We start from the raw sequence: 115,343 nt of genomic DNA, 5'->3' as shown, positions 1-115,343 counted from the left end.
GAGAAACCCGCACTCGACGAGCTCGCCTTCCTGCTCGGCCACGACGAGCGCGTCGGAACGGTGCACCGGGCGTCGTCGGGCACGGAGGCCATCCGCATCCTGACGCACGAGCACGTCGACGCGGCGTTCCTCGACATCCACATGCCCGGGCTCAGCGGCTTCGACCTCGCGCGGGCCCTCGCCCGTTTCGAGAAGCGTCCGGCCCTCGTCTTCGTCACCGCCGACGAGGAGGGCGCGCTCGAGGCGTTCGAACTCGCGGCCGTCGACTACCTGCTGAAACCCGTGCGCACCGAGCGGCTCGAACGCTCGCTCACGCGTGTCATCGAATCACTGCAGACCGCGCCCGCGGCATCCCCCGCCCCGCGCCCCGAGATGATCGCCGTGTCGATCGGCGGCACGACGCGGATGATCCGGCAGAGCGACGTGCGCTACGTGCAAGCCCAGGGCGACTACGCGCGGCTGCACACCGACGAGGCGAGCTTCCTCGTGCGCGTTCCGATGTCCGACCTCGAGCGGCGCTGGGCGGATGACGGTTTCGTGCGCATCCACCGCTCGTACCTCGTCTCCCTCGCGCACCTCTCTCGGCTGCGGCTCGGTGCAGCGATGCCGAGTGTGACCGTCGGCGGGGCCGAACTGCCCGTGAGCCGGCGGCTGCTGCCCGCGCTCCGCGAACTGCTCGACGCGAATCGGATCCGGCCGGGGTCGTGAGCGAGCCCGCCCCGCTTCCGCGCGTTCGCGTCACCGCACCCGTGCGCGGAGCGGGTGCACCGCGTGCGGCGCGCGTCGAACCTCCGCCGAGCGAGGCCGAGAACCTGTTCGTGCGTTCGCTCATCCGCTCGCAGCTGAGGCTCGCCCTCGCGTGCGCGTTCGGATTCGTCGCCCTGCTCGCCCTCTTCACGATCGTGCTCGGCGTGCTGCCCGAGCTCGATGCGATCGTCATCGCGGGGGTTCCGCTGTCGTGGCTGCTGCTCGGATTCGGCGTGTACCCGCTCATCGTGCTCGTCGGTGCGCTGTACGTTCGCGTCGCGGGGCGCAACGAAGCGCGCTACCGCTCGCTGACGGATGACTCGTGAACCCCGCTCTCGGATACATCTCGATCGCCGCGGTGTCGATCGCGACGGCGCTCGTCGGCTTCTACGGATTGCGCGTCTCACGCACGACGAGCGACTTCTACGTCGCGAGCCGCACCGTGCGTCCGTGGTGGAACGCGTCGGCGATCGGCGGCGAGTACCTCTCGGCGGCGTCGTTCCTCGGCATCGCGGGGCTCATCCTCCTGAGCGGATCGGACGCCTTCTGGTTCCCCATCGGCTACGCGGCGGGCTTCCTCATGCTGCTGCTCTTCGTCGCGGCACCGCTCCGCCGCTCGGGCGCGTACACGCTGCCCGACTTCGTCGAGGCGCGGCTCGAATCGCTCACCGCTCGGCGCATCTCGAGCGCCCTCGTCATCATCGTCGGCTGGTTCTACATCGTGCCGCAGCTGCAGGGCGCGGCACTCACGGTGCGCATCACGACGGGGCTGCCGCCGTGGGTCGGGTCGGTCGCCGTCGCGGTCATCGTCGCCGTCATCGTCGCGGCCGGCGGCATGCGCTCGATCACGTTCGTGCAGGCGTTCCAGTACTGGCTGAAGCTCACCGCGATCGCCGTGCCCGTGATCTTCCTCGCGCTCATCACCTCCGACGGCTCGACGCCCGCGCTCGACCCCGCGGCGGCGTTCCCCGCGAGCGACCGGCCCGGCTCGCTCGACGCGTACCGCACGATCTCGCTCATGATCGGTCTGCTGCTCGGCACCCTCGGTCTGCCGCACGTGCTCGTGCGTTTCTACACGAACTCCGACGGGGTCGCCGCGCGTCGCACGACCGTCATCGTCATCGCGCTCATCTCGGTGTTCTACGCGTTCCCCACGGCCTTCGGCCTGCTCGGACGCATGTTCGCCCCCGACCTTGCCGAACCGGGCACCGCCGAATCGGTCGTGCTCCTGCTGCCCGATCGCCTCGTGCCCGGGCCTCTCGGCGACGCCCTCACGGCGCTCATCATCGGCGGGGCGTTCGCCGCGTTCCTCTCGACGAGCTCGGGTCTCGTGGTGTCGCTCGCGGGCGTCATCAGTCAGGAGCTGCTCGGCGGAAGCGTGCGCGGATTCCGCATCGCCGCGATCGCCTCGTCGCTCGTACCGCTCGCCGTCGCGCTGCTGACGCAGGCGGCGGGTCTCGCGGGGAGCGTCGGCCTCGTGTTCGCCTTCGCCGCGTCGACCCTCGGGCCTGTGCTGCTGCTCGGCGTCTGGTGGCGCGGACTCACGGCGCGCGGCGCGAGCGCGGGCATGATCACGGGCGGGCTCCTCTGCGGAGGGGCGATCCTCGTCGGTGCACCCATCGCGCAAGCCGTGCCGGCGCTCGCCGCGCTGCTCGAACAGCCCGCGGCGTGGACGGTGCCGATCGCGGCGGGCGTCACCGTGCTCGTGTCACGCGCGACCCGCGACCGGGCGCCCGCCGGCGTCGACCGCTTCCTCGCGCGCCTGCACGTGCCCGAGCGCTGAGCGCGCGCCCGCGACATCCCGGGTCTCGCGCTCACCCACCACCGCACCCACCACCCGGGGAATCACACCGCACCCACCCGCCGGAGTACCGCTCGCGCGCCAAAGTGCCGCACGAACGGCACTCGCGCGCAGGAACGGCACTCCCGCGAGGCATCCCCCTCCTCACACGATGTCCGCTCGCCCGCGACATCCTGGGTCTCGCGCTCACCCACCACCGCATCCACCACCCGGGAAATCTCACCGCACCCACCCGCCGGAGTACCGCTCACGCGCCAGAGTGCCGCACGAACGGCACTTGCGCGCCGGAACGGCACTCCGTCGGTGAAGTGCAGAGGGAGAGGTGCGGGAGGAAGAGGCCCGGGAGGAAGAGGTGCGCGAGGAAGAAGGTGCGCGCAAGGGAGAGGCACACCAGCGGATGACGCGGGCGCACGCACCTCAGAAGGCGGCGACGCGCTCCTCGAGGCCGGCGCGCACGCGGGGCCACTCGTCGACGAGCACGGAGTACACCGCGGTGTCACGCCACGTGCCGTCGGCGCGCGGGCGATCGCGGCGGAGCACTCCCTCGAACATCGCCCCGAGTTTCAGGATCGCCGCGCGGGAGCGGTCGTTGATGGCATCCGCCTGCAGCTTCACTCGGCCGAAGCCGGAGTCGAACGCGCGCCCGAGCAACAGCAGCTTCGTCTCGGGGTTGACCGCGGTGCCCCAGACGATCGGGTCGTATGCCGTCCAGCCAAGGTGCACGGCCTCGTTCTCGAGCTCGACGTCGCCGAGGGTCGAGGTGCCGACGAGTCGTCCGTCGTCGATGCGACGGATCGCCCACGTCACCCCGCGGTCACGCCACGGGTAGTAGGCGCGCGCGAAGTCGGCGAACGCCTCGTCGTCGGCCGGCAGGGCAGCCGGACCGCCGCCGTAGCCGACGGCGAAGACCTCGGGATGACGGAGAGCCCGCGACAGCTCGGGAAGATCGGCCTCGACGAGGGGATCGACGCGCACGAAGCGGCCGATGAGCGGTTCGGTCGGCAGGGGCGTCGCGGTCATGCGAGCGAGCTGAGCACGAGGGAGTACGTCACTCCGAGCACGGCCGAGATGAGGTGCGCGGCACCCAGCCCGAGTCCGACTCCCGCCGCAGCACGGGGGCGATCGCGCGCCGCGAGACCCGCGATGCCGAGGATCGTCGCCGTGAGGCCGAGCACGACCGCGACCGTGAGGCTCACCGCCGAGAGCAGCCCGACGAGTGCGTAGTCGCCCTGCAGGATCGCGCCGATCGGAGCGAAGGTCGACACCGCGCCGAGCAGCACGCCGATCACGCCGACGGCGAGCGCCGCGACACCGACGGCGTTGCGTCGGCGGGCCGGGGTGGCGTCCGATGCGGCATCCGGTGCTGCCGTCTCGAAGGGGTTCTGTTCGCTCATGTCGTGCACCTCTCGATCGTCCCCACCCACTGTAGGGGCCCCGTCGACCATGAACCCGACCTGTTGCGCCGGGCGTCGCGGGCGTAGGGTGACGTCCACCACCTCACAACGGAGTAGGAAGGCGGACGGACCATGGCCGGACTGGATGACGTCACGAAGAAGGCTCAGGAGTTCCTGAACAGCGACAAGGTCAAGGATGCGCTGAAGAGCGAGAAGGCCGAGGACGTCAGCGACAAGCTCCTCGACGGAGTCGCCGGCATCGCGAACAAGGTCACGGGCGGCAAGTACGAGCAGCAGATCGGCGACGCACGCGACACGGCCGACAAGCACGTCGGCAACGAGTAGCGCTCAGTCGCGCGTACCCGCTTCGGGCAGCACGAGTCGAGCGCGGGCGAGCGCCTCCTCACGCGTGCTCACGCCGAGCTTCCGATACAGGCTGCGGCGCTGCGACTTGACCGTGTTGACCGAGACGACGAGCGTCGCGGCGATCTCGGTGACGCTCGACGTCGTGAAGAGGGCGCGCAACACGACACGCTCGCGCTCGGTGAGGGCCGGGATGGCCGACCGGTGCACGACGTCGGGCATCACGACGGCGAGGTAGTCGGCGCGTCGCGCGCGCGTCGCCGGGTCGAGGCCTCCGAGCAGGAGCTCGCGGTCTTCCGTGGGAAGCAGCACGAGAGGCGATCGCAGACCGTTCTCGGCGAGTGCGTCGATGAGCGCACGCGCGCCGCCCTCGGGCGCATCGCGCACGCCGCGCGCGACGAGCGCGGCGGCGATCGCGTCGATCTCGAGGCCGATGCGGGTGGAGTGCGGCGCGGCCGAGACCCGGGCGAGAGCGGATGCCGCGCGCTCGACGTCTCCGGAGACGAGAGCCGCGCGTGCGATGGCCGTCGCGACGCGTGGGTCGCGTGAGGAGTTCGCGAGCACGTCGAGGGCGGGCCCCGGGCGACCCGAGGCGAGGAGGAGGTTCGACTCGGCGACCTCCAGGGCCGTCCGCATGAGGGCACTCGTCTGCCGCCGCCCACGCCGGCGACGACGCTCCGCCCGGATGTACTCGAGCGTCTCAGACGCCGACCCGTCATGGACCGCGACCATGGCGCGCACGCAGAGGATCGCCGCCCAGTGCTCGGTCGTCGCGAGCTCGCCGTCGAGCAGGTCGAGGATCTCGCGCGCCTCCCGCGCATCACCTCGCTCGAGGGCGATCCAGGCGCGCGCGAGTTGGAGGAACGTTCCCGAGTAGCCGACGAACGCGTCATCCGGCCAGTCGTGGGCGAGCGCCGCGCTCACCGCCCGCTCCGCCGCGGGCATGTCGCCGCCGAAGGCGACGGCCCCCGCGTCGAGCGAGAGACCGTGGAGCATCGAGAGCGAATCGTGGACGACGGGCAGGCTCGCCGACAGCCGGAACGCCTCGAGCGCGTGCTCGACATCGCCCGCGTAGTAGAGCGTGATGCCGATCTGCGCGAGGACCATCGGCAGTTGGGCGGAGAAACGCCCGGCCGCGCCATCCTCGATGGCGATGATCGCGGCGAGGGCTTCGCGCGCCGACTTCGCCCCACGCTCGGGAGCCCCGATGACGCGGTAGCCGACGGCTTCGAGCGAGCGGATCGCGATGCGGTCGGCGGGCGACGATGAACGTCGCATGCGATGGGCGCCGAGCACCGCCCGCACGAGCAGTTCGACGGCGCGAGCGCGGTGCTCGTGGCGCGCATTGAAGATCACGGCGAGCAGGAGGCTCAGCAAGGGGTGTGCGCCGAGCGCCCCGGCGGGCAGCGCGGAGAGCAGGTCTCGCACCTCGCGCGGATGACCGAGCATGAGCTGTCGGAAGTCGTCGCGCGCGATGTCGGAGGCGAGATCGAGGTCTCCGATCTCGATCGCGAGGCGGAAGGCGCCGAGCGTGCGTTCATGTTCGAGCGCCCAGTCGATCGCGAGGAGCTTCCTCCGGTGCGCGCCCTCGGCGTCGCGCGCCTCGGCGTCGAGAGAGAGCCGCGCGCCGAGCGCGAAGCGGAAGACGGGCGATTCGCTCGTCGACTCCCACCAGCCGAGCCCCGCGGCGACCGCCCGGTCGAGGAGCTCGGCGGCGAGATCGGTGTCGAGGTCGATCGACGCCTCGGCGGCGAGCGCGACGGCGAGGCGCGCGTCGAGCTGCTCGGAGGCGGCCGCCGCACGGAGGAACGGCAGGAGGTCGGTCGCCGAATCGACGAACTCCGCGGGGAAGAGGGTCGATCGCACGCTACGCGCGACGTGTGCGCCGAGGTCGCGGGCCGTGCGCGGCGGCGCCGCGCTCTCGAGAGCGCGCATCGCCGCGAAGACCTCGAGCGCGCTGCCCGCGGTCACGGTCTGCACGAGGGAGGCGACACCGCGCGCACCGGGCACTCCCGCGGCGAGGAGGTAGGCCTCGGTCTCCTCGTCCGTGAACCGCAGCACCGACGGGTCGATCTCGACGGCGTCGAAACGCAGCAGACGGTCGGGCTCGTCGAACGGCGAGCGCGACCGCGACGCCACGACGAAGCGCGTTCCGGGTGAGGCGGCGAGCGCCGCGAGCAGGATGTCGGCGGCATCCTCTCCGACGGCGTCGGCGTCGTCGATCACGACGTCGAGGTCGGGGCCGGCAGCGGTGAACGCCTGGGCGAGTTCGTGCGGCGAAGCGCTCGTCACGCTCCGCCCGGTCAGCCGGGCGAGGACGTCGCGATCGCTGTGCGCGTCACCGGCGACCCACAGCACCGCCCGACGGGGCTGCACCGAGCGCGCCCACTCGCCGAGCAACGCGGTCTTCCCGAATCCGCGCGGCCCGCGCACGACAGTGAGCGGGCTGTCGTTGTCGAGCAACGCGTGCAGGTGCGGCCGCTCGAGGAAGCGGCGCGGAGCGCGAGGGATGCCGTCACGCACGACGCCCGCCGAGGATTCCGGCACGCGAGAGGCCGCGGGCGACGATGTCGGCGACGACCGCCGCGACGACGAACGATGCGACGCGCACGACGAGGACCGACGCGATGATCCACGGCTGCAGCACGTCGTTGTCGAAGACGGTGAGCGAGAGGATGCCGACGACGAGCCCCGCGACGGCGGCCGCCGCGTGCCAGCGAGCACGCGAGGGGCGCGCGCCCGCGACGAGGTCGACGACGACGGCGGGCACCGCGAGCGCGATGAGCACGAGCGCGCCGAGCGACGTGAACGGCAGAGCGATGAGGCCCATGAGCACGGCGGTGATGCTCGCGCTCCCGGCCCGTGCCGTCCACCGGCGTGCAGCGAGATAGCAGCAGACCGGTACGGCGGCCGCGATCGGATACAGCACGGGCGCCGAGAGCGCGAGGACCGTCGTCAGCGGGGTGAGGGCGACGAGGAGGAGCGCGCCGATGGCAGCGAAGACGGCGCAGCCGAGCAGCGCGCGCGTGGGCCACACCGAACGGCGCGTCAACGGTGAATCGGCACGCACTGTTCGACTCTACGACGACGCAGCGCGCGGCGTCGCCGATTCACCCCCGGCTTCACCCCGGGGCGCGCCGGTTTCAGTCGATGAGGTCGTGCCGCACGATGATCGCGTCGCGCTCGGGGCCGACTCCGATCGCCGAGATGCGCGAGCCGCTCATCGCTTCGAGGGCGAGCACGTAGTCCTGCGCGTTCTTCGGAAGGTCCTCGAACGTGCGCGCGCCCGAGATGTCTTCCGACCAGCCCGGGAACTCCTCGTAGATGGGCATCGCGTGGTGGAAGTCGGACTGCGAGACGGGAACCTCGTCGTGACGGACCCCGTCGACGTCGTACGCGACGCACACGGGGATCGACTCGATGCCCGTGAGCACGTCGAGCTTCGTCAGCACGAAGTCGGTGACGCCGTTGATGCGTGCCGTGTAGCGCGCGATCGGAGCGTCGTACCAGCCGGTGCGACGGCGGCGACCGGTCGTCGTGCCGAACTCGTGACCCTTGTCGGAGAGGAACTCGCCCCACTGGTCGAAGAGCTCGGTCGGGAAGGGGCCCGCGCCGACGCGCGTCGTGTACGCCTTGATGACGGCGATGACGCGATCGATGCTGTTCGGGGCGATGCCCGATCCGGTGACGGCGCCGCCCGAGGTCGCGTTCGACGACGTGACGAAGGGGTACGTGCCGTGGTCGACGTCGAGCATCGTGGCCTGGCCGCCCTCGAAGAGCACGGTGTCGCCGCGTTCGATCGCCTCGTGCAGCAGCAGAGCGGTGTCGGCGACCATGGGGCGCAGACGCTCGGCGTACGAGAGCAGTTCGTTCACGATCTCGTCGACGGCGATCGCCCGACGGTTGTAGACCTTCACAAGCAGGTGGTTCTTCTGGTCGAGGGCGCCCTCGACCTTCTGCCGCAGGATGTTCTCGTCGAACAGATCCTGCATGCGGATGCCGACGCGGTTGATCTTGTCGGCGTACGCCGGCCCGATGCCGCGACCGGTCGTACCGATCTGACGCTTCCCGAGGAAGCGCTCGGTGACCTTGTCGAGCGTGCGGTGGTAGCTCGTGATGACGTGCGCGTTCGCCGAGACCTTGAGGCGCGAGACGTCGAGGCCGCGCGCGATGAGCGCGTCGAGCTCTTCGAAGAGCACCTCGATGTCGACGACGACGCCGTTCGCGATGACCGGCGTCACGCCGGGGGTCAGGATGCCCGACGGCAGGAGGTGCAGGGCGTACTTCTCGTTGCCGATGACGACGGTGTGACCGGCGTTGTTGCCGCCGTTGAACTTCACGACGTAGTCGAGTCGCGATCCGAGCAGGTCGGTCGCCTTGCCCTTGCCCTCGTCGCCCCACTGGGCTCCGATCAGAACGATTGCTGGCACGTCAGTCTCCTCTGTCAGCATCGGGGGATGCCACGGGTGCGGCATCCTCGTCGGGTGATGCGATCACGGCCACGGTCTCGGCGAGGAACGCCGCCTCGAGCTCGGGCGTGATGATCGTGATGACCTGGGTGGGGGTGAACTCCGAGTCGATGCGCGACGAGGCGTCGACGTCGGCCGATTCGAGGTCGGCGGCGAGCGCGGAGGCCGCTCCGGTGAGCCCGAGCGCGACGGCGGCACGACGCGCGGTGTGCAGGGCTCGGTGGTACGGGCGGTTGTGCTCGGTGTTCCAGGCGACGGGTTCGCCCGCGACCCAGCCGTCGGCGGCGAAGCGCTGACGGGCGAGATCGGCGGCGACCGTCGCGTAGGCGTACGCGTCGAGGTGGCGCTGCTCGGAGGAGGCGATGTCGGCCAGCTCGACCCACGCGAGCGGTGAATCGGGGTGCCGCCGCGTCACTTCGGCGACGCCGTCACGGCCCGCTCGACTCAATTCCTCACGGACGGCTTCATCGCCGTCGAGGGACAGCACGTTCTGCGCTTCGGTGTTGTCGGAGGTCACACCCCACCCTATCGCGCGGCCCCCGCCCCGCCCCGGAGCCGCACCGACCATGCAGGATCGCGGGAGTACAGTGTCATTCCTATCGAGAAGGAGAGATACGCATGCAGGTGGAACTCGCCGGCGTGACGAAAGGCGCACGTGGCGCACCTCTCCCTCTCACGAACCTCCGCTTCGAGTCGGGTCGCGCGACGCTCACCCGCGCCGAGACCGAGCGCCGCCCCACCGTCCTCGGTCTCATCGCCTCGGGCCGCATGCGCCCGACGACCGGCTCCGTGACGATCGACGGCGTCGTCGACCACTCGAAGCTCCGTGCCCGCGTCGCGCTCATCGACGCCCCGAGCGTGTCGGACCCGGCGCCCGACATCACCGTCGCGGGCGTCGCCGCCGAAGAGCTCATGTTCGCCGGCATCCCCTCGAATCCGCGCCGGGTCGCGCGCACCCTCGCCGAGTTGGGGTTGACGGATGTCGCGCGCTCGAGCATCGCCGACGTCGATGCCGTCCAGCGGTTGACGTTGCTCTGCGAGCTCGCGATCCGCCGTCCGGGCGTCGAGGGCCTCGTCATCGTGTCGCCCGACCGCCACGGCGGCGACCCCGTCGAGTGGTGGCGTCTCGCGAACGGTTTCGCCGACCGCGGCCTCGCCGTGCTCATGATCGCGGGCGATGCCTCGGCCGCCGCGATCGCCGCGTCGTCGATGCTCGACCGCATGCGCGGCTCGGGGGACGACGAACTCGAACTCTCCGAAGGAGGTCTCGCGTGAAGACCCCGCAGATGATCGCGACCGAGCTCCGCCGTCTGACGGCCACGACGATGTCGCGCATCGCCCTCATCGCGCTCATCGCGGTTCCCGTGCTCTACGGCGGCCTCTACCTGTGGGCCAACCAGGACCCGTACGCGCGCCTCAACCAGGTGCCCGTCGCGATCGTCAACCTCGACACCGGCTCGGGAACGGGCGACTCGGCGCGGAACGTCGCCGATGAGGTCGTCGCGAACCTCGTCGATGCGGGAACCTTCGACTGGCACGTCGTCTCGGAGGCCGACGGCACCGCCGGCGTCGATGACGGCACGTACGACTTCTCGCTCACCTTCCCCGCCGACTTCTCGGAGTCGCTCGCCTCGGCGCAGGGCTCCGACCCCCGCCAGGGCGAGGTCATCCTCACCACGAACGACGCCAACAGCTACCTCGCGACGACCATCGGCGAGCAGGCCGTGAAGACCGTGCAGGCCGAGATCACGCGCACCGTCGGCCGCGAAGCGGCGACGAAGCTCCTCGACGGGCTCTCGACGATCCGCGGCAGCCTCGTCGAGGCCGGCGACGGCGCGAGCACACTGACGGATGCCGTCGGCCAGGCCGGCTCGGGAGCCGGAGAACTCCACGCGGGCGCGGGCACCCTCGCCGACGGCGCAGCGCAACTGGCGGACGGCACCCGGCAGGTCGCCGACGGCGCGCGCCAGGTCGCCGACGGCAACGCCGAACTCGCGGCGTCGGCCGACCGGGTCGCGGCCGCGACGAACGAGGCGGCGGCCGCCGTTCCTCAGGTTCGAGCAGACATCCTCACCCGTCTCGAGCAGTCCGGGCTCGACCCCGCGACGATCACCGACATCATGACGCGCCTCGACGACCTCGGAAGCGACGTGACCGCGGGCAACGACCGCGTGCAGGAGGTCGTCGGGCGCATCGACCAGCTGTCGGCCGGGGCGAACACGCTCGCCGAGGGTGCGGCGAGCGCCGCCGATGGCGCTGCGGCGGCGGCCGGCGGGTCGGCGACGCTCCGTGACGGACTCGGCACCCTCGTCTCCGGCCTCGGCACGATCGATGAGGGCGTTGCGCAGCTGCGCGACGGCCTCGTCGACGGCGCAGCCTCGATCCCCGACACCGATGCCGCGACGCGCGCGAAGCAGGCCGAGACGATCGCCGATCCCATCCGCCTCGAGACGAGTCAGGTGACGGCGGCCGGCACGTACGGCGCGGGCCTCGCCCCGTTCTTCGCGGCACTCGCGGCGTGGATCGGCATCTACGCGCTCTTCCTCATCGTCAAGCCCGTCTCGCGGCGCGCGGTGACGGCGCTGCACTCGCCGATCCGCATCACGCTCGCGGGCTGGCTCACTCCCGCCCTGCTCGGTGCGATCCAGATGGTCGGCCTGTTCCTCGTGCTCGCCCTCGCCCTCGGGTTCTCGATGACGCACCCCGCGGGGGTGATCGGCATCATGCTGCTCGGATCGGCGACGTTCGCGGCGATCATCCTCGCCCTCAACGTCTGGCTCGGCAGCGTCGGGCAGTTCCTCGGGCTCGTGCTCATGGTCGTGCAGCTCGTCACGGCGGGCGGCACCTTCCCGTGGCAGACGCTGCCCGCACCGCTCGCCGCGCTGCACCACGTGCTGCCGATGAGCTTCGTCGTCGACGCGATGCGCCGGTTCATGTACGGCGGCGAGCTCGGTGGCGCGTGGACCGACATCCTCGTGCTCCTCGCGATCCTGCTCGGCGCGTTCGCGGTCGCCGCGATCGGCGTGACGCGGATGACGCATTACCGCACGCTTCGCGACCTGCAACCGAGCCTGATCGGCTGATCGGTAGACTGAATCCATGCGCTCATGGGGGGCCCTCGGGGCCGTATTCACGGCTGCCGTCCTGGTCTCGTCCCTCAGTGCGTGCGCCCCGGGCGAGACCGAGCAGCCGGCCGCCGCAGACGTCGTTCGCGTGCCCGCCGACGCCGCCACGATCACCGAGGCCGTCGACCTCGTCTCCCCCGGCGGACTCGTCCTCATCGAGCCCGGCGTTTACGCCGAGCAAGTGCTCGTCGACAAAGAAGACGTGACCATCCGCGGCGTCGACCGCAACGACACGATCATCGACGGCGAGGGTGTGCGCTCGTACGGCATCGTCGGCATCGCCGACGGCATCCGCGTCGAGAACCTCACCGTGCGCGAGGCGACCTTCTACGGCGTTCTCGTCACGGGCATGCACGACGAGAACGGCCCGACGGCGCACGGCGGCGCGGGGTACACGACGCTCGATCCCGAGAAGTTCCCGCCCGTGCAGCGCTTCGCGATCGACTCGGTCACGGCCTCCAACAACGGGCTCTACGGCATCTACGCGTTCGACGCCCAGCACGGCGTCATCCGCAACTCCTACGCGTCGGGCTCGGCCGACAGCGGCTTCTACGTCGGTCAGTGCCGCGAGTGCGACATCCTCGTCGAGGGCAACGTCGCCGAGCGTAACGCGATCGGCTTCGAGAACGCCAACGCCTCCGACTCGGTCTACCTCGTCGGCAACCGCTTCAGCGGCAACCGCATCGGCATGACCCTCATCTCGAACTACCAGGAGGCGTTCACGCCGCAGCGCGGCAACACCGTCGTCGGCAACGTCGTCGTCGACAACGCGGGCGCCGACTCGCCCTCGCACGCCGACGGCGGCTTCGGTGTGGGCGTCGGCATCGCGGGCGGCCAGGAGAACCTGCTGCGCGCGAATGTCATCGCCGGCAACCCCGCCGCGGGCGTGCTGTTCTCGAACACGGAAGACCTCGCGGCGACGGGCAACACCCTCGCCGACATCCTCTTCGAGGGCAACGGCGTCGACGTCGCGAACGTCTCGGCCGAGCGTGCTCCGGCCTCGCTGAACTGCGTCACGGGCGGCGCGTTCAGCGCGCTTCCCGCGCTCTTCGGCACCGAGTGCGCGGGCACGCAGCCCGCCGACGCCCGCACGGCCCTGCCCGCGGTGACGGTGCCGCCGGGCGTGAGCTTCCTGAAGGTCGCGGCTCCCCCGCGGCTTCCCGGCCTCGACGCCGACGACACGATCCCGTCGCCGTTGCCCGCGACGGTCGACGTGCCCGACCTCGACGCCGTGACGTTGCCCTCGAGCGACCTGCTCGCCGACTGGACCAACTCGTGAGAGCGGCCGCCGCACTCGCCGCGGTCGCGCTCATGCTCGGCCTCGCCGGCTGCACCGGCGGTTCGGGCGACGCTGCGCCGACGCCGAGCGACGATGGGCCGCGCGTGGTCACGACGGCCGAGTCGGAGCTGCTCGCCGTCATCCGTTTCAAGAACTTCGATGCCGGCACGCGATCGGTCGAGGCCGCGTTCGACGATTCCGGCAGCGCCCTGACGCTCGACGGCTGGTTCGACTACGAGACCCACGTCGGCTACGGACTCGTCACAGCCGACGGCAACGGCGGCGACCTCATCCTGTGGGACGGCACGACGCTCGCCGCACTCTCCGCGGCAGGCGCGACGAGCCCGCCGCTGCCCGTGCCCGCGAGCACCGAGGCGTGGAGCCCGGGAGCCGTCGACCCGACCGCGTCGGCCGCACAGGCTGTATTGAGCGTCGTCGCGAGCCTCGGCGCCGACCGACCCGAGAACCCTCTGCTCCTCCGCCAGAACGGCGCGTTGCACCTCACCGACGATGAGATCGACGGCACCGCCGTCTCGGTCTTCACGGGGCCCGCCGAGGGTGCGGTGAGCGGAGACGCCGTCGATCCGGATGCCTCGGGCGTGCGCTACTGGGTCGACGAGACGGGTCTGCTGCTGCGCGTCGAGGCCCGCCTCGGCGGCACGTGGGTCACGATCGACCTCGGCCCCGCCGACGATGTGACGATTCCCGGCCCGATCCCGACCGCGGTGCCGGGCGCATGACCGAACGCACGGATACCCCGCGCCCGAGTCGACGCAGCGTGCTGCTCGGCGCGGGTGCCGGACTCGTCGCCGGCATCGCGGGGACGGTCGGCGCGAACGCCGTCATCAGTGCGGGCGGCTCGGGTACTGCTCCCGCGACGCCGACGGCCGACATCCCCCCGCGCGGAGCCGCCGTCACCGCGACCGGCCGCACGCAGGCCGGCATCGCGCGCCCCGGCACCCCGCAGATGAACTGCCTCGTCGCCGTGTTCGACCTCGACCTCGCGGATGACGCGGTGCGCGGCGCCCTGCCGGCGCGGCTCGAGGCCCTCGGCGCGGCGATCCTCGCGCTCTCCTCGCCCGGCGCGGCGAATCCCGACGGCTCGGGCGACCTGACCGTGACCGTCGGCCTCGGGCCGCGCGTCGTCGCCGCGATCGACCCCGCACTGCCCGGAGCGCTCGCACTCCCCGCCTTCGCGGGCGACGACGCGATCCCCGCGCGGCGGAACGGCGGCGACCTGCTGCTCTCGCTGTCGGCGACCGACGGCGGACTGCTGCACCCCGTGCTCGATGAGCTCGTGCGCGCGCTCGGCGACGTCTCGCCGCGGTGGCGGCAGCGCGGATTCCGTGCCGTCGGCGAGGGCACGATCGCCCGCAACCCGCTCGGGTATCACGACGGCATCATCGTGCCGCACGGACGCGACGAGCTCGACGAGAACGTCTGGATCGCCGACGGTCCTGCTGCGGGTGGCACCGTGTGCGTCATCCGTCGCCTGCTGCTCGACACGAGCGGATTCGGCGCCGAGGCGCCCGAGCGGCGTGACGCGATCATCGGGCGCCGCGAGGGCGACGGCGCACCGCTCTCGGGCGGAGGTCTGCACGACGAGGCCAACCTGCTCGCGAAGACGCCCGACGGCAGCTTCCTCGTGCCCGCGCGCTCGCACGTGCGCGCGGCGCACCCCTCGTTCACGGGCAGTGCGCTCATGCTGCGTCGCGGTTACGCGTTCGATGACGGCGAGACGACGGATGCCGCGGGCGCACCGATCGCCGACAGCGGTCTGCTCTTCGTGTGCTTCCAACGCGACCTCGACACGTTCGTGAAGACGCAGGCGCGACTCGACGAGACCGACGACCTCATGTCGTTTGCGACGCCGACCGCGAGCGCGAGCTTCCTCATCCTCCCCGGCTTCGACGCGACCCGCCCCCTCGGCTCCCCCCTCTTCGCCTGACGCGCCCGCGCCACGCGCGCGCCACTCTTCTCCCCGCGCACGCGCTCCCTCGCCCATCTCACGTGCCCGCGCCCTCCGTTTCGGCGTCACGACACGCTGGCTAAACGCGCGATAGCCAGCGTGTCGTGACGCCGAAACGGAGGGGTTGGGGCGGGTGGGGGCGCGGGGCGGGCGCGAAGTGCAAGCGCTGTCAGTAGAGTGGATGACACGCACATCGTCACGGGGGTTGTCATGTCTTCTGCACGTCGTTCCAGCATTCTCGGCGGGCTCGCCGCTCTCGCTCTGCTCCCCGCCCTCGCGGGATGCACGGGGCCGAGCGAGTCGTCGACGCCGACATCCGCCGCCCCTGACGGCACCGTTCCGGCCGTCGCCGAGGGCGCCTTCCCCGCAGAGGTCCCGCTCATCGAGGGCACGACGGCCGGGTCGGAGATCGTCGACGGCGCCTGGGTCGAGCGCGTCGAGATCGAGAGCCAGGAGGCTGCAGACCCGGTGATCAAGGAGCAGCTCTCGGGCGCGGGCTTCACAGGCGGAGGCGCGACGGCCGGCGGCCAGCGCGTGCTCGGCTACCAGAACGCGTCGTACTCCGTCGAGGTCACCTTCGAAACCGCCGACACCGGCGCCGTCGCGATCTACACGGTGCGCCCGCTGTAGGCCGACACCGCACGAACACGACGATGGGCCCCTGAGGAATCAGGGGCCCATCGTCATGTGTCCCGGTGCGCGGCGGACGAGGCCGCGCACCGGGACGGATCGAGCGGCGATCACCCCAAGATGATCACCGCCCGACCGTCATCGTCGGCGTATCTGCCTCATCGACGCACCACGCGGCGGCGCGAACCGATGACGGCGAGGATGCCGGCCGCCATGAGCAGGAGCGCCAGGATGCCGAGGATCGAACCGCCGAAGCCGGTGACTGCCGTCGCCGGAGCCGGCGTGTAGGCGTTGAACGGGTCGTCGTCGGTCAGGACCCGCGGGTTGCCGTCGCCGTCGACCGCGATCACGGGCGTTCCGTCGGGGTTGAGCGACGGGTTGCCGGTCGGCACGCCGTTCTCATCGACCTCGGGAACCACGACCTCGCTCACGACGGTGACCGTGTCCTGGTGGATCGCGTTCGCGCCGAGCGTCAGCGTGCCCTCGCAGAAGAACGACTGACCCGGGGCGAACAGACCGTTCCAGGCGCCGTCCTTCACGAAGCTGTACGCCCCGCTCGGGCCGCCGACGGGCAGCAGGTCGCAGGTCCAGTCGGACTCGATCGCCGGGCCCGTCGCCGTCACATCGGTGAGGTCGACGCTCGTGAGGAACGTCGGGCCGGTGTTCGTGACGACCCAGCGCACCGCGTTGGCACGATCGGCGACGTACTTCACGGAGTGCTCCGTGTCGTTGGCATCCTGACCGAGGTCGGCGAGCGGCTTGCCCGGCGTGATCCAGTTGCCGTCGGCATCCTTCACGGCCGGGTCGGCGAGGTTGCCGTCGTACTTGATGACCTGGATGTCGGCGGTGAATGCGTTGTACGGGTTCTCATCGGTCACGGTGACGCCCGAGGCGACTCCGGTTCCCGACACCGTGGCGTTGTCGACGTGGACGCCGCCGGCAGCCTCGACCGTGAGCGTCGCGGTGCACGTGAAGCTCACGCCCGGGAGCCAGGTCGCCGGGTTCGAGTCGGCGCTCGACGCCGCCCAGGCGACCGTCCAGCCGCCGTCGGCGAACACACCGTCGGTGCGGTCGCCGTTCGGGAAGACGCACTGCAGAGCCTGCACGTCGGCGCCGGCGATCGTCTGGTCGGTCACGACGACGTCGACGAGAGCCTCGGTGCCCTTGTTGGTCGGGGTGAACACGATCGTGCGCGTCTCGCCCGGCTGGTAGAACTCACCGTCGGCCATCGTGTCGGCGTCGTTGACGATCTCATCGCCCGAGCCCTCGAAGCCGGCATCGCCCTTGACGATCTCGACCGACGGAGTGACGACGTCGTTCGTCAGCACCAGTGCGACGGGCGCCTCGTCTCCGACCGTGATCGTCACGGTGCCGTCGCCGTTGTCGACGACGTCGCCGGCCCACGTGAAGTCGCTCCACTCGACACCCGCGGGAAGACCCGTGAAGGCGACCTCCGAGAGCGTCACGGCCGTGCCGGCGTTGATGCCGGAGAGACCGGCGATCGGAGCGGCAGCGGTCAGTTCGAGCGAGCCCTCGACCGGCGCGCCGTCGACCTCGTAGCCGTAGGCCACCGTCGCCGTCCACGCGGTGCCGGCTTCGGCCGTCGCACGCTTCTCGATCGTGAAGCCGCCGACGAGCGTCGGGTTGGTGGCCACGACCGCGACGGTCGAACCGTCACCGATCGTGAACTCGACGGGCTGCTCGGCGGGGACGCCGTCGACCGTGAAGGTGGGGGACGCCCAGATGGGACCGACGGGCGCGAGCTCGCGCACCTGCACGGTGGACCCGGTCGGCAGAAGCGGCGAGGTCCAGCTGTTCGCGGCACCCGCCGTCACACCGTCGACGCGAACCCAGGCGCCGCCGTCGACCGCGTACTCGAAGGAGAACTCGAAGTCGGGATCGACGACCGCGTCACCCGAGACGATCTTCTCGATCGAGAAGTCGCCCGTGTTCGTCGGGTTCGTGGCTACGACGGCGACGGTCGATCCGTCGCCGATGGTGAATTCGACGGGCTGGTCGGCCGCGACACCATCGACCGTGAACGTCGGGTCGCCCCAGAACGCACCGGTCGGGGCGATCTCTCGCACCTGCACCTCGGTGCCCGTGTTGAACTCGGGCGACGTCCACGTGTTCGCCGAACCGGCGAGAACGCCGTCGACCGGCACCCAGCTGGTGCCACCGTCGGTCGAGTACTCGAACGAGAACCCGAAGTCGGGATCGACCACGACATCGCCGCTCACGATCTTCTCGATCAAGAAGTCGCCCACGAGCGTCGGGTTGGTCACGACGACCGCGACGGTCGAGCCGTCACCGATCGTGAGGACGGCGGGGTCACCCGCGGCGACGCCGTCGACCGTGATGGTCGGCGTGCCCCAGAACGCACCGGTCGGAGCGATCTCGCGCACCTGAACCTCGGTGCCGGTGTTGAACGCCGGCGACGTCCACGCGTTGTCGGCCCCGGCGGTCACGCCGTCGACCGCGACCCACGTCGCACCGCCATCGACCGAGTACTCGAACGAGAACTCGAGATCGGGGTCGACCTCGGCCGAACCCGAGACGACCTTCTCGATCGAGAAGTCGCCCGTCGAGGTCGGGTTCGTCACGACGACCGCGACGGTCGAATCCGCACCGATCGTGAGTTCGACGGGAGCCGTCGTCGCGACGCCGTCGACCGTGAAGGTCGGGTCGCCCCAGAAGGCACCGGCCGGGGCGATCTCGCGCACCTGAACCGTCGTGCCCGCGTTGAACGAGGGCGACGTCCACGCGTTCGCCGCACCGGCGAGCACGCCGTCGACGGGAACCCACGTCGCACCGTCATCCGTCGAGTACTCGAACGAGAACTCGAAGTCGGGGTCGACCACGGCGGAACCCGAGACAATCTTCTCGATCGAGAAGTCGCCCACGAGCGTCGGGTTGGTCACGACGACCGCGACGTTCGAGCCGCCCTCGACGTCGGGATCGTTCTGGATCGTGACGACCGCGGGGTCACCCGCGTCGACACCGTCGACCGTGATGGTCGGCGTGCCCCAGATCGGGCCGCTCGGAGTGACCTCGCGCACCTGGATCTCGGTGCCCACGGTGAACTCAGGCGAGGTCCACGCATTGACCGGGCCCGCGGCGACGTCGCTGACGGCGATCCACGTGGTGCCGCCGTCGGTCGAGTACTCGAAGTCGAACGTCTGCCCCGGATCGACGACGGCATCGCCGGTCACGACCTTCTCGATCGTGAACGTGCCGACCTCGGTCGGGTTGGTGACGACGACGGCGACCGTCGTGCCGCCGCCGACGACGAACGTCGCGGGCTGGCTCGGCTGCGTCACGCCATCGATCGTGATGACGGGCGTGCCCCAGAACGCACCGGTCGGTGCAACTTCACGCACCGCGATGACGGAGCCCTGGTTGAACTCGGGCGAGGTCCACGCGTTGGCGGCTCCTGCGAGCACGTCGTCGACCGCGACCCACGCGCCGCCGTCGACCGAGTACTCGAACGAGAAGCCGAAGTCGGGGTCGACGACCGCCGAGCCGGAGATGACCTTTTCGATCGTGAAGTCGCCCGTGCCGGTCGGGTTCGTGACGACGACCGCGACGGTCGAGCTCTCGCCGATCACGAAGCTCGCGTCTCCCGACTGGGTGACGCCGTCGACGGTGATCGACGGTTCGCCCCAGAATGCTCCGACGGGCTGGATCTCACGGACGAGCACGGGGGTGCCCGTGTTGAACTCGGGAGAGGTCCAGGCGTTGGCGGCACCAGCGAGAACGCCGTCGACAGCGACCCACGTCGCACCTGCATCGACCGAGTACTCGAACGAGAACTCGAAGTCGGGGTCGACCTCGGCGGAGCCGGTCACGATCTTCTCGATCGTGAAGTCGCCGACCGTCGTCGGGTTCGTCACGACGACGGCGACCGTCGAGTCGTCTCCGATCGTGAGGGCGGCGGGGGATGCCACGGGCACACCATCGACCGTGAAGGTCGGGTCGCTCCAGAAGTCACCGCTCGGCGCGATCTCGCGCACGAGCACCTCGGTGCCGGTCGGGAGCTCGGGCGACGTCCACGCGCCCGCGGCGCCCGCCGTGACTCCGTCGACGGGGACCCACGTCGCGCCCGCATCGGTCGAGTACTCGAACGAGAACTCGAGATCGGGGTCGACCTCGGCCGAACCCGAGACGACCTTCTCGATCGAGAAGTCGCCGACGAGGGTCGGGTTGGTCACGACGACGGCGACCGAGGTGCCGTCACCGATCGTGAAGGTGACGGGTTCAGCCGAGGCGACGCCGTCGACCGTGAACTCGGGGGCTCCCCAGAAGCTGCCGGTCGGTGCGATCTCGCGCACCTGCACCGTCGTACCCGTGGGAAGCTCGGGCGACGACCATGCGCCGGCGGCACCGGCGGTGACGCCGTCGACGGGGATCCATGTCGCACCCGCGTCGGTCGAGTACTCGAACGAGAACTCGAGATCGGGGTCGACCGGAGCATCGCCCGTGACGACCTTCTCGATCGAGAAGTCGCCGACGAGCTGAGCCGTCGGGTTCTCGAGTGCGACCTGCACGCTCGCACCGTCGGTGATCGTGAACGACGCCGAGCCGTCGGGGTTGACGGTCACACCGGTGCCGCTCCAGACGGGAGTGCCCCACGAGACCTCGGGCGACGGCTGACCGTCGACCGGCTGCACCTCGCTGAGGGTCACGACCGTGCCGAGCGCGAGGTCGGTCACGGAGACCGAGCCGTTCTTCTGCACGGTGAGCTGGGCGGGCGCGGAAGCATCGGCGGGCACGTAGGTGGCATTCACGACGAAGTCGAAGTCGGTGCCGACCGAACCCGCGGCCCCGCCCGTGACGGACTTCGTCAGCTGGAAGCCGTCGACGAGTTCGTCGGCGGGGTTCTCGAGGCCGATCTCGACCTGGGTGTCGGATGCGACGACGAAGGTCGCGCTGCCGTCACCGTTGTCGGTGACTCCCGGGCCGCTGAAGACCGGGGTTCCCCAGCCGACGCTCGGCGGGGCACCGGTTCGCGCACCCTCGACGAGGGTGACGGTGACCCCGGCGGGGATGTCGTCGGAGACGTCGACCGGCGAGCCCTTCGTAACGGTGAGGCTCTTCGACACGAGTGCGCCGGTGAAGGGGTCAGTGTACGAGTAGTCGACCGTGAACTCGAAGTCGTCGGGCACGGCGGCTGCGCCATCGCCCGTTACGGACTTCGTGAGCTCGAAGCTGCCGGGCAGCAGGAGCCTGTTGGTCGCGATGATCCGGGTCGGGGCATCGACCGTTCCCGAGGCCGTGATCCAGCCGTCGGCGTCGGGCGTGGGGCTCCAGACGACGGAGCCGTCCGCCGTCGGGAAGGGCGCTTCGGTGAACCGCACCTTCGCACCGATCGGCAGGGTGATGGTCTTCGTGACGCCGTCGGCCTGCAGGGTGAAGGCCGCGTCGGAGGGTGCCAGGGTGATCGGGTTTCCGCGGAAGTCGATCGCCTCGGTCGTGAAGGAGAACTCGAAGCCGGGAGGCGAGGGGCCGCCCTCGGTGTCGATCTGCTTCTCGAGCTCGACGGCCGTAACTCCGACGAACCCGGCGTCGATCGAGTGATCGTTCTGTCCGGGCGCGCCGACCGAGACGTCGGCGACGCCGGTCTGCGGGTCGGGGTTGGAGTCGATGAGCGTGTTGCCGCCCTGCTCGGCCTGCGTGAGCGAGAGCTGGCTCCAGTCGACCGTGCCGAAGCGCGGGTCGGTGAGCGCGGTGCCCGAGGTCGGAGCGACGAACTTCACCTGGTAGTCGGCTTTCGGCTCGAAGCCCGGCGTCGTGAGCGACGAGAAGTAGTACTCGCCGTTGGCGTCGGTCGTCGTCGTGCCGAGGAGAGTCGATCCGTCGGCCGAGTACAGCTCGACCGTGACTCCCGCGAGGGCGGGCTCGTCGGCGCCCTGCACGCCGTCCTGGTCGGCGTCGAACCAGACGTAGTTTCCGATCTGCACGGGAGCCGCGTCGACGAGGAACTGCAGATCGCCGAGGCCGCCGGCCTTGCCGAAGGAGGTGAAGTCGGTCGCGCTTCCGCCGGCGCCGGGGACGTTCGGCCAGCAGAGCGTCGCGCCGCAGGCATCCGCTCGGGTCGTGATGTCGTAGGCGCGATCGGTCGCGCCGCTCACCTGGTTGAGCCACTTGAGTCCCGAGCCGAAGAAGTCAGCGGCACGTGAGCCCTGCGTCGAGAAGCCGGTCGTCGGGAACTGCTGCACGCCCTCGAGAGTCGCGAGCGCGCCGAGGGATGACTCGAAGTGGGTGGCCTCCCAGTTGGCCGACATCGATGGGCGGTTGCGGTCGTAGAAGAACTCGCCGCCGCCGGGACCCTGCTGGTTGTTCGTCGCGGCGAGGCCGGGCACCGAGATGCCGGGGTTGTTGTCGACCCACGACGCCGTGCGGTCGCCCGCGATCGAGTCGTACGATCCGGTCTGCTCGAGGAGGTACGTCGCACCCGCGCCCGCGGACTGCTTGCCGGCGACGTACGTGTCGCCCATCGCGAAGGTCCAGTAGAGGTTGGTGTCGTTCGACGTCGGGCTCCACTGGAAGTCGGCGTGCTGGAACGAGAAGCGGTCGGCGAATCCGAGCAGCATGTTGCCGTCGGCGTCGAAGTCGATGCTCGAGAGGATGGGCTGCGGGTAGGCGCAATACCAGCGGTTCTGCTCGTTCTGGTTGCTCGAGCGCAGGCACGTCTTGCCCGGGCCGGCGAGGTTCGAATTGTCGCCCGACGCCCAGCTATCGGTCCACGCGTTCCAGTGCGACGCGTTGTTGCGCTTCGTCGCGTTCCAGAGCGCCTGACCGGCGTTCGTTCCGCCGGCCTCGAACGACCAGTCGGGCATGCCGCGCTGGAAGGTCAGATCGGTGACGTCGATGCGCTGCGTCCACGACGACAGGTCGCTCGTGGGCGCGGAGATGACGCGCGCGCCGAGATCGGAACGCGAGCCCGTGTTGGCCGCGTTGCCCGCGGTCTCGGTCACGCCGACGTAGAGCTGGTTTCGGTAGAGGTGCAGGCCGAAGATGCGCTCGTCGGCGTCGAGGCCGGGAACGTCGATGCTCGTCGGGGTGCCCGCCGAACCGTCGGCATTGATCGGCACGGACACGACGTTGCGCTCGTAGAGGTTCGCGACGTAGAGCGTGCGTCCGGGCTCGTCGACGACCGCGGCACCGAGGCCGACCTTGCCGACGAGGGGGAAGACCGCGGAGTCGTGCACGGCCTGCACGGTGCTCGCGACGAGACCGCGGGCCGAGTTGCGTGCCGAGGCGGATGCCGGGGTGCCGATGCCGAGCGCACCGTCGAGCACCGAGCCGCCGACGTCGATGCCCGCGGCTTCGAGGTCGATCCAGACCGAGGTCGTCTTGCCCGCGACATCCGTCTGGTAGAGACCACCGAGGTTGCCGTCGCCGAATCCGCCGAATCGGCGGAGGAAGGCCGCCGTGTAGGCGTCGCCCGTCGACGAGTCGAACGCGTTGCCCCACACGACGCCCTGAGCGGCGCCGAACGATCCGTTGCCGGGCGTCGCGGCCGAGATCTTGGTCTGGTCGCCCTTCGAGTTGCCCGTCGCCGAGTACTCGACCGAGACGAGACCGCGGGTGTCCTTGCCCGACTGCTGCAGCGGGTTGCCGGGGTTGTGCACGGGCACGAGCAGGTCGGCCGAACCCGTGTTGAAGTCTTCGGGGTTGTTGACGCCGAACGAGACGCCGGTCTGCCCGACGGTCACGAACTGCACGCTCGAGCCGCTCTCGGACGCCCCCGCGTCGAGGACGGCGAACGAGTCGCGGTAGCCCTCGGCGACCTGCTCGGCGCTGAGCTCGAACTCGACGCGCAGCGCGGCCGAGACCGCGTCGACGACGGAGATCGAGTACGAACCGTCGGCCGCCGACGTCGTCGACCCGACAGCGGTGCCCGCGGCGTCGAATGCCGTCGCGGTGACGCCCGCGAAGCCGCGCTCGGCGGGTGTGCCCGTCGGCTGGAAGACCCCGTCGCTGTTGTAGTCGAGGAAGACCGTGCCGGCCACCGTGCCCGACTCGGCCGCCTGCGCCGGAGCGAGGGCGAAGAGCGATCCGAGGGCGAGGGCGGAGCTCACGACGATGCTCGTCGCAGCTCGGGTGCCGAATCGGCGCGGTCGTGACGGGCTGTGGTGCGACATCGGTTATTCCCCCAGGTACTGAGCTGCGTTCGGGCGCGGCGCTCACGAGCGGCGCAGTGGACGCGCACGACTCGAGTCCTCGACGGCACCGGTAGGAGCGATGATCGAGGAAGCCTCAGCGAACAGTACCAACGAGCGACGAGCGGCCGCAAGCGTTTGCACAATGCGACATGACCCCCGATCGGGGCATCGGTAGAGAGGGGTCAGCGAGGCGCGTGCTGGAGCACCCACGCGTACATCGCGACGGCCGCCGCAGCACTCGCGTTCATCGAGCGCGTCGAGCCGTACTGGGTGATCTCGACGATCGACTGCGCCGCCTGCGAGGCCTCGGGCGAGAGCCCCGGGCCCTCCTGACCGAACAGCAGCACGCACGCCTCGGGCCAGTCGAAGGTCTCGATCGGCACCGCCCCCGCGATGTTGTCGACGGCGATGACCGGCAGGGACGCCGCAGCGGCCCACGCGTCGAACGCCGCGATGTCGGGATGGTGCATGACGTGCTGATAGCGATCGGTCACCATCGCGCCACGCTTGTTCCAGCGGCGTCGCCCGACGATGTGCACGGTGTGCGCGCCGAAGGCGTTCGCGCTCCGCACGATCGAGCCGATGTTCATGTCGTGCTGCCAGTTCTCGATCGCGACGTGGAACCCGTGGCGGGCACGGTCGAGGTCGGCGACGATGGCCTCCATCGTCCAGTAGCGGTAGCGGTCGATGACGTTCCGGGTGTCGCCGTTCTCGAGCAGCTCGGCGTCGAAGTGCTCGCCGTTCGGCCACGCGTCGCGCCCTCCGGGCCACGGCCCGACGCCGTGGGTCGAGAGCTCCTGCGAGGCGGCCGGCGTGTCATCCGTCATCTGCTCAGGATAGGTCGCCGCACGCAGCACGAATGCCCGCCACCCGAGGGGAAAGGGGAGGCGGGCATTCGGCTCATACGGTCAGCGCTTCGAGCGTCGGGTGGCCCGGCGCATCAGAGACAGCATGAGCAGTGCCGCTCCTCCGGCGAGGAGGAACGTGCCGAGGAGAATCCAGGCGCCCTCGAATCCCGTCGACACGAGCGGTGCGGGCAGCACATGCGCGTTGAAGGGGTCTTCGTCGACGAGGGTGACGGGTTCACCATCGGGTCCGGTGACGAGCACGGGGTTGCCGTCCTCGTCGACGGACGGCTGGCCCGTGGGCACGCCCTCGTCGTCGACCGCGGGGACGACGGGCACGGCGGTGACCGTGACGGTGTCGTCATGCACGTCGCCGGCGGCGAGGGTGAGCGTTCCGTGGGCGAAGAACGACGCTCCGGGCGGCACGAGACCGTGCCAGGTGCCGCTCTCGACGAAGCTGTACGCACTCGGTCCGCCGAACGGGCTGAGGTCGGCCGTCCAGTCGAGCACGTCCGGCCCGCCGCCCGTCACGTCGGTGAGCGTGAGCTCCGTGAGCCACGTCGTCCCCGTGTTCGTGACGACCCAGCGCACGTGGTTCTGCTCGCCCGCCGTGTACTCGACGGAGTTCGCCCGGTCGTTGGCGTCCTGGCTCGGGTCGACGAGGGGCTTCGTCGGCACGATCCAGTTGCCCGCGGCATCCTTCACCGCGGGGTCGGGGCGGTTGCCGTCGTACTTGATGACCTGGATGCGGGCCGTCAGGCCGTTGTAGTCATCGACGTCGCCGACGGGCTTGCCCGACGCCGCACCCGTCGCGCTGACCGTCGCGCGGTCGACGTGGGGCTCGTCGGAGAGGGCGACCGTGAGGGTCGCGTGCCCCTGGATGACGGCACCCGGCGCCCATCGGGTGCCCGAGAACGAGGCCTCCCAGCGTGCGGTCAGCACCCCGTCGGTCAGAACGGCCTGAGCCGTCGTGCCGTCGGGGAACGTCCACACGAGGCTCGAGACCGACGCACCGGAGAGCGTCTGGTCGGTGAGCACGACGTCGACGAGCTCCTCGTCACCGGTGTTCGTCACCGTGAAGACGATGTCGCGCTTCTCGCCGGGAGCGTAGAAGACGGCATCCGTCATCGAATCGGCGTCGTTCACGATGACACCGTCGGTGCCGTCGCCCTTCTCGATGTCGACGTACGGCCCCACACCGGTCCAGGCGTGGAACGGGTCGTCGTCGGTCACCGTGAACGGCTCGCCGTCGACGATCGCCCGCACGGGCTCGTCGCCCTCGCCGAGCTGCGGCTGGTCCGTCGGCAGGCCGTCGTCACCCGTCGCGGGGACCACGACCGTTCCCACGACCGTCACGGTGTCGGCGTGCACGTCCTCCGCGCCGAGCACGAGGGTGCCCTCCGCGAAGAAGGATGCGCCGGGCGGGAAGAGACCCGACCACGGGCCGTCGTCGACGAACGAGTAGTCGGCGGGTCCGCCGAACGCGCTGAGGTCAGCGGTCCAGTCGTCTCCGACGGCGGGGCCGGTGCCCGTCACGTCGACGAGCGAGAGGTCGGTCAACCACGTCGTACCGGTGTTGGTGACGACCCAGCGCACGGCCTGAGGCGTGTCGACGGGGTACTTCACCGCGGTGTCGGTGGTGTTCGCGTCCTGCAGCGCATCGGCGAGCGGCTTGGCGGGGATGACCCACGCGTCGCCGTCGCGCACGACCGGGTCGGCCTTCTGGCCGTCGTACTTGATGACCTGGATCGCTCCGGTGAACGCGTTGTAGTCGTCGGCGTCATCCACGGGCTTGCCCGAGAACCCGCCCACGGCCGAGACCGACGCGCGGTCCTGGTGCGCACCGGCGGAGGCTCCGACGGTGAGGGTCGCCGATCCGGCGATGACCTCGCCCGGCTGCCACAGCGTCGGGTCGTCGCCGAACGTCGCCGGCCACGTCGCGGTCCACTCGCCGTCGGCGAAGCTCGCCGACTGCACCGAACCGTCGGGGAAGGTCCACGTCAGGTCGTCGATCGCACCACCGGCGAGCGTCACGTCGGAGAGCGAGACGTCGCGCAGCGGCTCGATGCCGTCGTTCACGACCGAGATGACGATCGTGCGCGTCGAGCCCGGCGCGTACGCCTCACCCTCGGCGACCGTGTCGGCGTCGTGCACGATGACGCCGTCGGCGCCGTCGCCCTTCTCGATCGAGACCGAGGGGGTCACGTCGGTCGGGTTGACCACGACGACCTCGATGACGGTGTCGTCGCCGATCGTGAACTGGGCACCGTTGACGGCCGTCTCACCGTCGATCGTGAGCGTCGGGACGCCCCACTCGGCGGCGTCGGGCAGACCGGTCGTCGGAGCGACCTCGGTCACCGTCACGACGGTGCCCGTCGGGATCGACTCGGACGAGAACGGCACGCCCGGCTCGAGGTCGACGGTCTCGACGACGTCGCCGTAGCGGTACTCGACGGCGAAGCGGGTCGCGGGGTCGAGGAACGTCGCTCCCGGACCGGTCACCGACTTCGTGAGAGTGAACTGGCCATTGCGCGGCGTCGTCGGGTTGTCGAGGCCGAGGGCCACGACTCCCGTCTCACCGATGACGAGGCTCGCGGGTTCGCCCGCCTCGCCCGGCGTCACGCCGACGCCCGAGAACGCGGGAGTACCCCACTCGACGTCGTCGAACGCGGGCTGGTCGGCCTCGCGCAGCAGCACGGTCGTGCCGAGCGGGAGGTCGTCGGGGCCCGCGACGGTGCCGCCGGCGACGACGGGGTCGAGTCCGACCCACGTGGTGCCGCCGTCGACGCTGTACTCGACGTCGAACTCGGTGTCGGCGGGCACGCGGTCGGCACCATCACCGGTCACGGCCTTCGTGATGCTGAAGCCACCGACCAGCAGGTTCGCCGGGTTCGTGAGTTCGAGCGCGAGGTCGGTGCCGTCGCCGATCGTGATGATCGCCGTTCCGTCGGCCTGGTCGCCCTCGCTCCACGACGGCTGGTCCCAGCCGACGTAGACGGGTGCGCCCTCGATGGTCGCCTCCGAGACGGTGACCTCGGTGCCGAACGGCAGCTCGATCGAGGTCGCGCTCCAGTCGTTGTCGGCGTTCAGCACGATGCTCTCGCTGCCGCCCTCGAACGAGTAGGCGACCGTGAACTCCGTGTCGGCGAAGGCCGGGTCGGTCAGGTCGAAGTCGCCGGTGACGACCTTCGAGACCGTGAACGTACCGGGTTCGACGAGGGTGTTCGTCACGGTGAACGCGAAGGCGCCACCGCCGAGAAGGGCGTAGAAGCCGTCGGCGTCGGGCGTCACACCCGTGGGGCCGACGATGTCGACGGAGCGATAGCTCGCGGCATCCGGTTCGGAGACCGCGACGCGGCTGCCCACGGGCACCGTGATCGGAGCGCTCGTCTCGTCGCCCGTCAGGGACAGCGGCGAGTCGGCGAGGGCGATCGCGTCACCGCGGAAGTCGCGGGCGTCGGCGACGATCGTGAACTGCTGACCCGAGGCCGCCTCGGCGCCGTCCTCGCCGATCTGCTTCGTAATCGTGAACTCGGTGTTCGCGATGAAGCCCGCGTCGATCGTGTGGTCGTTCTCGCCGGGTCCGCCCGCCGTGTAGACGTACTCACCGGTCGCCGGGTCGGCGTTCGAGTCGGTGGCACGCGACTCACCCGCACCGGGAACGGTGAAGGATGCATCGACCCAGTCGATCTCGCCGAAGGCGTCGGCGTTCGGCCCGCTGAGGCTCAGCTGACCCTCGCCGGGCTGCACGAAGCGCACCGTGTAGTCGCCTCCGCCGGGCGTGAACGCGCCGCCGAGGTCGTCATCGGTCGAACGGAACGAGTAGGTGCCGTCGGGGCCCGTCGTGCGGGTGCCGATGACCTCTCCGTCGCGCAGCAGCTCGACGACGACTCCCTCGATGGCGGGCTCATCGGCGGCCTGCACGCCGTCCTGGTCGGCGTCGAACCAGACGCGGTCGCCGATCTCGAGGGGTGCGGCGTTCACGAGCGACTCGATGTCGCCGAGGCCACCGGCCTTCTGGAAGGAACCGTTGGTCAGGTTGGGCGGCGCTCCACCGTCATCCGTGTGCTGGAAGCCCTTGGTGAGCGAGCCGTCGACCGTGCTGAACCAGGCGTTGCCCGCGACGCGGATGCTGAAGGTCGGGTCGAAGGCGGTGGCGACGACCTCGTCGACGCCGGGGACCGTCGTGAGGGCGCCGAGGGCGATCTCGAAGTGCGACGGGTTGTCGGCCATGGCGTTGCGGTCGTCGAAGAACTCGCGGCCGCCGGGGCCTTCGTTGGCTCCACCGGTCGAGGTCGAGCGGCCGTCGACGACGCCGTCGTTCTCGAGCGTGTATGACCCCGAGCCGTTCGGCGAGGCGATGAGGATGTCGCCGAGCGAGACGGTCTCGAAGGTCGTCGTGGCCTGTCCGGTCGGAGCCCAGTTGCGGTTACCGGCCTGGAGCGAGAAGCGGTCCTGGAGGCCGAGGATGAGCTCGCCATCGGTCGTGAACTGCAGGTCGCTGAGGATCGGCTGCGCCCACGAGACGCCGGGCCAGCCGGCGAACTCGAAGAGGCCGCGGTCCCAGACGTTCGTCCAGGGGTGCCACGAGCGGAAGCGCTCGGCCGCACCCGTGTAGACGGCGCCGCGCTGGTAGTCGAGGGGAGCCTCGAAGACGGTGTTCGCGGGGTCGCCGAGAGCGCTGAGGTCGGCCTCGCTCGCGACGCGGACGCTCATGCTCGTGCCCTCGGAACGGGTCGCGGTCGTGGGGGCGAGACCGCCCGCGGTCGACTCGGCCGTGTCGACGATGCCGACGTACACGGAGCCGCGGTGGACCGTCACGGCCCAGGGGCGTTCGTCGGCCTCGAGGCCGAGCGGGAACACCGACGTCGTCTCGGCGGTCGGGTTCGCGACGTCGATGCGCACGAGGGTGCGGTCGGCGAGGTTCACCGCGTAGAGGAATCGGCCGTCGACGCTCGAGGCGATGCCACCGAGACCGACGGTTCCGACGGCGTTGTAGGCGAGCGCATCGCGCGTCGGCTGGGTGGGCTGGCTGAGGCCTCGGCTCGACTCGTCGAACGATCCGACGTCGATGCCGAGGTCGGTGACGTCGAGCCATGACTCGACCGCGCCGTGCGACGCGTTGATCGAGCCGTCCGCGGTCAGGGCGTCGGCGACGCGGTAGATGCCGCCGAGGCCGAGCGGACCGAGCTCGGAGTGACGACGGAGCGAGGCCGCGGCGTACACGTCGCCCGAGACGCGATCGAACGACGTGCCCCAGAGCGAACCCGTCTCGGGTGCGGTCGCGAGCGTCGTGCGCTGCGAGTAGTCGCCGCGGTTGTTGCCGATCTCGTTGCGCGGAACCGACCACGGCACCGAGGTCAGCGACGGCACTCCCGGGTTGAGTGCGCGGAGTCCGGCGGACTGGATGGCCGTGACGAGGGGCGCGTTGCCCTGCGAGTAGTCCTCGGGGGCGTTGACGCCGAAGTCGACGTCGGTCGCGCCGGCCTCGACGAACTGCACGCTCGAGCCGTTGTCGTCGCCGAGGAACGACGGGAAGTAGCCGTCGGGCAGGGCGGTGAACTCGACGCGCACGGGGGTGCCGTCGGGTACGGCGGCCGTGTCGAGCCAGTACTCGCCGTCGGCGTCGGTCGTCGTGGTCGCGATGGTCGTTCCCGCACCGGTGCTCGCCGTGACGGTCACGCCCGCGAGGCCGGTGTCGTTCGGGATGCCGCTCGATGCGGGGTTGCCCGAGTCGAAGCGGCCGTCGGAGCCGAAGTCGCGGAACACGGTTCCCGAGATCGCACCTCCCGCAGCTGCGGCGGGCGGGGCGATGACGACGAGCCCGCCGAGAGCGAGGGCTGAAGCGGTCAGGAAGGCGGCGAAACGTCCGGCGCCGAAGCGCGGCGTGCGGGATCGCGGCCGATCAGTAGGGATCACGGCGGGGCACTCCAAGGTGCGGGGGTAAGCGGCAACGGGCGTTCGGCAGCGCGTTACCCCCCATCGGACGCGCTCGCCACAGAGAGCCAACGGTCGGCAAGCGTTTGCAGGTCGCCGGGGTGGTCTGATTTCACCCCGAGATTCACCCCGAGCGCTCGCATTCACCCCCGAGCGCGGGCCATCTGCAGGCCGTGCCCGACCGTTGCGGCGGACCCGCGGCCGACACGCCGACGAGCGGATGACGGTCGCCGGCGCGTCGCGCAGAGTTCCGCCACAACGGTCAGGCGGCCCTTTAGGCGCACCTCAATCTCTGCTAATTTTTCGGTGTGCCTAAATCTCTTCGACTCGCTGCCGCCCTCGCCCTGAGCGCTCTGCTCGCGGGATGCGCGGGCACGCCGTCATCCGCCCCCGACGACGATCGACCGGTCGTGCTCACGACCTTCACGGTGCTCCAGGACATCGCCCAGAACGTCGCCGGCGAGCACGTGCGCGTCGAGTCGATCACGAAGATCGGGGCCGAGATCCACGGCTACGAGCCGACGCCCGGCGACATCCGCCGCGCGAGCGACGCCGACCTCATCCTCGACAACGGGCTCGGCCTCGAGGCGTGGTTCGAACGGTTCGTGGCCGACCTCGACGTGCCGCACGTCGTCGTGAGCGACGGCGTCGACGTCATCCCGATCGCCGAGGACGCCTATGCGGGTCTCGCCAATCCGCACGCGTGGATGTCGCCCGTCAACGCTCAGATCTACGTCGACAACATCGTGCGCGCGCTCTCCGACCTCGACCCGGAGAACGCCGCCGACTTCGCCACGAACGGCGACGCCTACCGGGCCGAGCTGCAGGCCGTGAACGACGAGCTCGTCGCCGAACTCGACACCCTGCCGGCCAACGAACGCGCACTCGTCACGTGCGAGGGCGCCTTCTCCTACCTGGCCCGCGACACCGGCCTCACCGAGCAGTACCTGTGGGCCGTCAACGCCGAGCAGCAGGCGACGCCGCAGCAGATCGCGCGCACGATCGAGTTCGTCGACGACAACCAGGTGCCCGCCGTGTTCTGCGAGTCGACCGTCTCCGACAAGCCCATGCAGCAGGTCGTGCAGGCGACGGATGCCGCGTTCGGGGGCGTGCTCTACGTCGACTCCCTCTCGGAAGAGGACGGCCCCGTGCCGACCTACCTCGATCTGCTGCGTCACGACGCCGCCGTCATCCTCTCGGGGCTCACGGGCGGTGAGGGATGACGGCCGAGCCCGCTCTCGACGTGCGGAACGTCACCGTGCACTACGGCGACGTGCTCGCCCTCGACGACGCGAGCCTCCGCCTCGAGTGGGGAACCGTGTGCGGGCTCATCGGCATGAACGGGTCGGGCAAGTCGACCCTGTTCAAGTCGATCATGGGCACCGTGCGACCCGATCGCGGAACGGCGCTCATCGCGGGGGTCGCACCGCGTGTCGCCCGACGACGGGGGATCGTCGGCTACGTGCCGCAGAGCGAGGACGTCGACTGGTCGTTCCCCCTCTCGGTGCGCGACGTCGTGATGATGGGGCGCTACGGGTTCCAGGGCTTCACGCGTCGGGCATCGCGCACCGACCGCGAGGCCGTCGACCGGGCCCTCGAGCGCGTCGAGCTGACCGACCTCGCTGACCGGCGCATCGGCGCCCTCTCGGGCGGCCAGCGGAAGCGTGCCTTCGTCGCCCGCGGCCTCGCCCAGGGCGCTCGCGTGCTGCTGCTCGACGAACCGTTCGCCGGGGTCGACACCCCGAGCGAGGCGACGATCACCGGAGTGCTGCGCGAACTCGCCGACGACGGCGCGACGATCCTCGTGTCGACCCACGACCTCGGCGCCCTGCCGCGTCTCGCCGACGAGGCCGTGCTGCTCATGCGCCGCGTGCTGCTGCACGACTCCCCCGACGTCGTGCTGCGCCCCGAGAACCTCGCCCGCGCCTTCGGACTCGAGGCCCCCGCATGATCGACTGGCTCATCGAACCGCTCGGCTACGACTTCATGCAGCGGGCGTTCGCCGTGACGATGACGGCCGCGATCGTCTGCGGCGTGCTGAGCTGCTGGCTCGTGCTCATCGGGTGGTCGCTCATGGGCGACGCCGTCTCGCACGCCGTGCTGCCGGGCGTCGTCATCGCCTACCTGCTCGGCACGCCGTTCGCGCTCGGCGCCCTCGTCTTCGGGCTCGCCGCCGTCGCCCTCATCGGACTCGTGCGCTCGACGAGCCGGGTGAAAGAGGATGCCGCGATCGGCGTCGTCTTCACGACGCTGTTCGCCCTCGGGATCGTGCTCATCTCGATCTTCCCGAGCCAGACCGATCTCAGCCACATCCTCTTCGGCAACCTCCTCGGCGTGAGCATCGGCGACCTCGTGCAGGTGCTCGTGCTCGGCGCGATCGCCCTCACTCTGCTCGTGCTGAAGCGCCGCGACCTCACGCTCTACGCGTTCGACCCGAGCCACGCGAACGCGATCGGCATCAACCCGAAGGTTCTCGGCGGGCTGCTGCTCGGCCTGCTCGCGCTGACCGTCGTCGTGTCGCTGCAGGCCGTGGGAGTCATCCTCGTCGTCGCGATGCTCATCATCCCGGGAGCCACGGCGTACCTCCTGACCGACCGCTTCGGGCGCATGCTCGTCATCTCGCCCGCGATCGCCGCGGTGTGCTCGGTCATCGGCCTGTACGCGAGCTACTACATCGACGCGTCGTCGGGCGGAATGGTCGTGCTCACGATGGGCTGCGCTTTCGCCCTCGCGTACCTCTTCGCGCCACGCCACGGCGTCATCGGGTCACGCCTCGCCGCGCGTCGTCGCGCGCGCACCGTCATCCCCTCGGCGTGAGCCGCGCGCCCCTACCCCTGCATTGAGAGTCGCCGTTTGTGTCGAGAATCGCCGCTGCAGCGGGTCAACTCGACACAAACGGCGATTCTCGGCGGGGGATGCCGCGTCGCGGCGTCAGCGACGGAAGGTCTTCGACCACTCCTTCGTCGGGCCGTCCTTCATCGTGTAGCCGTACTTCGGCACGGCGACGACGGTGACCTCGCGTTCGGTGACCTTCACGAGCGTCTTCGTCGCGAGCACGCCGTTGACGTAGTAGTCGACGGTCTTCGACGGCGGCACGATCACCCGGTCGAGCTTCTTACCCGGCAGGTCGATGAACACGGGCTTCACCGCGCGCGTCTCGGTGACGTGCAGGGGAACGCTCGACCAGTCGACGTCCGAGGCGAAGTAGAACCCGGGGTAGGCCGGCTGGTTGTACGTCGTGTTCTGACGGGCGATCTCGGCGCGGTACTGGATGTCGTGCATGAGCGTGTACATCTTGCGCTCGGTCGGCTCGGTGCTCGAGTACATGCGGAGGGCCGTCGAGTCGGCCGTGCGCACGATGACCTCTTCGCGCCAGTCTCCCGTGACGTCGGCGACGAGACCCGCGGTGCCCTTCGTGTAGTTGTTCGTGAGGGTGCCCTCGAGAGTCACGAGGGTGCCGCGCGTCCAGTCGTCGATCGTCGGCGTCTGGTCGATGCTGCCGTTCAGCAATTGGGTCGTGCCGTCGCCGGCCCAGCGCACGCTCTGGTTCGTGCCGGGCGTCGTCGTCTCGAGCTGTTCGCCCGTCGCCGAGAGCAGGCCGCTGCCGAGCGATCCGTCGGGCATGCTCGCCCAGACCTCCATGCCGGGCACGTCGGGGCGCACGTCGCCGATCATGCCGCGGCCGGTGTCGCGGCCCGAGTAGGCGCCGTAGTGCACCTCGCCGGTCGCCGCGTCGCGGAGCGCCGATCCGTAGGGAGCGTAGGCGCCGCCCTCGTGCACCGTCCAGATCTCGAGGCCGGGGCGGCTGGGGTCGATGTCGGCGACGTGCATCGCGTCACCGTGTCCGAGGCGGGCCTCCTCGCCGGGTGTCGCGCTGCCCTCGGGCATCGTCGCGAACGAGCTGTACAGCAGGCTGCCGTCGTCGTCGATCGTCGCCGATCCGTAGACGATCTCGTGCTTGCCGTCGCCGTCGACGTCGGCCGCGCTGAGCGAGTGGAAACCCTGCGTCGTGATCGTGCCGAACTCGGGGTCGGTGCCGTCGCGCCCGTGCGGGCCGTCGTTGAACGGGTTCGTCATGGGCACGTGGCCGCTGTCGACGAACCAGCGCTGCGAGAGCGAGGTTCCGTCCCAGTCGTAGGCGGCGATCGTCGAGCGCGTGTAGTAGCCGCGGGCGAAGATCGCAGAGGGGTGCGAGCCATCGAGATAGGCCACTCCCGCGAGGAACCGGTCGACCCGGTTACCGGGCTCGATGCGTGACATCGCGTAGTCGCCCCACAGCAGACCGTCGTCGCCGCGGCCGGGCTCGTAGTGCACGGTCTGCAGCTCACGCCCCGTCGACCCCTCGAAGACCGTGAGGTACTCGGGCCCGTCGACGATGAAGCCCTCGAACGCCGAGAGCACGTTGCGGGCACTACGGCCCGGCGCGTAGACGTCGATGAAGTACGAGACGAGCTCATCGGCGCTCTCGCGCGAGAGCGGGTACTCGTGGGCGACCTCGATGCCGAACGCCTCCTCGAGGGTCGCGGGCCAGTTGCCGGCGGCGACCTCGGGGTGCTCGGTCCAGCCGAGGAACATCTGCACGAGGTGCTCGCGGTAGTCGGCGGCGCTCATGCGGTAGTCGTCGTCGTGCGTGTAGCCCGCGTCGACGTCTTCCTGCGGCATCGTCACGTAGCTCTCGGCGACGACGGAACCGTCGGGCGCGAACTGCGTCGTCTTCGTGCCGGGTGCCGTCTTCAGCATCATCTCGGCGCGGCCGTCGCCGTCGAAGTCGTAGAGCATGAACTGCGTGTAGTGCGCGCCCGAGCGGATGTTCACGCCGAGGTCGATTCGGCTGAGCAGCGTTCCGTCGAACTCGTAGGTGTCGAGGTAGGTGCCTCCCGTGTAGCCGACCTGGGAGACATCCTTGCTGTTCGAGGGCTCCCACTTGACGACGATCTCGTAGGCGCCGTCGCCGTCGACATCGCCGACGCTCAGGTCGTTCGCCGTGTAGGTGTAGGCCTCTCCGGCGGGCGTCACACCGTCATCCGGCTTCTGCAGGGGGATGTCGAGCCAGCCGTCACTCCACGGGGCGACGGCGTCACTCGGCTCGCCCTCGATGCCGCCGCGCAGGGTCGCGACGCGATACTGGGCATCAGCGGGCGCCTCGGCGTCGAGGAACGTCGTCGAGTCGGTGACGGTGGCGATCGCCTCGTCGCCGCGGTAGACGACGAAGTCGGTGCCCGTGAGTCCGGTCTCGCTCGCGCCCGTGGCTTCGCCCGAGAGAAGGCGCCAACTGAGGTAGACGCCCTCGTCGGTCGGCACGGCGACGAGGCCCCGATCAAGCGCTTCGACCTGTGGAGACGCGGGCGGCGAACCGTGATGGTGACCGGGTGTGGCGAATGCGGCGGGGGCCGCGCTCACGACGAGGGCTCCGGTCGCGATGCTCGCGAGCGCGACGCGGAATGAACGGCGGTGATTCATCATCGAATCCTTCGGTCGTCGGAGGAGAGCGGGATAGCGCTTTCCGAGGGCGCTTAAACCGTACCCCGAACGGGGTACACGGTCAAGGATGCGCGCTCGCCGTGCGCCGCCCGTGAGGGGTCAGCAGTTCGCCTTTCCGGGCGCGAATAGCCCGATCTACTGCCCCCTCACGGGGGGACAGGTGTGGGGGAAAGGTGGAGCGTGGCCCTAGTCTGGAGCGGATGGCGAACACGAGCCCGGCGATCGAGGACTACCTCAAGACCGTCTATGCGCACACCGAATGGCAGCCCGACGCCATCACCCCGTCGGCGCTCGCGGGCCGCCTCGGCATCGCCCCCTCGTCCGTCACCGAGATGGTCAAGAAGCTCGCCGCGGCCGGCCTCGTCATCCACGTGCCCTACGGCGCCGTGCGCCTCACCCCGCTCGGCACCGACCGCGCCCGGCAGGTCGTACGCCGACACCGCCTCATCGAGACGTGGCTCGTGCGCGAGATGGGCTACGGCTGGGACGAGGTGCACGACGAGGCCGAGGTGCTCGAGCACTCGGTGAGCGATCGACTGCTCGAAGCCATCGACGAGCGGCTCGGCCGACCCACCCGCGACCCTCACGGCGACCCCATCCCCCTCGCCGACGGATCGATCGTCGTGCCCGACGCCGTCAACCTCGCCATCGCGACGCCCGGCCACACGGGCCGCATCGTGCGCATCAGCGACCGCGACCCCGCCGTACTCCGCTCGCTCGACGAGGCATCCGCCGGTCTCGACACGGCGCTCTCGGTGACGGATGTCGGTGCCGACGTCATCCGCATCGACCTCGCCGGTCGCACCCACGCGCTCACGCGCGCCGCGGCCGAGGCCATCTGGGTCGAGGCCTGACCGAGCGCTCCCGAGTCGCTCGACAGCCGTGTTCCGAGGCGCGGTCGACCTCACCCGTGCCCGAGGCCTCGACGCTGCATCTCGGCGAGGGCGCCGTCGCGCGAGTTGACCCCGAGCTTGCGGTAGATCGACCGCAACTGCGACTTGACGGTGTTGGGCGACACGACGAGGGCGCGCGCGATCTCCTCGATCGACGCGCTCTCGACGAGGCGGGCGAGCACGACCCGCTCGCGCTTGCTCAACGTGTCAGGCGACGCGGGCTGCGGGTACGGCACCGCGGCCGCGACGGCCCGGAGCGACTCGGGGTCGCGCTCCGAGGCGCCGATCGCGAGCGGCACGTTCGCGCTGAGCCACCACAGGCGGTTCCGCACGATGACGAGGTCGACCTCGCGGCCCACCCGCTCCGCTTCCGCGTGATCGCCCGCGGCGAGAGCCGTGCGCATCGTGAGGATCTGCGCCTCGACCTGATCGACCAGCGGGAAGCCCTCGGGCTGCGTCAGAATCGCGGCGGCGGCGTCCCTCGTCGTCCCGCCGCGATACACCTGGGCGCGCGCGTACGGCAGCGACAGCAGCGTGTGCGACGCGGCGTCGACGCCCGCACGGGCCGCCGCGCGCACGATCGTCTGGAGCGCCTGCACGTGCCGTCCGAGCGCGACGAGCGCCTCACTGCGTGCGACGGCGAGCGCGAGGGGAGGCACGGCGGCCTGCTCACCCATCGCCTGACGCGCGACGGCCGCGTCGAGTTCGGAAAGAGCGACGATCGGCGCCCCGCGACGGATGCGCCGTCGAGCGAGCGCGAGCTGTACGAACGGCCAGATCTCGAGTTCGGCGCCCGCGAGATCGTCGATCGAGACGGATGACGGGCTCGTCGTCATCCGCTCGGCATCGAGCAGGGCGAGCGCGACGAGCGCCGGTGCGCGCACCGGCAGGTCAAACCAGGGATGACAGCGGCGACCGGCGGCGTCGGCCATCCAGCGTTCGGCCTCGGCCGGCGACCCTCCGACCGCTTCGATGAGCGCGAGCTGGCTGGCGGCGTTGACGACGATGTGCTCGCCGTCGATGCCGGCGAGGCGAGCGGCGCGATGCGCTGCGGCCGTCGAGAGGCGCGCCCGGTCGATGCGCGAGACGAGCAGGTACGTCAAGCCGCACTGGAGGTGCGACCACGCCGCGATCGGAGCGTCGACGCCGGCAGCGCTGCGCCCTCGTTCGGCGATCTCGACCTCGACGCGTTCGGCGATCTGCGCAGCGCGATCGGTGCGCCCGCGCGTGCGCTCGCTGATCATCGCGCCCACTATGACGTTGAGGGCGGCGTTCGCCGACCACTCGCTCAGGTCGCTCGACAGCAGGCCGGCGGCGCGCGCACTGGCCGCCTCGATGACCGCCCTCCGCGCGGGACCGTCGGCCTCGTGCACGGCGCGATCGAAGATCACGGACGCCATGGTGAGGAACGGGTACGCCTCGAGCACACTCAACGGCAGCCGCGAGTAGGCGTCGAAGGCGACCGCGTCGGCTCGGGCGATGAGGCCGAGCCCGTGTCGACCCCACAGGTCGACGAGCACGGGCCAGGCCTCGGACCGGCGTGCGTGGAACAGGGCCGAGATGATCTCGGAGTCTCCGCCATCGTCGGCCAGCCGCAGGGCGAGGTCGTGATGGATCGCACGCGTGCGGGCGTCGACGGCGAGCGGGTCGACGAATCTCTGCATCAGCTCGGCCCTGACCTCGGCGCGCAGCACTCGTCCGCTGCCCGTACCGTCGGCGGGTTCGAAGAGCTCGTCCGTTCCGACCCAGCGCTGCTGCTCGTCGCCCCAGATGCCGGCCGCGGCGAGCACCTCGACGTGCGTGAGGGTGAAGACCGGTGACACGGCGAGCCAGTACCCCGCCACGTGGTCGATGGAGTCGAAGCGCGAGAGCGCGCCACTGAGCGTCATTCGGGTGATGCCCTTCTCGTGGGTTTCATTCGATCGTATCGATCCGCTGTCATCCGTGACGGCGGCCCGCGCATACCCCATCGAGTGGTCGATCGCTCGGGGTGCGGGGCGCCCTGCACCCGGTGGGATCGACCTCTCGACCGGTGGTCAGCGCCGACGGCACGCCACCCCCGCGCCCCGTAGTCTTGAGTCATGGGACACCGGAATGACGTCGAGTGCTGGCTGACCGACATGGATGGCGTGCTCGTGCACGAGAACCATGCGCTTCCGGGAGCCTCCGAGCTCCTCGAGCAGTGGAAGCTGAGCGGCACGCCCTTCCTCGTGCTCACCAACAACTCGATCTTCACCGCGCGCGACCTCTCGGCCCGTCTTCGGGCGAGCGGCCTCGAGGTGCCCGAGGAGTCGATCTGGACGAGCGCCCTCGCGACGGCCGACTTCCTCAAGCAGCAGCTGCCCGGTGGCTCGGCGTTCGTGATCGGTGAGGCCGGCATCCTCACGGCTCTGCACGAGGCCGGCTTCATCATGACCGAGACCGACCCCGACTTCGTGGTCGTCGGCGAGACGCGCAACTACTCGTTCGATGCGATCACCAAGGCGATCCGTCTCATCGGCAACGGCGCACGCTTCATCGTGACGAACCCCGACGCGACCGGCCCCTCGGCCGACGGACCCATGCCCGCGACGGGCGCCATCGCCGCGCTCATCACGAAGGCGACGGGCAAGGAGCCCTACGTCGTCGGCAAGCCGAACCCCATGATGTTCCGCTCGGCGCTCAACAAGATCGGGGCGCACTCCGAGAACACCGCGATGATCGGCGACCGCATGGACACCGACATCGTCGCCGGCATCGAGGCGGGCCTGCACACGATCCTCGTCATGACGGGCATCAGCGACCGCGCCGAGATCGAGCGCTACCCGTTCCGCCCCGACGAGGTGCTCTCGGGCGTGCACGAGCTCGTCGACCGCGAGCCGCGCGAAGTCGAGATGTAGTGCCCGCTCCCCGCTCTGGGGGCACCCGCACCATCGACGCCGGCTCGCTCACGCCGATATTCTGCGCGAGATGACCGAGTCCGCCGCCCCTCCCCCCACGCGCCCCCGGTGGGTGCTTCCCGTGCTCATCGGCACGGTGGTGCTCGTGCTGCTCGCCGGCGCCGCTTTCGCGACGGTCGCGATCACCTCGCTCGCGAGCGCGCCGGGCACAGCGACGGATGACACGGGCCACGTCACGCTGAACGAGCAGTAGTCAGCGAGGAGCTCGGACTAGCCGTACAGCGGGATGACGAGGACGACGGCCAGCACACTGCCGCCGATGACGCCGATGCCGAGGTAGCCGAGCACGAGGCCGGCGAGAGCGAGTCCCCGACCGGCGTCGCCGGAGCGCCGGATCTGACCGAGTGCGACGTGGCCGAAGACGACGGCGAGCACACTGCCGCCGATGACGCCGAAGACGAGCGCAAGGATGGCGAGGACGTTCGTGCGGCGGCTGTACTCGGCTCCCGCGGCCGCGAGCGATTCGGCCGCAGTCTCGCTGCGGACCCGTCTGCTGTGACTGACAGCGAGGGCGACGGCGACGGCCACCACGGGCGCGACGACCTCGGCCGCGATGAGAGGGAGTCCTCCGAGCGCGAAGGACCCGAGGAATCCGACGAGGATGAGGATCAGCCCGGCGCCCAGTCCGAGGTATCCGAGCCCGCGCACGGGGTACGCGACGGCGAAGGCGAGGAACGCGAGGGAGAATCCGACAGCGAGCTCGAACCCTGGGGCGACCATCAGATCGGCGACGCCATCGCCGTACACCCACGCGACGTTGCCGAACGCGACGTCGTTGGCGACCGATACCGCGCCGAACGCGATCGCGAGTCCGACGGCGCCGAGCCTGCGTGCGAGCGTGGGCGCGGCGAGACCCGCGGCCACCGCGAGCAGCGTGGTCTTCAGGAGCCCGAACGTCAGCAGCGTCAGGATGCCTCGGGGAACGTCATCCCACCAGAAGGGCGGCGCGGCGAGGATCACGACCCACTCGAGCACACCGCCCGCCGAGAAGAACGCGAGGGTCACGATCCACAGCACGCGGACGAGGCGGCTGCGCCGCGGCGACGCGGGCCCCGCTGCCGACGCGGCGTTCCGGTCGTCGACGTCGACCGTCATCCGCCGACCTTGCGGGCTGATTGCGGTTCGCGCGTACCCTTCGAACTCTCGTAGCCGTCGACGATCATCGCGATCGCGGTCGTGTGCTCGGAGGTCAGCTTGAGCTCACCGGTGACGACGTCGCGGAGGTCGTGGCGCCCCTCGACGAGCATGCCGAACGCACCGTTTCCGAGGCGGCCGATCACGGCGCCCTCGGGAGCGATCTCGACGAGGCGGCCCGACAGGTCGAGCTCGATCGCATGCGCCGCACCGCGCCCCATGGCCGTGCGGAGGGTCGAGAAGTCCTCGACGCTCACGCGCACCGCGTCATCCCCCTCGGCTCGACGCACCGCGCGAGCGAAGCCCCGACGACCGACGAAGTGCCGGCCCGTCGACTCGTGCACGATCTCGCGACCCCGCTCGGCACGCAGGGCGACGAGCGCGAACGCCGCGCCGACGACGCAGAGGGCGTTGACGAGGGTCGCCGTCTGCGCGCCGAAGAACGTCTCGAACCGCGGCTCGGCCGCACCCCAGTAAAGGAAGGCCACGAGCCTCGCGAGCGAATAGGCGAACTGCAGGCAGGCGAGCACCGCGATGATGCGCATGGCCGGGCGACGACGCATCCGGGCGTCGAGGCAGATCGCGAGGACGGCGAGAGACAGACAGGCGAGCACGCCGAACCGCACGGCGGCTCCGTTCCACATGCCGGACTGGGTGTCGGAGATCGCCGCGATCATCGTCACGGCCGTCGCGATGGCGACGATGACGCCGCCCGAGCGGGCGCCCGCGAACACGCGCAATCCCGACCAGATGAGGCCGAAGCTCAGCGTCGTGGCTCCCGCGGTGAACGGCACGATCCAGTCGACGTTCGGAACCTCGCGGAAGATCACGAGACCGACGACGCCGAAGACGGATGTCACGCACGCGAGGGTCCACAGCAGTGTCGACGAGCGGTGCACCGTGCCCGAATCGCCGATGACGAGGAGGATTCCGGTGACGACGACCGCGGCGCCGGCGATGAGGAACGCCAACGTCATCGCTCACCCCATTCAGTCATCCGCCCGCATGCTCTCGCAAAATGGGCCTTTCGATGCTCCCACGCGAGACGTCGCAGAACCATGGACGACGCGTCCCCAGAACGGGTGTGCTGTGGGTCGATCGACGCATAGGAACCTCGTAGCTCGTTCATGGCCGACGCGTTGACTCCTCAGCGATCCTCGTACTCACCCCGACAGAAGGAGCAATCATGAACAGGATCCCCGAACCCGACCAGACGCCCGAGGGCCCGGCGTACGAAGGCCGCCTCCTCGACCGTGTCGACGAGGAAGTCGTCGACCAGGGCGTCGCGTTCGACATCCGCACCCTCGTCAGCCGTCGTGCCGTGCTGAGTCTGCTCGGCATCGGTGCGGGCACGCTCGCCCTCGCCGCGTGCGCGACCGGTGCGGCCAGCAGTTCCGGGGGCTCGACCGCGTCGTCGACCACGACGTCGACGCCCTCCCCCTCGAGCGGATCGACGGCCACGGTCGCCGGCGAGATCCCCGACGAGACGGCCGGCCCGTACCCCGGCGACGGATCGAACGGCGTCGATGTGCTCGAGCAGTCGGGTATCGTCCGCAGCGACATCCGGTCGAGCCTCGACAACGGCACGACGGCGGCAGGCGTTCCGATGGCTCTCAGCCTCACGATCCTCGACATGCAGAACGGCAACGCGCCGTTCATCGACGTAGCCGTCTACGTGTGGCACTGCGACGCCGAGGGCGGCTACTCGATGTACTCGGAGGGCATCGAGAACGAGACGTACCTGCGGGGAGTGCAGGTCGCGGGAAGCGACGGAACGGTCTCGTTCACGTCGATCTTCCCCGCGTGCTACTCGGGTCGCTGGCCGCACATCCACTTCGAGGTGTACCCGAACGTCGAGTCGATCACCGACGCGACGAACGCGATCGCCACCTCGCAGGTCGCCTTGCCGCAGGACGTCTGCGACACGGTCTACGCCCTCGCGGAGTACTCGGGCTCCTCGCAGAACCTCTCGCAGGTCACCCTCGACTCCGACAACGTCTTCGGCGACGACGGCGGTGCACTCCAGCTGGCGACCGTGACGGGTGACACCACCTCGGGCTACGTGGTCTCCCTCACGGTCGGCGTCGACACCTCGACCACCCCGAGCGTCAGCGAAGCCCCCTCCGGCGGACAGGGCGGCGGCCCCGGCGGAACCCCTCCCGGTCAGTGACCGGATCGATCCCACTCGACCCACGAAAGGACACCCTCATGCTCCAGAACCTCACCGGTTGGCACGCGATCATTGTGCTCGCCGTCATCCTGCTCCTCTTCGGCGCCACCAAGCTGCCCGCCCTCGCCCGGAGCGTCGGGCAGTCGATGCGGATCTTCAAGACGGAGGTCGCCGAGTCGACCCGCGCCGCACCCGAGAACGAACAGACGGACGACACGGAGCCGGCACGATCGACGATGCCCGTTCCGCTCACGCCCGAGAGCGATCGGCGAGTCGCATGAGCGTCGCCGGCGGCGCGCAGCCGATCGCGGCCGGCACGATGACCCTGTCGGCGCACCTCCGCGAGGCGCGTACCAGGATCTTCCGCACGGTCGTCGCCGTGCTCGTCGGCGTCGCGATCGGTTACGTCGTCTCCGGCGCGATCCTCGACGTGCTGCGCGCACCGATCCTCGAGCTCGCCGAGTCGCGCGACGCGAGCCTCAACTACGACAGCGTGAGCGGAGCCTTCGAGCTGAAGCTCACGATCGCGATCTTCGCGGGTCTCGTCATCTCGAGCCCGTACTGGCTCTATCAGGCGTTCGCCTTCTTCGTGCCAGGGCTGACCCGACGTGAACGCCGATACACGTTCGCGTTCTTCTTCTCAGCCGTCCCCCTCTTCGCCGCGGGCTGCACGACGGGCTTCCTCCTCTTCCCGCACATCGTCGAGCTGCTGGCGAGCTTCGCCTCGACCGAGGACAGCACGCTCCTCCAGGCGCGGTACTACGTCGAGTTCGTGATGAAGCTCGTGCTCGCCGTCGGCGTCGCCTTCGTCCTGCCCGTGTTCGTCGTTCTGCTGAACGCGATGGGAGTGCTCTCGGGTGCATCGATCGTGCGGAGCTGGAGAATCGTCCTCACCGGGATCGTCGTCTTCTGCGCACTCGCGACACCCGCCGCGGACATCGCATCGATGTTCCTCCTTGCTCTTCCGATGGTGGTGCTATTCGCCGGGGCCGCGGGCATCGCGCTCCTCCACGACCGATCGGTCGCGCGTCGCGCTCTCGCGACCGCCTCTCGCCCACCATCCCTGCTCGACGCCTGAGGAGGACACCATGTTCGGACTCTCGATCGACAAACTCATCGTCGTCGCCCTCGTCATCGCCGTCATCCTGGGGCCGGAACGGCTACCGCACTACGCGAGCATGCTCGGCCGCGTCGTGCGATCGCTCCGCGCCCTCACCGAGGGAGCGAAGTCACGGATGTCGGAGGAACTCGGCACCGACCTCGACGCCGAGGCGTGGAAACGTCTCGACCCCCGCCGGTACGATCCGCGACAGATCATGCGCGAGGCGCTCGCGGCGCCGGGGGTCGCGGCGGGAGCGCCCGATACGGCGGCGCCGCCGCCCGAGTCGAGCGTACCCGACGAGATCGTCAACGGGGAAGTCCGGGACGACGAGGTCGCGCTCGAGCCGGCGATGCCCGCACCACTCCCGAAGCCGCGGTACTCGTCGAGCGGGCGCGTGATCAGAGAGGAGTGAGGGCTCTCACCGCCGTCAGTTCAGCCGAGCGTCGACGATGGGGCCCACCTCGACGTCGTACGCCGTGCGGAGCGTCGCGATGGCCATATCGAGGGTGTCGAACACCGTATCGGCCGTCGCCTTCCCGCCGCTCAGGTCGAGCACGGCGGCCTTCACGACCGCGTCATCGCCGTCGGCGCGGCCGGAGAAGCGGACGGTCGCCTGCTGCCCCCAGTGCGCGAGCCCCGGGATGAGCTCGATGCCGACCGTGCGCGACGCGATCCAGCGGCCCGCGGAACCCAACTTCACGATGCGCACGCCCGCTTCGCTCGACGTGAGGCGGAAGTGGCCCGCGAGGTACGGGGCGACGAGCGCGTCGAGCACCGCCTCGACCGGGGCGGCGACGACGATCGTGCGCGTCGGTTCGCCCATGTGCTCCGATGCCCTCATGTCACTCCCTGGTGCGCTGGTTCTTGCGGCGGTTCGCCGGAACTTCGACGATTCGCCGGAACAGATCGCCCGATCGATCCGGCGAATCGTCCGACTTCCGGCGAACGTCGTCAGGCGAGGCGCGCGACGGCCGCCTCGACGTCGGCCCAGAAGGCCGCGACATCGAGATCGACGGCGACCCACGCGTTCGGTTCGCGACCGAGGATGCCGTCGAGATCGACACTCGTCGCGCCGAGCGTCTCGGTGCCGGTGAGCTCGACGTCGAGGCGCGTGTGCACGAGAGTGACGGGCGACGGGTCGGTGAGCACCGCGACGGCGACGGGGTCGTGCAGCGGGCCGTCGGGAAGACCGAAGACCTCGTCGTTCGTGCGGCAGAAGAACTCGAGCAGTTCGCCGCCGAAGGCCGCGGTCGCGTTGCCGACGGCCTCGATGCTCGCGCGCACGGCGGGCGTCACGAGGGCGCGGTGGGTGACGTTCAGCCCGACCATCGTGAAGCGCACACCCGAGGCGAGCACCGCGGCGAGGGCGTGCGGGTCGACCCACGAGTTGAACTCGGCGTAGGGCGTGACGTTGCCGCGCTCGGTCGAGCCGCCCATCCAGACGATCTCGCGGATGCGGTCGACCATGTCGGGCCGGTCGCGCAGCAGGATCGCGACGTTCGTGAGCGGTCCGGTCGCGATGATCGCGACGGGTTCGTCGGAGGCGAGCAGCACGTCGGCCATGAGGGTCGTCGCGTCGCGCTCATCGAGCGGCATGGTCGGCTCGGGGAGCTCGGGCCCGCCGAGGCCGTTCTCGCCGTGGATCCACTCGGCCGTCTCGAGCTCGCGCTCGAGCGGACCGGCGGCTCCCGCCGCAACCGGCACGCCGCTGATGCCCGCGACCGTGCACGCGACACGCGCGTTGTACTCGGTGAAGCGCAGCTCGACGTTGCCGCCGACGGTCGTGATCGCACGCAGGTCGAGAGACGGATGACCCGCAGCGAGCCAGATCGCGAAGACGTCGTCGTGACCGGGGTCGCAGTCGAGGATGACGGGGATGCTCATGGGTGGGACTCCGCTCAGGCAGCCGGAGCCGGGCCGGGGCCCGCGACCGTCGCCGAGAGCGGTTCGCCGCTCGAACGGTTGACGAAGCAGTAGTAGTTGCGCTGCCCGTCGGTCCACTGCTCCTCGGTCACCGGGAAGCTGCCCTGCACCTGCAGGTCGGGGTAGCCCGACGCCGCAGCGAGGTCGATGACACCGGCCGCGGTGCACAGCACGTTGATCTGCGAGGCGAGTTCGGCCTCACCGGGGAACGCGGCCTCGGGCGTCTCGTCGAACGCGCCGCGGTACACGAGCTGAGCCGCGTGCGGCGCAGCGCAGTCGACGACGGTGAAGTCCTCGGCCCACGGGGTCAGGAACGGGTCGACGCACTCGCCGCCGAACAGCTGATCCCACGCGTGCACGCCCGCGGGCTGCGGGGCGGTCGGCTCGGGGGTGGCCGTCTCGGTGGGCGGGGCCGACGTCACGACGGGCGCCGGGGCGGAACCGAACCACCCCGGGATGCGCGTCCCGATGAAGAAGAGTCCCGCGAGCACGGCGAGGGCCGCGACGATGGCGATCACGATGATGATCGTGCGACGACGACGCACCGCCGGAGTCGCCGCCTCAGCGCTCACGCGCGGCGGCTTCGGGCCGGGGTCGGCCGTGCGGCGGGGGCCGGGTGCCGGTTCGGCGTCGGCGGCGACCACGGCCGCGGGGATGACGGCGGCGGGCGGAACGACGAGCGGCGTGGGGATGTCGGCTCGATCCATCGCCTCGGTCGGAGCGGGTTCGGCGGCGACGGCCTCGGTCGGCGCTGCATCGGCGGCCGGGGTCGGCACGTCGGCGATGTCCATGAGCTCGGTCGCGGGCGGCTCGTCGGCGACGACGGTCGCGGCAGACACGGGCTCGGCGAACCAGTAACCGAGGTCGTCTCCGACATCGGGATCGTTCGACACGTCGACGGTCTCGGCCGTCTGCTGCGCCTCGGTCTCGGGGTCGACGGCGGGGTCGACAGTGGGCTCAAGCGCAGGCTCGGGCTCCGTGACGACGGGGAGCTCAGGCTCGGCCGGAGGGGTGACGTCGCTCGCGGCATCCGGTGCGGCAGCGCTGACGGGATCGGCGGCCGGCGCCTCGGCGGACGCTGCGGCAGCAGCGACGGCGAGCGCCGGGTCGGGAGCGGTCGGATCGGGGGCGAGGTTCCACGAGAAGCCCGTCGCAGCGGGCGACTCCGACTCGTCGAGCTCGAACGTCGCCTCGGTCGTCGGTTCGGACACCTCGGCGGCGGGTGCCGACTCGGGCACCTCGGGCTCGTCGTGGTCGAGAGGGGCGGGCGGGTCGAAGATCGTGCGCACGCGCGGCGCCTCGGCCGTCTCACCCGTGGTCGGCGCGAACCACTCGGGAACGACCGGTTCGGCGTCCGCGTCGGAGCCCGGCTCTCCTGTCGTGGGTCGCTCCGCGGCATCCTCGGCCTTGCGCCGCGCACGACGCGGGCGATCGCCGCCCAGCTGGTTCAGCAGCCACTCGGAGTCGTTCGGGCCGCCGTTCTCGCCCGTTCCGCCGGTGTCGTCGCTCATCGCGAGAGCCCCAGGTCGTCGAGTCCGATGGCATAGAGGTAGGGGTAGCCCGCGCCCTCGATGACCTCGCGCGCACCGGTGTCACGGTCGACGACGACCGCAACGGCGGCGATGATCGCGCCGACCTTCTCGAGCGCCTCGATGGCCTTGAGCGGCGAACCGCCCGTCGTCGAGGTGTCTTCGAGCACGATCACGCGCTTGCCCTCGAGGTCGGGGCCCTCGACCTGCTTGCCGCGACCGTGGTCCTTCGGCTCCTTGCGCACGACGAACGCGTCGTAGGCGAGGCCGCGCGCGGCGCCCTGGTGCAGGATGGCTGCCGCGACGGGGTCGGCTCCCATCGTCATGCCGCCGACCGCGTCGACGTTCTCGACGCCCGCGATGAGGTCGATCATGACCTGACCGATGAGGGGCGCGACGCGGTGGTCGAGGCTGACCTTCCGCAGATCGACGTAGTACGTCGCCTTCTTGCCGCTCGTCAGCGTGAAGTCGCCGTGGAAGACCGCGTCGGCGGAGATGTGGTCGATGAGCTGCTGACGCACGTCGGCGTCGGCCGGAAGATCGCGAGAGTTCACGACTACACCCTATTGCGAAGGCGTCAGCGACGCCGAAGGCGGGGCACACGAACACCGCGCGTCATCCGCCCCCACCACGCTCTGCCGCCCCGCCCCCCCTTCTCCCTTTCCCCCCCTCCGCGCTCTGCCGCCACGCCCCCTTCTCCCTTTCCCCCCTCCGCGCTCTGCCGCCTCGCCCCGCCGTCTCCCTTTCCGCCCTCCGCGTTTGTAGGGGATACGACGTGAAGTAGGACCAGGGGCGGCCTGATCACCTACGAAGCGGACAAAGGCCTACAAACAGGAGGGGGCTCGGCGCGAGAGGGCACCGCGGGCCGGGGTCGGGGCCGGGGCCGGGTCCGGGTCCGGGGCGGGCTGGGGCCGGGCGGACCGGGCTGGGGCGGCCAGGGCCGGGGCGGACCGAGTCCGGGGCCGGGGCGGACCGGGCTGGGGCGGCCAGGTCCGGAGATCCGACGGCCACGGCAGGGGCAAGGGCACGGGATGACGGCGAGAAGCGGATGACGGGGCCGGCGTCAGCGACGCCGAAGGCGGGGCACACGAAGACCGCGCGTCATCCGCCCCCACCACGTCGACGGCGGGGCCTCGGATGCCGCGTGCGGGAGTTCGATGTGGAAGTCGGCGATCTCGGCGGCACCCTGGCGGGCGAAACGGTAGAGGGCCGTTCCGATGAGCACGCCGAGGGCGATCGACATGACCGTCGTGAGGGCCGAGACGAAATCGGTGAGTCCGGCGTTCGATCCGACGGCTTCGGTGAGCCCGACGAGGCCCGCCGCGCCCGGCACGAGCACCCAGAACGCGGGCAGGAACGTGATCTGCGTCGGAGCGCCCTTCGGCAGCGCGGCGATCGCGTGCACGACGGGCGTCATGGCGAGGGCGCCGATGAATCCGCTGACCTCGGCACCCGCGATGAGCCCGCCCACGAGCTGGGCGCTGTACGCGACGCCGATCGTGAGGAGCACCCACCCGAACGTCGCTGCCGGCGCCGAGAAGTGCAGATAGTTGCCGATCGCGAAGAGCACGAGACCGACGATCGCGACCCACCACGGCAGCGGCGCGCCCGACGACGCCGAGACGGCCGCGTCCACGCCGACGATCTGCGCCGCCGCGAGGATTCCGAACGCGAGGAGGCCGAGTTGCACGAGACCCATGACGAGGCGCGACGCCCCCGCGATCATCTGACCCGCCGCGAGCTCGACCGTCGCCGTCGTGAGCACCCCGCCCGGCAGGAACGTCGCGAGCGGCGCGATGAGCACGTGCAGCGGGTCGCCGATGCCGAACCGATCGGCGAGCACGAACACGACGAGCGCGCAGAAGAACGACGCGAAGACGGGGAACACGAGCTGCAGCGTCGGCGAGCGCACGAGTTTCGCGAAGCCGATGATGAGGCCGAGCACGAACGCGATCGCGAGCCCCTGCCACGAGGGGACGAGGAGGAGCGAGAGACCCGCCGTGAGGATGGCGTGGCCGAGCGTGCGCACGACCCATCCGAACCGCGGCGACATCGAGCCGATCTCGTTCAGTCGACGGATGCCGTCGGCGGGGTCGACCGCCCCCTGCTCGGCGTCGTGCACGAGGCGGTAGAGCGCCGCGATCTGATCGAAGCGGAACGCGCGGTGCGAGCGACTGCGCAGCGACACCTGGCCCGTCGAGCGCCCGCCCGACTGCAGCAGGATGACGGTCGGCAGCACCACGACATCCATCTCGTCGTCGCCGTAGGCGTGCGCCGCGGCGAGCAGCACGCGGTGGATCTCGTCGACGGATTCGTCGGACGCCGTCATCCCCTCGGCCAGACCGAGCAGGAAGCGTCGGAGTACCGCGGGCTCGATCGTCTCGGTCGCTGTGCTCGCCACGCGCCCTACAGTACGACGAACGAGAGCAGCACGCCCACGATGATCGCGGCGCCCATGTAGACGAGGTTCGGCAGCTGGAACGAGTGGTCGAAGACGAAGCGGCCCATCTTCGTCGATCCCGTCTGGTCGAAGGCGACGGTCGCCACCTGGCTGCCGTTCGCCGGGAGAATGTACATGCCCATCGCGCTCGGCCAGAGTCCCGCGATGAGGGGCGCGGGAAGCCCGATCGCGAGGCCGATCGGCACGATCGCGTTCGTCGCGCTCGACTGGCTCGTCGTCAGCATCGCGACCGCGGCGAGCGCGAGGGCGAAGAGCAGGGCACCCCAGAACGCCGACGAACCCGACACGAGTGCGCCGAGGCCCGAGACGATGAGCTCCTGGTTCGCCGCGACGAACGTGTTCGCGAGCCACGCGATACCGAAGAGGGCGATGGCTCCGACGATGCCCGCGGGGAACGTCGACTGCTTCGGGACGTCGGGCGCCTTGACCTTGCACGTCACGAAGATGAGCGCGGCGATGACACCCATGATGACCTCGATGATGATCGTCACCGAGACGCGGATCGGCTCGCCCGCGTCATCCGTTCCGACCACCGGGCGGAGGCCCTCGAAGAGGCCGAAGAGCACGATCACGCCGACGCCGATGAGGAAGATCGACGCCGAGCGCACCGCCGTCTTCGGCAGCTCCTTGGTCGACGCGACCTCGACGGGCGGCTTCACGAGGTGCTCGGCGACGCGGCGCTGGAACTCAGGATCGTCGTCGAGCTCCTTGCCGTGCTTCAGCATGACGAGCGCGGCGAGGCCGAGGCCGACGATCGAGGCCGGCCACATGATGAGGAGCAGCTGGCCGAGGTCGACGCCCTCGGGTCCGATGAGCACGATCATCGACGCCGTCGCCGCAGAGACGGGACTGCAGAGGATGCCGACCTGCGACGCGACAGCCGAGACCGAGAGCGCCCGCTCGGGGCGGATGCGCTGCTGGTACGACACGTCGTAGATGACCGGCAGCAGCGGGTAGAAGATGTTGCCGGTGCCGGCACCGACGGTGAAGAGGAACGACATCGCGGGGGCGAGGAACACGACGCTCTTCGGCCGCCGCGTGATGACCTTCGCCGCGACCGACACCATCCAGTCGATGCCGCCCGCCGCCTGCATGACGGATGCCGCGGTGATGACCGTGATGACGATGAAGACGGCGTCGACGGGGGCGTTGCCCGGGGCGACGCGGAATCCGAACACGAGCACGGCGACGCCGACGAGGCCCCAGACGCCGAGGCCGATCCCGCTCGTGCGGGTGCCCATGAAGATCGCCGCGATGACGACGAGCAGTTGTGCGACGAGCGCGACGACGTCCATGTCAGCTCCCCGCGAGCACGGTCACGGGCAGCGGGGTCTCGACGATCTCGCCGTCGACCGCTTTCACCGTCAGGGCCAGGGCGTCCTCGACGGGGCTGATCGCCGTGACGAACTTGCCTCCGTGGAAGTGCACCGACTGCAGGTTGCCGACGGCGTAGCCCGGGCCGAGCTCCCCCGACTTCAGGGCCGCGTGGTAGATCGGCTGCCGTTGGTCCTCGGCGTCGTAGTGCGGGCTGAAGCTTCCGGGCAGGAACCCGAGGCCGTCGGGCAGCACCAGGAGCGTCGGGCCGAAGCTGTCGGTCGTGCCGCCCTCGAACCAGCAGATGCCGCCCGCCGAGCCGCCCGTGAAGACGACGTTCGACGACTCGTCCTCCCACAGCTCGCGCATGATGTCGTCGAGGCCCTGCCGGCGCCACACGTCGAGCATGTTGGCCGTGTTGCCGCCGCCCACGTGGATGACGTCGAAGCCGCGCACGAACCCCGCGAGGTCGTCGACGGCGCGATGGAAGAGGGGAAGGTGATGCGGCGCGCACCGGTCGGAGTGGTACGTCGTGTAGAAGCTGAGGATGTACGCGGGGTCGTCGCCCGTCGCCGTGCCGACGAAGAGCACGCGCGGGCGCTCCTTGCCGGTCAGACCGAGGATGTAGTCGTGCGTCGGATCGGTCCTCCGATCCATCATGACCTTGCCCGCACCGGTCGCCACCACGTGAGACATCGAAGCCCCCTCGCTCCGAGCGCCGGCTGATCGGCGCCGCCTGCGCTCACGGTAGACCCGCGCGCGGGCCCGTGTCGAGAGATTCTTCCGGCCGTCCCCTCGGCGAGATGCCACGAATGCACCGTGCCGGAGGCGGCGGACGGGGCGTTCGTGGCAATTCGCACGGGGTGGATGCCGCGGGCGCGGGTTAACGAACAGAGCCGCTGTTCCGGGTGTCCCTCCCCGGTTCAGCGGCTCTCTTCGTGCCAGCCGAGATGATCGGCTGCAGTCGGTGGGTCAGATGACGCTCGTGTACGAGCGGGTCTTCTGAGCGCCATAACCGTCACGGGCGGTGACGACGATGGTCGAGACGACGGCCGCGACGGATGCGGCGGCGAGGACGGAGAAGAGAACGATCATGATGAGCCTTTCGAGGGAGTCTGGTATCGACCGCAGCCCCATTGCTCGTATTCGATGTCTTCATTCCACCACCCGTCTTTCGTTAGCACAATCGAATGATTCTTCAATGACTTGTTAGGCTGGCTACATGGACGTCCGTCGACTCGACCTGCTGCGCGAACTCGCCGAACGCGGCAGCATCACGGCCGTCGCGCGGGCAACGCACCGCACGCCGTCGGCTGTCTCGCAGCAGCTCAAGATCCTCGAGCGCGAGGCCGGCATGCCGCTCACCGAACGCTCGGGGCGCGGCATCGTGCTCACGTCGGCAGGGCAGGCGCTCGCCCGGAGTGCGACCGAGGTCGCCGTGGCGCTCGAACGGGCATCCGCTCTGTGGGATGAATTCCGCAACCACCCCAGCGGCGAGGTGTCGGTGCTCACCTTCCCGACGGCCGGCCAGATGCTCATGCCCGGAGTGCTGCAGGACACGGCGCGCATCGACGGACTCGTCGTGACCTGCACCGACCTCGACCCCGAGCTCGCCGAGTTCCCCGACCTCGCGAGCGACTACGACATCGTGCTCGCGCACACCATGCCGGGGCTGCGCCCGTGGGGCGGCCGGGGCCTGCGCGTCGTGCCGCTCATGGTCGAACCGCTCGACGTCGGCCTGCCCGTGGGGCACCGGCTGGCTGAGCGCAGCTACCTCACGGCGAGCGACGTCGTCGACGAGACGTGGATCGGCGTGCCGCCCGGGTTCCCCTTCGAACGCGTGCTGCACGAGCTCGAACAGCAGGCCGGGCGGCGCATCGACATCGCACAACGGCTGAGCGACATGCGCATCATCGAGGCGTTCATCCTCGCGGGGCTCGGCATCGCGTTCCTGCCGCGCTTCACGACGAACGCGCTCACCGAGGGCATCGTGCTGAAGCCCATGCGCGGCCTCGATTCGCGGCGCGAGGTCGTCGCGCTCGTGCGGCCCGACGTCGCCGAGCGCCTCGCGGTGCGCACCGTGCTCGACATCCTCGTCGCCCACGCCGCACGCGTCGAGCGCGCCTACGCCACCTGACCCTCCCGTCTCGGCGTCACGTTTGCGCTCTTCACGCCGCTCGAACAGCCCATTCGTGACGCCGAGACCGGGTGCGTAGGGTGGGCGGATGACGGAGCGACCGCGACTCGGATTCTTCACGCGCCTGCTCGACGACGCGCCCGCCGGCGAACGATACCGACTCGCGTCCGAGCAGATCGAGCACGCCGAGTCGCTCGGGATCCACTCGGCCTGGGTCGCGCAGCACCACTTCTCGGCCGATGAGGGCGGGCTGCCGTCTCCGTTCGTCTTCCTGTCATCCGTCGCCGCGCGCACGAACCGCATCCGCCTCGCGACCGGGATCGTGACGCTGCCCCTCGAAGACCCCGTGCGCACCGCCGAAGACGCCGCCGTGCTCGACGCGCTGAGCGACGGGCGACTCGAGCTCGGGGTGGGATCGGGCGGCACACCGTCATCCTTCGCCGCGTTCTCTCGCGCGAGCGACGACCGGCGCGCGATCTTCGCCGAGCACCTCGCGACCCTGCGCGGTGCGCTGCGCGGCGACGACCTCGCGGGCAGCGGCAACCGGCTCTACCCCGCCGCACCGGGCCTCGACGCGCGCATCTGGCAGGCGACGTTCTCGGCCGAGGGCGGGCGACGGGCCGGCGCTGCGGGCGACGGACTCATGCTGTCGCGCACGCAGCCGCGCCCCGCGGAGGCGCCGCACGCGACTCTCTCCGAACTGCAGCAGCCCATCGTCGACGCATATCTCGCGGCGCTTCCGGCCGGAGCCCGGCCGCGCATCCTCGCCTCGCGCACCGTGTTCGCGGCCGACGACCGCGACCTCGCCCGCTCGCGCGCCGACCGCGGGCTGCGTCGCGCGGCCGATCGCTTCCGCGCGTCGGGGCACGACCTGCCGAGCGACGACCTCGACGACCTGCTCGCCGCCCTCGACACGAACGTCGGAACCGCGGATGACGTGATCGAGCGGCTCGCGGCCGACACGGTGCTGGCATTCGCCACGGATGTCGCGGTGCAGGTTCACTCGGTCGACCCGCCGCACGCCGAGACACTCCGCTCCCTCGAGCTCGTCGCCACGGTCGTCGCGCCCGCCCTCGGCCTGGCCGTCGTCTGACGCTCCCCCGCACCCTCGGTCTCGGCGTCACGAATGTGCTGCTCGCGCACTCTGAGCAGCACATCCGTGACGCCGAGACATCAGGGTTTGGGGGTCACGACACGCTGGCTAAAACGGGTTGAGCCAGCGTGTCGTGACGCCGAGACGGAAAGCAGGGAGGGGAAGGGGGTCAGTCGTGCTCGGGGAAGCCGAGGTTAAGGCCGCCGTGGCTCGGGTCGAGCCAGCGGCTCGTGACCGCCTTCTCGCGCGTGAAGAAGCGCAGACCGTGCGGGCCGTACGCCTTCGCGTCGCCGAAGAGCGAGGCCTTCCAGCCGCCGAACGAGTGGTACGCGACGGGCACGGGGATCGGCACGTTGACGCCGATCATGCCGACCTCGACCTCGCGCTGGAAGCGCCGCGCGGCGCCGCCGTCGTTCGTGAAGATCGCCGTGCCGTTGCCGTACGTGCCCGTGTTGATGATGTTGAGGCCCTCCTCGTAGCCCGACACGCGCACGATCGAGAGCACCGGTCCGAAGATCTCGTCGGTGTAGACGGTCGACGACGTCGGCACATTGTCGATGAGGGTCGGGCCGAGCCAGAACCCGTCGGCCTCGCCGTCGAATTCGCCGTCACGCCCGTCGACGACGACCGTCGCACCGTCGGCGGCCGCGACGTCGATGTACCCGGCGACCTTGTCGCGATGCGCCTCGGTGATGAGCGGGCCCATGTCGCACGAGCGGCGACCGTCACCCGTCTTCAGGGTCGCCATGCGCTCCGAGATCTTCGCGACGAGCTCGTCGGCGATCGAGTCGACCGCGAGCACGACCGAGATCGCCATGCAGCGCTCGCCCGCCGAGCCGAAGCCCGCGTTGACGGCCGAGTCGGCGACGAGGTCGAGGTCGGCGTCGGGCAGCACGAGCATATGGTTCTTCGCGCCGCCGAGCGCCTGCACCCGCTTGCCGTGCTTCGACGCGGTCTCGTAGATGTACTGCGCGATGGGGGTCGAGCCGACGAACGAGATCGAGGCGACGTCGTCGTGCTCGAGCAGCGCGTCGACGGCCTCCTTGTCGCCGTGCACGACGTTCAGCACGCCGTCGGGCAGGCCGGCCTCCTTCATGAGGGCGGCCATCCAGTTCGCCGCCGAGGGGTCCTTCTCCGACGGCTTCAACACGACGGTGTTGCCCGCGGCGATCGCGAGCGGGAAGAACCACAGCGGCACCATGGCGGGGAAGTTGAACGGGCTGATGATGCCGACGACTCCGAGCGGCTGCGTGAGCGTGTAGACGTCGACCCCGGTCGAGACGTTCTCGGAGTAGTCGCCCTTCAGCAGGTGCGTGATGCCGCAGGCGAACTCGACGACCTCGAGTCCGCGAGCGATCTCGCCACCGGCATCCGACAAGACCTTGCCGTGCTCGGCGGTGAGGATCTCGGCGAGCTCGCCGCGGCGCGCGTTGAGCAGTTCGCGGAAGTTGAAGAGCACACCCTGGCGCTTCGCGAGCGAGGCGTCGGCCCACGCGGGGAACGCGGCGCGCGCCGCAGCGACGGCGGCATCGACGTCGGCGACGCTGCCGAGGCGCACCTCCTTCTGCACGATTCCGCGGGCGGGGTCGTAGACGGGTGCGGTGCGGGAGCTCTCGCCCGCGTAGTCCGCTCCGGAGATCCAGTGGTCGAGCACGGTGGTCATGGTGTGTCCTCTCAAGAGAGATCGAGGCTGAAGACCTCGTCATAGGTGGTGAGTGCTTCGGCGACCTCGTCGGCGGTGACGATCGCGGGCGGCACGACGTGGATGCGGTTGTCGGCGGTGAACGGCAGCAGCCCGCGTGCGAGCAGCTCCTTCTTGAGGCGACCGACGACGGCGCCCGAGACGGGCTCGCGCGAGTCGCGGTCGGCGACGAGCTCGAGCGCCCAGAAGACGCCCTCGCCTCGTACCTCGCCGATGATCGAGTGCTTCTCGGCGAGCGCCGCGAGGCCGGGCGCGAGGTGGTCGCGACCGATCGTGGCCGCGTTCTCGACGATGCCCTCGGCGTCCATGGCGTCGAGCGTTCCGACGATGGCGGCCATGGCGAGCGGATGACCGCTGTAGGTGAGACCGCCGGGGAAGACGGTCTCGTCGAAGTCGGCCGCGATCTCGTCGCTGATGATGACACCGCCCGCGGGCACGTACCCCGAGTTGACGCCCTTCGCGAAGGTGATGAGGTCGGGTTCGACGTCGTAGCCGTCGAACGCGAACCAGCGCCCGGTGCGGCCGAAGCCGGCCATGACCTCGTCGAGGATGAGCACGATTCCGTAGCGGTCGGCGAGCGCACGCACGCCCGCGAGGTACCCGGGCGGCGGCACGAGCACACCGGCGGTGCCGGGGATCGTCTCGAGGAGGATCGCCGCGATGCTCGAGGCGCCCTCGCTCTGGATGACGCGCTCGAGGTGTCGCAGGGCGCGCTCCGACTCCTGCTCGGGCGTCGTCGCCCAGAACTCGGAACGGTAGAGGTAGGGCCCGAAGAAGTGCACGTGGCCGCGGGCGTACTCGTTCGGCACGCGGCGCCAGTCACCCGTGGCGACGACGGCGGCGCCGGTGTTGCCGTGGTACGAACGGTACGTCGAGAGCACGGTGTCGCGGCCCGTGTGGAGGCGCGCCATGCGGATGGCGTTCTCGTTGGCATCCGCACCGCCGTTGGTGAAGAAGACCTTGTTGTGCCGGCTCGGGGCGCGCCGCACGATGCGGCGGGCGGCCTCGCCGCGCGTGAGGTTCGCGGCGGCCGGGGCGACGGTCGTGAGGATCTGCGCCTGCTCGGTGATCGCCGAGATCACCGAGGGATGCTGGTGGCCGATGTTCGTGTTGACGAGCTGGCTCGAGAAGTCGAGGTAGGTGTTGCCCGCGTGGTCCCACACGCGAGAGCCGCGGCCGCTCGCGATGACGAGCGGGGCGAGGCCCGCTTGCGCCGACCACGAGTGGAAGACGTGCTCGCGGTCGAGCTGCCGGGCGCGATCGTCGAGCTCGGCGTTCGTGTCGGTCATGGTGTGCTGCCTTTCCTGCTGCAGAGGGTCGACGGGTGGATGCCGCGGGGCATCCACCCGCCCGGGAGCTTAGTTGCCGCCCTCGACCAGTTCGACGTCGATGGGGGCGAAGCCCTCACCGGTGACGTCGACGCCGTCGGCGGTCAACTCGTCGAGTGCCTTCTGGATCCACTCGTTCGACCAGGCCGAGGCCGGGGGCTCTTCCGTGATGGGGGAAGCGCCGGTCTCGTTGACGGCCGAGAGCGCACCCTCGACGGTCTGGTTCCACGCGGCCTCGTCGATCACGCCGATGCCGTCGGGAGCCGGCCAGATGAGCTTGTTGGTCTCGTTGACCATCCACAGCTCGTGGCTCGGGCCCCACCCGCTGCCGGCGGCGATCGTGATGTCGGATGCCGCCTGCGGGTCGTCCGCGGCGAAGATCCAGCCCTTGATGACGGCCTTCAAGAACTTGACCGTCGTCTCCTGGTAGGCCTCGTCGCTCTCGAGGCGCTCGGTGTCGGCCCAGATCGCGTCCTGGAGCATGGCTCCGACCGTGTCCTGGTAGCTGATGACGTTGAAGTCATCCTCGGTGTAGAGCTCGCCCGTGTCGGGGTCGACCGCTTCGAGCAGCTGCGCGTACTCGTTGTAGGTCATCGCCTGTGCCGCGTCGATGTCGCCCTGCAGGAACGCGTTCATGTTGAAGTCCTGCGTGATGATCTCGACGGTCGACGAGTCGAGGCCCTCGGCGGCCATGGCCGCGAAGATCTCCCACTCGTTGCCGAAGCCCCACGAGCCGATCTTCTTGCCCTCGAAGTCGGCGACCGAGTCGATGCCCGAGTCGGCCCAGCTGACCTGGAGCGTGCCCGAGCGCTGGAAGATCTGCGCGATGTTGGTGAGGTTCGCGCCGGCTTCGATCGAACCGAGCACCTTCGGCACCCAGGCGATCGCGTAGTCGACGTCGCCGTTGGCGAGGGCGTCCTGCGGCACGATGTCGCCGCCCGACGGGATGATCTCGACGTCGAGGCCCTCTTCTTCGAAGAAGCCCTGGTCGACGGCAGCGAAGTACCCGGCGAACTGTCCCTGCGGGAGCCACTGGAGCTGGAGCTTGACCGAGGTCAGCTCGTCGCCGCCGCCGCCCGAGGCGTCGTCGGTGCCATCGGCGGGTGCGCTGCAGGCCGAGAGGATGAGTGCCGCCGAGGCCGCGACGGCCCCGAGAGTGGCGAACCGCATTCTGCTGTGTCTCATGTGCGTTCCTTCCGTGCTGTGAGTGGTGCTGGTTTAGGAGGGGGAACCGTGCCGGGTCGCGAGGCGCTCGAGGGCGAGCGTCGCGACGTAGAAGAGCAGACCGAGCACGATGGAGGCGACGACGTAGGCCCACGCGCGCGCATACGCGCTCGAGGCCGCCGACGTCGAGATGAGACCGCCGAGCCCGCCGCGCGGACCTCCGAAGTACTCAGCGACGAGTGCGGAGATCACGGCGAGGGACGAGGCGATGCGGATGCCGGTGAAGATGAAGGGCCGCGCGGTCGGCAGGGTCACGGTGCGGAGCACCTGACCCGAGCTCGCGGCGTACGCGGTCATGAGGTCGCGGTGCACGGCCCGCGTCTGCCGGAACCCGCGCAGGGTGTTGAGGAAGACGGGCACGAACGACGCGAGACCCGCGATGAACTGGCGGCTGAACTGGCTGTCGGCGCCGAACATCGTGTTGAGCACGGGGGCGAGGGCGACGATGGGGATGACGGCGAGCGACGCGACCACGGGAGCCGTCATGCCGTCGATCGGCGACCACCGCGACGCGAGCGCGGCGAGCAGCACACCGATGAGCGAACCCCCGACGAGGCCGATGAGGGCGTTGAGCCCCGTGATTCCCGACGCCTGCACGATCGACGGGAAGAACGCGACGAACTGCTCGGCGATCGAGGCCGGGCTCGGCAGCAGGTACTCGGAGACCCCGACGACCGAGACGAGGAACTGCCACGCGCCGAGCACGATGACGCCGACGGCGAGGGGCGCGACGACCTGCAGCCAGCGCAGGTCGCGCGGGCCGCTGCGCGCGCGAACGGTGACGGCGCTCATCAGCGGGTCTCCACTCCGCGCGTCGTCGGCGCCCCGCCGTGCAGCGCTTCGCGCACGGCCGTGATCATCTCGAAGTAGGAGGTGTCCTCACGCAGCGCATCGGTGCGGTCCTGCGTCTGGTCGAGGCGCATGGGCACGATCTCGCGGATGCGCCCCGGCCGCGGCGACATGACGACGACGCGGTCGGAGAGGTACACGGCCTCGGGGATCGAGTGGGTGACGAAGACGACGGCGGCACCCGTCTCGGCGCAGATGCGCACGAGCTCGGTCTGCATGCGTTCGCGCGTCATCTCGTCGAGGGCGCCGAACGGCTCGTCCATGAGGAGGAGGCTCGGCTTCTCGGCGAGCGAGCGCGCGATGGCGACGCGCTGCTGCATGCCGCCCGAGAGCTGGTCGGGGTACCGGCCGGCGAAGTCGGTGAGGCCGACCATGTCGAGCAGTTCGGCGACGCGCGCCGCGCGCCCGGCGACGCCGTGCAGTTCGAGCGGGAGGCCGACGTTCTGTGCGACGGTGCGCCACGGCAAGAGCCCGGCCTGCTGGAACGCGATGCCGTAGTCCTGGTCGAGACGCGCCTGCTTGGCCGTCTTGCCGAACACCGAGACGGTGCCGGCCGTCGGCTGATCGAGGTCGGCGATGAGACGCATGAGCGTCGACTTGCCGCAGCCCGAGGGGCCGATGAGCGAGACGAACTCGCCCGCCTTCACCTCGAGGTCGATCGCCTCGAGCGCGTGCACGAGGCCCTCGCGCGTCTCGAACGTCTTGTCGACTCCGGCCACGGTCACCGCGGGCGCCGAGAGGGTGTCGCTCATGTGCCCACCTCCACTCGTCGGTAGTTCTTGAGGATCACGCCGAGCAGCGCGACCGATCCGGCGGCCACGAGGCCGAGCACGATGGCTCCGAAGATCGGGCCCCACGCCTTCGCGGGGTCGCCCGACGCCTGGCCGGCGTACTGGATGAGGATGCGTCCGATGCCGCCCTGCAGGCCCGTCGAGACCTCGGCGACGACGGCGCCGATGACGGCGTTCGCCGCACCGAGCCGCAGCGCGGGCAGGAGATAGGGAACGGATGCCGGGAAGCGGAGCCGACCGAGGGTCTTCCACCAGCCGATGCCGTAGGTGTGCATGAGCTCGAGGTGGATCGTGTCGGGCGACTGGAGCCCGCGGAGCGCTCCGATCGCGATGGGGAAGAACGCGAGGTACGACGCGATGAGGGCGACCGACATCCAGTCCTGCCACTCGAACGACCCGATGACAACGCGCGACCCCCAGCTCTTCACGACGGGCGCGAAGGCGATGAGCGGCACCGTCTGGCTCAGCACGATCCAGGGCAGGAGGCCCCACTCGGCGATGCGCCAGCGCAGCATCACGAGCGAGAGCCCGATGCCGACGACGACTCCGACGAGCCACCCGACCGCCGCGATGCCGAGCGTCACGAGGGCCGCCGACGCGACCGCGAGCCAGAGCGGACCCGATGTCTCGGCCCGCGTGACGTTCTCGAAGAGGCGACCCGCCATGTCCCACACGTGCGGCATCGCGAGGTCGCTCGTGCGGGGCAGCACCCGGGCGCCGCCGATGACGACCCCGTCGGCGGGGCCGAGCCACTTGTAGCCCTCCCAGAGGATCGCGAGCACGATGATGCCCGCGACGCCCCACAACCAGGCCCGCGCCGTGCGGGCCCTCATCGCCGTCATCCGCCGCTCGCCGTCACGACTTGGCCACGTACCGATCGGAGAGCGCCGGGATGACGGTCTCGCCGTAGACGCGGAGCGTCTCTTCCTTGTTGTCGTGCTGCAGGTAGCCCGCAAACTGGTCGACCCCGATGGCCTTGAGCTCTTCGAGCTTCCTGATGTGCTCCTCGGCCGTGCCGATGATGCAGAAGCGGTCGACGATCTCGTCGGGCACGAAGTCGACGTGGTCGTTGCCCGTCTTGCCGTGCGAGTTGTAGTCGTAGCCCTCGCGGCCCGCGATGTAGTCGGTGAGCGCCTGCGGCACCGCACCCGATGTGCCGTACTTCGCGACGATGTCGGCGACGTGGTTGCCGACCATCCCGCCGAACCAGCGGCACTGGTCGCGCATGTGCGCGAGCATCGCCGGGTCGGAGGAATCGCCGATGTACATGGGAGCAGCCACGCAGAACGTGATCGAGTCGGGGTCGCGGCCGGCCTTCTCCGCGGCATCCCGGACGGTCGCGATCATCCACTTCGCGATGTCGATGTCGGCGAGCTGCAGGATGAAGCCGTCGCCGACCTCGCCCGTGAGCTTGAGCGCGAGCGGTCCGTAGGCCGCGACCCACACCTCGAGCTCCGACCCGACCGACCACGGGAAGCGCAGGGTCGAGCCGTTGTACTCGACCTCGCGCGAGTTGCCGAGCTCGCGGATGACGTGGATCGACTCGCGCAGCTCCTTGAGAGTCGTCGGCTTGCCGTTCGTGACGCGCACCGCCGAGTCGCCGCGGCCGATGCCGACGACCGTGCGGTTGCCGTACATCTCGTTGAGCGTCGCGAACACGGAGGCCGTGACCGTCCAGTCGCGCGTCGCGGGGTTCGTGACGAACGGGCCGACCTTCACCTTCCGCGTCTCGGCGAGGATCTGCGAGTAGATGACGTACGGCTCCTGCCAGAGCAGGTGCGAGTCGAACGTCCACACGTGGCTGAAGCCGTACTGCTCGGCGAGCTTGGCAAGGTGCACCGTGCGCGAAGCGGGAGGGTTGGTCTGAAGGACGGCACCGAATTCCATGCTGTATCCGTTTCTGAGTCAGTCGTTCAGAGTCAGGTGAGGTACTGCGAGAGCTCGCGCTTGAGGAAGCGGCCGTCGCCCTTCCGCCCGAGGTACTCGCCGCCGTCGACGACGATGCGCCCGCGGGAGATCACGGTGTCGACGCGACCGTCGACCTCGAAGCCCTCCCACGCCGAGTGGTCCATGTTCATGTGGTGCACGCGACCCGTCGGATTGCCCTCGGCGTCGACCGGCATGCCGATCGTCGTGTGGCCGTTCGGGTCGTAGACGACGACGTCCGCGTCGGCGCCCGGGGCGATGACGCCCTTCCGGCCGGCGAGACCGAACATGCGTGCCGGAGTCGTCGAGGTGAGCTCGACCCAGCGTTCGAGGGTCAGCTGCCCCGTCACGACGCCCTGGTACATGAGGTCCATGCGGTGCTCGACCGAGCCGATGCCGTTCGGGATCTTGCGGAAGTCGCCGAGCCCGAGGTCTTTCTGACCCTTCATGCAGAACGGGCAGTGGTCGGTCGAGACCATCTGCACGTCGTTCGTGCGAAGGGCCTGCCACATCGCGTCCTGGTGACCGTGCTCGTGCGACCGGAGCGGCGTCGAGCACACCCACTTCGCCCCCTCGAAGGCACCCCATTCGGCGCTCTTCGCACCGAGCTGCTCTTCGAGGCTCAGGTAGAGGTACTGCGGGCAGGTCTCTCCGAAGACGTTCTGACCGGCATCCCTCGCCGTGGCGAGCTGTTCGACGGCCTGCTTCGCGCTCACGTGCACGACGTAGAGCGGGGCTCCCGTGAGCTTCGCGAGCATGATCGCTCGGTGCGTCGCCTCCTCCTCCATCTCCCACGCACGGGCGATGCCGTGGAAGTAGGGATCGGTCTTGCCCTCGGCGACGAGCTGCTCGGCGAGCACGTCGATGACGGGGCCGTTCTCGGCGTGCATCATCGTGAGCAGGCCCGTGTCGCGAGCGACCTGCATGGCGCGGAGGATCTGCGCGTCATCCGAGTAGAAGACGCCCGGGTAGGCCATGAAGAGCTTGAAACTCGAGATGCCCTCGTCGATGAGACCCGGCATCGCGGCGAGCGCGTCGGCGTCGACGCCACCGATGATCTGGTGGAAGCCGTAGTCGATCGCGCACTCGCCCGCGGCCTTCTCGTGCCACGCCGCGAGGCCGTCCTGAATGCGTTCGCCGTACTTCTGCACGGCGAAGTCGATGATCGAGGTCGTGCCGCCGTGGGCCGCGGCCCGGGTGCCCGTCTCGAACGTGTCGCTCGCCGCGGTGCCACCGAAGGGCAGCTCCATGTGGGTGTGGGCGTCGATGCCGCCGGGGATGACGTACTTGCCCGTCGCATCGACGACCGTGTCGACCGACGAGGCGAGGTCGGTTCCGAGCAGCACGCTGCCCGGCTCGATGAGGGCCGCGATGCGCTCCCCGTCGAGGAGCACGTCGGCCCGGCTCCGGCCCGTCGCGCTCACGACGGTACCGCCGGTGATGAGTGTGGTGGCCATGGGGAGCCTCCTTACGGCTTCGGGATCGAGGTGTACGACTCGGGCCGGCGGTCGCGGTAGAACTGCCAGTTGTTGCGCACCTCGCGGATGAGGTCGAGGTCGAGGTCGCGCACGACGATCTCCTCCTCGGTCTGCGAGCCGTACTCGCCGATGATGTTGCCGCGCGGGTCGACGAACTGGCTCGATCCGTAGAAGTCGACGGCGAGGTCGCCGTACTCGTTGTCTTCGCGGCCGACGCGGTTCGCCGCGGCGACGAAGTAGCCGTTCGCGGCTGCCGCTGCGGGCTGCTCGATCTCCCACAGGCGGTTCGAGAGGCCGGGCTTCGTCGCATTCGGGTTGAACACGATCTGCGCACCGTTGAGGCCGAGCTCGCGCCATCCCTCGGGGAAGTGCCGGTCGTAGCAGATGTAGACGCCGATCGGACCGACGGCGGTCTTGAAGACCGGGTAGCCGAGGTTGCCGGGGCGGAAGTAGAACTTCTCCCAGAACCGGTCGAGGTTCGGGATGTGGTGCTTGCGGTACGAGCCGAGGATCGTTCCGTCGGAGTCGACCACGACGGCGGTGTTGTAGTAGACGCCCGGCTGCTCCTCTTCATAGATCGGCAGCACCATGACCATGTCGAGCTCCTTCGCAAGCGCGGCGAAGCGCTGCACGATGGGGCCGTCGGCCGGTTCGGCGTAGTCGTAGTACTTCGGGTCTTCGGTGATGCCGAAGTAAGGGCCGTAGAACAGCTCCTGGAAGCAGATGATCTGCGCGCCCTGCTCCTTCGCATCCCGCGCGAACTGCTCGTGCTTCACGATCATGGACTCTTTGTCGCCCGTCCAGGTCGTCTGGGTGATCGCCGCTCGGACGATGTTCGAACCTTCGTTTGCCATGCCTAGTGCCTCCTTGACTCGATCTGTCTTGATCAGCGGCCGGCAGTGGCGGTGGTGCCGTCACGACCGGCGGGAGCCGAACAGGACTTCGTCGTCCGTTCTGTTATTGTTCGGCGTGAACATTTCTTTTTTGTTTCACTCTGTGACACACGCGTTAATCATCTTGTTGCTATCGGGTCGGGTTGGCAAGAGTCGGGAAGGCTGAGAGCCGATGTTCGAGCAGTTGACCGAGAGAAGCCCCGACGCGATCGCGGGCTACCTGGCGCGCCTCATCTCGACGGGCGAACTCGCCCCCGGCGACCGCCTGCCGACCGTCCGCGAAGCGGCCTCGGCACTCGGCGTGAGCCCCGCGACCGTCAGCCAGTCCTGGCAGGCGCTGTCGCGCGCAGGCCTCATCACCTCCCGCGGACGGGCGGGCAGTTTCGTGAGCGCCGAACGCCGCGAATGGCTGCCGCCGCGCACCCTCTGGCTCGCCGGGCACGGTGAACCCGCGCGTCTCGACCTCTCGCGCGGCGCCCCCGACCCGTCGCTCCTCCCGTCGCTCACGCGCGCCCTCGGTCGCGTCTCGGCTCGCGCCGAGACGACGAGCTACCACGAGGCCCCCGTGCTCCCCGAGCTCGGTCGGGTGCTGCAGGAGCGCTGGCCCGCGGCATCCGAATCGCTCACGGTCGTCGATGGGGCGATGGATGCCGTGAGCCGGAGCCTCGAAGCCGTCGCGCGCTTCGGCGACCGGGTCATCGTCGAGTCGCCCGCGTTCCCGCCGTTCTTCGACCTGCTTGAGACGCTCGGTCTCGAACGCGTTCCCGTCGGGCTCGATGCCGACGGCATCCTGCCCGGCGATCTGCAGGCCGCCCTGCGACTGAAGCCGACCGCGCTTCTGCTGCAGCCGCGCGCGCAGAACCCGACGGGCGCATCGATGACGCCCGAACGCGCCGAAGAGCTCGCGCGTGTCATCTCGACGAGCCGCGACGCCGACGATCTCGTGATCATCGAGGACGACCACTCGGGCGCGATCTCGACGTCGCCCGACGTGAGCCTCGGGCGCTGGCTGCCCGACCGCGTGCTGCACGTGCAGAGCTTCTCGAAGTCGCACGGACCCGATCTTCGCATCGCGGCCCTCGGCGGGCCGGGGCACCTCGTCGATCGTGTCGTCGCGCGCCGCATGCTCGGCCCCGGCTGGACGAGTCGCATGACCCAGGGCATCCTCTTCGAACTGCTCACCGACGGATCGTCGCTCGACGAGGTCGCCGAGGCGCGGCGCCAGTACGACTCGCGCCAGCGGTCGCTGCGTGACGCGCTCGCCGGGTTCGGCGTGACACTGCCGCGCGCCGACGGCATCAACCTGTGGCTGCCCGTCGCCGACGAGCGGTCGGCCCTCGTGCAGCTCGCCGCCGCCGGCATCCGCGTCGCGCCCGGTGCGCCGTTCGTCGCGGGCGACTCGGCGCGCGGCGCCGACCACGTGCGCGTGACGGCCGGCATGGTCGCCGAGGAGGCCCCGGCCGTGGCATCCGCCCTCGCCGCCGCCGCTCTCCCGACCCCCTCCGCCGCCTTCCCCCTCCTGCGTTGACGCTCGCTTCTTTTCGTTTCGGCGTCACGACACGCTGGGATGCGCGCGCTTACCCAGCGTGTCGTGACGCCGAGACGGGTGAATTGCGTGCGCGGCCGCGCGAGCGGGGTGACGGATGACGTGGGCGGGTGTACGCTGAGCGCACGAACGTTCGTATAGCGAACATGGAGTGACATGATCTCGAAGCTCAGCGCAGACACCGAGACGGCGGTGGCCGGCATCCGCGACGGCGACACCGTCATGATCAGCGGTTTCGGCCGCGCCGGTCAGCCCGTCGAACTCATCGACGCCCTGCTGGCCCACGGCGCGACCGACCTCACCGTCGTCAACAACAACGCCGGCAACGGCGACACGGGCCTCGCCGCCCTCCTCGATGCGGGGCGCGTGCGGCGCATCGTCTGCTCGTTCCCGCGCCAGTCGGACTCGTGGGTCTTCGACCGGCTGTACCGCGCCGGCGAGATCGAGCTCGAGCTCGTTCCGCAGGGCAACCTCGCCGAGCGGATTCGTGCCGCCGGGGCCGGCATCGGCGGCTTCTACACACCGACGGGGGTCGGCACCCTGCTCGCCGAGGGCCGCGAGACGCGCGTGATCGACGGGCACGAGTACCTCTTCGAGACTCCCCTCGCCGCCGACGTCGCCCTCGTGAGCGCGCTCCGCGGCGACCGCCTCGGCAACCTCGTCTACCGCAAGACCTCACGCAACTTCGGGCCGATCATGGCGGCCGCCGCGACGACGACGATCGCTCAGGTCGATGAGATCGTCGACGTCGGCGCGCTCGACCCCGAGACGGTCGTCACACCGGGAATCTTCGTCGATCACGTCGTCGCCGTCGGCACCCGCGAATGGCTGCGCGACGGGAGCGCGGCATGAGCACCGGACTCGACCGTGGCCAGCTCGCGGCCCGCATCGCCGCCGACATTCCCGACGGGGCATACGTCAATCTCGGCATCGGCGCACCGACCCTCGTCGCCAATCATCTCGGCGACCGCGAGGTCATCCTGCACACCGAGAACGGCATGCTCGGCATGGGCCCCGAGCCCGATGCCGACCACGTCGATCCCGACCTCATCAACGCCGGCAAACAACCCGTGACCGAGCTGCCCGGGGCCGCGTACTTCCACCACGCCGACTCGTTCGGCATGATGCGCGGCGGGCACCTCGACATCTGCGTGCTCGGCGCCTTCCAGGTCTCGGAGACCGGCGACCTCGCGAACTGGCACACGGGCGGCGACGACGCGATCCCCGCGGTCGGCGGCGCGATGGATCTCGCGATCGGCGCCAAGCAGGTCTTCGTCATGACCGATCTGCTGACCCGCGACGGCACGTCGAAGCTCGTCGCGGCGTGCAGCTATCCGCTCACGGGCCGCGCGTGCGTCGCCCGCGTCTACACCGACCGGGCGATCTTCGACGTGACCGCCGACGGCTTCGCGGTCACCGAACTGTTCGGCGACGCGACCGTCGACTCGCTCGCCGAGCTGACCGGCCTCCGACTGAGCGATGCGACGAGCGCCGCCGACACGACCTCCGAGGAGAACCGATGACCGCCGCCTACGTCTACGACGCCGTCCGCACGCCCTTCGGTCGCTACGGCAAAGCCCTCGCCGAGGTGCGCCCCGACGACCTCGCCGCGGGCACGCTCTCCGCGCTGCTCGAGCGCCACCCCGACCTCGATCCCGCGCGCATCGACGACGTCGTGCTCGGGTGCGCGAACCAGGCGGGCGAAGACAATCGCGACGTCGCACGCATGGCCGTTCTTCTGGCGGGCCTGCCGACATCCGTGCCGGGTGTCACCGTCAACCGCCTCTGCGGGTCGAGCCTCGAGGCCGTCATCGGGGCGGCGCGCGCCGTCGAATCGGGCGATGCCGACCTCGTCGTCGCGGGCGGCGTCGAGTCGATGAGCCGGGCGCCCTGGGTGCTCGCGAAGCCGACGCGCGGGTTCCCGGCGGGCAACGAGACCCTGCATTCGACGACCCTCGGCTGGCGCCTCGTCAACGAACGGATGCCGAAGGACTGGACGATCTCGCTCGGCGAATCGAACGAGCGCCTCGCCGAACGCTTCGGACTGACGCGTGACGAGCAGGACGAGTTCGCGGTGCGGAGCCACCGACGCGCGGCGGATGCCTGGAACGAGGGCGTCTTCGCCAATGAGATCGTGCCCGTCGCGGGTGTCGACCTCGATCGCGACGAGGGCGTGCGCGCCGATACGTCGATGCAAGCGCTCGCCGGTCTCCGCCCCGCGTTCCGGCCGAACGGCACGATCACCGCGGGCAACGCGTCACCGCTCAACGACGGCGCGTCGATGGTGCTCATCGGCAGCGAGCGCGCGGGCCTCGCCGCCGAACCGCTCGCGCGCATCACGGGTCGCGGCGTCGCCGCACTCGACCCCGACATCTTCGGCCTCGGCCCCGTCGAGGCCGCCGAACGTGCGCTCGCTCGGGCCGGGCGCACGTGGGCCGACGTCGACCTCGTCGAGTTGAACGAGGCGTTCGCCGCCCAGAGCCTCGCGTGCCTGCGGTCGTGGCCCGACCTCGACCCGTCGATCGTCAATGTTCACGGAGGGGCGATCGCCATCGGTCATCCGCTCGGCGCTTCGGGGGGCCGCGTGATCGCGCGGGCCGCCCACGAACTCGCCCGCCGAGGCGGCGGCGTCGCCCTCGTCGCGGTGTGCATCGGCGTCGGGCAGGGCCTCGCCGTCGTGCTCGAGCGGTAGCCTGGCTCCGTGCAGACCGAGCCGAGCAGCGAGTTCATCCAGTCGCTCGCCCGCGGTCTCGACGTCATCACGGCGTTCTCGGCCGAACGGCCCGAGATGACGCTGAGCGATGTCGCGCAGGCGACGGGCCTCACGCGCGCGAGTGCCCGGCGCTTCCTCCTCACCCTCACGACCCTCGGCTACATGCAGACCGACGGCCGACTGTTCTCGCTGACCCCGCACGTGCTGCGCCTCGGCTTCAGCTACCTCTCGGCGCTCTCGCTGCCCGACGTCGCGCGCCCGCACCTCGAACGCCTCTCACAGAGGCTCGGCGAATCGACGTCGGCCTCGGTGCTCGACGGCGACGACATCGTCTACGTCGCGCGCGTTCCCGTGCGGCGCATCATGGCCGTCGGCATCACGATCGGCACGCGGTTCCCCGCCGTGACGACGTCGATGGGGCGCGTGCTGCTCGCCGCCCTTCCGCCCGCCGAGACGGATGCCGCAATCGAGCACTCCCCTCAGATCGACCGTGACGCGGTGCGACGCGCCGTCGCCGACGCGGGCACTCAGGGCTGGTGCATCGTCGACCAGGAGCTCGAGGTCGGGCTGCGCTCGGCCGCCGCGCCGCTCCGCCGCGCGGGCTCCGTCGTCGGGGCGATCAACGTCTCGACCTCGACGGCGACGACGACGCTCGAGCGCCTGCGCGACGAGTTCGTGCCCGCGCTCGTCGAGACGGCCGCCGCGATCTCGAGCGATCTCGAGCGCACGGGGTCGTAGTCAGGTCCGCGTCGGCCGATAACGCAGCCACACCCCGCCCGAGGCGAAGCGGTACTCGTTGAGCAATTCGAGCGCGAGGGTCGTGCCCGCCGGGAAGAACGGGGTGCCGCCGCCCGCGACGACCGGCCCGACGATCGGCTGGAACTCGTCGACGATTCCGGCGCGAATCGCCTGCGCGGCGAGTTCCGGCCCATCGATCGTGACGTCGAGATCGGATGCGGTCACGAATGCGCGCACCTCCTCGGGCTCGAACGACCTCTCGATGCGGGTGCGTTCGCTCGCGACATCCTCGAGGGTTCTCGAATACACGACCTTGTCGATCGCCTGCCATGCCCGGGCGAAGTCGGCGATGAACGGCGGGTAGTCGGGATCGAGGTGCGCGGTCTCCCAGAACAGCATGGTCTCGTACATGCGGCGGCCGTAGAGGAAGGTGCCGAACGAGGTCATCTGCTGGGCGAAGAAGTCGTGCGCCTCCTGGTCGACGTCGAGGAACTCCGAGCTTCCGTCGGGGCCGATCGCGTACCCGTCGAGCGACGTGATCATGGAGTAGATGAGTGAGCCCATGCGAGCCTCCCGCGTCGCACCCTCGGCGACCTGCGACGAGGCTAGCCCCGCCCACACACCCCGACAACCCTCCCCACCCCGGGTCTCGGCGTCACGAATGTGCTGTTCAGGCGTCCTGAACAGCACATTCGTGACGCCGAGACGGAAGAGGGACGCCGAGACGGGAAAGGGGCGAAGAGTAGGAGGGGAGGTCAGTGGCGGTGCTGCTCGGTGAGCTTGAAGGCGAGGCGGCCGTGGGCGTAGCCGCCGCCCGCGCGGATCGCCGTCGCGACCCAGGCCGCCTCGGCGATCTCGGCGTCGCTCGCTCCCGCCTTCACGCACGCCTCGGTGTGGAAGTCGATGCAGTACGCGCACTGCGTCGTGAGGCCCACGGCGAGCGCCATGAGTTCGCGGTACTTGAGCGGGATCTCCCGCCCCTCGGGCGCGAACACGGCGTCGTCGAACGCTCCGAACGCCGCGAGGATGTCGGGCGTGTGCTTCTTGTAGACCTTCGTGTAGCGCGCATCGTCGCGCTCGAAGTAGTCGGTCATGTCGCTTCCTTTCCGGCCGGGGCGGCCGTCTCGTGGCGGAGGGCCTGCAGCCTGAGTAGTTGTTCGTCGCGCCAGCGCACGCGCTCGTTCCACTCGTCGAGGGGCAGGATGTCGCGTCGCTCGGCCACCACACGGGCCACGAGGTCGGGCGTCCACGAGTCGCGCTGCCCGCGCTCGGCTCCCATGCGTTCGTAGGCGGGGCCCATGCGTTCGGCGTGCGCCGCGATGCCCCCGCGCGTGTTGAGGTCGACGGTCTCGAACGGGCCCATGAAGCTCCAGCGCAGACCGAGCCCGCTGCGGACGACCTCGTCGACGTCATCCGCCGACGCCACGCCGTCGCGCACGAGGCAGTACGCCTCGCGCAGCAGTGCGCCCTGCAGCCGGTTGAAGACGAAGCCCTCGACCTCGCGCCGCACGAGCACGGTGCGAAGGCCCGCCGACCGGTAGACGTCGACGGCGAGATCGACGGCTTCGGCACGCGTGGCGGGCGTCGGCACGACCTCGATGACGGGCAGCAGGTACGGCGGGTTGCCCGGGTGACCGACGATCACGCGATCGGCGATCGACGAAGGAAGCTCGGCGGCGATCGCACTCGGCACGATCGCCGAGCTCGAACTCGCGATGACGGCGTCGGCGTCGGCCGCCTCGCCGATCCGGGCGACGAGGTCGCGCTTCAGGTCGAGGCGTTCGGGGGCGCACTCCTGCACGAGCACGGCTCCCGCGACGCCTGCGGCCAGGTCGGCCGTGAAACCGATTCGAGCGGTTACGACGGCGATGCTCTCGGCGAGGAGCCCGTGCTCGTCGAGGAGAGCGAGACGTTCGGCGACGTCGACCGCGGCCCGGTCGAGCGCGCCGTCGACGGGGTCGATCAGGCGAACGGCACGGCCGGCCCGCGCGAACAGCACCGCGAAGGCGACACCGATCGACCCGGCGCCGACGATCGCCACCGGGCGAGCATCGCCCGCGGCATCCGTCACTCCGACCACCACGACCGGTCGTCGGCGTAACCGCGCTCGAGGATCTCGAGGATCGCCTCCCGCGTCAGCTCGCGCGGGTTGTTCGCCGTCAACCGCACCGCGAGCAGCGCCTGGTCGGCGACGAACTCGAAGTCGCTCGGCGAGAGCCCGAGGGTCTTGAGGTCGAGCGGGGCACCGAGCGCCGCGAGGATCTCCTCGATGCGGAGGATGCCGGCGTGGGCCTGCTCGATCTCGGGGCGGGTCGGGTCGGCCGCCCCGAGCAGTCGCCCGATCTCGGCGAACTCGGGCACACGAGCGGGCAGGTTGAAGCGCATGACGGCGGGCAGCAGGGCGCTCACGCCGAAGCCGTGCGGTGTGTGCGTGAGAGCACCGATCGGCGACTGGATCGCGTGCACCCCCGCCGTTCCCGCCGTGTTGATCGACATGCCCGCGCAATACGCCGCGAACATCGTGTCGGAGCGCGCCTCGAGATCGTCGGGGCGCAGGGCGATGCGCTCGAGCGAGGTGCCGAGCAACTGGATGCCGGTGCGGCAGTAGACGTCGGTGAGCACGTTCTTGCCGACATAGAGCGTGCCGGCGATCTCGGCGGATGACGGGTTCTTGGCGCGATCGGTGAACGACTCGATGAGGTGCGAGAAGGCGTCGGCACCCGTCGCCGCGGTGAGACCGGGCGGGCACGTGAGCGTGAGCTCGGGGTCGATGACGGCGGCCGTCGCCTGCAGGTGCGGGCTTGCGACGCCGACCTTCATGCCGCGCTCGCTGTCGTAGACGACCGAGATGCACGTGACCTCGGCGCCCGTGCCGCCCGTCGTCGGAACCGTGACGACGGGGACGCCCGGCCCGGGCACGAGGAACTGCCCGTAGAAGTCGCGCACGTCGGTGTCGTGGGCGAGCACGACGGCGACGACCTTGGCGAGGTCGAGGCACGAGCCTCCCCCGATGCCGACGATCGAGTCGAGCTGAGCGCCGCCGAAGCGCGACACGACGTCGACGATGTTCTCGCGCGGCAGGTCGGGCTCGGTCTCGGCGTACACCTCGACGGCGACTCCTGCCGCCTCGATGCCGTCGACGATCTCGCGGAACGGCTCGCTCTCCGACATCCGTGCGTCGGTCACGACGAGGGTGCGGGGACCGAGCCCGGCGACGATCGCCGCGACCTGTCGGCGCTGGCCCGGGCCGAAGAGCACCGTGCCGGGCTGGCGGAGGAGGCCGAGCCCGAGGTCGTTCTCGGTGCGCACGGGTGCCGGAAGCGTGCGGGCGACGGCGCTCACGAGGCGAGCCCCGCGCTCTCGTCGACGGTGATCGCGAGGTATCGCGGTTCGAGGAACTCCGAGATGCCGTCGTGACCGCCCTCGCGCCCGAGGCCCGACGACTTGATGCCACCGAAGGCCGCGGCCGGGTCGGCCATGATGCCGCGGTTGATGCCGACCATGCCGAACTCGAGTCGCTCGGCGACGGCGATCGCCCGCGAGAGATCGCGCGTGAAGACGTACGCGGCGAGACCGTAGGTCGTGTCGTTCGCGAAGGCGAGCGCCTCGGCCGTCGACCCGACGCGGTAGATCGTCGCGATGGGGGCGAAGAGTTCGCGGTTGCAGAGGTCGCCGATCTCGGTGTCGACGCGGAAGACGGTGGGCTCGAAGAAGAACCCGTCGCCCGCGACCTTGCCGCCGCCGGCGAGCAGCTCGGCGCCCGCGTCGGTGAACTCGGCGACGAGCCGGGCGACGGTGTCGCGCTGCCGTTCGGAGATGAGCGGGCCGACGTCGACGCCGTCGGTGAACCCGTCACCGACCGTGAGTTCGCGCGTGAGGGCGAGGAAGCGCTCGGTGAACTCGTCGGCGATCGACTCGTGCACGATGATGCGGTTCGCCGCGACGCACGCCTGACCGGCGTTCCGGAACTTGCAGACGACGGCCTGCTGGGCGGCGAGTTCGACGTCGGCGTCGGCGAGCACGACGAACGGGCCGTCGCCGCCGAGCTCCATCGACGCGTTGACGATGCCCGGCGCGGCCTGGCCGAGGAGGGTCGTTCCGACCCCCGTCGAGCCAGTGAAGCTCACCTTCCGCAGACGCGAGTCGGCCATGACGGCGGATGACACGTCGGCCGACGTCGTCGTGTGCACGAGGTTGACGACACCCGGCGGGAAGCCCGCATCGTGGAGCGTCTCGACGAAGAGGGCGCACGTGAGCGGGGTCTCCTTCGCCGACTTCACGACGACGGTGCAGCCCGCGGCGAGCGCCGCTCCGGCCTTCCGGGCGATCATGAGCAGTGGGAAGTTCCACGGCGTGATGAGGAGGCTCGGGCCGACGGGCTGGTGCGTCGTGACGATGCGGTAGCCGCCGTTCGAGCCACTCGCGTAGGTGCCGTGGAGGTGCGCGATCTGTTCCGTGTACCAGAGGAAGAAGTCGGCCGAGAGGGCGAACTCGGCGCGCGCCTCGGCGAGCGGCTTGCCGCTCTCGAGGGTCATGATCGCGGCGATCGCCTCGCCGCGTTCGAGCAGCAGGGCGTGCGCCCGGGCGAAGAGGCGGGCGCGAGCGCGGGGCGCGACGTCGCGCCACGCGGCCTGCGCGCGGTCGGCGGCGTCGAGCGCATCGAGCGCGTCGGAGGCTCCCCCGTCGACGACGCGAGCGATCTCGGCGCCGGTGGCCGGGTTCACGACGCCGAAGTCCATCGAGCCCGAACGCCAGGCGCCGTCGATGTAGAGGTCGAGGGGCACACGGTGCCCTCGTAGATCGGCCGTCACCGGGGAACTCGCGAGCATCGTCATCGGGGCTGTCCTTCCGCCCACCGCTTCGTGGGCTCGATCGGATAATCTGGTATTACGGTACGACCACCTGGCCCTCGCTCGGCCGGTTGTATCGAAGTGAGACAGTGCCGACAGGAGCATGATGGACACGAAGATCGAACGCCATGCGGCGCCGCTGCGACAGCAGGTGCTCCGACTGCTCCGGGAGGACATCCTCGAGGGTCGTCTGGCCCCCGGCGAGCGCCTGACGGAGTCGGCGCTGTGCGAGTCGTACGGGGTCTCCCGCACGGTCGTCCGCGAGACCCTGCGGCAGCTCGAGAGCGAGAGCCTCATCACCGTCATCCCGAACCGCGGGCCCATCGTGACGGTGCTCTCGCGGCACGACATCGCCGCGCTCTACGAGGTGCGCCGCGTGCTCGAAGGCCTCCTCGGCGAGCTCTTCGCCCTCAACGCGACCGACGCGCAAGCCGTGTCGTTGCGGGCCCACATGATCGAGATGGAGGAGAGCTACCTGCGCGGAACGGTCGAATCGCGCGAGGCCGCCAAGGAGCGTTTCTACGCCCTCCTCCTCGCCGGATCGGGCAACGACGTGCTGGCCTCGAGCCTGCGCGGCATCCACACGCGCATCGGCATCTTCCGCCGCTACGCCTTCCTCGACGACGAGCGCGTGGCGTCGTCGATGCGGGAGCTCAGGGTCATCGTCGCGGCGGCCGCCGAGGAGCGCGACCCGGTGGCCGCGCGCGCCGCGTGCGAACACCACATCGGCCTCGCGGGCGAGCTCGCGATCGTCGAGTACGAACGCCGACTGGCGGCCGACGCGAGCGCATAACGCTCGCGCATCGCAGTACCAACCTCGACCGTAATACGGTATTCTGCACACACCGATCCGTTCGCGGATCGACCCGAACACCTCCCCGCGCTCGACGAAGAGACGCCTGCGCCGTCGACCTCGCCGACCGTTCGACGCAAGGAGCACACCGTGGGTTCATCCCTCCCCGCTGCGCGTATCGAAGATGTCAAAGCCGACTTCCTCGCCGCGGCGTCGCACGCGAACGTGCGACCCGACCTCCTCGACTCCTGGCGCCGCTCGCACGATGCGATCGGCGTGCCCGAGAACGTCCGCGACGTGTCGCACGTCGACGAGGCCGTGCTCGACCACCACCTCCTCGACATGTTCCACGCACCGCTCACGCGCGTCTCCGACGACCTCGACGGCACGGGCCTCGGCCTCCTGCTCGCCGACGCGCAGGGGCGCATCCTGCAGCGCTGGTCGCACGACCGCGCGGCCCTCGCCCACCTCGATCGCCTCGGCACCGTGCGCGGAGCCGTGCTCGCCGAGAACCTCGTCGGCACGAACGGCGTCGGCACGGTGGCCGCGACGGGTGAGAGCGTGCAGATCTCGGGCGCCGAGCACTTCGCCGACTTCTACCGCGGCGCCGTCTGCACCGGATCGCCCGTGCGGCACCCGCTCACCGGCAAGCTCCTCGCCGTCGTCACGATCTCGAGCGACCTCTCGGAGCGGAGCGGGCTGCTCCGCCCCCTCACCCACTCGGTCGCGATGCAGCTCGAGCAGCAGGTGCTCGACGTCGAACGGCCCTCGTCGCGCATCATGCTCGGCGCCTTCCTCGAGGCGTCGCAGTCGCACACCGGCCCCGTCGTCGCGTTCGGCCCGCAGGGTCTCGTCATGCAGAGCCAGCGCGCGAGCCGCCTGACGCCGACCGACCTCGCCCTGCTGCGCCAGGTGTGCGTCGAGCAGGTCGGCGACGGCCGCCTCTCGATCGAGCTCGCGAACGGCACCGTCGAGGCGACGATCACGCCGCTCCGGCACGGCGCGGGAGCCGTCGTCGCGCTCGACCGCGAGCGCCGCACGACGACGACGAGCATCGGGCCCGCACGGCCTCAGCTCGCCGGCCGCGCGTCGACGTGGCTCGCCGCGGCGCACCAGATCTCGCGTCACCGCGAGCTGCGTCATCCGCTCGTCATCGCCGGCGAGGCCGGCACCGGCAAGACCTCGCTCGCCCTCGGCCTGCCCTTCCGGCCCGGCAGCACCGTGCGCACGGCCCTCGTGACGGATGCCGCGGAGCGCCACATCTCGGGAAGCCGGAAGTGGCTGCAGCGCCTCGCCGAACGCATCGCCGCCTCGGCCCCCGTCGTCATCCGCGGCATCGAGACGCTCGACACGCCGACCCTCGCGGGTGTGCGCTCGCTCGTCGAGTCGACGCCCGGCCGCGGCGCCGTGCTCCTCACGATGTCGACGACGTCGGCGGCCGACGCCGAAGCCCTCGGCGGCCGTATCGGCATGCCGACCCTGTGGGTACCGCCGCTGCGTGAGCGTTCGGCCGACATCCCCCTGCTCTGGCAGACCTTCGCCGAGACGCTCGCTCCGGGCGCGGCGCTCGAGCTCACCCCCGAGGCGTCCGAGATCGTGCGCACCTACCGCTGGCCCGGCAACGTCACCGAGCTGCGCGGCGTCATCGAGCAGCTCGTCATCTCGGGCAAGCGCGGCGCCGTGCACCCGGGCGACCTGCCCGCCGCCCTCCGCGGCACGCGCATGCTCTCGATGATCGAACGCGCCGAGCTCGAAGCCATTCAGCGCGCCCTGCAGGAGGCCCACGGAAACCGCTCGAAGGCCGCCGAGATCCTCGGCCTCTCGCGCGCGACGGTCTACCGCAAGATGAAGGCCTATCGGCTCACCGCCTGATCCGCCTCCCTCGCCGCTCGACGCGCGGCGCGGCGGCGGGCGATCACGGGGATGAACTCGCGCAGCAGCACGACCCCGATGAGCACGACCGATTGGGCGATGAGCTGCAGGGCGTCCTGCCAGCCGACGGAGCGCAACAGCTGCCCGAGCTGGGTGAGGAAGAGCGCGGCGATGCCCGTCGAGACGACGGAGGCGAGACCGCCCGTGAGCGCCGTGCCGCCGAGCACGACGGCGGCGACGGTCGGCAGGAGGTACGAGTCGCCGAGGAAGAGCGGCGGCGTCTTCGTGTAGCCCGCGAGCAGCACGCCGCCCGCGCCGTAGCAGAGGCCCGCGAAGCCGTAGGCGAAGACCTTGTACTGCGTCACTCGCACGCCGATGGCCGCGGCGGCCCGCTCGCTCACGCCGACCCCCGTGAGGCGGCGACCGACGATCGAGCGCTGCGTCACGATGCCCGCGATGACGACCACGACGATCGCGATGAGCAGGGTGTTCGGGATGCCGATGGTGCGCGCCAACGCGAAGCGGTTGAGCGCATCGGCGGCGCCGGACGGAGTGCCGTCGGCGATGAAGAACACCGTGCCGAGGAGCACGGCGTTCATTCCGAGCGTCGCGACGAGCGGCATGACGCCGAGGCGGGCGACGAGCAGGCCGTTGACGAGACCCACGGCGCCCGGCGCCACGATGCCCGCGATGACCGCGGCCCACAGCGGCCAGCCGTACGACTGCGGCAGGGCCGTGACGAGCACCGCCGCGAGGGCGATCATGCCGGGCACCGAGAGGTCGAGGCCGCGCTGCTGCACGACGAGGGTCTGCCCCGCGGCGACGATCGCGAGCACGGCGGCGAACGGCAGCATCGAGAGGAGCGGTGCCGCGTCGAGGCTGCCCGGCGCGATGATCGGGCTCACCGCGAAGAGCGCGAGCGTGGCGACGGTGATGCCGACCCAGCTGCCCGAGAGCGACCGGCGCCAGAACTCGACGGCGGCGTTCGGCGGGGTCGGTGCCGGTGGGGCGGAGACGGTCTCCTGCGTGAGGGTCATGCGGGGCTCCCTGCGATGGCGGCGGGACGGGATGCGGCACGGCGACGACGGCCGGTGCTGCGGAGGAGCGCGTAGAGCACGGCCGCCGCGAGCGTGATGAGCCCGGGGAGCCAGTACGACCACGCCTGCGAGAGGCCGAGGAACGGCGAGACGTTGAGCACCTGCTGCACGAGGAACGCCGCAGCGAGCACTCCGATGAAGGAGCCACGGCCGCCGAAGATGCTCGCACCCGCGAGCACGACGACGGTGACCGAAGCGAGCGTGTACGAGAGCGACGGGCGACCGTCGCCGATGCCGATCTGGGCCATCATGATGACGCCCGCGGGCAGCACGAGCAGCGAGCACGACACGTACGAGAAGAAACGCACCCGGCCGACGCGGATGCCGAGTCGGGCAGCAGCATCGGCGCGCGAGCCGACGCCGCGCAGCTCGATGCCCCAGCGCGTGCGGCGGAGGGCGACCTCGAGGCCGATCACGACGACGAGCGCCGCGATGGTCGCGACGGGCACGATGCCGACGCGCGCCTGCACGAGGTCGGCGACGCCGCCGAAGATGACGCCGCCGGGCGTCGAGCGGAGGCTCAGGTAGATGCCCTGCAGCGCCATGTACATCGCGAGCGTCACGACGACGGGATTGATCGCGAAGCGCGTGACGAGGAAGCCGTTCACGACCCCCACCCCGACGGCGCCCGCGAGCATGAGCCCGAGGCCGACGTAGAGGTTGCCGCCGTCGACGATCCAGTACGACGCGAGCACGACGAGAAGGCCCATGAGCGGCCCGACCGAGAGATCGAAGCCCGAGCCCATGACGACGACTTGCTGGGCGGCGCCGACGAAGAGCAGCGGGGCGACCATGAAGAGCAGATTGTTGATGTTGAAGGCCGACAGGTAGGCGGGGTTCGCGACCGACACGAGCATGCCGAGGGCGAGGAAGACCGCGCCGAGCACGACGGCGGGCGACTGATCGCCGCGCAGCCACCGGCGGAACCTCAGGCCCCGCTCCGAGTGCTCGCTCTCGCGCGCCCGCACCGTCGTCGCGGTGAGCGCCGCGCGGGTGATCGCCGCCTCCGAGATCTCGTCGCCCTCGAGCTCCTGCACGACCTCGCCGCGCGACATGATGAGCACGCGATCGCAGAGGCCCTCGAGCTCGACGCCGTCGGACGAGAGGATGACGACGGCCGCACCGGCATCCGCCGCATCCCGGAGGATCCGGTAGATGTCGACGCGCGCTCCCGCGTCGACGCCCTGCGTGGGCTCCTCGGCGAGCAGCACGCGCGGTTCGGCGAGGAGCGTGCGGGCGAGCACGGCCTTCTGCTGGTTGCCGCCCGAGAGCGAGGCGATCGGGGTGTGCGCGCTCGGCGTCTTGATGCGGAGCGCGCGGATCTGCTCGGCGGCACGGGCGAGCACGCGGCGCTCGCTCACGAGACCCGCCGTCGACACGGCGGGCAGCGTCGCCGATGAGATATTCTCGGCGACGCTCAGCGGCGGGAAGATGCCCTCGCCGTGACGGTCGGCCGGCACGTAGACGATGCCGGCCGCGGCCGCGGCGGCCGAGCCCGACCGCACGCGTCGACCCGCGACCGTGATGTCGCCCGAGACCGACTCGAGGCCCGCGAGCGCCCGGATGAGCGCCGCCTGCCCGTTGCCCTGCACGCCCGCGAGGCCGACGATCTCGCCCGCGCGCACCGTGAGGTCGATGTCGTGGAACGCGTCGCCGTCGAGCCCGCGCACGACGAGACGGTCGTCGCCCGTCGCGGTGCCCGGCTTGTCGGGGAAGACGGCGTCGAGCGTGCGGCCGATGACGCGCTCGATGATCTGAGCCTCGTCGACGTCATCCGCTGCGAACGTACCGCGCACCCGGCCGTCGCGGAGGACGGTGATGCGATCGGCGATCTGCTTGACCTCGGGGATGCGGTGCGAGATGTAGACGATCGCCGTGCCCGCGGCCGCGAGGGCGCGCACCGTGCGGAAGAGCCGCTGCACCTCCTCGAGGCTCAGGTGCTCGGTCGGCTCGTCGAGGATGAGCACGGTCGGTTCGAGCGCGAGGGCCTTCGCGATCTCGACGATGAAGCGCTGCTCGACCGAGAGCTCGGAGACCCGCGTGCGGGCGTCGATGCCCATCTCCCACGGGTCGAGCCTCGCCTGCGCCCACGCGACCGCCCGGCCGAGACCGCCGACGCGGCGATAGCCCACGCCGACGGCCATGTTCTCGGCCACGGTCAGATCGGGCAGGAGCGCCGGGTCCTGACGGACGATGCCGAGCCCGTGCTCGCGCGCCTCGTCGGGATCGGCCCCCGAGAGCACGTGACCGTCGATCGACACCGTGCCCGCGTCGGCGGCGAGGGCGCCCGAGGCGACCGCCATGAGCGTCGACTTGCCGGCGCCGTTCTCGCCGACGAGCGCGTGCACCTCACCGGCGCGCACGTCGAGGGTGACCTCGGCGAGCGCGCGCACCCCGGGGAACCACTTGTCGATTCCGTCGAGGCGCAGGCGCTCGCCCGCGGGGGTGCTCGGCGCCTCGGGCTCGCGGTCGAGCTCGGTCGTCGTGCGGGGGATGTCGGTCACGGTGACTCCTGGGGGTGAGAGGTGCCCGTTACTGGGCGAGGTATCCGCCGTCGATGACGAGCTCGGAACCGGTGACGAAGCTCGCCTCGTCGGAGGCGAGGAAGAGGATGCCGTTGGCGATCTCGCTCGGCTGGCCCGCGCGACCCATGGGGGTCTGCGAGACGACGAACTCGTTGATCTCGGGCGCCTGCGCGTCGGTGAGCGGCGTGACGATGAAGCCCGGGTGCACCGAGTTCACGCGCACGTTCTCCTTCGCGTAGGTGATGGCGGCGCTCTTCGACATGTTCCGCACGGCGCCCTTCGTCGCGTGGTAGGCGTGCGCACCGGCGACGGCGACCGAACCCCAGATCGACGAGATGTTGATGATCGAGCCGCCGCCCTGGGCGATCATGTGCGGGATGACCTCGCGCATGCCGAGCCACGTGCCGGTCTGGTTCGTCGCGACGACCGTGTTCCAGTCCTCGACGGTGAGCTCGTGGAGGGTCTCGTACGCGATGATGCCGGCGTTGTTGACGAGCACGTCGATGTGGCCGTACTGGTCGACGACCTCGGCGACGACGCGCTTCCAGTCGGCCTCCTTCGCGACGTCGAGGGTGCGGTAGTCGATGTCGCCGAACGAGGCGTCCTCGGCGGCACGGCCGGTCGCGATCGTGACGGCGCCCTCACGGGCGAAGGTCTCCGCGATGGCACGGCCGATGCCGCGCCCGGCGCCGGTGACGATGGCGACTTTTCCGTCGAGTCGATTCATGGTTTCGGTACTCCGCTTCTGTGGGGCGTTGATGAGAGGCGGTGCCGGGCCGATCGGGCCCGGCACCGGTGGATCACTTGAACAGTTCGGTGAGCTGGTCGACCGTCAGGCCGGACGACAGGATGGCGTCGGCGGGCAGGTCGGGCTCGCACGTGGGCATCTTGTCGGGGTCGGTCGAGTCCTCGATGATCTCGAGGTTGTACGTCGACGGCTCGTCGTTCGGCAGGCCGTTCGTCGCGGCGAGGCCCTTGTGCAGGGCGGCCACGACGACCCAGTTGCGCGACGACTCGGTCGCGATCTGGTACGTCGGCTGGGCGTCCTTGTACTCGTACCAGAGGCACGCGAACTCGTTCGAGTCGTTGGCCGACCAGACCGGCAGGGGCTTGCCCGCCGCTTCGAAGGCTCGGATGCCGCCGACGGAACCTCCGCCGTAGTCGGCGACGATGCCGTCGATGTCTCCGTACTTCGTGATGAGACCCGCGACGACCTGCTGCGTCTTGCCGGGCTCCCAGTCGGTCGCGACCGGGCCGTCCTCGTTGAGGAGCGTGATGCCCGGGTTCGCCTCGACGGCCGACATGACGCCGTCGTAGACGGCCTGCGAGTACGAGTTGCCCGCGATGCCGCCGAGCATGACGAGGTTGCCCTCTCCGCCCATCGTCTCGATCGTCCACTCGGCGAGGTTCTTGCCGTAGGTCGCGATGTCCTCCGAGACGAAGTCGACGTAGTCGACGCCGGGCTCGCCGCCGGGCGAACCGACGAACGGCACGACCGAGACGCCGGCCTCGGTCGCCTTCTGGATCGTCGGCAGCAGCGCCTCGCCGCCGTCGACGAACGTCACGATGACGTCGACGCCCTGGGCGACGAGCGAGTTGATGTCGGAGATGGCCTTCTGGGTGTCGCCCTGCGCGTCGGTGTAGAGCACCTTCGTGATGTTCGGGCACTTCGCGGCCTCGGCCTCGAAGAGGGCGCGGGTGATCTTGCGCCACGAGTTGCCGCCGAAGCCGTCGGCGAGAGCGACCGTGATGTCCTCGTCGCCGCAGAACGCGGAGATGTCTTGGATGTCGGCCTGGACGCCGACCGTTCCGACCGTGATGTCGCCGCTCGCCTCCGAGCCGGACTCCGCGGCCGGGGCATCGCTCGAGAGCGACCCCGTCGAACAGGCTGTGAGGGCGAAGAGCGCGGCGGTGGCCAGCACGGCCCCGAACGTCTTCCGGGTGGTGAGCATGTGAATGTCCTGCTTTCTCTTCATCGAGGAGGATCGGCACCGTCGCTCTCGTGGAGGCGTGCACCGAGTCCGAGCCAGGTGTTCCTCACAGTCTTCGGCTCGCCCAGCCGGGCGATCGGCTCACCCTGAGACAGCGGTGTGTCATTGTGCGACAGCCCCTCCGCACGGCTCCCCCGCGGAGCGATCCTGAGACGGAAGCGCCCATGCCGTCCACGATGAAGAGGAGCACGCATGTCACACCATGGACCGACCGACCCCCTCGGCCAGATCTACGCTGAGTGGACCGTCGAGTTCGCCGCCCACCCCGAGATGTCCCTCCCGCTCATGCGCTGGGTCTTCGAGGACTGGCAGCGGGCGACGGCCGAGCCCGAGGGAGTGACGTACCGATCGACCGAGATCGGCGGCGTGCCCGGCATCCTCGTGCATCCGCTCGACGCCGACCCGACGCAGGTGCTGCTCGTGCTGCACGGCGGCGGCTTCGCCCTCGGCTCGTCGGCGAGCCACCGCAAGATGGCCGGTCACCTCGCGAAGGCGTGCGGCGCCGATGCGTTCGTCGCCGACTTCCGTCTCGCCCCGGAGCACCCGTTCCCCGCGCAGCTCGACGACGCGTCATCCGTCTTCGCCGCGCTCGTCGCGAGCGGTATCGCCCCCCGCGACATCACGCCCGTCGGCGACTCGGCCGGGGCGAGCATCGCGATCGCGACGACGCTCCGTCAGATCGACCGCGGGGAGGACCACGCGGCGCAGGTCATCACGATCTCGCCGTGGGTCGACATGGAGAACTCGGGCGAGACGATCGAGACGAACGACGCGACCGACTTCCTCATCGCGCGCGAGGGACTGCAGGGCAACATCGACCGTTACCTCTCGGGCGGTGCGAGTGCGACCGACCCGCTCGCGAACCCGCTCTACGCCGACTTCTCGGGGTTCCCGCGCCTCTACATCACGGCCTCCGACGCCGAGTCGCTCTACGCCGACGCCGTGCGCCTCGACGAACGCGCCCGCTCCGCCGGGGTCGACGTCACGTTCGACGTCGCGCACGGCCACCAGCACGTCTTCCCGCTGCAAGCGGGCATCCTTCCCGCCGCCGACGACGCGATCGACACGATCGCCGCCTGGTACCGCGCGGGCCGAACCTCCACCACTTCTGCGTCTGCCTGAAAGGACCACTCATGACCACCGACACCACACGCGACTACGACGCCATCGTCATCGGCGCCGGCTTCTCGGGCCTCGCGATCCTGCACCACCTCCGCGAGATCGGCCTCAACACCCTCGTCGTCGACGGCGAAGACGGACTCGGCGGCACCTGGTGGGTGAACCGCTACCCGGGCGTCCGCACCGACAGCGAGTACAGCTACTACTCGTTCTCGTTCTCGAAGGAGGTGCGCGAGGAGTGGACCTGGACCCAGCGCTACCCCGCCGGCGATGAAGTGCTCGCCTACCTGAACTTCGTGGCCGACCGGCTCGACCTCCGCCGCGACATCCGTCTCAACGCGCGCGTCGACTCGGCCGTCTACGACGAGGACGCGAACCGCTGGACGGTGAACTTCGCCGACGGCTCGTCGCTCACGACGAAGTACCTCATCAGCGGCATGGGCGTGCTCTCGCAGGCGATCTACCCCGACGTGCCCGGTATCGACACGTTCCAGGGCGAGAAGTACCACACGGCGCACTGGCCGCGTTCGGGCGTCGACCTCACGGGCAAGCGCGTCGGCCTCATCGGTCTCGGCGCGTCCGGCATCCAGCTCGTGCCGACCATCGCGCCCGAGGTGGGCGAGTTCTTCGTCTTCCAGCGCACCCCGAACTTCGTCGTCGAGACGAACAACGACAAGGTCTCCGACGAAGAGATGGCGTGGCTGCGCGAGAACTACGACGCCGTCTACGAGAAGGCCGCGAACCACCCCTTCGGCGTCGCCATGGAGCCCGCCGAGCACAGTGCCCTCGAGGTGTCGCCCGAGGAACGTCAGCGCATCTTCGAGAGCAAGTGGAACGAGGGCGGCTTCCACTTCGCGAACGAGTGCTTCACCGACCTCGCGACGAACCACGAGGCGAGCGAGCTGGCCTCCGAGTTCATCCGCTCGAAGATCCGCGAGATCGTGAAGGATCCGGCGACCGCCGAACTGCTCTCGCCCCGCACCTACTCGTTCAACGGCAAGCGCGTGCCGACGGGCCACGGGTACTACAACACCTTCAACCTCGAGCACGTGCACCTCATCGACACGAGCGAGGATGCGATCGAGGAGATCACCCCGACCGGCATCCGCGTCGGCGACACCGAGTACGAGCTCGACGTCATCATCTTCGCGACGGGCTTCGACGCCATGACGGGCACGCTCACGAACATCGACATCACGGGCCGCGGCGGCATCACGCTGCGCGACAAGTGGAACGAGGAGGGCCTGCGCTCGAACCTCGGCATCAACGCCCACGGCTTCCCGAACTTCTTCATGTCGCTCGGGCCGCAGACGCCGTACTCGAACCTCATCGTGCCGATCCAGCTCGGCGCGCAGTGGCTGCAGCGGGCGCTCAAGTGGGCCGAGGAGAACGGCGTCGAACGCTTCGAGGCGACGCCCGAGTCGGAGGAGTGGTGGCGACAGGAGACCGAACGCACGGGACGTATGACGGTCATGTACACCGAGGGCAAGAAGGCCAAGGCGTGGTTCCTCGGCGAGAACGTGCCGGGCAAGCCCGAGGAGTTCCAGGTCTACATGGGCGGCGGCCAGGTCTACCAGCAGCACTGCCGCGACGTCGAGGAGTCGGGCTACGCGTCGTTCCTCGCGAGCGACCGCGCCACTGAGCCGGCGACGGCCTGAGGGGGATGACGATGGGTCGGCTCGACGGCAAAGTCGCGATCATCACGGGAGCGGCCTCCGGCATGGGGCGCGCGACGGCCGAGCTCTTCGCCGCGGAGGGTGCCCGTGTGGCGGTCACCGACTTCGACGAGGAGCGCGGCCGGGAGGTCGCCGACGCCATCACGGCGGCCGGCGGCTCGGCGCGGTTCCACCGCATGGACGTCTCGCAGGAGGAGAGCGTCGCGGCGGTCGTCGAGGCCGCCGCGCGCGACTTCGGCGGCCTCGACATCCTCGTGAACTGCGCGGGCATCATCGGCGTCGACAAGCCGACGCACGAGGTGACCGAGGCGGAGTGGGACGCGCTCTTCGCCGTCGACGTGAAGGGCGTGTTCTTCGCGACGAAGCACGTCGTGCCGCACCTCATCGAGCGCGGCGGCGGGTCGATCGTGAACTTCTCGTCGATCTACGGTCTCGTCGGCAACGACGAGTTCACGCCGTACCACGTCGCCAAGGGCGCGGTCACGATGCAGACCCGCCAGGATGCCGCGACGTACGGACGCTACGGGATCCGCGTGAACTCGGTGCACCCGAGCACGGTGCTCACGCCGCTCGTCGAGGGCATCGCCGCGGAGTTCGACGGCGGCCTGCCGGCGTACGAGGCGATGATGACGGCGAACCAGTCGATCCGGCGTCTCGGCCGGCCGATCGAGGTCGCGTACGGCGTGCTCTACCTGGCCTCGGACGAGTCGGCGTGGGTCACGGGCGTCGCCCTCCCCATCGACGGCGGCTACACCGCCCGCTGACGCCCAGCCCGTCATCCCGCCCTCCCCTCTCTCCCCTCGGTCACCCCCGGCCCGACCCCCGTCTCGGCGTCACGAATGTGCTGTTCAGGAGTCCTGAACAGCACATTCGTGACGCCGAGACTTCTTAAGGGGGGCGCGCGGGAGGGCAGGTGGGGGGCTCAGCGGAGGAGCCAGCCTCCGTCGACGACGAGGGTGTGGCCGTGCACGTAGTCGGCGGCGGGCGAGCACAGGAAGCTGATCGCGCCCGCGACGTCCTCCGGCTCGCCGAGCCGTAGGGCCGGGATCTTCGCCTCGGCGCCCGCGAGCTTCTCGGGCGAATCGAGCAGGTCGCGCGTGAGCGTCGTCGCGATCGTTCCGGGAGCGACGGCGTTGACGTGGATGCCCTCGCCCGCGAGCTCGGCGGCGGCCGAGACGGTCAGCTGACGGATGCCGGCCTTCGAGACGTCGTACGCGGCGACGGGCTGCGTCGACGACACGAACGCCGACGTCGACGCGACGTTCACGATCCAGCCCTCGCCCACGGCACGCATGCCCGGCAGCACGGCCTGCATCGCGAGGAGCGGCCCGCGCAGGTTCACGGCGAGCTGCAGATCCCACTCGTCGACGGTGTACTCGCCGAGCGGACGCGCGATCGCGATGCCCGCGTTGTTGACGAGGATGTCGATCGTGCCCGCCCACTCGGCGGCCTCGACGCCGAGCGCTGCCACCGACGCCGGGTCGGCCATGTCGACGATGATCGCTCGCGCATCGCCTCCCGCGGCCGTGATCTCGGCGACGACGGTTTCGGCCGCCGCGGCGTCGAGGTCGGCGACGACGACGCTCGCGCCGCGCTCGGCGAGGAGGAGCGCGGTCGCCCGGCCGATGCCGCTGCCGGCGCCCGTGACGATCGCCGCGCGGCCCGCGTGGATGCCTCCGCCGTGGATTCCGCTCGCCCGCACGGTGTTCATCGGGCGGCCGGGATCGGTCCGCTCGCGGCATCCACGAGGTCGACGTCGGCGCGATCGCCGAGGATCTCCCACCGGTGCAGCGAGAAGGGCAGGTTGCCGTTCGTCCAGACGCGGTCGTGCAGCTCGCGGAGCGAGAAGTCGGCCCCCCGCGCGACGACGGCGTCGGTCACGAGCCGCAGGAACTGCTGCTTGCCGACGTGGTACGACATCGCGAGGCCGGGTGTCGCGAGGTACATGGCGCACTCCTCACGGGCGGTCTCGACGTCCATCGGGACGAGTCGCACGAAGAAGTCGACGGCCTCCTCGAGGCTGAACGCGCCCGTCGCGAGGCTCACGTCGACGACGACGCGGAGGCTCCGCAGGCGGTTGAAGTTGTGCACGACCTCCTGCGAGTGCGGGGCGTCGTCGAAAAGGCCGGCGAGCAGCATGAGCTCTTCGTTGTAGAACGCGATGCCCTCGTTGGCGACCGAGTCGACGTAGCGGCGCCGCACGGGGTCGGGGTTCGCCCACGAGAGCGCGAGCTGCTTGTAGTGCGCCCCCTCGTGGATGATGCCGAGCCGCGGGTCGCGCGCGTTCGCCGCGTAGAAGTACGGCAGGTCGGGGCGGGGGTCGGGCATGTACGAGACGCTGTCGGTGCCGAGACGGTCTTCGTCGGTGAGGTCGTCGGTGACGCCGAGGAAGCGCACGGGGTCGAGATAGGCGGGTGTCGCGGCCACGTGGTAGCGGCGGAGCGTCACGGGCTGCGACAGCAGACCCTCGCTCTCGGAGAACGCACGTACCTCGGCCTCCTGCTGCGCCTGGCGCTCGACCTGCGCCTCGATCGTCGACGCGATCGGGTCGGTCGGCACGTCGCGGAATCGGTTCTTCGTGACGACCTCGGCGAGCACCGCGCGGCGGTAGTCCTGCAGGGCCGCGCGCACGAGCTCTTCCGGCTCTTCGGCGATGAGTGCGACGTTCCGCAGGAACCACACGAAGCGCTCGCGACCGACGGGCACCGACGGCGCGAAGCCGTCGGCTGCGCTCGCGAGCCAGAGACCGAAGTCGTCGAGCGCGGCACCGGCGGCGGGCGCGAGAGCCCGCAGCTCCTCGAGCGTCCCGTCGGAGACGACTCCCGCGAGCCCCTCGACCGAGGCGACGAAACGTTCGCGCATGTTCTCGAGTTCGAGCGCTGCGACGCGCGCGAGGTCGGCGACACCCGCACGCTCGAGGTTCGCCCGCGCGGCATCGACCCGCTCGGGGATCGACGCGGCGATCACGACGAGTCCGCGCTCGACGCCGTCGGCGAACGGCGGCACGGGGAGCAGGATGTCGAACCACGGCCCGAGGATCTGCCCGACGAGGAACACCGCGTCGCGCTCCCAGTTGCGGAGCACATCGAGGTCCCACTCGACGCGGTTGAGCACCGAGGTCAGCAGCCGACGATCGACCTGCGACGCGACATCCGTCTCGTCGATCTCGAGCCCCGCGAGCCGCTCGCGGAACCCGGCGAGCGCCTCGCGGCGCTCGTCGATCGACGCGGGCGTGAAGTCCGGCAGCCACTCGGGGTCGCGGCGGAGACGCGGGATGTCGTCGGACGACCGGAACGCCGCGACCTGGGCCCAGCGCTCGATGTCGTTCGACAGGTCGATGAGAGGGGTGCTCATGCTGATCTCCTGAGTTCGGGGAGCACGCTCTGACCGAGCAGTTCGATCGCTCCGACGGGGTCGGGGCCGAGGGGCGGCCCGAATGAGAGGTGGGTCGCGCCGAGCTCCTGCAGGCGGCGGCAGCGACGGATGACGGTCTCGGGGTCACCCGAGATGCCGAGGGAGAGCATCTGCGGCGTGATCGACGCGATCGCGCGCTCCTCGTCGCCGTCGCGGAGCGCGTCGAGCGCGGGCTGGAAGTCGGCCGTCTCGAGGCCCGCGCGGGCGAGCAGGTACGGCGAGAACGCCCCGCCGTAGTAGGCGAGCTTGAGGGCGAGCGCGCGGTCGGCCTTTTCGCGGTCGTCGTCGAGGGCGAGCCATACGCACGCGGGCATGTCGACGTCGGCGAGCGTGCGCCCCGCACTCTCGGCACCCGTCGCGACGAGCGCGGACGCCGTCTCGAAGTGCTCGGGCGGGAAGAGCAGTGCGAGAACGCCGTCGGCCTCGGCTCCGGCGAACTCGAGCATCTTGGGGCTCATCGCGCCGATGTAGATGGGCACGTGCACGGGGTCGAGGCGGAGGTACGCGTCGCGCGTCCAGCCTGCTCCCGCACCTTCGACGTCGACCGGTCGCTCGCCCGCGAGCAGTGCACGGATGGCACGGAGCGCCTCACGCGTCGCGGTGAGCGGCTTCTGCTGGTCGATGCCGACCCACGAGAGGAACTCCCCCGACCCGGCGGCGAGACCCAGGTTGAAGCGCCCGCCCGACATCTCGGCGAGGGTCGCCGCGGTCATCGCGAGCTCGGCGGGATGCACCGAGAAGGGGTTCATGATGCCGATGCCGAGCTCGATGCGGCTCGTCTTCTGGAAGAGCGCGCCGAGCAGGGCCGGAGCCGATCGCATCATGAGGTCGTTCGAGACCCAGAGCTGATCGATGCCGGCGTCCTCGGCGGCGACCGCGAGACCCGTGAGGGTCGGCAGGTCGAGGTCGTTGTTGACCCGCAGACTGAACCGCGTCATGCGCCCGCCACGAGTCGCGTGCGGAGCTCGGCGAGCTGATCGATCGACTGCCGCGTGATCTCGTCGGAGATGATCGGGTACTTCGAGCGGAACATGAGGTGCAGGTTCTCGCCGACGATCTCGCGCACTTCGAGCAGCACGGGCAGCACGTCGTCGACGCTACCGAGCAGCAGTTCGCTACGACGCTGGGCGATCTCGTCGGGTGAGAGCAGGTCGGGGTACCACGAGCTGTAGCTCTCGGGCGGCAGGCCGTACCAGTCGCCGTAGACGCGGCGCGTGAGCAGGTAGGCGTCGGCGATGGCGTCCCACGCGGCATCCGCTCCATCAGGGTGCAGGAGGCCGCCGACGTTGAGGGAGAGCGCGGGCGCCGAGTCATCCTTGCCGTGCTTCCGCAGGGCCTCCCGGTAGAGGCGCGTCACGCCCGCGACGCGCTCGACGAGGGCCCGGTTGCGGCCCTCGCCCGATTCGTAGGCCTCGGAGTCGGTTCCCGCGTCCATGCAGAAGCGGTCGGCGATGCGCGCAGCGCGATCGATCGCGTTCGGGTGGTGACCGCCCATCATGATCGGCGGGCCGCCGGGCGTCACGGGAACGGGGCTGACCCGCAGCCCGGTGCGCGTGAAGTGCTTGCCGACGTGCTCGATCGTCTCGCCCGTCCACGCCTGGCGGCAGATGTCGACGAGTTCGACGGTGCGGCCGACGCGGTTCTTGCTCGTCGTCTCGAAACCCTCGAACTCGATGTCGCGGTAGCCGAGGCCGATGCCCATGACGAAGCGGCCGCCCGAGAGCGTGTCGAGGAACGCGGCGTCCTCGGCCATGCGGATCGGGTCGTGCAGCGGCGCGAGCGCGAGCCCGTAGCCGACGGTGATGCGCTCGGTGGCCTGCACCATCGCGCCGCAGTACGCCGCGAGCGAGCCGACGAAGTGCGCGTCGTGGAAGTGGTGCTCACTCACCCACACGCTGTCGAGGCCGACCTCTTCGGCGTAGCGCACCTGCTCGATCGACTCGACCAGCGTCTGCCGGTGGTCGAGCCCCGTGCCCTCGTGCCATTCGCCCGAGAAGACCCCGAGCCCGACTTCGATCGCCATGTCGCCTCCTCAGACCGTCAGGCTATCGGTGCCGGCCGACACCAACCGGTCGGCGGTCTCGCGCCAGGTCAGGAAGCGCGCGAGCCCGTCGCGGATGCCCTCCTCCGACGTCGCGAGCGACACGCGCAGGTGGTGCGGGGCGTTCCGGCCGAAGGCCGAGCCGGGGGCGAACGAGACGCCGGCCTCGACGAGTTCGAGCGCGGCGAGCCGCGAATCGACGCCGTCGGGCAGGGGGAGCATCAGGTAGAACGCGCCCTCGGGCTTCACGACGGGGATGCCGGCTCCGGTGAGGATCGACATCGCGACGTCGCGGCGCGAGCGGTAGGCGTCGCGCATCTCGGCGACGACCTCCTGCGGGCCCGTCACGGCGGCGAGCGCCGCGGCCTGGGTGACACTCGACACGCACGACGACTCGAGTTCGAGGATGCGCGTCACGGTGTCGGCGAGCCACGCGGGAAGCAGGGCGTAGCCGACGCGCCACCCCGTCATCGCGTAGGTCTTCGAGAAGCTGAAGACCGAGGCGACGTGATCGGGCGCGAGCGCCGCAGCGCTCACGTGACGACCCTCGAAGACGATCTCGTCGTAGACCTCGTCGCTGATGACGAGGACGTCGTTCTCGACGGCGAGGGCGACGATCGCGGCGAGCGTCTCGGGCGGCATGACCGCACCGGTCGGATTGTTCGGCGAGTTCAGCACGATCGCGCGGGTGCGCGGGGTGATGAGGGAGCGGATCTCGGCGACATCCGGTTGGAAGGCGTCGGCCGCGCGGAGGCCGTAGTGCACGGGGGTCGCGCCCAGCAGGATCGCCTGCATCTCGTAGTTCGGCCACGCGGGGTCGGGGATGAGCACCTCGTCGCCCGCCGTCACGACGGCCGACATGATCGCGTCGACGGCCTGCACGGCACCGTGCGTGATGACGACACGTTCGAGGGGTGCGGCGACTCCGTAGTCGCGCGTGAGTCGTGCTCCGACCGCTTCGCGGAGGGCGGGGATGCCGGCGGTCTGCACATAGGAGGAGCGGATGCGAGCGGCGGCGAACGCCGACTCGACGACGTGGGCGGGGGTCGAGAAATCGGGCTCGCCGATCTCGAGACGAACGATCGGGCGAGTCGAGGCGAGAGCGAGGTCGACGATCTCGCGGATGCCCGAGTGCGGCAACCGGCTCGCGGGTGTGGTGGCGTGCGGCATGTGGTCCTTCTGACGAGAGGCGCCAACGATGAGGTGGCGATTCAATTGTTCGCTCAGGGTCGTTACGGTAGATCTGTTTGTAAGTTACGTTCGTGTTTCATCTTGTCTATCGACAAGCCAACACGCCACTACACTAAACGATTGTGAGTTCAGACGCACCGAGAACCGTACAGATCGGCGGGTGGTCGATGCTCGGCAGCCCCGCCGCCGCCTCCCTCATGGCGCACATCGGCGCCGATTGGCTGCTGCTCGACGGCCAACACGGTCTCTACGACGACGCGAGCATCATCGCGTCGCTCGCGACGGCGCCCACCGAGACCGTCGTCTACGTGCGGGTTCCCACCAACTCGGCCGCGCTCATCGGGCGTGCGCTCGACGCCGGCGCCGCGGGTGTCGTCGTGCCGATGGTGCAGGACGCCGCCGAAGCCGCCGCCGCGGCAGCCGCCACGCGGTACGCGCCCGAGGGGTCACGCTCGTGGGGTCCGCTCGCGGCCTACCGCGGCGCACCCGTCACTCCCGCCGCCGAGGCCAACCGCCTCGTCTCGTGCGCCGTCATGGTCGAGACGGATGTCGCGGTCGGCAACGTCGACGCGATCGCCGCGACGCCCGGCGTCGACATGGTGCTCGTCGGTCCCTTCGACCTCTCGATCGCCCTCGGCCTGACCCTCGGCGAGCTCCTCGCCGACCACTCCCCCGGCAACCCGCTCGACACCGTCGTCGCCGCGTGCCGCGCCGCCGGCACCACGGCCGGCGCCTTCGCCGGCAGCCTCGACGTCGCGCGCGAGCTGATCGGCCGCGGGTTCACGTCCGTCGCCGTCGCCGTCGACAGCCAGCTCATCACCGCCGCGGGCACGGCACTCGTCGCCGAAGCCCGAGCCCTCGCCGGCTCCGATTCGGAGGACCCCGCATGACCGATTCCGTCCGCCGTATCGCCGACGAGTACGTCGCCGCCCTCGCCGCCCACGAACCCGCCGCAGCCCAGGCACTCGAGACGACGAGCCCCCGGGCGCTCGCCGACCTCTCGCCCGAGTGGCTCGAGGAGCGATACGCCCTGCAGGGCCGCGTGCTCGACCGCCTCGCCGCCCTGCCCGCCGACGCCGACGACCACGTGCTGCGCGCCGCCCTCGTCGAGCGACTCTCGAGCGATCGCGCCTTCTTCGACACGGGCTTCACGACGCGCCTCGTCGCGGGGCTCGCGAGCCCCGTGCACCTCATCCTCGAGAGCATCGAAGGGCTCGAGATCGGGGCGGATGACGCGGGCGAATCGGTCCTCGCACGCCTCGAGGCCGCACCCGAGGCGATCGACGAGTACATCCGCACGCTGCGCTACTCGCGCGACCTCGGCGCCGCCGGCCGATTCACGGGAACGGGCGTCGCGGCCGTGCGCCAGATCGACCTCCTCGCCGGTCAGGTCGAGGGCTGGGTCGACACCGACTACTTCGGGCGTCTGCCGCGGAGTGCCGACCTCTCCGCGTCATCCGCCGCCCGTGCCGATGCCGCGGCCGTCGCGACCAACGCCGCCCTCACCCGCCTCGTCGCCGTGCTGCGCGACGAGCTGCGCCCCGATGCTCCGACCGACGACGCCATGGGCGTCGACGTGTACGCGACCATGGTGTCGAGCATGCTCGGCACCCCCATCGACCTCGCCGAGACGTACGCGTTCGGCTGGAGCGAGCTCGACCGGCTCGTCGCGGAAGCGCGATCGATCGCGACCGAGCTCGGCGGCACGGGCGACGACCCCGTGCGCTCCGCGGCCGACCTGCTCGACGCCGACGCGCGCTACCGCCTCGAGGGCGTCGAGAACATCACGCGCTGGCTCGAGGAGCGCGTCGCCGAGACGACCGTCGTGCTCGGCGCTGAGGCCTTCGAGCTGCCCGCGACGATCGCCGACGTCGATTGCGTCGTCTCGCAGGCCTCGTCGGGCGTCGTGTACTACACGCCCGCTCCGCCGGACGGCTCGGTGCACAGCCGGATCGTGTGGACGATCCCGAGCGGTGTGCCCGTCGCGGCGACGTGGCAGGAGGTGACGAGCGTGCACCACGAGGGGCTGCCCGGGCACCACCTCGAGCACACCGTCAACCGCGCGAACCGCGACCTGCACCCGTGGCAGCGCTACCTCTGCGAGGTGCACGGGTACGCCGAGGGCTGGGCGCACTACGCCGAGCAGCTCTCCGACGAGCTCGGCCTCATCCGCGACCCCGCCGAGCGTCTCGGCATGATCCTCGGTCAGATCTGGCGCTCGGTGCGCATCGTCGCCGACATCGGCATGCACACCGGATGGCCCCTGCCCAAGACGACGCTCACGACCGAGCGCACCTGGACCCCCGAGCTCGCGCGCGACTTCCTCGTCGACTTCGCGCTCTGCGAGCCCGCCCTCGCGACGTTCGAGGTCGACCGCTACCTCGGCATCCCCGGCCAGGCGCTCGCCTTCAAGGTCGGCGCGAAGCTCTGGATGGAGGCCCGGGCCGCGTGGAAGGCCGAGCGCGGCGACGACTTCTCGCTCGCCGCGTTCCACCGCGAGGCCCTCGCCTTCGGCCCCATGGGCCTCGGGCCGCTCCGCACGCTCCTGCTCGCGGGCTGACGCCCGCGCGCGTCATCCGCCCGCCCCCTTTCTCCCGCCCCGCGAGTTGCCACTTTCGGCCCGTTACGGGCGCCCCACACGGGCCGAAGTTGGCAACTCACGGGATGACGGGGCCGACGCCGAACACCCGCCCATGTTGCCACTCGTGGTGGGTACCGAGGCCTCCGCACCCACCACGAATGGCAACACGACCCCGCGCGCGGGGAGGGGGCGCGAGTTGCCAACAATGGCCCGTTACGGGCGCCCCGCACGGGCCATTTGTGGCAACTCGCGGGCTACTCCGCGGCGGCGTCGGCCGTCGGCTCGATGGAGCCGGAGCCCTCGAGGAGCTCCTGCACGCTGCGCTCGCGCACGACCTCGCCGAGGCTGAGGAACGTCTCGATGCGCTGGAGCCCGCGGATCGGCCAGATGCGGTCGAGCAGCAGCGCCTGCAGGTGCGCGTGGTCGCGGATGCGGAAGCGCGCGATCATGTCGTAGCTGCCCGTGACGACGACGAGTTCGGTGAGCTCGGCGATGGCGCGCAGCTCGGCGAGGATCTCGGTGAGGTCGGCGTCGGCCGCGAGCGTCATGGGGATGTAGACGAGGCCGGGGTATCCGAGCGCCGACCAGTCGACGACGGTCGTGTAGCCGCGGATGAGTTCCTGACGCTCGAGGCGCGCGATGCGCTCGCCGACGGCGGGCGGCGACATGCCGACCTCGCGCGCGAGCTGACGCTGCGAGACGCGCGGGTCTTCGCACAGCAGGTAGAGCAGCTTGCGGTCGATGTCGTCGAGCTCGACGACGGGGCGCGGCTTCTCGACCTCGCGCGTCATGTTCGACATCGGCGAGCGCGGAGGGCGAGGGGGGCGAGCGTCCTGCGGTTCCCGCTCCGAAGCTGATCGAGCCATGTCACATCCTGTCTGATCGAGGGGTGGAGAGATCGTCCGCCGCGTCGGCCACGCTCGGATCGAGCATACGGTCGTCGGCGACGGTCGCGACGGCGCCGCGCACCGCGACGTTCACGCGTGCACCCGTGCGGGGTGCGTCGGTCGAGGCGACGGCGAGCGCCGTGCCCTCGTCGAGTTCGACGTGCACGAGTTCGTCGCGGCCTTGGAACACGACCCGCACGACGCGCGCCGGCACGCCGAGACCGTCGCCGACGAACGCGAGCGATTCGGGTCGGAGCACCGCGAGACGCGGCCCCGAGGCGGGCTCGTCGGCGAGCGCGAGCGCACCGAGCGCGCTCTCGGCCGTGTGTCGCCCCGTGACGCGCACGGGCACGAGGGCGGCCCGGCCGAGGAACTCGGCGACGAACCGATCGGCGGGATGACGGTAGACCTCGCGCGGCGCCCCCGACTGGTGAATCCGGCCGGCACGCATGACGAGCACGCGATCGGCGACGGCGAGCGCCTCGGCCTGGTCGTGGGTGACGAGCAGCGCCGAGCTCTCGGTGCGTTCGAGCGCGAGCAGCATGTCGCCGCGCACCTGCTCGCGGAGGTTCGCGTCGAGGTGCGAGAAGGGTTCGTCGAGCAGCACGAGACCGGGGCTCGCGGCGAGAGTGCGCGCGAGAGCGGTGCGCTGCTGCTCTCCTCCGGAGATCTCGTGCGGCATCCGGTCGGCGAGGCGCGCGAGTCCGAGCAGGTCGATCATGCGCGCGACCGTTCCGGCGCGGTCTCCCCGACGGATGCCGTAGCCGACGTTGCCCGCGACGCTGAGGTGGGGGAAGAGCACGTTGTCCTGGAACACGAGACCGACGCCGCGCGCCTCGGGCGGCACCGGTCGGCGACCACCAGTCACGCGCGTGCCGTCGATGTCGATCGTGCCCTCGCCGTCGGTGTCGAGGCCCGCGATGAGGCGCAGCGTCGTCGACTTGCCGCAGCCCGACGGCCCGAGCAGCGCGACGAGTTCGCCCGGCTCGACGCTGACGTCGGCGTGGTCGACGGCGGTGACGGGCCCGAAGCGGCGCACGAGCCCGCGCGCGTCGAGGGCGAGGGCGGCGCTCATGCCGCGACCGCCGCTCGCAGGGAGGCGCGCTCGTGCAACGCGAGGAGCGGAACGCTGAGCGCGACGAGCAGCAGCGCCGCGATGCTCGCCGTCGTGTACTGACCCTCGACGACGGCGCCCCACACGCGGATCGCGAGCGTCTCGGAGCCGGTCGGGCGCAGCAGCAGCGTGACGGGCAGTTCGTGCACGGCGGCGAAGAAGACGAGGACCGCACCCGCGAGCACGGCCCGACGAGTGAGAGGGGCGACGACGCGCACGGCCGTCGACGCCGACGAATGCCCGAGCGACCGCGACACCTCGAGGAGGCGCGGGTCGATCTGACGCAGCGCGACGAGGATCGCACCGACGGCGAGCGGCACGAAGACGACGGCGTAGGCGAGCGTCAGGGTCGTCACCGATTGGTAGAAGAACGCGGGGCCGGCGATCGAGAGCACGAGGATCGCGAGGCCGATGGCGAGGTGCGGCAGCGAGTGCGTCACCCACGGCACACCCTCGATCGCGCGGGCGAGTGCACCGCGCCGCCGGGCGGCGAGCGCGATGGGGATGGCGATCGCGGTCGTCACGAGCGCCGCGAGCAACGCGAAGAGCAACGCGTTGACGGCCTCGGCGATGACGGGCCCGGGCTGCGCTCCGCTGGCGAGCCCGCGCGCCGTCCATGTCGCGAGCGTCGCGACGGGCAGCACGGTCGAGCCGAGCACGACGAGACCGAGGAAGACCGTGCCCGCGAGCCGGCCGGCGGGCCCGAGCGGCACGGGGCGCGGGGGACGGGCCCGGGCGGCGACGGCGAGCTCCCGCCCGCGCAGCACGACCTGGCCGACGATGAGCGCAGCCGCGACGAGCACGAGCACGGCGCACAGCGCGAACGCGGGAGCGAGGTCGACCCGGCCGCGGAACTGCGCGTAGATCGCGCGCGTGAAGGTGTCGTACCGCAGCATCGACACCGCCCCGAAGTCCGAGATCACGTAGAGCGACACGACGCATGCCGCGAGCGCGAGCGTACCGCGCAACTGCGGGAGCACGACGCGCCGGATGACGCGGGCGGGCCGATCGCCGAGCAGCCGGGCGCTCTCGTCGAGGGCGGGATCCAGGCGGGCGAGCGCCGTCGCGACGAGCGTGTGCACGATCGGAACGCTCACGATCGTGAGGCACGCCGTCGCGGCCCACAGGCCCGTGGCGGGCGGCAGCCGGTCGATGCCGAACGGCGCGAGCCACGACGTCACGACCCCGCCGCCGCCGATCATGCCCGAGAGCGCGACGGCGAAGACGTACGCGGGCAGCACGAGCGGCACGGCGACGACCACGGCCCACACGCGCCGCCCGGGCAGCGTCGTGCGCTGCGTCAGCAGGGCCGTCGCCGTGCCGATGACCGAGGAGGCCACGACGACGAGCAGCGCGAGCAGGAGGGTGTTGCCGAGCAGTTCGACGAGCCGCGCGGGCGTGACGGTCTGCGCCTCGCGCCCGAGGTACGCCTGCACGACGAGGACGACGATCGGCGGCACGCTGAGCGCCGCGACCAGCAGCACGGCGAGTGCCGTGACGAGTCGTCCGGGCGTCGTCACGCGTCGCCTAGATCAGTCCGGAACGCGCGATGAGGTCGGTGGCGATGTCGAGGTTGCCGGCGACGACGGGCAGGTTCATGCCGCTGATGAGCGACGGGTCGAGCGGCCGCTCGCCCTCGGGCGTGCCGACGCCGTTGACGAGAGGGTACTCGCCCACCTCGTCGAGGAAGTGGCGCTGCGACTCGTCCGAGAGGAGGAATCGGACGAAGTCGAGCGCCGCCTCCTCGTGCACGGTCGAGGCGAGCATGCCGATCGTCGTCGGCATGAGCACGTCGCCCGGGTCGCCCGCATCGAACGAGTGGTTCTTCACGGGGAACGCGGGGTCCTCGGCGAGCAGGCGGTGCACGTAGTAGTGGTTCACGAGCCCGACGTCGAGGTCGCCCGCGGCGATCGCGCGCAGCTGCTCCTCGTTGCCGTCGAAGATCTGCGGGTCGTTCGCGGCGATGCCCTCGAGCCACGCGAGCGTCTCGTCCTCGCCCCGGATCGCGACCATGGCCGCGACGAACGACACGAACGAGCTGTGCGTTGGTGCGAGGCCCACGCGTCCCGACCACGCGGGGTCGGTGAGCTCGAAGACCGAGCCGGGTAGACCCGCCTCGGGGGTCGTCGCGGGGTCGTACGCGAGCACGCGACGGCGAGCGGTGACACCCACCCAGTCGTCCTCCGCGCCCGAGATGCCCTCGGGCACGAGGTCGATGATGTCGGCGGGCAGCGGTGCGAGCAGCCCGGGCTCCGAGATCGCCCCGATGTACGCCGGGTCCTGCGTGAAGAACAGGTCGGCGGGCGACGAGTCGCCCTCCTGCAGGATCGTCGTCGCGAGCTCGCCCGTGCTGCCGTATCGCGCGTCGACGCTGAGACCCGTCTCCTCCTCGAAGCGCTCGACGAGCGGGCGCACGTGGTCTTCGTTGCGTCCGACGTAGATCACGAGGTCGGTTCCGCCGCCCGACGCACCCTCACCGGCATCCGCTTTCGGGGTGGTGGAGGGTCCCGTCGCGCAGCCGGTGAGGGCGAGCGCGGCGGCGAGGGCGACGACGGCGAGGCGGGGAAGGCGCATGAGGGGTGGGGGCTCCGTTCGAGGGATCAGGCGGTGATGAGGGGGATGCCGGTGTCGGCGCGAACGGCCGATTCGATGGCGGGGATGTCGGTCTCGCGCACACTCTCGAGGCGATCGAGTGCCGCGTCGGCCTCGGCCGAGAACCGGTCGAGCACCTCGTAGACGCCCGGCACGGGACGCGTGTCGGAGAGTTCGACGACGATCTCGGGCAGCAGCACGATCTTCTGGTCGAGGCCGGCGGGCATCTTGAGCGCGTCGTTGTGGTTCTGCAGGTCGGGGTTCGTGAGCACACGGCGAACGGCGTCGATCTCGGTCATCGCCGCATCGACGCGCTCGCCGAGGTCGCCGTCGCCGAGCTTCGGTCGCAGCGCCTCGAGCGCGGCATGGGCCGACTCGCTCCAGCCGATGCCGTCGGCGACGCGCTGCAGCAGGTCGCGGATGCGCACGAGCAGCGCGAACTGCTCGGCGAGGTCGGCGTCGTCGGCGATGCCGCGCGGGTCACGCAGCACCTCGACCTCGCGGCTGACGGAGGTGGTGCCGTCGTCGAGGGTCACCGTGTACCGGCCGGGAGCCACGCGCGGCCCGGGGAACAGCACGTCGCGCTTCGCTCCGCCGCGCGGCGACGTGAGCGAGGGTTCGATGCGGAGGTCCCAGAGGAACGCGTGGGTGCCGGCCGACGTCGGGAGGATCTCTGCGGGGCCGAGATCGCGGTCGTCGGGGGCGACCGACGCGTAGGTGCGGAGCACGTCGCCCGCGTCATCCGTCACGGTGAGCGTCACCCGCTCGGCCTCGGAGGCGAGTCGGTAGACGAGCTGCAGTCCGTTCGGCGGGTTCTTCCCGCCGTCGAGCCACACCGATTCGACGGTGCCGTCGGGGTTCTTCTTCCGTGTGAACGTCGCGCCGCCGAGCGGCACGCCGGGGAAGCCGCCGACCCACGAGCCCTCACCGGGCATGTCGAAGCCGTCGGGCGTCGGGTAGCGGTAGGCGACGGGCGGCGTGAAAAGGGTCGTCGCACTCGTGCCGAGGGTCGCGATCTCGCGGAGCGGGGCGAGGTCGTCGAGGATCCAGAACGCACGGCCGTGCGTACCCGCGACGAGCTCGTTGGCGCGCACCTTGATGTCGTAGACGGGAACCGACGGCATGTTGCCGCGGAGGCTCGCCCACGTCTCACCGCGGTCGACCGAGAACCACACGCGACGCTCGGTGCCGAGGAGCAGCAGGTCGGGCTGCTCGGGGTCTTCCCGCACGCTCCGCGCCCACTCGTTCTCGGGCAGGCCGTCGACGATCGGGGTCCACGTCGCGCCGAAGTCGTCGGTGCGATAGACGTGGGGCTTCGAGTCCTGCAGGCGGTAGGCGTGCGCCGCGAGGTAGGCCGTGCCGGCGCGGTGCGCCGACGGCTCGATGCGCGCGACCGTCGCCCACTCGGGCAGGCCGGGCACGAACACCTCGGTCCACTCCCCACCGCCATCGCGGGAGACGTGCACGCGCCCGTCGTCGGTTCCGACCCACAGTTCCCCCGGTGTGAGCGGCGATTCGGCGAAGGCGTAGATGGTGCAGTAGACCTCGGCTCCCGTCGAGTCGCCCGAGATCGGACCACCCGTCGGCAGCTGTTTCGTGGGGTCGTTGCGGGTGAGGTCGGGGCTGATCGAGGCCCACGTGATGCCGCCATCGGGCGACCGGAACACGCGCTCGCCGCCGACGTAGAGCACGCCGGGCTCGTGGGGCGAGAACTCGATCGGGTAGGTCCAGCCGAAGCGGTGCTTCATCTCGCTCGCACCGATGCCCATGAAGTACTCGGGCCACACGGCGACGTCGCGCGCCTGCTCCGTCACCTGGTCGAAGCGCAGCAGCGGGCCGGGGTGGCCGAAACCCGCCCCGCCGAGCATGACGAATCGCGGATCGGAGCGGTCGAGCGCGACATCCCCCGCCTCGGCCTCGCCGAGCTCGACGCAGTCGGGCCAGCGCAGGGCACCCTTCCACGAGCGGGAGGGGGCGCGGATGCCCGAGTTGTCCTGCTGGGTCGCGTAGAGGTCGAAGGGGAAGCGGTGGTCGATGTCGAAGCGGTAGAACTGCGCCGTCGCCTGGTTGTAGATCGACGACCACGTCATGCCCGCGTTGACGCTCACCGCGGCGCCGCCGTCGTTGCCGTTGATCATGCGGCGCGGGTCGGCGGGGTCGATCCACAGGTCGTGGTTGTCGCCGTGGGGCGTCTGCACCTGCTGGAACGTGCGCCCGCCGTCGCGCGAGCGCCACGCCCACGTGTTCATGCTCCACACGGTGTCGGGCTCGGTCGGGTGGGCGATGATGTGGCTGTAGTACCAGGGGCGACCCTGCACCGAGCGCTCGCGCGAGACGTGCTCCCACGAGAGGCCGAAGTCCTCCGAGCGGTACACGCCGCCCTCGTCACCGATGGCCTCGACGAGCGCCCACACGCGGCCGGCCTTCGCGGGGCTCACGGCGACGCCGATGCGGCCGAGCAGGCCCGTGGCGAATCCGGGGTGGTCGGAGACGCGCTCCCACGTGTCGCCGCCGTCGATCGAACGCCAGAGGCCCGAGTCCTCGCCGCCCGAGATGATGTTCCACGGGTGGCGCACCATCTGCCAGATCGACGCGAAGATGATGCGCGGGTTCGACGGGTCGATCGAGAGGTCGGCGGCGCCCGCCTTGTCGGAGACGTGCAGCACGAGCTCCCACGACTGACCGCCGTCGAGGGTGCGGTACACGCCGCGCTCGGCGCTCGGTCCGAAGACGTCGCCCGTCGCCGCGACGAAGGCGATGTCGGCGTCCTTCGGGTGCACGCGCACCTTGGCGATGTGCTTCGTCGCGTCGAGGCCGAGGTGCTGCCACGTGCGACCGCCGTCGACCGTGCGGTAGACGCCGTCGCCCGGAACGACGTTGTTGCGGGCGAAGGACTCGCCCGTGCCGACCCAGACGACGTTCGGGTCGGACTCGGCGACCGCGATCGCGCCGATCGAGGCCGTGTCGAGGAACCCGTCGCTCATCGGGCGCCAGTACTGACCGGCGTCATCCGTCATCCACACGCCGCCCGAGCACGCACCCATCCAGAACCGCGAGTGGTCGGTCGGGTCGCCGGCGACGGCGACCACGCGGCCACCGCGCGCGGGGCCGACGCTCCGCCAGCGGATGACGGCGTCGCCGAGTTCGTTCGCGAGGTCCTGGGTGCTCTGGCTCATGCTGTCTCCTCGACTACGCGACGGGCTTGATCTTGCAGATGACTCGTTCGCTCTCGATCTGCTCGGGCTTGTACGGCCGCCCGAAGTACAGCTCCGAGAGCTCGTCAATGTGGGCCCGGGCTGCGTCGCCGCCGATGAATTCGACGACTTCGCCGCGCACCTCAGCGTACGAGTACGGGTTCTCCTGGTCGATGATGAGCACCGTGACGCGGGGGTCGCGCTTCATGTGCTTGTACTTCAGCCGGTGCACCTCGGTGTTGATGAGGATGTGCTCGTCGTCGCAATCGACCCACATGACCTGGGCGGTCGGCGAGCCGTCCTTCCTGAGCGTCGTGAGCGAGGCGAAGTTCTTACCCTTCGCGAGAGTGCGCGCGGCGTCACTGAGCACAGGGGGCCTTTCTGTCGAGGTCACTTGACTCGCACGCGCGAGTCGAGCAGGGCGTACACGATGTCGACGAGGATCGACGAGATCACGACGAAGAGCGAGGCGAGCAGCATCGTTCCGATGATGACGGGCTGGTCGCCACGGTTGACCGATTGGATCGCGAGTCGGCCGATGCCGTTGATGCCGAAGATCTGCTCGGTGACGACGAGACCGCCCATGAGCACGGCGATGTCGAGGCTCACCTGCGTGACGACGGGCGTGAGGGCGCTCCGCATGCCGTGCTTGTAGACGACCTTGCCCTCGGTGAGGCCCTTGGCGCGAGCGGTGCGGATGTAGTCCTCGCCGAGCACGCCCGCGAGCTGGCTGCGGGTGAGCCTCGCGTAGGTCGCGGCCGAGACGAAGCCGACCGTGATCCACGGCAGCAGCAGGTGTCGCGCCCACTCGAACGGGTTCGTCGCGAAGTCGACGTATCCCGCGGCGGGGAAGATCGGCAGGCCGAGCACCGTGAGCTGGTAGAAGAGCAGGTAGAGCAGGAGGAGGCCGACGACGAAGGTCGGCACGCTCAGCCCGCTCAGCACGAAGACGGTGCTGAAGCGGTCGCGGATCGAGCCGGGCCGACGGGCGGCGCCGATTCCGATCGTCACGCCGAGCGCGAGGGCGAGGGTGAGTCCGCCGATCGCGATCGACGCCGTCTGCGGCAGTCGCTGGAGGATCGAGTCGAGCACCGGCTGCTGGTTGTAGAACGAGTAGCCGAGGTCGCCCTGCAGCAGCCCGCCCATGTAGAGGAAGTAGCGGTCGATGACGGGGAGGTTGAGCCCCAGGCGCTCGCGCACGAGCTCGACCTGCTCGTTCGTCGCCTGCACGCCCGCGATGGTGCGCGCGGGGTCGTTGGGGGCGACGTAGAAGAGCAGGAACATGATCGCGCTGATCGCGATGAGGGTGAGGATGCCGGAGATCACCCTCCTGCTGAGAAAGCGGATCATGCGCTCGCCTTCCTGCGTGCTGCGCGCTTCGCGGCGCGGTTGCGGGCCAACCGGCGGCGGCCGGCGAAGAGTGTCTGACGGGGGTCGAGAGCGTCGCGGATCGAGTCGCCGAGCAGGTTGAACGCGAGCGTCACGGCGAGGAGCGCGGCCGACGGGAAGATCACGAGCCACGGGGCGATCGTGTAGAGCGAGCCCGTCGACGCGACCGAGAGCATGTTGCCCCACGTCGCCGTCGGCGGCAGCACGCCGAGCCCGAGGAACGAGAGCGTCGCCTCGAAGACGATCGCCTGCGGGATGAGCAGCGTGCCGTAGACGAGGATCGGCACGAGGAGGTTCGGCAGCACGTCGACGCGCATGATGCGCCAGTTCGAGGCGCCGAGCGACCGGGCGGCCTCGACGAACTCGCGTTCGCGGAGCGAGAGCACCTGACCGCGGACGACGCGGGCGATGGGCGCCCACGAGAAGAGCACGATGACGATGACCGTCGTGCCGAGCGACGGCCCGACGAGGGCGACGAGCGAGATCGCGAAGAGCAGCTGCGGCAGGCTCAGCGTCGTGTCCATGAGCCACGTGAGCACTGTGTCGACCCAGCCGCGCATGAAGCCCGCGACGAGTCCGACGAGCGTTCCGATGCCGAGGGCGCCGAGGGTCGCGGCGAACGCGACGATGAGGCTGATCTGCGCGCCGTAGACGAGCCGCACGAGCACGTCGCGGCCCAGGTTGTCGGTTCCGAGCAGGAACTGCGAGTTCGGCCCGACGGGCGTTCCGAACTCGGTGAGGCCGTCGTCACGGAACTGCTCGTTGGGCCCGTGCCCGATGAGCGAGGCGACGAGCGGCGCCGCGAGGGCGGCGATGATGACGAGCAGGATGACGGCGGCGGAGATCATCGCGGTGGGATCGCGGCGGAGCCTCGCCCAGACGAGCTGCAGCGGGCTGCGCGCCGCGACGGCGGCCTGCTGGGTCTGGCCCGGGACGGCGACGGCCTCGATCTCTTCGGCCACCGCCTCCTCGTGGGCCTCGGTGGCCTTCGGATCGGTCATGCGCTGGCCTCCCGGGGCGTGAAGCGGCTCTCGGCGGCCGAGGCCGTGTCGACGTGGGGCGCCGCCGCGAGCAGGGTGCGGGTGTACTCCTCGCGCGGCGACGAGTAGATCTCGTCGACCGTGCCGTACTCGACGACCTTGCCGCGGTACATGACGGCGACGGTGTCGGCGATGTGCTCGACGACGGCGAGGTCGTGGGCGATGAAGACGTAGGTGAGCCCGAGCTCCGACTGCAGCGAGCCGAGGAGGTTGAGGATCTGCGCCTGGATCGAGACGTCGAGCGCCGAGACGGGCTCGTCGCACACGATGAGCTTGGGGTTGAGCGCGAGCGCGCGGGCGATGCCGATGCGCTGCCGCTGACCGCCCGAGAACTCGGCGGGGAAGCGGTTGTAGTGCTCGGGGTTGAGTCCCACGAGTTCCATGAGCTCCTGCACGCGGGCGCGGAGGCCCTGCGGTCCCGCGGCGTCGTGGATGACGAGGGGGTCGGCGATGATCGAGCCGACGCGTCGCTGCTGGTTGAGCGAACCGTACGGGTCTTGGAAGACCATCTGCACGTCGCGGCGGAGCGCGCGGCGCTCGTCGCGGCGCAGGCTCGAGATGTCGCGGCCCTCGAACTCGACCGTGCCGCCCGAGAGCGGGATGAGCCCCGTGAGCGCGCGGGCGAGCGTCGACTTGCCCGAGCCCGATTCGCCGACGATGCCGAGCGTGCCGCCGCGGGGGATATCGAGGCTCACGCCGTCGACGGCGACGACCGTGTCTTTCTTCAGGCCGAGGGCACCCTTGCGGGCGCCGTCGAACGTGATGCGCACGTCGTCGATGCGCGCGAGCAGGTCGCGCTCGGCGGCGGCGACGGCGGCGACCGGGGCGTGCACGGGCAGGATGACGGGGCCGGCCTCCGACGCCGGCAGCACGCACGCCGAGCGATGCCCTGCACCGATCTGCTTCTCGTCGGGGAATCCGTCGAGGCACGCGTCGTGGACGAGGGCGCAGCGCGAGGCGAACGGGCAGCCGGGCTGCTCGACGAGGAGGCTCGGCGGGTTGCCGGGGATCGACTGCAGCACGGTGCGCTGCGAACCGACGCGCGGAACGGAAGCGAGCAGGCCGCGCGTATAGGGGTGGTGCGGCCGCACGAGCACGTCGGCGCGTGAGCCGCGCTCGACGATGCGACCGCCGTACATGGTCATGACGCGGTCGGCGACGCCCGCGACGACGCCGAGGTCGTGCGTGATCATGAGGATCGCCGTGCCGTGCTCGCGCTGCAGGTCGTTCATGAGCTCGAGCAGCTGAGCCTGCACGGTGACGTCGAGCGCCGTCGTCGGTTCATCGGCGACGAGGAGCGCGGGCCGCAGGGCGAGCGCGAGACCGATCATGACGCGCTGACGCATACCGCCCGAGAACTGGTGCGGGTAGTCGTCGATGCGCTTCTCGGGGTTCGGGATGCCGACCTCGGCGAGCACGTCGACGACGCGGGAGCGGAGCAGCTTCGGCGACGACTTCTCGTGCACCCGGATCGCCTCGGCGATCTGCGCGCCGATGCGGAACTGGGGGTGGAGCGAGGAGAGCGGGTCCTGGAAGACCATGCCGATCTCCTTGCCCCGGACGGAGCGGAGGTCCGCTTCGCCCATCGTGAGCAGGTCGCGGCCCTGGAAGACGGCGCTCCCCGAGACGATGGCCCCTCCCGAGAGACCGACCATCGCCTGGGTGCTGACCGACTTGCCCGAACCGGACTCGCCCACGACGCCGAGGGTCTGCCCCCGATCGAGTTCGAAGGAGATGCCACGCACGGCATGTAGTCGTCCGTCGCCCGTGTCGAACGAGACGTCGAGATCAGTGACGCTGAGCAGCACGTGGCACCTCCTTCATTGTTGTGTGTATCGACTACCGCGAGCGGTTAGCCGGTGATCCAGACGTTGGTCACGTCGCCGTTCTTGGTCCAGGCCAGGTACTCGAATCCGCCGACGCGGCTCGAGTGGAAGACCGGGGTACGGGCGAACGTGATCGGAATCCAGGCGGCGTCCTCGGTCGCGACGGCATCGGCCGCGATCCAGAAGTCGTTCGCCTCTTCGGGCGTCTCCGCCGCGAGGGCCTGGTCGACGAGCGAGTTGAACTCGTCGTTGTTCCAGCCGCCGAAGTTCGGCGAGCCCGCCGCGTAGCCGCGACCGTCGAGCATCGGCACGAGGTAGGGGCGTCCACCGAAGTAGTCGGCGCTCCACGCGGCGATGGCGATGTCCCACTCGCCGGCCTCGGTGATGTCCTGGTTGAGGAGGAACTCGCTGTAGAACGCGTTCTGGGTCGTGACCTTCATCTCGACCTGGAAGCCCGCGGCCTGGAGGTCCTGCTGCATGGCTGCGGCGATCGATGCGTAGGGCTCGGTCTCGCGGTAGAGGAGTCGAACCGGAACGCCGTCGGGGTAGCCGGCGTCGGCGAGCATCTGCTTCGCGACCTCGGGGTCGCCCTCTTCGGGAACGTCGAGCACGTTGGCCTGCGGGTCGCCGAGCACCTCGGGGGGCAGGATCTGCGTGGCGACGGCCGCGAGGCCGGGTCCGCCGAGGATCTGCTGGACGGCCGAGCGGTCGACGGCGAAGTTGAGCGCCTGACGGACCTCGGTCTTTCCGAAGGCGCCATCGGCGTTCGGGCTCAGCGTGTTGATGACGACGTAGGGACGGATCGCGCCGTCGCCACCGATGACGAGTCGCTCGTCGTTCGAGGCGAGGAGTGCGGGCACCGATGCCGTGGGGGTCACGGTGTCGGCCCACTGCATGTCGACCGTTCCGGCCTCGAGCTGCTGCTGGACCGCTGCGGCGTCCTGGCCCATGGCGATCTCGATCGCGTCGACGTTGGCCGTGCGCACGGGGTCGAGGTCGGCCTTCCACACGGGGTTCCGCTCGAGCGAGTAGCTCTGGTCGGGCGTGTACGACGTGATGCGGTACGGGCCGCTCGAGATGATGTTCTGGCGCAGCTCGGGCGAGTCGGGCAGGTAGTCGAGGTACTCGACGGGCTGCGGCGCGAGGAACACGCCGAGGGCCATGATATCGATGAAGTCGGCCGCGGGCTGCGTGATCGTGAACTGCACGGTGCGCTCGTCGATCGCCTGGACTCCGGCGATGTCGTTGCCCTCGACGTAGGCGCGGATGGCCTCGACGGTCGGCTCGACGGTCGAGAAGCCCGTGCAGTAGTCGGCGAGGCCGACGATCGTGTCGGTGAAGTACGAGAGCGCGTTCGACGGCGCCACCGGGTTGCAGATGCGCTTCGCGGCGAGCACGACGTCGTCGGCGACGATCTCGCGGGCGCCGTCGGGGGCGTCGAACTCGACACCCTCCTGCAGCTCGACGGTGTAGACGGTGCCGTCCTCGGAGATGCCGCCGTTCTCGCGCGTCGGGATCTCGAGCGCGAGGTCGGGCACGATCTCGGTCGCGTCGGAGTCGCCCTCGCCGGGGATCTGCGCGAAGAGCGTGCGGGTGAGCGCGCGGTGGATCTGGTAGTCGGGCGCCGAGTACGAGGCGGCGGGGTCGAGGTAGAGCACGTCGGAGTTGCCGGCGAGCTTCAGGGTGCCACCCGTGGTGGCGTCGCCACCGGCGTCTCCACCGCCGTCGGCGGGGGGTGTGCAAGCGGTGAGGAGGAGTGCGGGCAGTGCGATGGCGGTGACCGCCAGGCCCACTCGTGATCGGTGACGCATGGTGTTTCCTCTCGTGCGGTGAGGTGATGTCCGTCCGCTCGGCAGAGCGCAGGGCGGGTGCTACTTCGACTGTCCCTCGGCGCTGTTTCTCCGCAAGGTCATTTAGGTTACAAACTTGCTAACGAATACTCGGCGCTGAGTCTTAGTTTAGTTTTGCAAAGTTATTGACGTAGTTTACCTGTCAATCGATATCGAGTGCATCACGATTCGACGACACGGTCCGCGGCGGGTTGAATCCGGGCTCGCCCGCATCCGATCCGGCGATGCCGGGCCAGCGCGCGGGCCACCGCGACTCGGCGATGATGCGCGGGAAGACGGGCATCGCCGCCTCGGGCACGAGGTAGCGGGCGACGTGCTGTTCGATCGCGCCGGCATCCGCGTGCTCGAGGGAGACGAGCGCGATCGACGCGCCCGACGCGACGGCGTCGTGGATCGCCCGGCGATCGTCGTCGAGCGCACCGCTGAGCGGCAGCAGCACGGGCGCGGGTCGGTGCCGGTCGACGGATGCCGGGTCGAGGCCGGTCTCGCCGAGCCGAGGCAACCCCGTGGCGCCCGCGAGTTCCTCCGCGGCCGAGCCGCGCAGCCACACGGGCACCTCGAGCTGCGCGGGCGAGGGCGTCACGGCGATCGCCTCGGGCGACGACTCGCCGTGGAGCCTTGCGGGCACCGTCCAGCGCGGTCCGTCGTGGGTGATCCAGCGCGACGACCACGCCTCGCGCAGCAGTCCGAGGTCTTCGGCCGCCTCCGCAGCGGAGAGTCCTGCCGTGTCGACGAGCGCGATGACCCGCCCGCCCGAGAGCTGGTCGATGACGGCGATCTCCTCGGCGAGGGTCACGGGGTGCTCCGAGCCGAGCAACACGGGAACGATGAGGCGCGTGTACGTCGTGAGCGCGGCGACCTCGGCGGCGAGGGCCGCCGACGAATCACCGGCGTCGACGAGGACGGCGGCGAGACCCGCGGCGTCCGCGGCGCGAGCGAGGGCGACGGCGTCGCGCTCGGGAAGGACGAGTCCGATCCTCATGCGGCCACCCCCGCGAGCTGCGGCACGACCTTGTCGGCGAGACCGGCGAGCACCGAACGAACGGCTTCGGTCGGCGCTCCCTCGAGCACGACGCGGAAGATCGTCATGTCGACGCCCGCCGCGGCGACGGCCTCGAGACCGTCGATGACCTCGGCCGCATCTCCCGCGATCGTCGTCGCGACGGCGTCCTCGATCGCGCGATCGGTGTCGCGGAGGAAGTCCATCGTGGGGGTCGAGTCACGAGCAGCGACGCTCCAGCCGAGACCGGCGTAGAGCACGTAGCTCGCGCGCTGCCAGTCGAGGGCCGCGGCGCGCTCGTGCGGATCGCTCGTGAGCCAGACGTTCCGGAGCGCGGCGACGGGAGGCTTGACCCCTCCGGGCCGACCGGCCGACTCCCACCCCTCGGCGTGCGCCGCGGCGAGCTCGGCGACGAGCGGCAGCGGGTTCGCGCCGCTCAGCACGATGCCGAGGCCCTTCGAGCCGAGACGGGCCGCTCCCTTCGGGGTGGCCGAACCGCCCCAGAGCGCCGCGCCCGCGGGAACGGCGAGCTCCGACATCCGCTCGATGCCCGCGCCGAGCCGCGCCACCCGGTCGCGGCGCGAGAGCCCCTTGCCGTCGAACTCGATGTCGCGGTAGCCGAGGCCCATGCCGACATCGAGGCGGCCGTGGTGGCGCTCGGCGATGCCGGCGGCGACGCGCGCCGCACGGTCGGCGTCCTGCAGCGGCATGAGCATCATGCCCGTGCCGACGCGGAGCGTCGACGTCGCCGCGAGCACGGCCGACGCGACGGGAAGCAGCGACGGGCAGTAGCCGTCGTAGAAGAAGTGGTGCTCCGAGAGCCACAGCGACTCGTAGCCGCACTGCTCGAGGTGCCGCGCGTCATCCAGCAGGGTCGCGTAGGCCCGACCGTGCGGCCGAGGGGCCGTCGCGGTCGCTTGGAGGCACCAGAGGCCGGCACCGAATCTCATGTCGCTCCTCAGCGAGTCGTCGGAAGGTGGTGCTGTCGGGGCGCCGCAGGAGGGCAGCGCCCCGACAGGTCAGTTGGCGACGAGGTCGTTGGAGTGCTCGTTGATCGACGCACACCCCGTCTCCGAGAGCAGGAAGACGTCTTCGACACGCACGCCCACGCGGCCCGGCCAGAAGACCGAGGGCTCGATCGTGAAGAGCATGCCCGCCTCGAGAGGAGTCGTGTCCTCTTCCGAGATGTAGGGCAGCTCGTGCACGTCGAGGCCGATGCAGTGGCCCGTGCGGTGACGGAACCAGTCGCCGTAGCCGGCCTCCTCGATGACGGCGCGCGCCGCGCGGTGCACGTCTCCGCCGGTCGCACCGACGACGGCCGCCGATCGGCCGGCCTCCTGGGCGGCCATGACGATGTCGTAGACGGCGAGGTACTCGTCGTTCGGCTCGCCGATGTGGATCGTGCGGCCGAAGTCGGAGCAGTACCCACGCGTGATCGCCCCGAAGTCGAAGCTCACGCCCGAGCCCGCTCCGAGCTCGTTGCCCGAGACGCGCACCGAGGCGTCGCGGCCGAGGGCCGGACCCATCGCCCAGACGCCCGTGTCGAACGAGGCGCCGGGCGAACCGAGCTTCCGCATGCGGAGGTCGACCTCGGCGGCGAGGTCGAGCTCGGTGATGCCTGCGGTGACGTGCGGGGTGACGGCGGCCATGACGGCGTCGACGATCGCGGCGGATTCGCGCATGAGCGCGATCTCCTGCTCGTCCTTGATGCGGCGGATGCCGTTCGTGATCGTGTCGGCGACGATGAGTTCGGCGTCGGGTCGGTGGTTGCGCAGCTCGATCGTCGTCTCGGCCCACGAGCGGCTCGCGAGGGCGATGCGCTCCGACATCCCCTTCTCGTGCTCGCAGTGCTCTTCGTTCGGGCGGGCGCCGATCGCGACGCGCTTCGCCCGGGCGCGGTACGAGTCGAAGGCGCGACGGAAGACCTCGCCGCCGTCATCCGTCTCGGTCGCCGTGATGACGTCGCCGGCGACGCCCTCGGGCAGGTCGAACTCCTGGAAGTGGCGGGTCAGCACGAAGAGCGGCGCCTCGCCCGGGCTGATGAAGGCACCCGAGATCCAGTGGTTGGTGTAGCCGATCTCGCCGAACGAGGGCGCGCGGCGGGAGACGCCCGTGAAGTACTCGAGGTCGGACTGCGAAGCGGGCAGGAACAGCACGTCGACGCCGGCGGTGTCGAGGGCGCCCCACAGCTTCTGCTGGCGCGCGGCGAAGTCGAAGGGTGCCTCGAGGGCGGCGCGGAGGTTCGGTTGCCTGTCGGAGGTGAGCATGGCGTCCAGTCTGCCTCATTCGACCGATCGTCGCTACGCATTCGTTAGCTCAAATTGTTACAGTCTTGCTAAATGAAAGCTTTAAGAGTGACTTTGCCTTACCTCTGAATCAGCTTTCGCACCCCACTCCGTACACCGCTAGGCGTCGGTGAGCACCGCGGCACCGCGCACGCGCGGCAGTACCTCACGGCCGAGCAACGCGATGCCCTCGGCCTCGTCGATGCCGTGCGGAGTGCCGAACTCGATGCGATCGACCCCCGCGTCGATGAGCCGCTGAGCGTGCGCCGCGATGTCGTCGGGGTCGCCCGAGAAGGCGAAACGGTCGAGGATGTCGTCGGGGATCGATCGCCCGGCGTCGGGGTCGTTCTCGCGCAGTCGCTCGCGCACGTGATCGAGCAGACCCTCGGGCAGGTCGACCGTCGGATCGAGTTCGGCGACGACGTCGAGGTACATCGCGACCTCGCGGCGCGCGGCCTCCCGCGCGCGGGCCCGATCGCGGTCGACGACCGTGACGGCGCCGAGCACGATGCCGACGTCGTCGGCCGAGCGCCCCGCGGCCTCGGCACCGACGCGCACGCGTTCGCGCGTGACGGCGATCATGTCGGGGTTCGCGCTGCCGCCGATCTTGATCTCGTCGGCGACCGCTCCGGCGAGCGCCGCGCCCCGCGGTCCCCACGAGCCGAGCAGCACCGGTAGGCGCCGCGACGGCGTCGCGAGCCGCACGCCCTCGGCGAGCCGGAACCGCGTGCCGTCGTAGCCCGCACCCTCACCCGCGAGGAGCGCGTCGATGAAGCCGACGGCGTCGCGCAGGTGCTCGACGGGCCGCGTGGGGTTCACGCCGATGTCGCCGAGCCACGAACCGCGCGCGAGGCCGACGTAGGCGCGGCCGTCGCTGTAGGCGTCGAGGGCCGCGGCCTGGCCCGCGATCTCGTACGGGTGCAGCGTGAAGGGGTTCCAGCACGCGCAGCCGAGGCGGAGACGCCGTGTCGCTCGCGCCATCTCGATGAGGGCGACGATCGAGGGCTGGTACAGCAGGTCGGAGAAGACGCTCACGCCCGAGAAGCCGAGGTCTTCGGCGAGCAGCGCGAGCTCGGCGTAGGCGCCGGGCGCCTTGTCGGTCTGCAGACCCAGGGTGATCGGTACGCCGTCGACGCTCACGTGAGGTCCTCCGAGCGCAGTCGCGTGATGCCCGTGCGTTCGATGCGCATGATGAGGCGCTCCTCGGGGTCGGGGCACGCGACCTCGCTGTCGCGCTCGAGCCAGTCGCCCGCGGGCAGCGAGCGCTGCTTCGCGGGGATGAGCGGAACCGCGGCGCTCAGCGCATAGAAGCAGAAGTGCTTGCCGTCGGGCAGGCGCAGCTCGTTGCTGTCGGTCACGGTGAACTCGTCGCCGACGTGCATGCCGCACACCGATCGCCCCTCGATGCGGTCGACCACGACGCGCAGGTCGTAGAGCTCCATGTCGGTTCCGTCGTGCGTCATCGCACTCTCCCCTCGTCGCGGACGACGACGCCGTCCTTCATCACGAAATCGATCGTCCGCAGTGCGCTCGGCGACTGCAGCGGGTTCTCGGGCAGGGCGATGACGTCGGCCCACTTACCGACCTCGATGCTGCCCGCGTTCGCCTCGATGCCGAGCCAGCGCGCGGGGCCGAGCGTTCCCGCGCGGAGCGTCGACGGGGCGTCGAGCCCCGCGGCGTGCATGTGCTCGAGCTCACGCACGGCGGCCGTCGTTCCCTCGAAGGGCCAGAACGGCGGCATGTCACTGCCGAGGAGCACGTCGACACCGGCATCCAGTGCCGCTCGGTACGACTCGAGGTGCCGCTCGCCCGCGCCGAGCGAGCGCTCCTGCATCCACGCGGGAACGCCGAGCTCGTCGAAGAACGCGCCCGCGCGCGTCACGATGAGGGTCGGTACGAGCGACGTGCCGTTCTCGGCCATCGCCCGGCACACCTCGGGGGTCAGCTCGTAGCCGTGCTCGACGCAGTCGAGGCCGAGCTTCACGGCCTCGGCGATGACGTCGGCCGGGCCGGCGTGCGCCGTGACCTTCCGGCCCCACGCGTGCGCCGTCGAGATCGCCGCCGCCATCTCGTCGACCGTCAGCTGCGGCGTCGAGATGGTCTCGTGCTCCCCCGCGATACCGCCTGAGATCATGAGCTTGATGAGGTCGGCGCCCGCCTTGATCTGCGTGCGCACTCCGCGGGCGAAGTCGTCGGCGCCGTCGCACTCGAGCGTGTCGTCCGAGCCGTGGCCGTGGCCGCCCGTGCACGCGAGCGCGCGGCCCGCCGTGTAGATTCGCGGACCCTCGACGCGACCCGTCTCGATCGCGCGGCGCAGCGCGAAGTCGGCGTGCCCCTTCTCGGCGACGCAGCGCACCGTCGTGATGCCGTTGTGCAGCGTACGACGCGCTCCGTCTGCCATGTAGAGCGCGAGGCCCGCGGCATCCATCGCCTCGAGTTCGGCGCCGACCGGCCCCGGAAGTGAGAGCGAGAAGTGCGTGTGCATGTTGATGAGGCCGGGGGCGAGGTACGCCCCGCCGAGATCGAGGGCCGGATGACGCGCATCGAGGCCTCCGTCATCCGCCGTGATCTCGCTGATCACCCCGCCCTGCACGTGCACGGCGACCCCCGTGTGCACGGCACCGTCGACGACGTCGACGAGGTTCAGGTTGTGGAGCGTGACGCTCCCGGCGGTCGGGAAGCCCGTGATGACGCCCATTCGCGCCCCTCTCGTTGTGGTTCTGTCTCTCTGACGCGTCAGGACGCGACGAGCGCCTCGGCGGCCACGACGTGGCCGGGGCCGCACTCGACGAGCCGTGCGTCGTCGTCGCCCACGACGACCGTTTCGCGCCGCGGCGGCTCGGCGGGCATCTGCGCGTCGCGGCCGAGCCGCGGGATCGCACCGATGAGCGCGCGCGTGTAGGGATGCCGCGGGTTCGACCACAC

Annotated in this window: 95 protein-coding genes (2 of these 95 only partly in view); 34 read left to right on the top strand and 61 right to left on the bottom strand. The window is 70.5% G+C overall.

Going from position 1 to position 115,343, the window contains the following annotated elements:
• The 3 genes in view from BJ972_RS13570 to BJ972_RS13560 are tightly spaced (each overlapping or abutting the next) and all read left to right on the top strand, a layout consistent with a single transcriptional unit that may run on beyond the window.
• Positions 1-708: the 3' portion of a LytR/AlgR family response regulator transcription factor gene (locus BJ972_RS13570; RefSeq protein WP_129171949.1), read on the top strand. The gene continues 27 nt to the left of window position 1, outside the view; the window shows 708 of its 735 coding nt (coding positions 28-735); the start codon falls outside the window, past its left edge; the stop codon is at positions 706-708.
• On the top strand, positions 705-1,073 hold the full coding sequence (locus BJ972_RS13565; protein WP_129171950.1) for a DUF485 domain-containing protein: 369 nt from the start codon (positions 705-707) through the stop codon (positions 1,071-1,073). The genes BJ972_RS13570 and BJ972_RS13565 overlap by 4 nt, the downstream gene beginning before the upstream one ends.
• The gene (locus BJ972_RS13560; protein WP_129171951.1) at positions 1,070-2,530 is read left to right on the top strand and encodes a sodium/solute symporter; all 1,461 of its coding nucleotides are present in this window, start codon (positions 1,070-1,072) and stop codon (positions 2,528-2,530) included. The genes BJ972_RS13565 and BJ972_RS13560 overlap by 4 nt, the downstream gene beginning before the upstream one ends.
• Positions 2,531-2,965: 435 nt before the next feature.
• On the opposite strand, the gene BJ972_RS13555 is transcribed toward BJ972_RS13560, so the two are convergent.
• Positions 2,966-3,568, bottom strand: a complete 603-nt coding sequence (locus BJ972_RS13555; protein WP_129171952.1) for a GNAT family N-acetyltransferase — start codon at positions 3,566-3,568, stop codon at positions 2,966-2,968.
• Positions 3,565-3,942, bottom strand: a complete 378-nt coding sequence (locus BJ972_RS13550; protein ID WP_129171953.1) for a hypothetical protein — start codon at positions 3,940-3,942, stop codon at positions 3,565-3,567. The genes BJ972_RS13555 and BJ972_RS13550 overlap by 4 nt, the downstream gene beginning before the upstream one ends.
• 132 nt (positions 3,943-4,074) lie before the next feature.
• Between BJ972_RS13550 and BJ972_RS13545 the strand changes: the two genes are divergently transcribed.
• Positions 4,075-4,287 (top strand): Rv0909 family putative TA system antitoxin, encoded by a 213-nt coding sequence (locus BJ972_RS13545; protein WP_129171954.1) that lies wholly within the window; start codon positions 4,075-4,077, stop codon positions 4,285-4,287.
• A gap of 3 nt (positions 4,288-4,290) precedes the next feature.
• Here the strand turns inward: BJ972_RS13545 and BJ972_RS17740 are convergent, their stop codons facing one another.
• The 4 genes from BJ972_RS17740 to BJ972_RS13525 all read right to left on the bottom strand — a co-directional run bounded on the left by BJ972_RS17740 (position 4,291) and on the right by BJ972_RS13525 (position 9,291).
• A complete protein-coding gene (locus BJ972_RS17740) occupies positions 4,291-6,852 on the bottom strand; it encodes a helix-turn-helix transcriptional regulator (protein WP_129171955.1) in 2,562 nt (853 codons plus the stop codon).
• A complete protein-coding gene (locus tag BJ972_RS13535) occupies positions 6,821-7,375 on the bottom strand; it encodes a hypothetical protein (RefSeq protein ID WP_129171956.1) in 555 nt (184 codons plus the stop codon). Before BJ972_RS13535 ends, BJ972_RS17740 begins: the two co-directional genes overlap by 32 nt.
• A gap of 73 nt (positions 7,376-7,448) precedes the next feature.
• Positions 7,449-8,735 (bottom strand): adenylosuccinate synthase, encoded by a 1,287-nt coding sequence (locus tag BJ972_RS13530; RefSeq protein ID WP_129171957.1) that lies wholly within the window; start codon positions 8,733-8,735, stop codon positions 7,449-7,451.
• 1 nt (position 8,736) lies between these two features.
• Positions 8,737-9,291, bottom strand: coding sequence for a DUF3151 family protein (locus BJ972_RS13525; RefSeq protein WP_164989831.1), 555 nt, complete (start codon positions 9,289-9,291; stop codon positions 8,737-8,739).
• A gap of 101 nt (positions 9,292-9,392) precedes the next feature.
• Between BJ972_RS13525 and BJ972_RS13520 the strand changes: the two genes are divergently transcribed.
• From BJ972_RS13520 to BJ972_RS13495, 6 genes are all read left to right on the top strand, one after another.
• On the top strand, positions 9,393-10,049 hold the full coding sequence (locus BJ972_RS13520) for a hypothetical protein (RefSeq protein WP_129171959.1): 657 nt from the start codon (positions 9,393-9,395) through the stop codon (positions 10,047-10,049).
• Positions 10,046-11,857, top strand: a complete 1,812-nt coding sequence (locus BJ972_RS13515; protein ID WP_129171960.1) for a YhgE/Pip family protein — start codon at positions 10,046-10,048, stop codon at positions 11,855-11,857. The genes BJ972_RS13520 and BJ972_RS13515 overlap by 4 nt, the downstream gene beginning before the upstream one ends.
• Positions 11,858-11,873: 16 nt before the next feature.
• Positions 11,874-13,178, top strand: a complete 1,305-nt coding sequence (locus BJ972_RS13510) for a right-handed parallel beta-helix repeat-containing protein (protein ID WP_129171961.1) — start codon at positions 11,874-11,876, stop codon at positions 13,176-13,178.
• Positions 13,175-13,918 (top strand): hypothetical protein, encoded by a 744-nt coding sequence (locus tag BJ972_RS13505; protein ID WP_129171962.1) that lies wholly within the window; start codon positions 13,175-13,177, stop codon positions 13,916-13,918. Before BJ972_RS13510 ends, BJ972_RS13505 begins: the two co-directional genes overlap by 4 nt.
• The gene (locus BJ972_RS13500; RefSeq protein ID WP_129171963.1) at positions 13,915-15,126 is read left to right on the top strand and encodes a Dyp-type peroxidase; all 1,212 of its coding nucleotides are present in this window, start codon (positions 13,915-13,917) and stop codon (positions 15,124-15,126) included. Before BJ972_RS13505 ends, BJ972_RS13500 begins: the two co-directional genes overlap by 4 nt.
• A gap of 231 nt (positions 15,127-15,357) precedes the next feature.
• The gene (locus tag BJ972_RS13495; protein ID WP_129171964.1) at positions 15,358-15,777 is read left to right on the top strand and encodes a hypothetical protein; all 420 of its coding nucleotides are present in this window, start codon (positions 15,358-15,360) and stop codon (positions 15,775-15,777) included.
• Positions 15,778-15,935: 158 nt separating this feature from the next.
• On the opposite strand, the gene BJ972_RS13490 is transcribed toward BJ972_RS13495, so the two are convergent.
• From BJ972_RS13490 to BJ972_RS13480, 3 genes are all read right to left on the bottom strand, one after another.
• A complete protein-coding gene (locus tag BJ972_RS13490; RefSeq protein ID WP_129171965.1) occupies positions 15,936-23,861 on the bottom strand; it encodes a DUF5979 domain-containing protein in 7,926 nt (2,641 codons plus the stop codon).
• 266 nt (positions 23,862-24,127) lie between these two features.
• Positions 24,128-24,772, bottom strand: a complete 645-nt coding sequence (locus tag BJ972_RS13485; RefSeq protein WP_129171966.1) for a TrmH family RNA methyltransferase — start codon at positions 24,770-24,772, stop codon at positions 24,128-24,130.
• 81 nt (positions 24,773-24,853) lie between these two features.
• Complete coding sequence (locus BJ972_RS13480; protein WP_129171967.1) at positions 24,854-30,709, bottom strand: DUF5979 domain-containing protein; 5,856 nt, start codon at positions 30,707-30,709, stop codon at positions 24,854-24,856.
• 326 nt (positions 30,710-31,035) lie between these two features.
• Here BJ972_RS13480 and BJ972_RS13475 point away from each other — a divergent pair, with 326 nt between their 5' ends.
• Genes BJ972_RS13475 through BJ972_RS13465 form a run of 3 tightly spaced genes read left to right on the top strand, consistent with a single transcriptional unit; the run spans position 31,036 to position 33,544 of the window.
• Positions 31,036-31,950, top strand: a complete 915-nt coding sequence (locus tag BJ972_RS13475) for a metal ABC transporter substrate-binding protein (protein WP_129171968.1) — start codon at positions 31,036-31,038, stop codon at positions 31,948-31,950.
• Positions 31,947-32,678: a metal ABC transporter ATP-binding protein gene (locus BJ972_RS13470; protein ID WP_129171969.1), complete on the top strand. Its 732-nt coding sequence runs from the start codon at positions 31,947-31,949 to the stop codon at positions 32,676-32,678. Before BJ972_RS13475 ends, BJ972_RS13470 begins: the two co-directional genes overlap by 4 nt.
• Positions 32,675-33,544: a metal ABC transporter permease gene (locus BJ972_RS13465; protein ID WP_129171970.1), complete on the top strand. Its 870-nt coding sequence runs from the start codon at positions 32,675-32,677 to the stop codon at positions 33,542-33,544. Before BJ972_RS13470 ends, BJ972_RS13465 begins: the two co-directional genes overlap by 4 nt.
• A gap of 114 nt (positions 33,545-33,658) precedes the next feature.
• Here BJ972_RS13465 and BJ972_RS13460 read toward each other — a convergent pair whose 3' ends face one another.
• Positions 33,659-36,190: a rhamnogalacturonan lyase gene (locus tag BJ972_RS13460; RefSeq protein ID WP_129171971.1), complete on the bottom strand. Its 2,532-nt coding sequence runs from the start codon at positions 36,188-36,190 to the stop codon at positions 33,659-33,661.
• A 218-nt stretch (positions 36,191-36,408) separates the two neighbouring features.
• Here BJ972_RS13460 and BJ972_RS13455 point away from each other — a divergent pair, with 218 nt between their 5' ends.
• Positions 36,409-37,062, top strand: a complete 654-nt coding sequence (locus BJ972_RS13455) for a metal-dependent transcriptional regulator (RefSeq protein WP_129171972.1) — start codon at positions 36,409-36,411, stop codon at positions 37,060-37,062.
• Between the two features lie 50 nt (positions 37,063-37,112).
• Here the strand turns inward: BJ972_RS13455 and BJ972_RS17395 are convergent, their stop codons facing one another.
• Positions 37,113-38,990: a helix-turn-helix transcriptional regulator gene (locus BJ972_RS17395; RefSeq protein ID WP_129171973.1), complete on the bottom strand. Its 1,878-nt coding sequence runs from the start codon at positions 38,988-38,990 to the stop codon at positions 37,113-37,115.
• A 192-nt stretch (positions 38,991-39,182) separates the two neighbouring features.
• On the opposite strand from BJ972_RS17395, the gene BJ972_RS13445 reads away from it, so the two are divergent.
• Positions 39,183-39,980: an HAD-IIA family hydrolase gene (locus BJ972_RS13445; protein WP_129171974.1), complete on the top strand. Its 798-nt coding sequence runs from the start codon at positions 39,183-39,185 to the stop codon at positions 39,978-39,980.
• A 70-nt stretch (positions 39,981-40,050) separates the two neighbouring features.
• The gene (locus tag BJ972_RS13440) at positions 40,051-40,233 is read left to right on the top strand and encodes a hypothetical protein (protein ID WP_129171975.1); all 183 of its coding nucleotides are present in this window, start codon (positions 40,051-40,053) and stop codon (positions 40,231-40,233) included.
• A gap of 17 nt (positions 40,234-40,250) precedes the next feature.
• Here BJ972_RS13440 and BJ972_RS16970 read toward each other — a convergent pair whose 3' ends face one another.
• Complete coding sequence (locus BJ972_RS16970; protein WP_206736448.1) at positions 40,251-41,135, bottom strand: DUF4190 domain-containing protein; 885 nt, start codon at positions 41,133-41,135, stop codon at positions 40,251-40,253.
• Positions 41,132-42,151, bottom strand: coding sequence for a hypothetical protein (locus tag BJ972_RS13430; protein WP_129171976.1), 1,020 nt, complete (start codon positions 42,149-42,151; stop codon positions 41,132-41,134). Before BJ972_RS13430 ends, BJ972_RS16970 begins: the two co-directional genes overlap by 4 nt.
• Positions 42,152-42,360: 209 nt before the next feature.
• On the opposite strand from BJ972_RS13430, the gene BJ972_RS13425 reads away from it, so the two are divergent.
• Genes BJ972_RS13425 through BJ972_RS13410 form a run of 4 tightly spaced genes read left to right on the top strand, consistent with a single transcriptional unit; the run spans position 42,361 to position 44,858 of the window.
• On the top strand, positions 42,361-43,344 hold the full coding sequence (locus BJ972_RS13425) for an intradiol ring-cleavage dioxygenase (protein ID WP_129171977.1): 984 nt from the start codon (positions 42,361-42,363) through the stop codon (positions 43,342-43,344).
• Positions 43,345-43,382: 38 nt separating this feature from the next.
• Entirely contained in the window at positions 43,383-43,625 is a 243-nt protein-coding gene (gene tatA / locus BJ972_RS13420; protein WP_129171978.1) for a twin-arginine translocase TatA/TatE family subunit, read from the top strand.
• Entirely contained in the window at positions 43,622-44,422 is an 801-nt protein-coding gene (gene tatC / locus BJ972_RS13415; RefSeq protein ID WP_306457472.1) for a twin-arginine translocase subunit TatC, read from the top strand. Before tatA ends, tatC begins: the two co-directional genes overlap by 4 nt.
• A gap of 10 nt (positions 44,423-44,432) precedes the next feature.
• Positions 44,433-44,858, top strand: coding sequence for a twin-arginine translocase TatA/TatE family subunit (locus BJ972_RS13410; protein WP_129171979.1), 426 nt, complete (start codon positions 44,433-44,435; stop codon positions 44,856-44,858).
• 15 nt (positions 44,859-44,873) lie between these two features.
• On the opposite strand, the gene BJ972_RS13405 is transcribed toward BJ972_RS13410, so the two are convergent.
• The 8 genes from BJ972_RS13405 to BJ972_RS17390 all read right to left on the bottom strand — a co-directional run bounded on the left by BJ972_RS13405 (position 44,874) and on the right by BJ972_RS17390 (position 52,768).
• On the bottom strand, positions 44,874-45,287 hold the full coding sequence (locus BJ972_RS13405) for a hypothetical protein (RefSeq protein WP_129171980.1): 414 nt from the start codon (positions 45,285-45,287) through the stop codon (positions 44,874-44,876).
• Positions 45,288-45,397: 110 nt separating this feature from the next.
• Positions 45,398-46,330 (bottom strand): nucleoside hydrolase, encoded by a 933-nt coding sequence (locus BJ972_RS13400; protein ID WP_129171981.1) that lies wholly within the window; start codon positions 46,328-46,330, stop codon positions 45,398-45,400.
• A 14-nt stretch (positions 46,331-46,344) separates the two neighbouring features.
• The gene (locus BJ972_RS13395; protein WP_129171982.1) at positions 46,345-47,880 is read right to left on the bottom strand and encodes a hypothetical protein; all 1,536 of its coding nucleotides are present in this window, start codon (positions 47,878-47,880) and stop codon (positions 46,345-46,347) included.
• On the bottom strand, positions 47,877-48,452 hold the full coding sequence (gene pyrE / locus BJ972_RS13390) for an orotate phosphoribosyltransferase (protein WP_164989832.1): 576 nt from the start codon (positions 48,450-48,452) through the stop codon (positions 47,877-47,879). The genes BJ972_RS13395 and pyrE overlap by 4 nt, the downstream gene beginning before the upstream one ends.
• Before the next feature lie 509 nt (positions 48,453-48,961).
• A complete protein-coding gene (locus tag BJ972_RS13385; protein ID WP_129171983.1) occupies positions 48,962-50,299 on the bottom strand; it encodes a threonine/serine exporter family protein in 1,338 nt (445 codons plus the stop codon).
• A gap of 5 nt (positions 50,300-50,304) precedes the next feature.
• On the bottom strand, positions 50,305-51,654 hold the full coding sequence (locus BJ972_RS13380) for an anaerobic C4-dicarboxylate transporter family protein (RefSeq protein WP_129171984.1): 1,350 nt from the start codon (positions 51,652-51,654) through the stop codon (positions 50,305-50,307).
• 1 nt (position 51,655) lies between these two features.
• Positions 51,656-52,369 (bottom strand): Type 1 glutamine amidotransferase-like domain-containing protein, encoded by a 714-nt coding sequence (locus BJ972_RS13375; RefSeq protein WP_129171985.1) that lies wholly within the window; start codon positions 52,367-52,369, stop codon positions 51,656-51,658.
• 276 nt (positions 52,370-52,645) lie between these two features.
• Positions 52,646-52,768: a hypothetical protein gene (locus tag BJ972_RS17390; RefSeq protein ID WP_257022743.1), complete on the bottom strand. Its 123-nt coding sequence runs from the start codon at positions 52,766-52,768 to the stop codon at positions 52,646-52,648.
• Between the two features lie 127 nt (positions 52,769-52,895).
• Here BJ972_RS17390 and BJ972_RS13370 point away from each other — a divergent pair, with 127 nt between their 5' ends.
• Together BJ972_RS13370 and BJ972_RS13365 are read left to right on the top strand one after the other, a co-directional pair.
• Entirely contained in the window at positions 52,896-53,810 is a 915-nt protein-coding gene (locus BJ972_RS13370; protein WP_129171986.1) for a LysR family transcriptional regulator, read from the top strand.
• Positions 53,811-53,898: 88 nt separating this feature from the next.
• Positions 53,899-54,903 (top strand): putative FMN-dependent luciferase-like monooxygenase, encoded by a 1,005-nt coding sequence (locus BJ972_RS13365; RefSeq protein WP_129171987.1) that lies wholly within the window; start codon positions 53,899-53,901, stop codon positions 54,901-54,903.
• Positions 54,904-55,072: 169 nt separating this feature from the next.
• Here the strand turns inward: BJ972_RS13365 and BJ972_RS13360 are convergent, their stop codons facing one another.
• The 9 genes from BJ972_RS13360 to BJ972_RS13320 form a co-directional block, all read right to left on the bottom strand.
• Positions 55,073-56,566, bottom strand: a complete 1,494-nt coding sequence (locus BJ972_RS13360) for a CoA-acylating methylmalonate-semialdehyde dehydrogenase (protein ID WP_129171988.1) — start codon at positions 56,564-56,566, stop codon at positions 55,073-55,075.
• An 11-nt stretch (positions 56,567-56,577) separates the two neighbouring features.
• On the bottom strand, positions 56,578-57,894 hold the full coding sequence (locus BJ972_RS13355; RefSeq protein WP_129171989.1) for an aspartate aminotransferase family protein: 1,317 nt from the start codon (positions 57,892-57,894) through the stop codon (positions 56,578-56,580).
• Between the two features lie 69 nt (positions 57,895-57,963).
• Complete coding sequence (locus tag BJ972_RS13350) at positions 57,964-59,118, bottom strand: ABC transporter substrate-binding protein (protein ID WP_129171990.1); 1,155 nt, start codon at positions 59,116-59,118, stop codon at positions 57,964-57,966.
• 33 nt (positions 59,119-59,151) lie between these two features.
• A complete protein-coding gene (locus tag BJ972_RS13345; protein WP_129171991.1) occupies positions 59,152-59,949 on the bottom strand; it encodes an ABC transporter permease in 798 nt (265 codons plus the stop codon).
• Positions 59,949-60,758, bottom strand: coding sequence for an ABC transporter ATP-binding protein (locus BJ972_RS13340; RefSeq protein WP_129171992.1), 810 nt, complete (start codon positions 60,756-60,758; stop codon positions 59,949-59,951). The genes BJ972_RS13345 and BJ972_RS13340 overlap by 1 nt, the downstream gene beginning before the upstream one ends.
• Complete coding sequence (locus tag BJ972_RS13335; RefSeq protein WP_241830661.1) at positions 60,755-61,630, bottom strand: ABC transporter permease; 876 nt, start codon at positions 61,628-61,630, stop codon at positions 60,755-60,757. The genes BJ972_RS13340 and BJ972_RS13335 overlap by 4 nt, the downstream gene beginning before the upstream one ends.
• 22 nt (positions 61,631-61,652) lie before the next feature.
• A complete protein-coding gene (locus BJ972_RS13330; protein ID WP_129171994.1) occupies positions 61,653-62,684 on the bottom strand; it encodes a TIGR03842 family LLM class F420-dependent oxidoreductase in 1,032 nt (343 codons plus the stop codon).
• Positions 62,685-62,716: 32 nt separating this feature from the next.
• Positions 62,717-64,180, bottom strand: coding sequence for a dihydropyrimidinase (hydA, locus tag BJ972_RS13325; protein ID WP_129171995.1), 1,464 nt, complete (start codon positions 64,178-64,180; stop codon positions 62,717-62,719).
• Positions 64,181-64,191: 11 nt separating this feature from the next.
• A complete protein-coding gene (locus BJ972_RS13320; protein ID WP_129171996.1) occupies positions 64,192-65,055 on the bottom strand; it encodes a nitrilase-related carbon-nitrogen hydrolase in 864 nt (287 codons plus the stop codon).
• A gap of 211 nt (positions 65,056-65,266) precedes the next feature.
• Here BJ972_RS13320 and BJ972_RS13315 point away from each other — a divergent pair, with 211 nt between their 5' ends.
• The 5 genes from BJ972_RS13315 (at position 65,267) to BJ972_RS13295 (ending at position 70,091) form a co-directional block, all read left to right on the top strand.
• Positions 65,267-66,622 (top strand): aminotransferase-like domain-containing protein, encoded by a 1,356-nt coding sequence (locus BJ972_RS13315; RefSeq protein WP_129171997.1) that lies wholly within the window; start codon positions 65,267-65,269, stop codon positions 66,620-66,622.
• 174 nt (positions 66,623-66,796) lie between these two features.
• Entirely contained in the window at positions 66,797-67,492 is a 696-nt protein-coding gene (locus BJ972_RS13310) for a 3-oxoacid CoA-transferase subunit A (protein WP_129171998.1), read from the top strand.
• Complete coding sequence (locus BJ972_RS13305) at positions 67,489-68,163, top strand: 3-oxoacid CoA-transferase subunit B (protein ID WP_129171999.1); 675 nt, start codon at positions 67,489-67,491, stop codon at positions 68,161-68,163. Before BJ972_RS13310 ends, BJ972_RS13305 begins: the two co-directional genes overlap by 4 nt.
• A complete protein-coding gene (locus BJ972_RS13300) occupies positions 68,160-69,332 on the top strand; it encodes a thiolase family protein (RefSeq protein WP_129172000.1) in 1,173 nt (390 codons plus the stop codon). The genes BJ972_RS13305 and BJ972_RS13300 overlap by 4 nt, the downstream gene beginning before the upstream one ends.
• A 9-nt stretch (positions 69,333-69,341) precedes the next feature.
• Positions 69,342-70,091 carry an IclR family transcriptional regulator domain-containing protein gene (locus BJ972_RS13295; protein WP_129172001.1) on the top strand — a complete coding sequence of 250 codons (750 nt, stop codon included), beginning with the start codon at positions 69,342-69,344 and terminating at the stop codon, positions 70,089-70,091.
• On the opposite strand, the gene BJ972_RS13290 is transcribed toward BJ972_RS13295, so the two are convergent.
• From BJ972_RS13290 to BJ972_RS13270, 5 genes are all read right to left on the bottom strand, one after another.
• A complete protein-coding gene (locus BJ972_RS13290; protein ID WP_129172002.1) occupies positions 70,092-70,655 on the bottom strand; it encodes a dihydrofolate reductase family protein in 564 nt (187 codons plus the stop codon).
• Between the two features lie 191 nt (positions 70,656-70,846).
• A complete protein-coding gene (locus BJ972_RS13285; RefSeq protein ID WP_129172003.1) occupies positions 70,847-71,185 on the bottom strand; it encodes a carboxymuconolactone decarboxylase family protein in 339 nt (112 codons plus the stop codon).
• Positions 71,182-72,174 (bottom strand): 3-hydroxyacyl-CoA dehydrogenase, encoded by a 993-nt coding sequence (locus tag BJ972_RS13280; protein WP_206736449.1) that lies wholly within the window; start codon positions 72,172-72,174, stop codon positions 71,182-71,184. Before BJ972_RS13280 ends, BJ972_RS13285 begins: the two co-directional genes overlap by 4 nt.
• Positions 72,159-73,433 (bottom strand): iron-containing alcohol dehydrogenase, encoded by a 1,275-nt coding sequence (locus BJ972_RS13275; protein WP_129172004.1) that lies wholly within the window; start codon positions 73,431-73,433, stop codon positions 72,159-72,161. Before BJ972_RS13275 ends, BJ972_RS13280 begins: the two co-directional genes overlap by 16 nt.
• Positions 73,430-74,875: an NAD-dependent succinate-semialdehyde dehydrogenase gene (locus BJ972_RS13270; RefSeq protein ID WP_241830662.1), complete on the bottom strand. Its 1,446-nt coding sequence runs from the start codon at positions 74,873-74,875 to the stop codon at positions 73,430-73,432. Before BJ972_RS13270 ends, BJ972_RS13275 begins: the two co-directional genes overlap by 4 nt.
• Positions 74,876-75,044: 169 nt before the next feature.
• Between BJ972_RS13270 and BJ972_RS13265 the strand changes: the two genes are divergently transcribed.
• Both BJ972_RS13265 and BJ972_RS17590 read left to right on the top strand, forming a co-directional pair.
• The gene (locus tag BJ972_RS13265; protein ID WP_129172006.1) at positions 75,045-75,734 is read left to right on the top strand and encodes a GntR family transcriptional regulator; all 690 of its coding nucleotides are present in this window, start codon (positions 75,045-75,047) and stop codon (positions 75,732-75,734) included.
• A 150-nt stretch (positions 75,735-75,884) separates the two neighbouring features.
• On the top strand, positions 75,885-77,606 hold the full coding sequence (locus BJ972_RS17590; RefSeq protein ID WP_129172007.1) for a sigma-54-dependent Fis family transcriptional regulator: 1,722 nt from the start codon (positions 75,885-75,887) through the stop codon (positions 77,604-77,606).
• On the opposite strand, the gene BJ972_RS13255 is transcribed toward BJ972_RS17590, so the two are convergent.
• The 4 genes from BJ972_RS13255 to BJ972_RS13240 all read right to left on the bottom strand — a co-directional run bounded on the left by BJ972_RS13255 (position 77,588) and on the right by BJ972_RS13240 (position 83,180).
• Positions 77,588-78,643 carry an ABC transporter permease gene (locus tag BJ972_RS13255; RefSeq protein ID WP_129172008.1) on the bottom strand — a complete coding sequence of 352 codons (1,056 nt, stop codon included), beginning with the start codon at positions 78,641-78,643 and terminating at the stop codon, positions 77,588-77,590. The two genes, BJ972_RS17590 and BJ972_RS13255, sit on opposite strands and share 19 nt — an antisense overlap.
• Positions 78,640-81,207 carry an ATP-binding cassette domain-containing protein gene (locus BJ972_RS13250; protein WP_206736451.1) on the bottom strand — a complete coding sequence of 856 codons (2,568 nt, stop codon included), beginning with the start codon at positions 81,205-81,207 and terminating at the stop codon, positions 78,640-78,642. The genes BJ972_RS13255 and BJ972_RS13250 overlap by 4 nt, the downstream gene beginning before the upstream one ends.
• A gap of 28 nt (positions 81,208-81,235) precedes the next feature.
• Positions 81,236-81,955 (bottom strand): SDR family NAD(P)-dependent oxidoreductase, encoded by a 720-nt coding sequence (locus BJ972_RS13245; protein WP_129172009.1) that lies wholly within the window; start codon positions 81,953-81,955, stop codon positions 81,236-81,238.
• A gap of 73 nt (positions 81,956-82,028) precedes the next feature.
• Complete coding sequence (locus BJ972_RS13240) at positions 82,029-83,180, bottom strand: ABC transporter substrate-binding protein (RefSeq protein WP_164989833.1); 1,152 nt, start codon at positions 83,178-83,180, stop codon at positions 82,029-82,031.
• Positions 83,181-83,411: 231 nt separating this feature from the next.
• On the opposite strand from BJ972_RS13240, the gene BJ972_RS13235 reads away from it, so the two are divergent.
• Genes BJ972_RS13235 through BJ972_RS13225 form a run of 3 tightly spaced genes read left to right on the top strand, consistent with a single transcriptional unit; the run spans position 83,412 to position 86,778 of the window.
• Positions 83,412-84,341 carry an alpha/beta hydrolase gene (locus tag BJ972_RS13235; protein ID WP_129172011.1) on the top strand — a complete coding sequence of 310 codons (930 nt, stop codon included), beginning with the start codon at positions 83,412-83,414 and terminating at the stop codon, positions 84,339-84,341.
• 11 nt (positions 84,342-84,352) lie between these two features.
• Entirely contained in the window at positions 84,353-85,996 is a 1,644-nt protein-coding gene (locus BJ972_RS13230) for a flavin-containing monooxygenase (RefSeq protein ID WP_129172012.1), read from the top strand.
• 11 nt (positions 85,997-86,007) lie between these two features.
• A complete protein-coding gene (locus BJ972_RS13225; protein ID WP_129172013.1) occupies positions 86,008-86,778 on the top strand; it encodes an SDR family NAD(P)-dependent oxidoreductase in 771 nt (256 codons plus the stop codon).
• A 158-nt stretch (positions 86,779-86,936) separates the two neighbouring features.
• On the opposite strand, the gene BJ972_RS13220 is transcribed toward BJ972_RS13225, so the two are convergent.
• The 5 genes from BJ972_RS13220 to BJ972_RS13200 are packed head-to-tail and all read right to left on the bottom strand — an operon-like array spanning position 86,937 to position 92,639.
• On the bottom strand, positions 86,937-87,725 hold the full coding sequence (locus BJ972_RS13220; protein ID WP_129172014.1) for an SDR family NAD(P)-dependent oxidoreductase: 789 nt from the start codon (positions 87,723-87,725) through the stop codon (positions 86,937-86,939).
• Entirely contained in the window at positions 87,722-89,368 is a 1,647-nt protein-coding gene (locus tag BJ972_RS13215) for a DUF885 family protein (protein ID WP_129172015.1), read from the bottom strand. The genes BJ972_RS13220 and BJ972_RS13215 overlap by 4 nt, the downstream gene beginning before the upstream one ends.
• Positions 89,365-90,366 carry an LLM class flavin-dependent oxidoreductase gene (locus tag BJ972_RS13210; RefSeq protein WP_129172016.1) on the bottom strand — a complete coding sequence of 334 codons (1,002 nt, stop codon included), beginning with the start codon at positions 90,364-90,366 and terminating at the stop codon, positions 89,365-89,367. Before BJ972_RS13210 ends, BJ972_RS13215 begins: the two co-directional genes overlap by 4 nt.
• Entirely contained in the window at positions 90,363-91,451 is a 1,089-nt protein-coding gene (locus tag BJ972_RS13205) for an LLM class flavin-dependent oxidoreductase (protein ID WP_129172017.1), read from the bottom strand. Before BJ972_RS13205 ends, BJ972_RS13210 begins: the two co-directional genes overlap by 4 nt.
• 9 nt (positions 91,452-91,460) lie before the next feature.
• Positions 91,461-92,639 (bottom strand): pyridoxal phosphate-dependent aminotransferase, encoded by a 1,179-nt coding sequence (locus tag BJ972_RS13200; protein ID WP_129172018.1) that lies wholly within the window; start codon positions 92,637-92,639, stop codon positions 91,461-91,463.
• A 143-nt stretch (positions 92,640-92,782) separates the two neighbouring features.
• Here BJ972_RS13200 and BJ972_RS13195 point away from each other — a divergent pair, with 143 nt between their 5' ends.
• Together BJ972_RS13195 and BJ972_RS13190 are read left to right on the top strand one after the other, a co-directional pair.
• A complete protein-coding gene (locus BJ972_RS13195; protein WP_129172019.1) occupies positions 92,783-93,550 on the top strand; it encodes an HpcH/HpaI aldolase family protein in 768 nt (255 codons plus the stop codon).
• Positions 93,547-95,220, top strand: a complete 1,674-nt coding sequence (locus BJ972_RS13190) for a DUF885 domain-containing protein (RefSeq protein WP_129172020.1) — start codon at positions 93,547-93,549, stop codon at positions 95,218-95,220. The genes BJ972_RS13195 and BJ972_RS13190 overlap by 4 nt, the downstream gene beginning before the upstream one ends.
• A 275-nt stretch (positions 95,221-95,495) precedes the next feature.
• Here BJ972_RS13190 and BJ972_RS13185 read toward each other — a convergent pair whose 3' ends face one another.
• The 17 genes from BJ972_RS13185 to BJ972_RS13105 form a co-directional block, all read right to left on the bottom strand.
• Positions 95,496-96,032 carry an Lrp/AsnC family transcriptional regulator gene (locus BJ972_RS13185; RefSeq protein WP_164989834.1) on the bottom strand — a complete coding sequence of 179 codons (537 nt, stop codon included), beginning with the start codon at positions 96,030-96,032 and terminating at the stop codon, positions 95,496-95,498.
• A gap of 76 nt (positions 96,033-96,108) precedes the next feature.
• The gene (locus BJ972_RS13180; protein ID WP_129172022.1) at positions 96,109-97,203 is read right to left on the bottom strand and encodes an ABC transporter ATP-binding protein; all 1,095 of its coding nucleotides are present in this window, start codon (positions 97,201-97,203) and stop codon (positions 96,109-96,111) included.
• Entirely contained in the window at positions 97,200-98,762 is a 1,563-nt protein-coding gene (locus tag BJ972_RS13175; RefSeq protein ID WP_129172023.1) for an ABC transporter permease, read from the bottom strand. Before BJ972_RS13175 ends, BJ972_RS13180 begins: the two co-directional genes overlap by 4 nt.
• A gap of 7 nt (positions 98,763-98,769) precedes the next feature.
• Positions 98,770-99,816, bottom strand: a complete 1,047-nt coding sequence (locus tag BJ972_RS13170; RefSeq protein WP_129172024.1) for an extracellular solute-binding protein — start codon at positions 99,814-99,816, stop codon at positions 98,770-98,772.
• Positions 99,817-99,842: 26 nt separating this feature from the next.
• Positions 99,843-103,010 carry a glycosyl hydrolase gene (locus BJ972_RS13165; protein ID WP_129172025.1) on the bottom strand — a complete coding sequence of 1,056 codons (3,168 nt, stop codon included), beginning with the start codon at positions 103,008-103,010 and terminating at the stop codon, positions 99,843-99,845.
• 13 nt (positions 103,011-103,023) lie between these two features.
• A complete protein-coding gene (locus BJ972_RS13160) occupies positions 103,024-103,398 on the bottom strand; it encodes a PPOX class F420-dependent oxidoreductase (RefSeq protein WP_129172026.1) in 375 nt (124 codons plus the stop codon).
• Positions 103,399-103,418: 20 nt separating this feature from the next.
• Positions 103,419-104,378 (bottom strand): ABC transporter permease, encoded by a 960-nt coding sequence (locus BJ972_RS13155; protein ID WP_129172027.1) that lies wholly within the window; start codon positions 104,376-104,378, stop codon positions 103,419-103,421.
• On the bottom strand, positions 104,375-105,418 hold the full coding sequence (locus tag BJ972_RS13150) for an ABC transporter permease (RefSeq protein WP_129172028.1): 1,044 nt from the start codon (positions 105,416-105,418) through the stop codon (positions 104,375-104,377). The genes BJ972_RS13155 and BJ972_RS13150 overlap by 4 nt, the downstream gene beginning before the upstream one ends.
• Positions 105,415-107,265: a dipeptide ABC transporter ATP-binding protein gene (locus BJ972_RS13145; RefSeq protein ID WP_129172029.1), complete on the bottom strand. Its 1,851-nt coding sequence runs from the start codon at positions 107,263-107,265 to the stop codon at positions 105,415-105,417. The genes BJ972_RS13150 and BJ972_RS13145 overlap by 4 nt, the downstream gene beginning before the upstream one ends.
• A 44-nt stretch (positions 107,266-107,309) precedes the next feature.
• Entirely contained in the window at positions 107,310-109,094 is a 1,785-nt protein-coding gene (locus BJ972_RS13140; RefSeq protein WP_129172030.1) for an ABC transporter substrate-binding protein, read from the bottom strand.
• Between the two features lie 181 nt (positions 109,095-109,275).
• The gene (locus BJ972_RS13135) at positions 109,276-110,115 is read right to left on the bottom strand and encodes an LLM class flavin-dependent oxidoreductase (protein ID WP_129172031.1); all 840 of its coding nucleotides are present in this window, start codon (positions 110,113-110,115) and stop codon (positions 109,276-109,278) included.
• Positions 110,112-111,083, bottom strand: a complete 972-nt coding sequence (locus tag BJ972_RS13130; RefSeq protein WP_129172032.1) for an LLM class flavin-dependent oxidoreductase — start codon at positions 111,081-111,083, stop codon at positions 110,112-110,114. Before BJ972_RS13130 ends, BJ972_RS13135 begins: the two co-directional genes overlap by 4 nt.
• A gap of 69 nt (positions 111,084-111,152) precedes the next feature.
• Positions 111,153-112,400 carry a M24 family metallopeptidase gene (locus tag BJ972_RS13125; protein ID WP_129172033.1) on the bottom strand — a complete coding sequence of 416 codons (1,248 nt, stop codon included), beginning with the start codon at positions 112,398-112,400 and terminating at the stop codon, positions 111,153-111,155.
• 138 nt (positions 112,401-112,538) lie between these two features.
• A complete protein-coding gene (locus BJ972_RS13120; protein ID WP_129172034.1) occupies positions 112,539-113,558 on the bottom strand; it encodes an LLM class flavin-dependent oxidoreductase in 1,020 nt (339 codons plus the stop codon).
• Positions 113,555-113,881, bottom strand: a complete 327-nt coding sequence (locus BJ972_RS13115; protein ID WP_129172035.1) for a TIGR04076 family protein — start codon at positions 113,879-113,881, stop codon at positions 113,555-113,557. Before BJ972_RS13115 ends, BJ972_RS13120 begins: the two co-directional genes overlap by 4 nt.
• Positions 113,878-115,116 carry an amidohydrolase family protein gene (locus tag BJ972_RS13110; RefSeq protein WP_129172036.1) on the bottom strand — a complete coding sequence of 413 codons (1,239 nt, stop codon included), beginning with the start codon at positions 115,114-115,116 and terminating at the stop codon, positions 113,878-113,880. Before BJ972_RS13110 ends, BJ972_RS13115 begins: the two co-directional genes overlap by 4 nt.
• Positions 115,117-115,154: 38 nt before the next feature.
• Positions 115,155-115,343 carry the 3' portion of an ABC transporter ATP-binding protein gene (locus tag BJ972_RS13105; RefSeq protein WP_129172037.1) on the bottom strand. It continues 684 nt past the right edge of the window, so only the last 189 of its 873 coding nucleotides appear in the window; its start codon lies off the right edge, out of view; the stop codon is at positions 115,155-115,157.

The organism is Agromyces atrinae (assembly GCF_013407835.1).
GTDB lineage: Bacteria > Actinomycetota > Actinomycetes > Actinomycetales > Microbacteriaceae > Agromyces > Agromyces atrinae.
This window is presented reverse-complemented; position numbering and strand designations above follow the sequence as displayed.

Coding starts and splice junctions, on each gene's coding strand:
- BJ972_RS13555 (WP_129171952.1), bottom strand. CDS start 3,568: ATGACCGCGACGCCCCTGCCGACCGAACCGCTCATCGGCCGCTTCGTG.
- BJ972_RS13550 (WP_129171953.1), bottom strand. CDS start 3,942: ATGAGCGAACAGAACCCCTTCGAGACGGCAGCACCGGATGCCGCATCG.
- BJ972_RS13545 (WP_129171954.1), top strand. CDS start 4,075: ATGGCCGGACTGGATGACGTCACGAAGAAGGCTCAGGAGTTCCTGAAC.
- BJ972_RS13520 (WP_129171959.1), top strand. CDS start 9,393: ATGCAGGTGGAACTCGCCGGCGTGACGAAAGGCGCACGTGGCGCACCT.
- BJ972_RS13510 (WP_129171961.1), top strand. CDS start 11,874: ATGCGCTCATGGGGGGCCCTCGGGGCCGTATTCACGGCTGCCGTCCTG.
- BJ972_RS13500 (WP_129171963.1), top strand. CDS start 13,915: ATGACCGAACGCACGGATACCCCGCGCCCGAGTCGACGCAGCGTGCTG.
- BJ972_RS13495 (WP_129171964.1), top strand. CDS start 15,358: ATGTCTTCTGCACGTCGTTCCAGCATTCTCGGCGGGCTCGCCGCTCTC.
- BJ972_RS13485 (WP_129171966.1), bottom strand. CDS start 24,772: ATGACGGATGACACGCCGGCCGCCTCGCAGGAGCTCTCGACCCACGGC.
- BJ972_RS13470 (WP_129171969.1), top strand. CDS start 31,947: ATGACGGCCGAGCCCGCTCTCGACGTGCGGAACGTCACCGTGCACTAC.
- BJ972_RS13465 (WP_129171970.1), top strand. CDS start 32,675: ATGATCGACTGGCTCATCGAACCGCTCGGCTACGACTTCATGCAGCGG.
- BJ972_RS13460 (WP_129171971.1), bottom strand. CDS start 36,190: ATGATGAATCACCGCCGTTCATTCCGCGTCGCGCTCGCGAGCATCGCG.
- BJ972_RS13455 (WP_129171972.1), top strand. CDS start 36,409: ATGGCGAACACGAGCCCGGCGATCGAGGACTACCTCAAGACCGTCTAT.
- BJ972_RS17395 (WP_129171973.1), bottom strand. CDS start 38,990: ATGACGCTCAGTGGCGCGCTCTCGCGCTTCGACTCCATCGACCACGTG.
- BJ972_RS13445 (WP_129171974.1), top strand. CDS start 39,183: ATGGGACACCGGAATGACGTCGAGTGCTGGCTGACCGACATGGATGGC.
- BJ972_RS13440 (WP_129171975.1), top strand. CDS start 40,051: ATGACCGAGTCCGCCGCCCCTCCCCCCACGCGCCCCCGGTGGGTGCTT.
- BJ972_RS16970 (WP_206736448.1), bottom strand. CDS start 41,135: ATGACGGTCGACGTCGACGACCGGAACGCCGCGTCGGCAGCGGGGCCC.
- BJ972_RS13430 (WP_129171976.1), bottom strand. CDS start 42,151: ATGACGTTGGCGTTCCTCATCGCCGGCGCCGCGGTCGTCGTCACCGGA.
- BJ972_RS13425 (WP_129171977.1), top strand. CDS start 42,361: ATGAACAGGATCCCCGAACCCGACCAGACGCCCGAGGGCCCGGCGTAC.
- tatA (WP_129171978.1), top strand. CDS start 43,383: ATGCTCCAGAACCTCACCGGTTGGCACGCGATCATTGTGCTCGCCGTC.
- tatC (WP_306457472.1), top strand. CDS start 43,622: ATGAGCGTCGCCGGCGGCGCGCAGCCGATCGCGGCCGGCACGATGACC.
- BJ972_RS13410 (WP_129171979.1), top strand. CDS start 44,433: ATGTTCGGACTCTCGATCGACAAACTCATCGTCGTCGCCCTCGTCATC.
- BJ972_RS13405 (WP_129171980.1), bottom strand. CDS start 45,287: ATGAGGGCATCGGAGCACATGGGCGAACCGACGCGCACGATCGTCGTC.
- BJ972_RS13400 (WP_129171981.1), bottom strand. CDS start 46,330: ATGAGCATCCCCGTCATCCTCGACTGCGACCCCGGTCACGACGACGTC.
- BJ972_RS13395 (WP_129171982.1), bottom strand. CDS start 47,880: ATGAGCGACGACACCGGCGGAACGGGCGAGAACGGCGGCCCGAACGAC.
- BJ972_RS13380 (WP_129171984.1), bottom strand. CDS start 51,654: ATGGACGTCGTCGCGCTCGTCGCACAACTGCTCGTCGTCATCGCGGCG.
- BJ972_RS13375 (WP_129171985.1), bottom strand. CDS start 52,369: ATGTCTCACGTGGTGGCGACCGGTGCGGGCAAGGTCATGATGGATCGG.
- BJ972_RS17390 (WP_257022743.1), bottom strand. CDS start 52,768: ATGATCGTTCTCTTCTCCGTCCTCGCCGCCGCATCCGTCGCGGCCGTC.
- BJ972_RS13370 (WP_129171986.1), top strand. CDS start 52,896: ATGGACGTCCGTCGACTCGACCTGCTGCGCGAACTCGCCGAACGCGGC.
- BJ972_RS13365 (WP_129171987.1), top strand. CDS start 53,899: ATGACGGAGCGACCGCGACTCGGATTCTTCACGCGCCTGCTCGACGAC.
- BJ972_RS13360 (WP_129171988.1), bottom strand. CDS start 56,566: ATGACCACCGTGCTCGACCACTGGATCTCCGGAGCGGACTACGCGGGC.
- BJ972_RS13355 (WP_129171989.1), bottom strand. CDS start 57,894: ATGACCGACACGAACGCCGAGCTCGACGATCGCGCCCGGCAGCTCGAC.
- BJ972_RS13350 (WP_129171990.1), bottom strand. CDS start 59,118: ATGAGACACAGCAGAATGCGGTTCGCCACTCTCGGGGCCGTCGCGGCC.
- BJ972_RS13345 (WP_129171991.1), bottom strand. CDS start 59,949: ATGAGCGCCGTCACCGTTCGCGCGCGCAGCGGCCCGCGCGACCTGCGC.
- BJ972_RS13340 (WP_129171992.1), bottom strand. CDS start 60,758: ATGAGCGACACCCTCTCGGCGCCCGCGGTGACCGTGGCCGGAGTCGAC.
- BJ972_RS13335 (WP_241830661.1), bottom strand. CDS start 61,630: ATGAGGGCCCGCACGGCGCGGGCCTGGTTGTGGGGCGTCGCGGGCATC.
- BJ972_RS13330 (WP_129171994.1), bottom strand. CDS start 62,684: ATGGAATTCGGTGCCGTCCTTCAGACCAACCCTCCCGCTTCGCGCACG.
- hydA (WP_129171995.1), bottom strand. CDS start 64,180: ATGGCCACCACACTCATCACCGGCGGTACCGTCGTGAGCGCGACGGGC.
- BJ972_RS13320 (WP_129171996.1), bottom strand. CDS start 65,055: ATGGCAAACGAAGGTTCGAACATCGTCCGAGCGGCGATCACCCAGACG.
- BJ972_RS13315 (WP_129171997.1), top strand. CDS start 65,267: ATGTTCGAGCAGTTGACCGAGAGAAGCCCCGACGCGATCGCGGGCTAC.
- BJ972_RS13310 (WP_129171998.1), top strand. CDS start 66,797: ATGATCTCGAAGCTCAGCGCAGACACCGAGACGGCGGTGGCCGGCATC.
- BJ972_RS13305 (WP_129171999.1), top strand. CDS start 67,489: ATGAGCACCGGACTCGACCGTGGCCAGCTCGCGGCCCGCATCGCCGCC.
- BJ972_RS13300 (WP_129172000.1), top strand. CDS start 68,160: ATGACCGCCGCCTACGTCTACGACGCCGTCCGCACGCCCTTCGGTCGC.
- BJ972_RS13290 (WP_129172002.1), bottom strand. CDS start 70,655: ATGGGCTCACTCATCTACTCCATGATCACGTCGCTCGACGGGTACGCG.
- BJ972_RS13285 (WP_129172003.1), bottom strand. CDS start 71,185: ATGACCGACTACTTCGAGCGCGACGATGCGCGCTACACGAAGGTCTAC.
- BJ972_RS13265 (WP_129172006.1), top strand. CDS start 75,045: ATGATGGACACGAAGATCGAACGCCATGCGGCGCCGCTGCGACAGCAG.
- BJ972_RS13255 (WP_129172008.1), bottom strand. CDS start 78,643: ATGACCCTCACGCAGGAGACCGTCTCCGCCCCACCGGCACCGACCCCG.
- BJ972_RS13245 (WP_129172009.1), bottom strand. CDS start 81,955: ATGAATCGACTCGACGGAAAAGTCGCCATCGTCACCGGCGCCGGGCGC.
- BJ972_RS13240 (WP_164989833.1), bottom strand. CDS start 83,180: ATGCTCACCACCCGGAAGACGTTCGGGGCCGTGCTGGCCACCGCCGCG.
- BJ972_RS13235 (WP_129172011.1), top strand. CDS start 83,412: ATGTCACACCATGGACCGACCGACCCCCTCGGCCAGATCTACGCTGAG.
- BJ972_RS13230 (WP_129172012.1), top strand. CDS start 84,353: ATGACCACCGACACCACACGCGACTACGACGCCATCGTCATCGGCGCC.
- BJ972_RS13225 (WP_129172013.1), top strand. CDS start 86,008: ATGGGTCGGCTCGACGGCAAAGTCGCGATCATCACGGGAGCGGCCTCC.
- BJ972_RS13220 (WP_129172014.1), bottom strand. CDS start 87,725: ATGAACACCGTGCGGGCGAGCGGAATCCACGGCGGAGGCATCCACGCG.
- BJ972_RS13215 (WP_129172015.1), bottom strand. CDS start 89,368: ATGAGCACCCCTCTCATCGACCTGTCGAACGACATCGAGCGCTGGGCC.
- BJ972_RS13210 (WP_129172016.1), bottom strand. CDS start 90,366: ATGACGCGGTTCAGTCTGCGGGTCAACAACGACCTCGACCTGCCGACC.
- BJ972_RS13205 (WP_129172017.1), bottom strand. CDS start 91,451: ATGGCGATCGAAGTCGGGCTCGGGGTCTTCTCGGGCGAATGGCACGAG.
- BJ972_RS13200 (WP_129172018.1), bottom strand. CDS start 92,639: ATGCCGCACGCCACCACACCCGCGAGCCGGTTGCCGCACTCGGGCATC.
- BJ972_RS13190 (WP_129172020.1), top strand. CDS start 93,547: ATGACCGATTCCGTCCGCCGTATCGCCGACGAGTACGTCGCCGCCCTC.
- BJ972_RS13185 (WP_164989834.1), bottom strand. CDS start 96,032: ATGACGCGCGAGGTCGAGAAGCCGCGCCCCGTCGTCGAGCTCGACGAC.
- BJ972_RS13180 (WP_129172022.1), bottom strand. CDS start 97,203: ATGAGCGCCGCCCTCGCCCTCGACGCGCGCGGGCTCGTGCGCCGCTTC.
- BJ972_RS13170 (WP_129172024.1), bottom strand. CDS start 99,816: ATGCGCCTTCCCCGCCTCGCCGTCGTCGCCCTCGCCGCCGCGCTCGCC.
- BJ972_RS13165 (WP_129172025.1), bottom strand. CDS start 103,010: ATGAGCCAGAGCACCCAGGACCTCGCGAACGAACTCGGCGACGCCGTC.
- BJ972_RS13155 (WP_129172027.1), bottom strand. CDS start 104,378: ATGATCCGCTTTCTCAGCAGGAGGGTGATCTCCGGCATCCTCACCCTC.
- BJ972_RS13150 (WP_129172028.1), bottom strand. CDS start 105,418: ATGACCGATCCGAAGGCCACCGAGGCCCACGAGGAGGCGGTGGCCGAA.
- BJ972_RS13140 (WP_129172030.1), bottom strand. CDS start 109,094: ATGCGTCACCGATCACGAGTGGGCCTGGCGGTCACCGCCATCGCACTG.
- BJ972_RS13135 (WP_129172031.1), bottom strand. CDS start 110,115: ATGAGGATCGGACTCGTCCTTCCCGAGCGCGACGCCGTCGCCCTCGCT.
- BJ972_RS13130 (WP_129172032.1), bottom strand. CDS start 111,083: ATGAGATTCGGTGCCGGCCTCTGGTGCCTCCAAGCGACCGCGACGGCC.
- BJ972_RS13125 (WP_129172033.1), bottom strand. CDS start 112,400: ATGCTCACCTCCGACAGGCAACCGAACCTCCGCGCCGCCCTCGAGGCA.
- BJ972_RS13115 (WP_129172035.1), bottom strand. CDS start 113,881: ATGACGCACGACGGAACCGACATGGAGCTCTACGACCTGCGCGTCGTG.
- BJ972_RS13110 (WP_129172036.1), bottom strand. CDS start 115,116: ATGGGCGTCATCACGGGCTTCCCGACCGCCGGGAGCGTCACGCTCCAC.